This window comes from Bifidobacterium anseris, from assembly GCF_002860345.1.
Classification (GTDB): domain Bacteria; phylum Actinomycetota; class Actinomycetes; order Actinomycetales; family Bifidobacteriaceae; genus Bifidobacterium; species Bifidobacterium anseris.
In genome coordinates, this window is record NZ_NMYC01000005.1 from 57,672 (window position 1) to 173,014 (window position 115,343).

General features: G+C 62.4%; 92 protein-coding genes, 2 tRNA genes and 3 pseudogenes (2 of these 97 cut by a window edge). 60 read left to right on the forward strand and 37 right to left on the reverse strand.

Annotation, left to right across the window (positions count from 1 at the left end; genetic code table 11):
• A protein-coding gene (gene rsmG / locus CGZ88_RS05395; protein ID WP_034523606.1) for a 16S rRNA (guanine(527)-N(7))-methyltransferase RsmG crosses the window boundary here: on the reverse strand, nt 1–88 show its beginning. The gene continues 686 nt to the left of window position 1, outside the view; only the first 88 of its 774 coding nucleotides appear in the window; its start codon is at nt 86–88; the stop codon falls past the left edge of the window.
• 232 nt (nt 89–320) lie between these two features.
• Here rsmG and CGZ88_RS05400 point away from each other — a divergent pair, with 232 nt between their 5' ends.
• The 10 genes from CGZ88_RS05400 (at nt 321) to CGZ88_RS05445 (ending at nt 12,081) form a co-directional block, all read left to right on the forward strand.
• The gene (locus CGZ88_RS05400) at nt 321–1,400 is read left to right on the forward strand and encodes a phosphotransferase enzyme family protein (RefSeq protein ID WP_034523605.1); all 1,080 of its coding nucleotides are present in this window, start codon (nt 321–323) and stop codon (nt 1,398–1,400) included.
• Nucleotides 1,401–1,525: 125 nt separating this feature from the next.
• Complete coding sequence (locus tag CGZ88_RS05405; protein WP_026644945.1) at nt 1,526–3,016, forward strand: amino acid permease; 1,491 nt, start codon at nt 1,526–1,528, stop codon at nt 3,014–3,016.
• Between the two features lie 268 nt (nt 3,017–3,284).
• Complete coding sequence (locus CGZ88_RS05410) at nt 3,285–4,649, forward strand: aspartate aminotransferase family protein (protein ID WP_026644944.1); 1,365 nt, start codon at nt 3,285–3,287, stop codon at nt 4,647–4,649.
• A complete protein-coding gene (locus tag CGZ88_RS05415) occupies nt 4,643–5,392 on the forward strand; it encodes a GntR family transcriptional regulator (protein WP_026644943.1) in 750 nt (249 codons plus the stop codon). Before CGZ88_RS05410 ends, CGZ88_RS05415 begins: the two co-directional genes overlap by 7 nt.
• A gap of 161 nt (nt 5,393–5,553) precedes the next feature.
• A complete protein-coding gene (locus CGZ88_RS05420) occupies nt 5,554–6,168 on the forward strand; it encodes an HAD family hydrolase (RefSeq protein ID WP_026644942.1) in 615 nt (204 codons plus the stop codon).
• 496 nt (nt 6,169–6,664) lie between these two features.
• Complete coding sequence (locus CGZ88_RS05425) at nt 6,665–7,807, forward strand: ABC transporter substrate-binding protein (protein WP_101671315.1); 1,143 nt, start codon at nt 6,665–6,667, stop codon at nt 7,805–7,807.
• Complete coding sequence (locus tag CGZ88_RS05430; protein WP_101671316.1) at nt 7,804–8,709, forward strand: ABC transporter permease; 906 nt, start codon at nt 7,804–7,806, stop codon at nt 8,707–8,709. Before CGZ88_RS05425 ends, CGZ88_RS05430 begins: the two co-directional genes overlap by 4 nt.
• Entirely contained in the window at nt 8,697–9,647 is a 951-nt protein-coding gene (locus tag CGZ88_RS05435; RefSeq protein WP_101671317.1) for an ABC transporter permease, read from the forward strand. Before CGZ88_RS05430 ends, CGZ88_RS05435 begins: the two co-directional genes overlap by 13 nt.
• A 2-nt stretch (nt 9,648–9,649) precedes the next feature.
• A complete protein-coding gene (locus CGZ88_RS05440) occupies nt 9,650–10,783 on the forward strand; it encodes an ABC transporter ATP-binding protein (RefSeq protein ID WP_101671318.1) in 1,134 nt (377 codons plus the stop codon).
• An 8-nt stretch (nt 10,784–10,791) separates the two neighbouring features.
• Complete coding sequence (locus tag CGZ88_RS05445) at nt 10,792–12,081, forward strand: metallophosphoesterase family protein (protein ID WP_101671578.1); 1,290 nt, start codon at nt 10,792–10,794, stop codon at nt 12,079–12,081.
• A gap of 172 nt (nt 12,082–12,253) precedes the next feature.
• Here the strand turns inward: CGZ88_RS05445 and CGZ88_RS05450 are convergent, their stop codons facing one another.
• From CGZ88_RS05450 to rpmH, 5 genes are all read right to left on the reverse strand, one after another.
• The gene (locus tag CGZ88_RS05450; RefSeq protein WP_026644938.1) at nt 12,254–12,796 is read right to left on the reverse strand and encodes a Jag family protein; all 543 of its coding nucleotides are present in this window, start codon (nt 12,794–12,796) and stop codon (nt 12,254–12,256) included.
• Between the two features lie 208 nt (nt 12,797–13,004).
• The gene (gene yidC / locus CGZ88_RS05455) at nt 13,005–14,009 is read right to left on the reverse strand and encodes a membrane protein insertase YidC (protein ID WP_026644937.1); all 1,005 of its coding nucleotides are present in this window, start codon (nt 14,007–14,009) and stop codon (nt 13,005–13,007) included.
• A 10-nt stretch (nt 14,010–14,019) separates the two neighbouring features.
• Complete coding sequence (yidD, locus tag CGZ88_RS05460; RefSeq protein ID WP_034523712.1) at nt 14,020–14,304, reverse strand: membrane protein insertion efficiency factor YidD; 285 nt, start codon at nt 14,302–14,304, stop codon at nt 14,020–14,022.
• 23 nt (nt 14,305–14,327) lie between these two features.
• Entirely contained in the window at nt 14,328–14,684 is a 357-nt protein-coding gene (gene rnpA, locus CGZ88_RS05465; protein WP_026644935.1) for a ribonuclease P protein component, read from the reverse strand.
• 23 nt (nt 14,685–14,707) lie between these two features.
• Entirely contained in the window at nt 14,708–14,842 is a 135-nt protein-coding gene (gene rpmH / locus CGZ88_RS05470) for a 50S ribosomal protein L34 (RefSeq protein WP_024540161.1), read from the reverse strand.
• Between the two features lie 352 nt (nt 14,843–15,194).
• Between rpmH and dnaA the strand changes: the two genes are divergently transcribed.
• From dnaA to CGZ88_RS09130, 8 genes and pseudogenes are all read left to right on the forward strand, one after another.
• Complete coding sequence (gene dnaA, locus CGZ88_RS05475; RefSeq protein WP_101671319.1) at nt 15,195–16,820, forward strand: chromosomal replication initiator protein DnaA; 1,626 nt, start codon at nt 15,195–15,197, stop codon at nt 16,818–16,820.
• Nucleotides 16,821–17,344: 524 nt separating this feature from the next.
• Nucleotides 17,345–18,469: a DNA polymerase III subunit beta gene (gene dnaN, locus CGZ88_RS05480; RefSeq protein WP_101671320.1), complete on the forward strand. Its 1,125-nt coding sequence runs from the start codon at nt 17,345–17,347 to the stop codon at nt 18,467–18,469.
• Nucleotides 18,470–18,563: 94 nt separating this feature from the next.
• The gene (recF, locus tag CGZ88_RS05485; RefSeq protein WP_101671321.1) at nt 18,564–19,733 is read left to right on the forward strand and encodes a DNA replication/repair protein RecF; all 1,170 of its coding nucleotides are present in this window, start codon (nt 18,564–18,566) and stop codon (nt 19,731–19,733) included.
• Nucleotides 19,733–20,233 (forward strand): DciA family protein, encoded by a 501-nt coding sequence (locus tag CGZ88_RS05490; RefSeq protein ID WP_026644931.1) that lies wholly within the window; start codon nt 19,733–19,735, stop codon nt 20,231–20,233. The genes recF and CGZ88_RS05490 overlap by 1 nt, the downstream gene beginning before the upstream one ends.
• Nucleotides 20,234–20,463: 230 nt before the next feature.
• Entirely contained in the window at nt 20,464–22,515 is a 2,052-nt protein-coding gene (gene gyrB, locus CGZ88_RS05495; RefSeq protein WP_423734418.1) for a DNA topoisomerase (ATP-hydrolyzing) subunit B, read from the forward strand.
• A 92-nt stretch (nt 22,516–22,607) separates the two neighbouring features.
• Nucleotides 22,608–25,355: a DNA gyrase subunit A gene (gene gyrA, locus CGZ88_RS05500; protein WP_026644929.1), complete on the forward strand. Its 2,748-nt coding sequence runs from the start codon at nt 22,608–22,610 to the stop codon at nt 25,353–25,355.
• A 153-nt stretch (nt 25,356–25,508) separates the two neighbouring features.
• Nucleotides 25,509–25,994, forward strand: a complete 486-nt coding sequence (locus CGZ88_RS05505) for a DUF3566 domain-containing protein (RefSeq protein WP_051198558.1) — start codon at nt 25,509–25,511, stop codon at nt 25,992–25,994.
• A gap of 407 nt (nt 25,995–26,401) precedes the next feature.
• A pseudogene (locus CGZ88_RS09130) lies at nt 26,402–26,797 on the forward strand (VanZ family protein); the annotation flags it as partial.
• Between the two features lie 540 nt (nt 26,798–27,337).
• Here the strand turns inward: CGZ88_RS09130 and trhA are convergent.
• The 3 genes from trhA to CGZ88_RS05525 all read right to left on the reverse strand — a co-directional run bounded on the left by trhA (nt 27,338) and on the right by CGZ88_RS05525 (nt 31,102).
• Nucleotides 27,338–28,183, reverse strand: a complete 846-nt coding sequence (trhA, locus tag CGZ88_RS05515; RefSeq protein WP_026644927.1) for a PAQR family membrane homeostasis protein TrhA — start codon at nt 28,181–28,183, stop codon at nt 27,338–27,340.
• Nucleotides 28,184–28,302: 119 nt separating this feature from the next.
• Complete coding sequence (gene gdhA, locus CGZ88_RS05520) at nt 28,303–29,649, reverse strand: NADP-specific glutamate dehydrogenase (RefSeq protein ID WP_101671322.1); 1,347 nt, start codon at nt 29,647–29,649, stop codon at nt 28,303–28,305.
• Between the two features lie 160 nt (nt 29,650–29,809).
• Entirely contained in the window at nt 29,810–31,102 is a 1,293-nt protein-coding gene (locus CGZ88_RS05525) for an MFS transporter (protein WP_101671323.1), read from the reverse strand.
• A gap of 475 nt (nt 31,103–31,577) precedes the next feature.
• On the opposite strand from CGZ88_RS05525, the gene mscL reads away from it, so the two are divergent.
• Complete coding sequence (gene mscL / locus CGZ88_RS05530; protein WP_026644924.1) at nt 31,578–32,066, forward strand: large conductance mechanosensitive channel protein MscL; 489 nt, start codon at nt 31,578–31,580, stop codon at nt 32,064–32,066.
• 231 nt (nt 32,067–32,297) lie between these two features.
• Here the strand turns inward: mscL and CGZ88_RS05535 are convergent, their stop codons facing one another.
• Complete coding sequence (locus tag CGZ88_RS05535) at nt 32,298–34,520, reverse strand: DUF2207 domain-containing protein (protein WP_165778722.1); 2,223 nt, start codon at nt 34,518–34,520, stop codon at nt 32,298–32,300.
• A gap of 442 nt (nt 34,521–34,962) precedes the next feature.
• On the opposite strand from CGZ88_RS05535, the pseudogene CGZ88_RS09250 reads away from it, so the two are divergent.
• The 5 genes and pseudogenes from CGZ88_RS09250 to CGZ88_RS05555 all read left to right on the forward strand — a co-directional run.
• Nucleotides 34,963–35,046: pseudogene (locus CGZ88_RS09250) on the forward strand (zinc ribbon domain-containing protein); the annotation flags it as partial.
• 60 nt (nt 35,047–35,106) lie between these two features.
• A complete protein-coding gene (locus CGZ88_RS05540; protein WP_231371408.1) occupies nt 35,107–36,267 on the forward strand; it encodes a hypothetical protein in 1,161 nt (386 codons plus the stop codon).
• A 10-nt stretch (nt 36,268–36,277) separates the two neighbouring features.
• Entirely contained in the window at nt 36,278–36,685 is a 408-nt protein-coding gene (locus CGZ88_RS05545) for an ester cyclase (RefSeq protein ID WP_034523597.1), read from the forward strand.
• A 241-nt stretch (nt 36,686–36,926) separates the two neighbouring features.
• Nucleotides 36,927–39,077, forward strand: a complete 2,151-nt coding sequence (locus CGZ88_RS05550) for a circularly permuted type 2 ATP-grasp protein (RefSeq protein WP_051198522.1) — start codon at nt 36,927–36,929, stop codon at nt 39,075–39,077.
• A 15-nt stretch (nt 39,078–39,092) separates the two neighbouring features.
• On the forward strand, nt 39,093–39,893 hold the full coding sequence (locus tag CGZ88_RS05555) for a transglutaminase family protein (RefSeq protein ID WP_101671326.1): 801 nt from the start codon (nt 39,093–39,095) through the stop codon (nt 39,891–39,893).
• A gap of 126 nt (nt 39,894–40,019) precedes the next feature.
• Here CGZ88_RS05555 and CGZ88_RS05560 read toward each other — a convergent pair.
• Nucleotides 40,020–40,092, reverse strand: a tRNA-Ala gene (locus CGZ88_RS05560).
• Nucleotides 40,093–40,124: 32 nt separating this feature from the next.
• A tRNA-Ile gene (locus tag CGZ88_RS05565) sits at nt 40,125–40,198 on the reverse strand.
• Between the two features lie 158 nt (nt 40,199–40,356).
• Here CGZ88_RS05565 and CGZ88_RS05570 point away from each other — a divergent pair.
• On the forward strand, nt 40,357–41,106 hold the full coding sequence (locus CGZ88_RS05570) for a M48 family metallopeptidase (RefSeq protein WP_101671327.1): 750 nt from the start codon (nt 40,357–40,359) through the stop codon (nt 41,104–41,106).
• A gap of 3 nt (nt 41,107–41,109) precedes the next feature.
• On the opposite strand, the gene CGZ88_RS05575 is transcribed toward CGZ88_RS05570, so the two are convergent.
• On the reverse strand, nt 41,110–41,862 hold the full coding sequence (locus CGZ88_RS05575; RefSeq protein WP_026644918.1) for a MerR family transcriptional regulator: 753 nt from the start codon (nt 41,860–41,862) through the stop codon (nt 41,110–41,112).
• 657 nt (nt 41,863–42,519) lie between these two features.
• Between CGZ88_RS05575 and CGZ88_RS05580 the strand changes: the two genes are divergently transcribed.
• The gene (locus CGZ88_RS05580) at nt 42,520–43,113 is read left to right on the forward strand and encodes an NADPH-dependent FMN reductase (RefSeq protein ID WP_034523596.1); all 594 of its coding nucleotides are present in this window, start codon (nt 42,520–42,522) and stop codon (nt 43,111–43,113) included.
• Nucleotides 43,114–43,149: 36 nt separating this feature from the next.
• Here CGZ88_RS05580 and CGZ88_RS05585 read toward each other — a convergent pair whose 3' ends face one another.
• Together CGZ88_RS05585 and CGZ88_RS08970 are read right to left on the reverse strand one after the other, a co-directional pair.
• Nucleotides 43,150–44,010, reverse strand: coding sequence for a phosphotransferase enzyme family protein (locus CGZ88_RS05585; RefSeq protein ID WP_101671328.1), 861 nt, complete (start codon nt 44,008–44,010; stop codon nt 43,150–43,152).
• Nucleotides 44,011–44,022: 12 nt separating this feature from the next.
• A complete protein-coding gene (locus CGZ88_RS08970; protein WP_165778723.1) occupies nt 44,023–44,181 on the reverse strand; it encodes a hypothetical protein in 159 nt (52 codons plus the stop codon).
• Between the two features lie 689 nt (nt 44,182–44,870).
• On the opposite strand from CGZ88_RS08970, the gene CGZ88_RS05590 reads away from it, so the two are divergent.
• From CGZ88_RS05590 to CGZ88_RS05615, 6 genes and pseudogenes are all read left to right on the forward strand, one after another.
• On the forward strand, nt 44,871–45,308 hold the full coding sequence (locus CGZ88_RS05590; RefSeq protein WP_051198516.1) for a MarR family winged helix-turn-helix transcriptional regulator: 438 nt from the start codon (nt 44,871–44,873) through the stop codon (nt 45,306–45,308).
• A 9-nt stretch (nt 45,309–45,317) separates the two neighbouring features.
• Nucleotides 45,318–45,977 carry a nitroreductase family protein gene (locus tag CGZ88_RS05595; protein WP_243390087.1) on the forward strand — a complete coding sequence of 220 codons (660 nt, stop codon included), beginning with the start codon at nt 45,318–45,320 and terminating at the stop codon, nt 45,975–45,977.
• A gap of 117 nt (nt 45,978–46,094) precedes the next feature.
• Complete coding sequence (locus CGZ88_RS05600) at nt 46,095–48,602, forward strand: excinuclease ABC subunit UvrA (protein WP_101671329.1); 2,508 nt, start codon at nt 46,095–46,097, stop codon at nt 48,600–48,602.
• Between the two features lie 367 nt (nt 48,603–48,969).
• Nucleotides 48,970–49,806: a hypothetical protein gene (locus CGZ88_RS05605; RefSeq protein ID WP_133120905.1), complete on the forward strand. Its 837-nt coding sequence runs from the start codon at nt 48,970–48,972 to the stop codon at nt 49,804–49,806.
• Between the two features lie 149 nt (nt 49,807–49,955).
• Nucleotides 49,956–50,993 (forward strand): annotated as a pseudogene (locus tag CGZ88_RS05610) (zinc-binding dehydrogenase).
• A 963-nt stretch (nt 50,994–51,956) separates the two neighbouring features.
• Nucleotides 51,957–53,318 carry a DNA cytosine methyltransferase gene (locus CGZ88_RS05615; RefSeq protein ID WP_101671331.1) on the forward strand — a complete coding sequence of 454 codons (1,362 nt, stop codon included), beginning with the start codon at nt 51,957–51,959 and terminating at the stop codon, nt 53,316–53,318.
• Nucleotides 53,319–53,384: 66 nt separating this feature from the next.
• Here CGZ88_RS05615 and CGZ88_RS05620 read toward each other — a convergent pair whose 3' ends face one another.
• Nucleotides 53,385–54,230, reverse strand: coding sequence for a PmeII family type II restriction endonuclease (locus CGZ88_RS05620; RefSeq protein WP_101671332.1), 846 nt, complete (start codon nt 54,228–54,230; stop codon nt 53,385–53,387).
• Nucleotides 54,231–54,307: 77 nt separating this feature from the next.
• The gene (locus CGZ88_RS08975; protein ID WP_165778721.1) at nt 54,308–54,619 is read right to left on the reverse strand and encodes a hypothetical protein; all 312 of its coding nucleotides are present in this window, start codon (nt 54,617–54,619) and stop codon (nt 54,308–54,310) included.
• Between the two features lie 57 nt (nt 54,620–54,676).
• On the opposite strand from CGZ88_RS08975, the gene CGZ88_RS05625 reads away from it, so the two are divergent.
• The 3 genes from CGZ88_RS05625 (at nt 54,677) to CGZ88_RS09135 (ending at nt 58,160) form a co-directional block, all read left to right on the forward strand.
• Complete coding sequence (locus tag CGZ88_RS05625; RefSeq protein WP_101671333.1) at nt 54,677–56,221, forward strand: hypothetical protein; 1,545 nt, start codon at nt 54,677–54,679, stop codon at nt 56,219–56,221.
• Between the two features lie 64 nt (nt 56,222–56,285).
• Nucleotides 56,286–57,113, forward strand: coding sequence for a hypothetical protein (locus tag CGZ88_RS05630; protein ID WP_133120906.1), 828 nt, complete (start codon nt 56,286–56,288; stop codon nt 57,111–57,113).
• A 45-nt stretch (nt 57,114–57,158) separates the two neighbouring features.
• The gene (locus CGZ88_RS09135) at nt 57,159–58,160 is read left to right on the forward strand and encodes a hypothetical protein (RefSeq protein ID WP_101671335.1); all 1,002 of its coding nucleotides are present in this window, start codon (nt 57,159–57,161) and stop codon (nt 58,158–58,160) included.
• 157 nt (nt 58,161–58,317) lie between these two features.
• Here CGZ88_RS09135 and CGZ88_RS05640 read toward each other — a convergent pair whose 3' ends face one another.
• The gene (locus CGZ88_RS05640) at nt 58,318–58,980 is read right to left on the reverse strand and encodes a DUF1287 domain-containing protein (protein ID WP_101671580.1); all 663 of its coding nucleotides are present in this window, start codon (nt 58,978–58,980) and stop codon (nt 58,318–58,320) included.
• A 50-nt stretch (nt 58,981–59,030) separates the two neighbouring features.
• Nucleotides 59,031–59,321 (reverse strand): hypothetical protein, encoded by a 291-nt coding sequence (locus CGZ88_RS05645; protein ID WP_133120907.1) that lies wholly within the window; start codon nt 59,319–59,321, stop codon nt 59,031–59,033.
• A 410-nt stretch (nt 59,322–59,731) separates the two neighbouring features.
• On the opposite strand from CGZ88_RS05645, the gene CGZ88_RS09180 reads away from it, so the two are divergent.
• The 4 genes from CGZ88_RS09180 (at nt 59,732) to CGZ88_RS05665 (ending at nt 64,579) form a co-directional block, all read left to right on the forward strand.
• Nucleotides 59,732–60,943 (forward strand): Fic family protein, encoded by a 1,212-nt coding sequence (locus CGZ88_RS09180; protein WP_101671337.1) that lies wholly within the window; start codon nt 59,732–59,734, stop codon nt 60,941–60,943.
• Nucleotides 60,944–61,019: 76 nt separating this feature from the next.
• Complete coding sequence (locus CGZ88_RS05655; RefSeq protein ID WP_101671338.1) at nt 61,020–63,164, forward strand: hypothetical protein; 2,145 nt, start codon at nt 61,020–61,022, stop codon at nt 63,162–63,164.
• A 393-nt stretch (nt 63,165–63,557) separates the two neighbouring features.
• Nucleotides 63,558–64,403, forward strand: a complete 846-nt coding sequence (locus CGZ88_RS05660) for an aldo/keto reductase (RefSeq protein WP_243390088.1) — start codon at nt 63,558–63,560, stop codon at nt 64,401–64,403.
• Nucleotides 64,400–64,579: a Rossmann-fold NAD(P)-binding domain-containing protein gene (locus CGZ88_RS05665; RefSeq protein ID WP_026644897.1), complete on the forward strand. Its 180-nt coding sequence runs from the start codon at nt 64,400–64,402 to the stop codon at nt 64,577–64,579. Before CGZ88_RS05660 ends, CGZ88_RS05665 begins: the two co-directional genes overlap by 4 nt.
• Nucleotides 64,580–64,747: 168 nt before the next feature.
• Here CGZ88_RS05665 and CGZ88_RS05670 read toward each other — a convergent pair whose 3' ends face one another.
• The 3 genes from CGZ88_RS05670 to CGZ88_RS05680 all read right to left on the reverse strand — a co-directional run bounded on the left by CGZ88_RS05670 (nt 64,748) and on the right by CGZ88_RS05680 (nt 67,553).
• Nucleotides 64,748–65,230: a Dps family protein gene (locus tag CGZ88_RS05670; RefSeq protein ID WP_026644896.1), complete on the reverse strand. Its 483-nt coding sequence runs from the start codon at nt 65,228–65,230 to the stop codon at nt 64,748–64,750.
• Nucleotides 65,231–65,315: 85 nt separating this feature from the next.
• Nucleotides 65,316–66,656, reverse strand: coding sequence for a hemolysin family protein (locus CGZ88_RS05675; RefSeq protein ID WP_026644895.1), 1,341 nt, complete (start codon nt 66,654–66,656; stop codon nt 65,316–65,318).
• 213 nt (nt 66,657–66,869) lie between these two features.
• Nucleotides 66,870–67,553 carry a carbonic anhydrase gene (locus CGZ88_RS05680; RefSeq protein ID WP_243390089.1) on the reverse strand — a complete coding sequence of 228 codons (684 nt, stop codon included), beginning with the start codon at nt 67,551–67,553 and terminating at the stop codon, nt 66,870–66,872.
• Nucleotides 67,554–68,032: 479 nt separating this feature from the next.
• On the opposite strand from CGZ88_RS05680, the gene CGZ88_RS05685 reads away from it, so the two are divergent.
• The 4 genes from CGZ88_RS05685 to CGZ88_RS05700 all read left to right on the forward strand — a co-directional run bounded on the left by CGZ88_RS05685 (nt 68,033) and on the right by CGZ88_RS05700 (nt 74,001).
• Nucleotides 68,033–69,499 (forward strand): glycoside-pentoside-hexuronide (GPH):cation symporter, encoded by a 1,467-nt coding sequence (locus CGZ88_RS05685; protein ID WP_024540357.1) that lies wholly within the window; start codon nt 68,033–68,035, stop codon nt 69,497–69,499.
• 36 nt (nt 69,500–69,535) lie between these two features.
• Nucleotides 69,536–71,632 (forward strand): beta-galactosidase, encoded by a 2,097-nt coding sequence (locus CGZ88_RS05690; protein ID WP_101671339.1) that lies wholly within the window; start codon nt 69,536–69,538, stop codon nt 71,630–71,632.
• Between the two features lie 149 nt (nt 71,633–71,781).
• Nucleotides 71,782–72,783 carry a LacI family DNA-binding transcriptional regulator gene (locus CGZ88_RS05695; RefSeq protein WP_101671340.1) on the forward strand — a complete coding sequence of 334 codons (1,002 nt, stop codon included), beginning with the start codon at nt 71,782–71,784 and terminating at the stop codon, nt 72,781–72,783.
• A gap of 105 nt (nt 72,784–72,888) precedes the next feature.
• On the forward strand, nt 72,889–74,001 hold the full coding sequence (locus CGZ88_RS05700) for a LacI family DNA-binding transcriptional regulator (RefSeq protein WP_101671341.1): 1,113 nt from the start codon (nt 72,889–72,891) through the stop codon (nt 73,999–74,001).
• Between the two features lie 292 nt (nt 74,002–74,293).
• Here CGZ88_RS05700 and CGZ88_RS08885 read toward each other — a convergent pair whose 3' ends face one another.
• Nucleotides 74,294–74,674 (reverse strand): hypothetical protein, encoded by a 381-nt coding sequence (locus tag CGZ88_RS08885; protein ID WP_133120908.1) that lies wholly within the window; start codon nt 74,672–74,674, stop codon nt 74,294–74,296.
• Nucleotides 74,675–74,764: 90 nt separating this feature from the next.
• On the opposite strand from CGZ88_RS08885, the gene CGZ88_RS05710 reads away from it, so the two are divergent.
• The 5 genes from CGZ88_RS05710 to CGZ88_RS05730 all read left to right on the forward strand — a co-directional run bounded on the left by CGZ88_RS05710 (nt 74,765) and on the right by CGZ88_RS05730 (nt 81,323).
• Nucleotides 74,765–76,189 (forward strand): sugar porter family MFS transporter, encoded by a 1,425-nt coding sequence (locus tag CGZ88_RS05710; protein ID WP_133120909.1) that lies wholly within the window; start codon nt 74,765–74,767, stop codon nt 76,187–76,189.
• Between the two features lie 22 nt (nt 76,190–76,211).
• A complete protein-coding gene (locus CGZ88_RS05715) occupies nt 76,212–77,831 on the forward strand; it encodes a xylulokinase (protein ID WP_101671583.1) in 1,620 nt (539 codons plus the stop codon).
• A 74-nt stretch (nt 77,832–77,905) separates the two neighbouring features.
• Complete coding sequence (locus CGZ88_RS05720) at nt 77,906–78,598, forward strand: L-ribulose-5-phosphate 4-epimerase (RefSeq protein ID WP_026644887.1); 693 nt, start codon at nt 77,906–77,908, stop codon at nt 78,596–78,598.
• A gap of 142 nt (nt 78,599–78,740) precedes the next feature.
• Nucleotides 78,741–80,258, forward strand: a complete 1,518-nt coding sequence (gene araA, locus CGZ88_RS05725) for an L-arabinose isomerase (protein WP_101671342.1) — start codon at nt 78,741–78,743, stop codon at nt 80,256–80,258.
• A 201-nt stretch (nt 80,259–80,459) separates the two neighbouring features.
• Entirely contained in the window at nt 80,460–81,323 is an 864-nt protein-coding gene (locus CGZ88_RS05730) for an aldo/keto reductase (protein WP_026644885.1), read from the forward strand.
• A 56-nt stretch (nt 81,324–81,379) separates the two neighbouring features.
• Here the strand turns inward: CGZ88_RS05730 and CGZ88_RS05735 are convergent, their stop codons facing one another.
• Nucleotides 81,380–81,715, reverse strand: coding sequence for a hypothetical protein (locus CGZ88_RS05735; RefSeq protein ID WP_101671343.1), 336 nt, complete (start codon nt 81,713–81,715; stop codon nt 81,380–81,382).
• A gap of 338 nt (nt 81,716–82,053) precedes the next feature.
• Between CGZ88_RS05735 and CGZ88_RS05740 the strand changes: the two genes are divergently transcribed.
• Nucleotides 82,054–82,311 carry a hypothetical protein gene (locus CGZ88_RS05740; protein ID WP_026644883.1) on the forward strand — a complete coding sequence of 86 codons (258 nt, stop codon included), beginning with the start codon at nt 82,054–82,056 and terminating at the stop codon, nt 82,309–82,311.
• A 244-nt stretch (nt 82,312–82,555) separates the two neighbouring features.
• Here the strand turns inward: CGZ88_RS05740 and CGZ88_RS05745 are convergent, their stop codons facing one another.
• Nucleotides 82,556–85,309: a phosphoenolpyruvate carboxylase gene (locus CGZ88_RS05745; RefSeq protein WP_101671344.1), complete on the reverse strand. Its 2,754-nt coding sequence runs from the start codon at nt 85,307–85,309 to the stop codon at nt 82,556–82,558.
• 467 nt (nt 85,310–85,776) lie between these two features.
• On the opposite strand from CGZ88_RS05745, the gene CGZ88_RS05750 reads away from it, so the two are divergent.
• A complete protein-coding gene (locus tag CGZ88_RS05750; protein ID WP_026644881.1) occupies nt 85,777–87,546 on the forward strand; it encodes a threonine/serine exporter family protein in 1,770 nt (589 codons plus the stop codon).
• A 90-nt stretch (nt 87,547–87,636) separates the two neighbouring features.
• Here CGZ88_RS05750 and trpS read toward each other — a convergent pair whose 3' ends face one another.
• Nucleotides 87,637–88,740 carry a tryptophan--tRNA ligase gene (gene trpS, locus CGZ88_RS05755; protein WP_026644880.1) on the reverse strand — a complete coding sequence of 368 codons (1,104 nt, stop codon included), beginning with the start codon at nt 88,738–88,740 and terminating at the stop codon, nt 87,637–87,639.
• 140 nt (nt 88,741–88,880) lie between these two features.
• Here trpS and CGZ88_RS05760 point away from each other — a divergent pair, with 140 nt between their 5' ends.
• Nucleotides 88,881–89,270, forward strand: coding sequence for a DUF3073 domain-containing protein (locus CGZ88_RS05760; protein WP_026644879.1), 390 nt, complete (start codon nt 88,881–88,883; stop codon nt 89,268–89,270).
• Nucleotides 89,271–89,443: 173 nt separating this feature from the next.
• Here the strand turns inward: CGZ88_RS05760 and CGZ88_RS05765 are convergent, their stop codons facing one another.
• Nucleotides 89,444–89,851: a sterol carrier family protein gene (locus CGZ88_RS05765; protein WP_026644878.1), complete on the reverse strand. Its 408-nt coding sequence runs from the start codon at nt 89,849–89,851 to the stop codon at nt 89,444–89,446.
• Between the two features lie 510 nt (nt 89,852–90,361).
• Between CGZ88_RS05765 and CGZ88_RS05770 the strand changes: the two genes are divergently transcribed.
• Nucleotides 90,362–92,824, forward strand: a complete 2,463-nt coding sequence (locus CGZ88_RS05770; RefSeq protein ID WP_026644877.1) for a glycogen/starch/alpha-glucan phosphorylase — start codon at nt 90,362–90,364, stop codon at nt 92,822–92,824.
• 246 nt (nt 92,825–93,070) lie between these two features.
• Here the strand turns inward: CGZ88_RS05770 and CGZ88_RS05775 are convergent, their stop codons facing one another.
• A complete protein-coding gene (locus tag CGZ88_RS05775; RefSeq protein WP_024540346.1) occupies nt 93,071–93,295 on the reverse strand; it encodes a hypothetical protein in 225 nt (74 codons plus the stop codon).
• 179 nt (nt 93,296–93,474) lie between these two features.
• Between CGZ88_RS05775 and CGZ88_RS05780 the strand changes: the two genes are divergently transcribed.
• Entirely contained in the window at nt 93,475–94,257 is a 783-nt protein-coding gene (locus CGZ88_RS05780) for a rhomboid family intramembrane serine protease (RefSeq protein ID WP_026644876.1), read from the forward strand.
• 928 nt (nt 94,258–95,185) lie between these two features.
• A complete protein-coding gene (locus tag CGZ88_RS05785; RefSeq protein ID WP_051198503.1) occupies nt 95,186–96,454 on the forward strand; it encodes a THUMP-like domain-containing protein in 1,269 nt (422 codons plus the stop codon).
• Between the two features lie 166 nt (nt 96,455–96,620).
• On the opposite strand, the gene crgA is transcribed toward CGZ88_RS05785, so the two are convergent.
• Complete coding sequence (gene crgA, locus CGZ88_RS05790; protein WP_026644874.1) at nt 96,621–97,091, reverse strand: cell division protein CrgA; 471 nt, start codon at nt 97,089–97,091, stop codon at nt 96,621–96,623.
• Nucleotides 97,092–97,248: 157 nt separating this feature from the next.
• Between crgA and CGZ88_RS05795 the strand changes: the two genes are divergently transcribed.
• The 3 genes from CGZ88_RS05795 to CGZ88_RS05805 all read left to right on the forward strand — a co-directional run bounded on the left by CGZ88_RS05795 (nt 97,249) and on the right by CGZ88_RS05805 (nt 99,985).
• Nucleotides 97,249–98,058, forward strand: coding sequence for a DUF881 domain-containing protein (locus CGZ88_RS05795; RefSeq protein WP_026644873.1), 810 nt, complete (start codon nt 97,249–97,251; stop codon nt 98,056–98,058).
• A gap of 103 nt (nt 98,059–98,161) precedes the next feature.
• The gene (locus CGZ88_RS05800) at nt 98,162–99,259 is read left to right on the forward strand and encodes a class E sortase (protein ID WP_026644872.1); all 1,098 of its coding nucleotides are present in this window, start codon (nt 98,162–98,164) and stop codon (nt 99,257–99,259) included.
• Between the two features lie 78 nt (nt 99,260–99,337).
• Nucleotides 99,338–99,985, forward strand: a complete 648-nt coding sequence (locus tag CGZ88_RS05805; RefSeq protein WP_026644871.1) for an anthranilate synthase component II — start codon at nt 99,338–99,340, stop codon at nt 99,983–99,985.
• 99 nt (nt 99,986–100,084) lie between these two features.
• On the opposite strand, the gene pknB is transcribed toward CGZ88_RS05805, so the two are convergent.
• Genes pknB through CGZ88_RS05840 form a run of 7 tightly spaced genes read right to left on the reverse strand, consistent with a single transcriptional unit; the run spans nt 100,085 to nt 109,032 of the window.
• A complete protein-coding gene (pknB, locus tag CGZ88_RS05810; protein WP_034523588.1) occupies nt 100,085–102,151 on the reverse strand; it encodes a Stk1 family PASTA domain-containing Ser/Thr kinase in 2,067 nt (688 codons plus the stop codon).
• Nucleotides 102,144–103,157 carry a serine/threonine-protein kinase gene (locus CGZ88_RS05815; protein ID WP_101671345.1) on the reverse strand — a complete coding sequence of 338 codons (1,014 nt, stop codon included), beginning with the start codon at nt 103,155–103,157 and terminating at the stop codon, nt 102,144–102,146. The genes pknB and CGZ88_RS05815 overlap by 8 nt, the downstream gene beginning before the upstream one ends.
• Nucleotides 103,154–104,620: a peptidoglycan D,D-transpeptidase FtsI family protein gene (locus tag CGZ88_RS05820; protein ID WP_026644870.1), complete on the reverse strand. Its 1,467-nt coding sequence runs from the start codon at nt 104,618–104,620 to the stop codon at nt 103,154–103,156. Before CGZ88_RS05820 ends, CGZ88_RS05815 begins: the two co-directional genes overlap by 4 nt.
• Nucleotides 104,620–106,137 carry an FtsW/RodA/SpoVE family cell cycle protein gene (locus CGZ88_RS05825; RefSeq protein WP_231371404.1) on the reverse strand — a complete coding sequence of 506 codons (1,518 nt, stop codon included), beginning with the start codon at nt 106,135–106,137 and terminating at the stop codon, nt 104,620–104,622. The genes CGZ88_RS05820 and CGZ88_RS05825 overlap by 1 nt, the downstream gene beginning before the upstream one ends.
• On the reverse strand, nt 106,134–107,762 hold the full coding sequence (locus tag CGZ88_RS05830) for a PP2C family protein-serine/threonine phosphatase (protein WP_243390090.1): 1,629 nt from the start codon (nt 107,760–107,762) through the stop codon (nt 106,134–106,136). The genes CGZ88_RS05825 and CGZ88_RS05830 overlap by 4 nt, the downstream gene beginning before the upstream one ends.
• 4 nt (nt 107,763–107,766) lie before the next feature.
• Nucleotides 107,767–108,309: an FHA domain-containing protein FhaB/FipA gene (locus tag CGZ88_RS05835; protein ID WP_101671346.1), complete on the reverse strand. Its 543-nt coding sequence runs from the start codon at nt 108,307–108,309 to the stop codon at nt 107,767–107,769.
• Between the two features lie 21 nt (nt 108,310–108,330).
• Nucleotides 108,331–109,032 (reverse strand): FhaA domain-containing protein, encoded by a 702-nt coding sequence (locus CGZ88_RS05840; protein ID WP_024540459.1) that lies wholly within the window; start codon nt 109,030–109,032, stop codon nt 108,331–108,333.
• Between the two features lie 317 nt (nt 109,033–109,349).
• On the opposite strand from CGZ88_RS05840, the gene CGZ88_RS05845 reads away from it, so the two are divergent.
• Nucleotides 109,350–111,707, forward strand: coding sequence for a prolyl oligopeptidase family serine peptidase (locus CGZ88_RS05845; protein WP_101671347.1), 2,358 nt, complete (start codon nt 109,350–109,352; stop codon nt 111,705–111,707).
• 19 nt (nt 111,708–111,726) lie between these two features.
• Here CGZ88_RS05845 and CGZ88_RS05850 read toward each other — a convergent pair whose 3' ends face one another.
• Entirely contained in the window at nt 111,727–113,547 is a 1,821-nt protein-coding gene (locus tag CGZ88_RS05850) for an AMP-dependent synthetase/ligase (protein ID WP_101671348.1), read from the reverse strand.
• 227 nt (nt 113,548–113,774) lie between these two features.
• Here CGZ88_RS05850 and CGZ88_RS05855 point away from each other — a divergent pair, with 227 nt between their 5' ends.
• Nucleotides 113,775–114,848 carry an alpha/beta fold hydrolase gene (locus tag CGZ88_RS05855; RefSeq protein WP_026644865.1) on the forward strand — a complete coding sequence of 358 codons (1,074 nt, stop codon included), beginning with the start codon at nt 113,775–113,777 and terminating at the stop codon, nt 114,846–114,848.
• A gap of 300 nt (nt 114,849–115,148) precedes the next feature.
• Nucleotides 115,149–115,343: the start of a DMT family transporter gene (locus CGZ88_RS05860; protein ID WP_243390111.1), read on the forward strand. It continues 672 nt past the right edge of the window; only the first 195 of its 867 coding nucleotides appear in the window; the start codon lies at nt 115,149–115,151; the stop codon falls past the right edge of the window.

Consider the following 115,343-nt stretch of genomic DNA (forward strand, 5'->3'; position numbering starts at 1 on the left):
CCTTCATCGCGCCCAGCGCATCACCGAAGGTCGCCTCAAGCACCGGGGAATCGGCGAGTTGTTCGTCGGTATGGATCTCGTCACTCATAACGCACCATCCTATACCGTTTTCACGTGCAACATCCCCGTCTCAGTTCATCTTCACGTGAAACTTTTATCACCACGTGAAACATATATGGCACGAATCGCATATGCACGTAACGCACCATTAATTAATCGGAAGGGTTTATTTACTGGGCCGTAACCGCAGATGGGCGCGCGGAAACCCGCAGGCGCGCACAATCGAAGACAACATTCAGGACTGGAAAGGAGCTGTGGCCATGCAGGAACAGGACATCGAGACGGAACCGCTGCTCGACGACCCCGTCGCCTCCGTCTCGCTCAACGCATTCAGCTCGCTCACGAAGGGCTCGCCGGCGCCGTACTGGCTGTTCCGCGGCGTGTGCGGCGCGTGGGGCATCGAAACGGAGCGCGCGCGGCTCGATCTCATCACCGTCTCTGAGAACGCGACCTTCGTGCTCATCATCGACGGCCGGCCCGAAGGCGTCGTGCGCGTCTCCCAGCCGGGATACGTCGGCGGGCCGGAAGCCGTCGCCTCGGAGATCGCGTGGCTCAACGCGCTGCACGAGATCGATGGCGTGAATCTGATCAACCCGGTGCCGACCGTGCGCGGCATGTTCGTCACGAAGATCCGCGACCTCAACGACGTGAGTTGGATGGTCGTCTCGACGAAGTTCGTCGAGGGCACCGTGCTCGAGGATCTCGACGATCCGAGCGCGTACTACGAGACAATCGGCTCGTGGGCGGCGAAGTTCCACGCGCAGTCGCGCGCATGGAAGCAGCCCTACGGATTCAAGCGCTTCACGTGGGATCTTTCGGACATGGTCGGCACCGCACCGCGCTGGGGCCGCTGGGAGACCGCCAACCTCAATGCGCTGCAGCGCCGCCTGTGCGACGCCGCGCTCGACAAGGCGCTCAAGGTCATGGCGCACGCGCCGCGCGACGCGCAGTCGTGGGGCCTCATCCACGCCGATCTGCGCCCGAGCAACATCATCCGCGGCGACGACGGCACGCTCACTGTCATCGACTTCGACGACGCCGGCTACAGCTGGTATCTCTACGATTACGCGGCCTCGCTGAGCTTCATCGAACACAAGGAGTACGCCCCCGATCTCGCGAAGGCGTGGATGCGCGGCTACGAATCGGTCGCTGGCCGATTCACACCCGACGAACTCGAGATCATGTCCGCGCTGTCGATGATCCGCCGTCTGCAGATGCTCGGATGGACGACCAACCACCGCGAGGACGCGCTGCCCGGCGGCCTCGCGCGCGAGCAGGCGCCCGGCAGCGTCATGTGCGCCGAACGCTATCTGCAGGACTCGCGCTGGCTGCTGCGGTAGCGGATACGCGGGCGGTCGCCCTCATCAACCAATTCTCTTCTCCCCCAATCATCAATCAACCAACCTCACCAACAAAGAACAAAGAAACGAACAGATGCACACCTGAAGCACAAAAGGAGCACACCATGTCCAGTACGGTATCGGGATCAGGACTCGGATCGGTGACCTACGTCGCCACGGATAAGGACTACTTCAAGAAACGTCAGCTCAAACGCACGGCGGGCGCGTTCGGACTGTGGGCGATCGGCGTGAGCGCCGTCGTCTCCGGCGACTTCTCCGGCTGGAACGGCGGCATCGCGCAGGCCGGATGGGGCGGCTTCCTCATCGCCGCCGGCGTCGTCTACGTCATGTACGTGCTCATGCTCAACTCGATCAGCGAGATGGCGAGCGCGATGCCGCATACCGGCGGCGCGTACTCCTTCGCCCGTGCCGCGATGGGCCCGTGGGGCGGCTTCTTCACCGGCCTCGCCGAGACCGTCGAATACGTGATGACGGCGGCCACGATCGTCTACTTCTCGTCCGCTTACGCCGATTCGATCCTGATGGACATCTCCGGCTTCTCGCTGACCGACGCCGGCTACCAATGGGTGTGGTGGCTCGCCATCTACGCGATCTTCGTCGCGCTCAACTGGGTGGGCGCCGAGACCTCGTTCCGCTTCGCGCAAGTCGTGTCGATCGCCGCGCTCGCGATTGTCGCGTTCTTCGGCGTCGGCGCGCTGTTGAGCGGCAAGGTCGATTTCGCCTCGCTGTTCAACATCACGCCGACCGCCGGCCATTCGAGCTTCCTGCCCTTCGGCGTCGGCGCGATCTTCTTCGCGATGCCGTTCGCGATGTGGCTGTTCCTCGGCATCGAACAGCTGCCGCTCGCGGCCGAGGAGGTGCGCGACCCGGAGCGCAACATCCCGAAGGCGTCCCGCCTGTGCATCCTGACGCTCGGCCTGTCCGCGATCATCGTCGTTTTCCTGAATCCGTCGGTGATGGGCGCTGCCGCGCTCGGCGGTTCGGACGAGCCGCTGCTTGACGGATTCCGTGCGATTCTGCCCGGCAACCTCGCCGCCATCCTGTCCGCCTTCGCGCTCATCGGCCTGCTCGCCTCGGTGCAGGGCATCACCTTCGCGTACGGCCGCAACCTGTACTCGCTGAGCCGCGCCGGCTACTATCCGGCGTTCCTGTCGCTGACCGGCAAGAAGAAGACGCCGTACTGGGGTCTCGTCGTCGGCGCCGTCATCGGCTTCGCGGCGCTGTTCATCATCGCCTACGGCGGCGAGGGCGCGGGTTCGGTCGTGCTGAACATCGCCGTCTGGGGCGCCGTGCTCGCCTACCTGCTGCAGATGGTCTCGTATGTGCTGCTGCGCAGGCACATGCCGAACATCAAGCGGCCCTTCGTCTCCCGCTTCGGCGTTCCGGGCGCCGTCATCGCCGGCCTGCTGTCGTTCGCGATCTTCGTGGCCGTCCTGCTCAACCCGGACTACCGACTCGCCGTCTACGTGATGGTGGGCATCTATCTGGCCGCCACCGTGTTCTTCGCCGCCTACGGGCGCAAACACCTCGTGCTCTCCCCCGAGGAGGAGTTCGCGGCCTCCGGCGGCACCGCCGCATACAAGACGCACGACTGATCATCGTTGATTGATCATCGCTGATTTCGATTGATTGCGCGCATATCGGGCGCCCGTCGCAGTCGCGGCGGGCGCCCGCTTTGTCATCCGCCGCCGCTGTGCGCAATCATTTCGCCGCTGTGCACAACCATTTCACAGCTCCGCACAACCATTTACGGCTCTTCGCGCCATAATGGTTCATTTCCAGAACGTATCCGACGCCGCTACATTGCCGCGATACGCTCGCCATCAACAGCGATCAGCAACCAGCAGACGTCAAGGAGCACCCATGGCCACACGATCGACCATCATGGACACGAACAGCTTCCGCCCGGAGATGGCGGCGGCACTCGACCCGCAGACGCGCAGGCTCACCGAGGAACGCAACGTGCTCGGCCCGGCCTACCGCCTGTTCTACCGCAATCCCGTGCACCTCGTGCGCGGTCAGGGCGCGCGCCTGTGGGACGCGGACGGCGTCGAATATCTCGACGTCTACAACAACGTGGCGTCGGTCGGCCATGCGAACCCGCGCGTCGTCGACGCGATGAGCCGCCAAGCGAGCGCACTCAACACCCATACGCGCTACCTGCACGAGAACATCCTCAACTACGCGGAGGATATCCTCTCGACGATGCCCGAGGAAATCGACCGGATCATGTTCCAGTGCACCGGCTCGGAAGCGAACGACCTGGCCGTGCGCGTCGCGCAGGCCTACACCGGCGGCGAAGGCGTCATCGTGACGGCCGAGGCGTACCACGGCAACTCGGCACTCACGTCGAAGCTCTCCCCCGCGCTCGGCACCGCGCAGGAACTCGGTCTGACGATGCGCATGATCCCCACGCCTGACACCTACCGCCTCGTCATCGACGGCAAGCCGGCCAGCGAATGCACGGCCGAGAAATTCGGCGGATGGATGGCCGGCGAGGTGCGCAAGGCCGTCGCGGACATGGAACGGCACGGCATCCGCTTCGCCGCGCTGCTCGCCGATTCGATCTTCTCCTCCGACGGCGTCTACCCCGATCCGGTCGGCTATCTCAAGCCCGTCATCGACACCGTGCACGAGCTCGGCGGCGTATGGATCGCCGATGAGGTGCAGCCCGGCTTCACGCGCACCGGCGACGCGTTCTGGGGCTTCGAACGCCAGGGCATCGTGCCGGACATCGTCACGAGCGGCAAGCCGATGGCGAACGGCCTGCCCACATCGTTGATGGCCGCGCGTCACGAAGTGCTCGAACCTTTCGCCGGCACGATCCCGTATTTCAACACCTTCGGCGGCAACCCGGTGTGCATGGCCGCCGCACAGGCCACGCTCGACGTCATGCGCGACGATGACACGATGGGCAACGCGAAGCGCGTCGGCGCGATCTTCAAGCAGGCGGTGACCGATCTGATGGCCGAGCATCCGTGCATCGGCGACGTGCGCGGCGCCGGCCTCTACATCGGCTGCGAGATTGTGAAACCGGGCACGAAGGACCCCGACCAGCCGACCGCGCTCGACATCCTCGAGACGCTGCGCGACCACCATGTGCTCACCTCCGTCTGCGGACGCTTCGGCAACATCCTCAAGCTGCGGCCGCCGCTCGTCTTCACCGAGGACGACGTCGACATGTTCATCAGCGCGTTCACCGCCACGCTCGAGGAACTCGGATGCTGACCCATCCCACCGCCGACGACGTCGCGCGCAGGATACGCGCCGTCATCCGCGCGCGCGAGCTGCGGCCGGGCGAGAAACTCGGCTCGGAGCGCGCGCTCGCGGAATCGTTCGGCATCTCGCGCACGCTGCTCAGGCTTGCGCTCGAACAGCTCGAGCAGACCCACGAAATCGTGCGCAGAATCGGCCGCAGCGGCGGCATCGTCGTCTCCGACGGCAAACTCGAGCGTTCGCTGAACACGGTGGAATCACTCACGCAGATCGCCCGGCGGCAGGGGTGGCGGCTCACGTCGACCGTGCTCAGCGCAACGCTCACGCCCGGGTCGGCGGCGGATCGCCGGCTGCTGTGGCTGCCCGAGGACCGTTCGATGATCTACAGGATCATCCGTCTGCGCATGCTCAACGGCACGCCACTCTCCCTTGAAGAGACGCATCTGCCGGCGTATCGCTTCGCGCGCTTCCTCGACCTCGATCTGACGACGTCCTTCTACGGACATTTCGAGGACGTCTACGGCATCCACCCGAAGTTCGTCGACGAGACGCTCGACGTGACCGCCGCGGACAGCGAGCAGGCGAACCTCCTCGGCACCGCGGAGGGCGCGCCGCTGCTGTGCATCCACCGCATCGCCGCAGACGCGCACAGCGTGCCGTGCGAGCGCGCGATCGACACGTATCTCGCCGACCGCATGCGCTTCACGATGCATCATTCGGGCTTCGTGCGGCTCTCCGCGACGCGCGCGCAGTGACGACGCCGGCGTTGCGCCCGCCGTTTCCGCTGCGCGTGCGAAGCGGCGGGCGCAACGCGGCCGCGACGCTAGGATGGTGGATGTCGCAGACGCCCGGGCATGTGCGGCCACGCTGTGCCCGCGAAGACCATGGACGCGTAGAGCGCGGGAAGCGAGGAATCATGCCGATTACCGACGTCGTATTCGATTACTGCGGAGTGCTGCTGGACTGGCGTCCCGAACTGACGATGGAGGGGCTCGTGCCGACGCCGGTCATCCGCCGGGTGCTCGATCGTGCCGACCCCTACGGCTTCTGGTATTACGATCTGATGAGCGATCTGGGCTGGAGCGAGGAACGTGTGCTGTCCGACTTCCGCCGCCACCATCCGCACGACGACGAGCTCAACGAGGCGATGCGCCTGTACTTCGCGAACTACCGGCGCGCCTTCGCCGGCATGATGCCGGGAATGCCGCAGCTGCTGCATGATCTGCACGACGACGGCTACCGCCTGTGGGGGCTGACGAACTTCAGCACGCCCTTCGTCACGCTCGCGCACGCCGAGTTCCCGGCGATGCATCTGCTCGGCGACACGATCGTCTCCTCCGAGGAACGCTGTGCGAAGCCCGATCCGCATATCTACGAGATCGCGATCGAACGCTTCGGACTCAAGCCCGAGCAGGCGATGTTCTTCGATGACAAGTTCGAGAATGCGCGCGCCGCGACCGAGGTCGGCATGCGCGGCGTGCAGTTCCTCAACGCCGATCAGGCGCTGCAGGCCGTGCGCGACGCGCACTGAGCGTCCGCGTCACAAAACGCATCATAGGGCGCGCACGAACCACACGGTTCGTGCGCGCCCCGTCGTATTTCGTGCGGCCCGCGGCTCCGGTCGCCGGCCGCCCTTCCTTGTCCGACACGGCGCCGCACGACCGGCGTCGATGAACATCCGACGAACATCGGCTGAACCATGCGCCAACCGACGGTGAATCCACCGCAAACCACACATGAATCATCGATGAACGGCAGACGACGGACACACGAACCGACAGTCGTCGGGACGGCGGTGGCGACCGCCGCAACATCAATCGTCCCGAGTCTTTTCATCGTCACAGGGTCTCTCGAACGCTACACAAGGACGGAAGAATCCGAGCGCCCAAACCGCACTTCGCCGCCTCTCCGCACGGCAAACGGCACATGCTAGTCTTAAGTCAAAGGTAAAAACAATATTGCTCTCAATACGCAATAATACCTTTTAATCATAGTATCTGCTTTCCTATAGAGAGAAAAAGAATAGCATGAATACCAACAGCACATCTCGCTTCATCATATCGACGCTGCGCCGCGCCACGGCCGTCCTGTGCGCGCTGGCATTGGCGGCCACAGCGGCCGCCTGCGGATCCTCGTCGGGCAAGGTCGATGACAAATCGCGCACGGCGACGAGCGTCGCCGATTTCGGCGGCATGGACGGACTCGTCAAGGCGGCGAAGGAGGAGGGGCAGCTCACGATCATCGCATGCCCCGACGATTGGGTCAACTGGGGCGAGGTCATCAAGACCTTCCAGTCGAAGTACGGCATCCAGGTGAACTCGACGAACCCCGAAGCCTCGAGCGCCGAGGAGATCAAGGCGGCGCAGGACCTCAAGGGACAGGCGAACGCGCCGGACGTCTTCGATCTGGGACAGGCGGTCGCGTTGTCGAGCACCGACTACTTCGCCCCGTACAAGGTGAGCGCGTGGGACAAGATCCCGCAGAAGAACAAGCAGCCCGATGGCCTCTACGTCAACGATTACACCGGCGTCGTCTCGATCGGCTACGACTCGTCGAAGGCGCCGGAACCCAAGAGCCTCAACGATCTGCTCAGCAAGGACTACACGGGCAAGGTCGCCATCAACGGCGATCCGACGCAGGCCGGCGCCGCCTTCGCCGCGGTGGCGTGGGCGACGCTGCAGGAGGGCGGCTCGCTCGACGATTTCGCACCGGGCATCGATTTCTTCGCGAAGCTCAAGCAGCACGGCAACTTCCTGCCGGTCGACGCAACGAGCGCCACGATCGCCTCGGGTGAGACGCCGGTCGTGATCGACTGGAACTACCTCAACGTGGCCGCGGCCAAGCAGAACCCCAACTACAAGACGATCGTGCTGCCCGAAAACGCCTACGGCTCCTATTACAGCCAGGCGATCAACAAGGACGCGCCGCATCCGGCGGCCGCACGCCTGTGGGAGGAGTTCCTCTACACGCCCGACGCGCAGAACCTGTTCCTCAAGGCCGGCGCGCTGCCGGTGATGGCCAAGGCGATGACCGACGACGGCACGATCGACGACGCGGCCCTCAAGCAGGCCGGCGGCCTGCCCGAGGACATCCACCTCGCGACGCAGGAGCAGACCGAGCAGGCGAACACGCTGCTTGCCGAACGTTGGTCGGGCGTCGCCGCATCATGAGCCGCGCAACCGCTGCATCAGGCGCGGCCGATGCGCGACGGGGGACGACGGCGATGCGCCGCGCCTCGAACGCGATGGGGCTCGCGCCGTTCGCAATCTACGTGCTGGCCATGTTCGCGCTGCCGACGGCCCTCGTGGTGTCAAGTGCCTTCCGTGGCGCCTCCGGCGAATGGACAATCGCGAACTTCGCCATCTTCCGCCGCCCCGGCGTGGCCGCCGCCTTCGTCAATTCGCTGTGGCTGTCGGCGCTGACCGCGGCGATCGGCGCGATCCTGGGCGCACTCGTCTGCTACGCGCTGCTCGGCTGCAAGGAGAGTGGCGCCGTGCGCCGTCTGGCGGACGCCGCCGCGAGCACGCTCTCCCAGTTCGGCGGCGTGATGCTGGCCTTCGCCTTCATCGCCACGCTCGGCAATCAGGGCATGGTCACGCTGTTCCTGCGCGACACGATGCATCTCGACATCTACGAGCACGGCGTATGGCTGTACACGCCGATCGGCCTCGTGCTGCCCTACGTCTTCTTCCAGATGCCGTTGATGATCGTCACGTTCTACCCGGCGATGGCACGGCTGCCGCGGCATCTTTCCGAAGCCGTCGCGATGCTCGGCGCGAGCGCCGGCTGCTTCTGGCGGCATGTGGGCATTCCGATGCTGCTGCCGTCGTTCATGAGCGGCTTCCTGCTGCTGTTCGCCAACGCGTTCTCCGCCTATGCGACGGCGGCCGCGTTGATCAGCCAAGGCTCCCAGATCGCGCCGCTGCAGGTGCGTGCCGCATTGATCAGCGAAACCGGACTGGGATCACAAGGCGCTTCGGGGGCGCTCGCCGTCGGCATGCTGGCCATCATGACGCTCGTCGTCTGCCTCTACGCCGTCATCGACAGAAAGGCCTCGTCATGGCTTCGTTGACCCCATCCATCGCGATCGACGCGACCGACATCGAAACGGACGCCGGCAGTCGCGCGGACATCGGCGGCACTGACGTCAGCAGCACAGCCGCGTCCGCCCGCGGCGTCGACCGAACGCGCCAAGCAGATACAGCGACCGCCACGGCATGGCGGCGCTACGACCGTCCGGGCCGCGCCGTGAAGACGGTCGTCCTGTCCGCTTTCGCGCTCTTCCTGCTGCTGCCGATCGTCGGCATGCTGTACTTCACGTTCCGCTCCCCCACCGGCGGATTTACGCTCGAGCATTGGCTCACGTTGTTCGATGCGCACGACTTCTCCTCTACGACACTGCTTGACGGCGTGCTCAATTCGCTGATGCTCGTCGCCGTGACGCTCGCCATCGAACTGATTGTCGTCATCCCCTCCTTCGTGCTCATCGCCGTCCGTTTCCCGCGGCTGGACCGCGCGATGGACATGCTGATGCTGCTGCCCATCGCGATTCCGGCGATCATCCTCGTCGTCGGACTCGCCCCGGTGCTCGCCGTGCTCAGCGACGTTGTCGGCACGAACACGTGGACGCTCGCGCTCGCCTACGGCGTGCTCGCATTGCCGTTCGTGCATACGACGATCTCGTCTGACCTACGCGGCCTCGACTGCCGCACGCTCTCCCAAGCGGCGGAATCACTCGGGGCAGGCTGGCCGCGCACACTCATCGATGTGCTGTTGCCGTGTCTACGCCGTTCGATCGTCGCGTCGATGCTCATCACCACCGCGATCGCGTTCGGCGAGTTCACGATAGCCTCGCTGCTCAACCGCGTAACACTGCAGACGGCGCTCATCTCGATTTCGAAGACCGACGTCTACCGTTCCGTCATCGTCACGTTAATCGTGCTGCTGTGCACACTGTTCGCACTGTTCGCGATGACGAGCGGCGATAGCAAACCCCGAAGGAAGGACTGACCATGCATAAGACAAATCGCGACACGTACACCGCCGCCCGGCATTCCCGCGACGACGTCGCCGACGCGCACGGCCTCGGGCGCACCGTGTGCTTCGACGGCGTCTCGAAATCCTACGGCGCGAAGGAGGTGCTGCGCGACTTCGATCTGCGAATCGGCCCGGGCGAACTCATCTGCCTGCTCGGCCCCTCCGGCTGCGGAAAATCGACGGCGCTGCGCTGCCTCGCCGGCTTCGAGACAATCACGCGCGGCGACATCCTCGTCGACGGGACGTCGGTCGTCGGAACGCCTCCTCGCAAACGCAACATGGGCATGGTGTTCCAGCACTATTCGCTGTTTCCGAACATGACGGTGCTGCAGAACGTGGCGTTCGGCCTCAAAATCGCGAAAGTGGACAGGCGCGAACGGCTCGGCAGCGCGCGTTGCATGCTCGAACAGGTGGGACTCGCCGATTTCGCCTCACGCTACCCCAACGAGCTGTCGGGCGGCCAACAGCAGCGCGTCGCGCTCGCCCGTGCACTCATCGTCAATCCAAGCGTGCTGCTGCTCGACGAGCCGCTGAGCGCTCTGGACGCGAAGATCCGCGTGCAGCTGCGCAACGAGATCCGCTCGATCCAACATGAGCTCGGCATCACGGCGATCTTCGTGACGCACGATCAGGAGGAGGCGCTCGCGATCGCCGACCGCGTAGCCGTCATGAAGGACGGCCGTCTCGAGCAGATCGGCACGCCGCAGGAGCTGTATGCGAAGCCGGCGACGCCGTTCGTCGCCGATTTCATCGGCCAATCGAACCGTCTGGAGACGCATGTGCTGCCCAACGGCATGATCGACGTGCTCGGCCACGCTGTGCCGCCGCTCAGGCCGCTGCCCGCGGGCACGCGGGTCACCGCGTTCGTACGCCCCGAACATGTGCTGTTGCATCGGCGTGACGAAGGCCGCTACGTCGTGCGTTCGAGCATGTTCCTCGGCGCCTTCGGCCGTACGCAGGTCGAAACGCACGACGATGCGCCGACGATGCCGCCGCTTGTGAGCCAGCATGATTCCTCGATGCGTTTCCTTCCCGGCGACCATGTCTCGTTGGAGATCCGCCCGGTCCCGGTCGCCGCCGCCCCGCTCGACGAGGTCGCGCGCCCATGACCGCGGCCATGTCTTCACGCCGCGGCGGCCGCGTGGACGATCACGGGACCGCAACGCGCGACGCCCATCTGCGTTTCCGTCCCGACGGCACCTTCCGCGTGCTCCAGCTGGCGGACGTGCAGGACGGCCCCGACGTGGATCGCCATGCGATCGCGTTGATCGAGGCGGCGATTGAGCGGGCCGACCCGGATCTCGTCGTGCTCACCGGCGATCAGATCCGCGGCTACGACCCGACCTTCGCCGCCACCTACATGCATCGGCGCGGCGACGCTCCCGGCGCACCGTTGCCGCCGGGCATGCGCGTCGAGGCGGCCGTCGTCCGCGCCATCAACCGCATCAGCCGGCGATCTGCGGACGATGCCGTCACACCGCAGACTCTTGAAGCGGCCGTGCGGCGCTGCCTGTCGGGATTTCTGGGGCCGATCGTCGCGCACGGCGTCCCCTTCGCCGTCACCTATGGCAACCACGACTTCCAGTGCGGCGTGCCACTGACGAGACAGGACGAGCTCTACCGCATGTTCCCCGGTTGTCTTAATCCCGCCGATTCCCCGGAGCCGGGCACCTTCGCCCTCGCCGTCGATTCTTCCGATGACACAAGGCCGGCGATGGGCATCATGATGGTCAATTCCGGTGATTTCGCCCCCGAATGCGGCTACGGCTCGCCATCGGACAAGGCCGTGGCATGGCTGGGGGAGGCGGCGGGGTCGCTCGGAGCACCGTCGGTCGTGTTCCAGCACATTCCGCCGCCCGAGATCTACGACTGCCTGCTGCCGGTGGGCCGTTTCACCGCGAACGCGATCCGCGGCTATCGCAGGCATGCGGACGCCTGCTATATCCTCGACGCCGCGCACAGCCGCCCCGGCTCCGTCCTGCGCGAGCATCCGTGCTGCAGCGAGCACAACAGCGGCGAGGTGTCCGCAATCCGTCGCGCCGGCGGCTATTTCGCATTGTTCTGCGGGCATGACCACACCAATGCGTTCGTCACCCGCCATGACGGCCTCGACATCGGCTATACGCCCACATGCGGCTTCACATCCTACGGTCCGCGCGGCGGCGACCATGCGCTGCGCCTCTTCGAATTCCACGAGGACGATCCGGCCGCCTACGACACGCGACTGCTCACGTACGGCGATCTGTTGGGCCGTGCGCCGCGCCGCCGTTGGTACCGCGCATTCGGCGACCGGACGCTGTGCGACTGGGGTTGCATCGGCGACCTGCTGCGCAAGCCGAAGATACGCGTCGCGTTGGCGGCGCTCTGCGGCGCGGGCATCGCCGCAGCCGCTCTGGCGCAGCGGTGACGGTGGTTACACAAATCGTCGGCGCGCACAAATCATCGAGACATCATCAAACACACGAGGGACGCGCGAACCGCATCGTTCGCGCGTCCCTCATCATGTGTGCACTGACATGTGCGCTGATTCGCCGCGTACGCTGTCTGTACGACACGGCGAATCAGGCGATCAGCGTTCGTCAGTCCTCGACGATGTACTCGTCGTCCTCGAGTTCCTCGTCGTCGGCGTCGTTGTGCTTGAGGTAGATCGTCACGTAACGCTTCGGCTCCTCGCCGTGCGAACGCGAACGCAGTCCCTCGTCGCGCACGACGTCGTGGATGATCTTGCGCTCGAAGGAATTCATCGGCTTGAGATCGACCGGCTCGCCGGTCTCACGCACGTCGTCGACGGCGTCGAGCGCCATGTCACGCAGAATCTGACGCTTGCGCTTGAGGAAGCCGTCGACGTCCACGATCAGGTGGGAACGTTCGCCGGTCTCCTGCTGCACGGCGAGGCGGCACAGCTGCTGCAGCGCGTCCACCACTTCGCCGTTGCGGCCGATCAGATGTTTGATGTCGGTGTCGTCGTCGGCCACGATCTGCACCATCGGCCGGCCGTTGCGCACGCCCATCTCGATGTCGCCCTCGTAGTCGGCGATGTCGAGCAGACCCTCGAGGTAGTCGGCTGCGATGTCGGCCTCGCGGTCCAGCTGTTCCACGCTTCGTTCTTCGTCCTGCACCATACGCACTCCTTGCATGCATTGGAATGTTCTCAATACTAAAAATCGTTCGGTCCGGGGAACGCGCCGCCGGACATACACGCCTGCAGAACACCAGTGTAAGGCAGTCCCACGTCACCCGGCACGCCGCGCGCGGCAACGGCCCCGATACGACGATTCCCACGACCGTCGGACGGTCGTGGGAATCGCGGGCGGGCCGGAGAATCGGCCGTTACTTCTTCTTGCGGTTCTTGCGCTGCGGCTGCTGGCGCTGATGGCCCTGCACAGACTTGCGTTCCGCTTCCTTCTTCGCCTCGATCAGCTCCTCCTCCTCAAGTGAGGGGCGGCCTTCGCGGGCGCGCTTCCTGTTCTCGTTGTCGTGGTCGCGCTTCTCCTTGTCGATCGCCGCCGGCGAGCCGGGGGTCGGGAATTCGCGCAGCTGCCAGAACGAGCGCAGCAGGTTGCAGATGTTGTTCGCAAGCCAGTAGACGAGCACGGCGAACGGCATCGCGACGCCGGAGAAGATGTACATGATCGGGAAGATCCACAGCATCATCTTCTGCATGCGTTCGGTCTGCTTGTTCATCGATGCCGGCGCCGTGTTGCGGCGCATCGTGTTCCACTGCATGTACCACAGGCACGCGCACATCGCGAACACGAAGATCGCGATGACGACCTTGCCGCTCGTGCCAGCCGTCGTGAAGGTGTCGGAGACCTTCGTGCCGAAGAATGTCGTCGCCGAGAATTCCTGCGCGGTCGCCACGTCGAAGGCGCCGAGCGGGGCGCGCTTGCCGCGCGCGATGTATGGGATCGCCGAAAGCACGTAGAACATGCACATGAAGACCGGGCCCTGGATGAGCATCGGCAGGCACGACCCCGCCGGATTGGCGTGGTTGTCCTTGTAGAGCTTCATCATCTCGCGCTGCATCGCTTCCTTGCTCGCGGGATCGTTCTTGCCCTTGTACTTGTTCTGAATCTTCATCATCTTCGGCTGGATCGCCTGCATGCCGCGCATCGACTTCATCTGCTTGTAGAACAGCGGGAAGACGCAGGCTTGCACGACGACCACGAGGAAGATGATCGACAGCACCCAGGAAAGGCCCACGGCCGGCATGCCGATGAGCGTAAGCAGTTTGTGGAACCAGTACATGACCTGCGTCATGAGCCACTCGACCGGGGTCAGCAGCTTGTACAGCCATCCCCAGAATCCGCTATCCAATAAGAAATTATCCGTCATATCTGGCCGTTCACTCCTTCTCGTCGTGGGGCAGGGGGGTCAGCCGCGGCTCTTCGTGCGCGCGCGACCAAGAGAATCTGTAGAACAGGGAGAACCGCTGCGGCACATCGTCGATGCCTCCCGCACTCCAGGGGCGGCAGCGCAGCAGCCGCAACGCGGCGAGCGTGCCGCCGCGTACGGCGCCGTAGCGGCGAATCGCCTGAATCGCGTAGTTCGAGCAACTGGGGTAATAACGACATGAGGGCGGGGTGTTCGCCGAAATCCGCCGCTGATACCAGCGGATGCAGCGAATCATCGCCCGCCCTGCGTGACCCGTCATCAACGTGCCGTCTTACGGCGCACCGCACGGAACAGCTGCGCCATCTGCGCGTCAAGCGACGCGAAGGACGCGTGCGCCGCGCTCGGCTTGGCGCGCAGCACGACGCTGCAGCGTTCGGGGAGCTCGTCCTCGTAGCGTTGCGCGAGCACGCGGAAACGGCGTTTCACCGTGTTGCGCACGACCGCGTTCCCCACCGCCTTGGAAACGGCCAGCCCCACATGTCTGGATGCATCGCCGGCGCCGCCGTCGGGCATGTCGTCGGGCATCAGATAATGCACGACGACGTCGTCGCCGGAGACCTTCCGGCGACGACGCAGCACGGCGACGAAATCGCGATGGCTTCTGAGCCGTTCCACGTTCGTCCGACTGAATCGAAAACTCAGGCGGAAAGGGTCTTGCGGCCCTTAGCGCGGCGGCGGTTGATCAGCGCGCGGCCGGAACGCGTGCGCATACGGGCACGGAAGCCGTGCTTCATGTGGCGACGACGGTTGTTCGGCTGGAATGTCCTCTTCATAGTTTCATGCTCCCGTTAGGTTAGGTCGGTGGGTCATGCGTTTATGCATGACTTCGCTTGAGACAATCTCTACCAATTTACCGATACCCCTATACCTCGCGCATGTGCAAGCGACGCCCAGCCTCGCACGGCGTATCCACGACACGCCCGGCGCACGGTCGTGGACGGCTGCGCGCGGCCATCCACAGCGCGGTCGCGAATGGCGGGGAAAGCCGCGGGAAGTTATACACAAACCACACCGTTGTAATTACAAAACCAAGCATTTCCAACACGCGAGCTTGTGGATAACTTCCATCAGTCAGAGTAAAAATGACCTGTTACGCATGTGCATCTAACCGATGGAGACGAAATCATGGTCGAAGCATCCAACGACCCGGCGGCCAAAGCGACCGTCATATGGTCGAACGCGCTCGAACTGCTTCGGAAGAACTCGTCGCTGACCGCCCGCGAGAAGGGATGGTTCGAGGGCGTAGTCCCCGAGGCGCTCTTCGGCACCAACATCATCCTCGCCGTCGAGAACAGCGAGACGCAGCATGTGCTGCAGACGGAGCTCAACGACGAGCTGCTGCAGGCGCTGCGCATCGCGAACGGCGGCATCGACCTCTTCCCCGCCTTCAAGATCACCGTGCGCGCAAACGAACCCGAACAGCCGGTGCTGCCGGTCACCGCGCTGAGCGAGGAGGCGCCGCGCGGGGATACGCGCAAACGCCAGCCGGTGCCCGAACCTGAACCGGAGCCTGAGCCGGTCGTCGTGCAGCAGCAGCCGAAGACGACACATTACGATGACGCCGTCGTGCAGACCTTCGAGGATTCGATGGGCGACGACCTCGATCCGGCAGCGGCGATGCCGACGGCGCTCAGCGGCGTCCCCGAGGTCTTCAAGGCACGCTTCGGCCGCACCCCGCAGCCGATGATCGATCCGGAGACGCATCTCAACCCCTCCGACACCTTCGACACCTTCGTGCCGGGCGATTCGAACCGATTCGCGCGCACCGTCGCGCTCGCCGTGGCCGAAGGCGGCGGCAGCGACTTCAACCCGTTGTGCGTCTACGGCGGATCGGGCCTGGGCAAGACGCATCTGCTCAACGCGATCGGCAACTATTCGCTCGTCAAGCAGCCCGGCGCCCGCGTGCGCTATGTGACGAGCGAGGAGTTCACGAACGAGTTCATCGATTCACTGCGCATGGACGCCGGCACGAAGTCCGGCTCGAGCCGCGTGATGGCGTTCAACCGCAAATACCGCGAGGTCGACGTCCTGCTCATCGACGACATCCAGTTCCTCGGCGGCAAGACCGAGACACTCGAGCAGTTCTTCCACACCTTCAACAGCCTCTATCAGGCGAACAAGCGCATCGTCATCGCATCCGACGTGCCGCCGAAGAACCTCAAGGACTTCGAATCGCGACTCATCTCACGCTTCGAGCAGGGCATCACCGTTGATGTCAAGCCGCCGGACCTCGAGACTCGCATCGCGATCCTGCGGATGATTGCGTCGAATTCGGGGATGCGCGTGCCCTACGACGTCCTCGACCTAATCGCCGAACGTTTCACCGAGAACATCCGCGAGCTCGAGGGGGCGCTCAACCGCGTCACCGCGCTCGCCTCGCTCAACGGGCAGCCGGTCACCGTCGTGCTCGCCGAGCAGACGCTGCAGGACTTCTTCTCCACCGATATCGAGGTCAAGCCGACCGACATCATCGGACGCGTCGCGAAGTACTTCCATCTGACCTTCGACGACATCGTCGGCCCGCAGCGCAACCGCAACATCACACTCGCCCGGCAGATCGCGATGTATCTGACGCGCGATCTGACGAGCATGAGCCTCGTCAACATCGGCCAGGTGTTCGGCGGCCGTGACCATACGACGGTCATGCACAACATCAAGATCGTCTCGGACGGCATGAAGCAGAAGCAGGAGATCTACAACTACGTCACCGAGCTGACGGTGCTGCTGCGCCAGCGCAACAACAACAAGTAGCCGGGAACCCACGGCAATCGGAACGCGCGCCCGCGTTTCGCCGAGCTGCCGGGGCCTATCTCGGCAGCGTCCAGTGTGGATACGGCACACGCGCGACACACCCAAGCATGCCGATTTCGCAACAAAGTTTTCCACATGGTTATCCACAATTGTTGGCAAAGCTCGTGGATAACGCGAGGAAAACGCCGAAATCAGCTGTGGATAACTCGTGGAGAGGCGCAGTCGAAATGTGGATAGCGAGTAGCCCCCAACCATCCTGTGGAAAAACCGCCACTTTATCCACAGGCGATGCAGAAGTTATCCACATGCCCCAATTGTGGATAAACCGCTGGCCTGTAAGGCTTCCAGAGGTTTTCCACATATCCACCGTCCTTATGATGGTGATGAAAGCTTACATACTTAAGTAATCATCATGACCATCAACGCACATTCGCGCTGAAGCGCGCTTCCTCTCGACGAAGCAAGCAAGAAGCAGTTAGAATGAATGCCAGACTCACACAATCGTCAACAGTCAAGGAAAGCGCATGAAAGTAGAAGTTAATTCCACCTCGTTCGCCGATGCTGTGTCCTGGACCACCAGCATCCTGTCCGCCAAGCAGCTCAACCCACTGCTCTCCGGTATCAAACTCGAGGCTCGGGATGGTGCGCTCCAACTGTCCACATTTACCTATGAACTTTCGTCGCGTGACCACATCGAGGCGGGCGTCGACGAAGCCGGCGCCGCCGTTGTGCCCGGCAAGCTGCTCGCCGACATCAGCAAGTCGCTGCCCTTCGAGAAGACCTACCTGCAGACCGACGGCTCGACGCTGCGCATCTCCTCTGGCAAGTCGACGTTCACGCTGCAGCTCATGCCGGAAAGCGAATACCCGGATCTGCCACAGCTCCCGCCACTGCTCGGTCAGGTGGACGCGCCGACGCTGACACAGTCGATCATCCAGGCCGCAGTAGCGATTGCGCGCACCGACGACCGACCGGTGCTCACGGCCGTGCAGATGAAGTTCGTCGGCGACACGGTGACGCTCTCGTCGACCGACCGCTTCCGCCTGTCGCGCTCGACCTTCCACTGGTCGCCGGCCGACGACGGCCTCGACGCTGTCGCGCTCGTCAAGGGCACTCATCTGCGCGACATCTCCCGTTCGCTCGACGAACGCCAGAACGTCAATCTGTATCTGGACGTCGAGAACCCGACGCTGCTCGGTGTGGAAAACGCTGGCCGCATATCCACAGTCCAGCTCATCGACGGCGACTTCCCGGCTGTCGACCGCCTGTACGCCGACTCTTACCCGATCCACGCCGTGCTCGACAAGCAGAACCTGCTCGACGCGATCAAGCGCGTTGCGCTCGTCGCCGAACGCAACGCGCCGATCCGCATGGTCTTCGCCGGCCAGGAAGTCACATTGACGGCAGGCGCCGCCGACGAAGCCTCGGCGAGCGAAGTGCTCGACGTGGACCTCGACGGAGAGGACATCACCGTCGCGTTCAACCCGAACTATCTGCGCGAGGGCCTGAGCGCGATCACCGAACCGTTTGTCCGCATGAAGATGACGACGGCCGTCAAGCCGGTCGAGTTCGACGGCCAGCAGGAGGCGGATTCCGAGGAATCGCTCGCCTACCGCTATCTGCTCGTGCCGATGCGCTTCAACAGCTGAGTCATGGCCGTGGCGTCTTTGCCGCATGGAGACGCCACGGCCGCCTTTTCTTCCGCTTTCCTTTTCCGTCCACCCGCCGAACCGTTGGAAACCGATGTTCATCTCCCGCCTCGCCCTCGACCACTTCCGTTCGTGGGACCATTGCCTGCTCGACTTCGCGCCCGGTGTGACGATCCTGCAGGGTGCGAATGGGCTTGGCAAGACGAACATCGTCGAAGCCATCGAGTTCCTGGCGACCGGCGCGAGCCACCGCGCCTCGTCGTCGGCGCCGCTCGTCGAACGCGGCTTCGACGCGGCGACGATCCGCGCGAACCTGACCGACGACGAATCGGGCCGCACGACGACCTATGAGGCGACGATCCGTGCGAAGGGTGCGAACCGCGCACGCGTCAACGGTGGCCCGTCGATGTATCTGCGCGACATCGTCGGTGACATCCCCCTCGTCGCGTTCACGCCCGATGACCAGCGGCTCGTCTCGGCCGATCCGGCCTCGCGACGGCAGTTCCTCAACCAGACGGCTTCGCTGCTTGTGCGCGGCTACGCCGACACGTTGCAGCGCTTCACGCACGTCGCCAAGCAGCGTGCGACGCTGCTCAAGCAGCTCGGCGCATCCGAAGGCTTCGACGCGTCCCGCGACGCGGCGCTCAGCGGTCTGGAAATCTGGACCGGCCAGTACATCGACCTTGGCCTGCAGCTGACGCGCGACCGCATGGCCGTCGTCGAGCGGGTGCGCGAGCCGTTCCGGAAGCTCGTGCACAAACTCGCCGGCCCCGGCAACGACGCGACGCTCGACTACGAACCCTCCTTCGACGAGATCGCGCAGGGCGGGGACGCCCCGCGGCTCATTAGCGAGCATTTCCAACGGCTCTATGCCGGCGAGGTGGCACGCGGACGCAACCTCATCGGTCCGCAGCGCGACGACCTGCTCATCGAACTCAACGGCTTCCCGGCGCGCGAATTCGCGTCGAACGGCGAGATGTGGACGCTCGGCCTTGCACTGAAGATGGCCGTCTACCGGCTGCTCGAGGAACGCTTCGGCACGCAACCGATCGTCATCCTCGACGACGTCTTTGCGCAGCTCGACGAGACGCGGCGCACGCAGATTCTGCGCTTCGCGGCGGCGCAGCGGCAGGTGTTCATCACCGTCGCCGCGGCGAGCGACATCCCTACTGATGACATCTCTGATGATGACGCCTTCGCCGATGCGCGGATCATCGACGTGGCCACGCTGCGCGAGCAGTCATACAACGAGGAGGCACGCTGATGCATACGCCAATCGCCGTGACGCTCAAGCTTGACGAGGGCAAGCTCGGCGCCCAGGAATTCCAACGCGTGGCAGCGAAGGCCGGCCTCATCAGGGAACTGCGCGTGCGCCGCGAGGAGGCGCTCGACAACTTCGGCAAACCGGGACGCGACCCGCACGAACTCGGCGACGTGCTCACAAAGATCGTCGAACAGTCAGGATGGGGACCGCACCTCAAGATGGCATCGCTCGAATCGGATTGGGCGTCCGTCGTCGGAGAAGTCAACGCGCGCCATTCTCGCGTCGCCAGCTACGTGGACGGCGTGCTGACGATTGCCGCCGATTCGCCGTCGTGGACGCAACAGCTCACGGCGATCGCGCCGATGCTCACTGAGACGCTGCGCGAACGCCTCGGCGGCCTGCGCATCGATGAGGTGCGCGTCACCGGGCCGCAGACACACGGCCGCGGCGTGCGCATGATGAAATACGTGCAGCGGAATACACGACGTCCGCGCGGCTGATAGAGACGTCGAAAGTCGTCATCGGCGACGCCGTTGTTCGCCGAAGGAGAACAACGATGCAGAACGGGCCGCCATTGCATTCCGTCCCTAAGCATGAGTAAGATATCTAGTAGTGTACTCAAGCGCCTACAAAGGCGTTTTATTCGTGTTATAGGGCATATCGCATCGCGAAAACACCCTCGCGACGAGCACAGAAAGGATACTCTGTGGCAGATCTCACGGCTGATGCGGTGGACGCATCCTCGAACGACGACGGTCAGGTCATCGACGGCCAGCTGGACGACACCCTCTCCCCCGAACATTACGACGCTAGCGACCTGCGTGTCCTCGAAGGCCTTGAGGCGGTCCGCATCCGTCCGGGCATGTACATCGGCTCGACGGGTCCGCGCGGCCTGCACCATCTCGTCTACGAAATCGTCGACAACTCGGTCGACGAGGCGCTCGCCGGCTACGCGACGCACATCGAGGTGACGATCCTGCCGGACAACGGCATCCGCGTCGTCGACGACGGCCGAGGCATCCCGGTCGACGAAGTCCCCGGCGAAGGCGTCTCCGGCGTCGAAACGGTCATGACGAAGCTGCACGCGGGCGGCAAGTTCGGCGGCGGCGGCTACGCGGTCTCCGGCGGTCTGCACGGCGTCGGCATCTCGGTCGTCAACGCGCTTTCGACGCGCGTCGACATCGAAGTGCGCCGCCAGGGCTACTACTGGACGCAGACCTACATCAACCAGCGTCCGACGGCGCCGCTCGAGCGTGGACGCGCGATGGAGGACGGCGAATCCACCGGCACGTCGGTCACGTTCTGGCCGGATCCGAAGATCTTCGAGACGACGATCTACGACTTCGAGACGCTGCGCGCGCGCTTCCAGCAGATGGCCTTCCTCAATAAAGGACTCAAGCTGTCGCTAACCGACATGCGCGAGACCGAGCCGACCGGCGACGAGGTCACCGGTGAAAGCGACGCGAGCGACGAACTGCACCAGAGCGTCACCTACCAGTACGCGAACGGCATCAAGGACTACGTCGCGTACATGGTGAAGATGCGCAAGGCGCAGCCGATCGAGCCGGACGTCATCGACATCGAGGCCGAGGACCTCTCTATTGGCGTCTCCGCCGAGATCGCGATGCAGTGGACGACTGCCTATTCGGAGTCGGTGCACACCTTCGCGAACACGATTGCGACGACCGAGGGAGGCACGCACGAGGAAGGATTCCGCGCGGCGCTCACGAGCATGGTCAACCGCTACGCGCGCGAGAAGAACATCCTCAAAGACAAGGACGAGAATCTCTCCGGCGACGACGTGCGCGAAGGCCTGACGGCCGTCGTCTCGGTCAAGCTCACGAACCCGCAGTTCGAAGGCCAGACGAAGACGAAGCTCGGCAATTCCGAGGCGAAGACCTTCGTGCAGCGCATCATGAACGACCGGCTCGGCGACTGGTTCGACGCCCATCCGAACGAGGCGAAGAACATCATCCAGAAGGCGATCGAGGCGTCCCGCGCGCGCATGGCCGCGAAGAAGGCGCGCGAGAACACGCGCCGCAAATCGATCTTCGAATCGGCGGGCATGCCGGACAAGCTCAAGGACTGCCAGTCAAACGACCCGAGCGAGTGCGAGCTGTTCATCGTCGAGGGTGATTCGGCAGGCGGCTCGGCGATCCAGGGACGCAACCCGAACACGCAGGCGATTCTGCCGCTGCGCGGCAAGATTCTCAACACCGAGCGCGCGAGCCTCGACCGCATGATGAAGTCGGACACGATTGAATCGCTCATCACGGCAATCGGCGGCGGCTACGGCGACGACTTCGACCTCGACAAGGTGCGCTACCACAAGGTCATCATCATGGCCGACGCCGACGTCGACGGCGCGCACATCGCGACGCTCAACCTGACGCTGTTCTTCCGCTACATGCGTCCAATGATCAACGCCGGCTATGTCTACGTGGCGATGCCGCCGCTGTATCGCATCAAGTGGACGAAGGGACCGCACGACTTCGTGTACACCGACGCCGAACGCGACCGCGTGCTTGCGGAGGGCCGCGAAAACGGCCGCCAGCTACCGAAGGGCGAAGGCATCCAGCGATACAAGGGCCTCGGCGAGATGAGCTACCAAGAGCTGTGGGAGACGACGATGGATCCGGAGAACCGTGTGCTCAAGCAAGTGCATATCGAGGATGCGCTGCAGGCCGACGAGACCTTCTCGATGCTGATGGGCGACGAGGTCGAACCACGCCGTCTGTTCATCCAGCGCAACGCGCACAACGCCCGCTGGATCGACGCCTGATCGGACTTGCAACCCCTACAGCAGTCCCCTACGAGTCAGGCACCCGCAACAAGACGTGACCGCCCAGACGCGGTGAAGGCAAAGGAAACAAAGTGGCAGACGAACCCACCAACAACGGCTCGGATGACGAGCTCAACAATCTCTCCGGCTCGATGGAGCCGCTGAGCCCGCAGGAAGCGGACAACACCGATTACGGCCTGATGGTCGGCACGCGCGTGCAGCCGGTCGACCTGCAGGAGGAGATGCGCCAGTCGTATCTCTCCTATGCGCTGTCCGTCATCGTCGAACGCGCGCTGCCCGACGTGCGCGACGGCATGAAGCCGGTGCACCGCCGCGTCGTCTACGCGATGTACGACGGCGGCTACCGCCCCGACCGTGGCTACAACAAGTGCTCGCGCGTCGTCGGCGACGTCATGGGCAAATACCATCCGCACGGCGATTCGGCGATCTACGACACGCTCGTGCGCATGGCGCAGTCGTGGTCGATGCGCTATCTGCTCGTCGACGGCCAGGGCAACTTCGGCTCCCCTGGCGACGATCCGGCCGCTGCAATGCGTTACACCGAATGCCGCATGGCGCCGCTTGCGATGGAGATGGTGCGCGACATCGACAAGGACACCGTCGATTTCGTGCCGAACTACGACGGCAAGACGCAGGAGCCGACCGTGCTGCCCGCGCGCTTCCCGAACCTGCTCGTCAACGGCTCCTCCGGCATCGCCGTCGGCATGGCGACGAACATCCCCCCGCACAACATGCGCGAGGTCGCGGACGGCGTGCACTGGGCGCTCGACCATCCCGAAGCGAGCCGCGAGGAGCTGCTCGACGCGCTCATCGCGCGCATCAAGGGACCGGACTTCCCGACCGGCGCGACGATCCTCGGCCACAAGGGCATCGAACAGGCCTACCGCACCGGCCGCGGCCTGATTACGATGCGCGCCGTCGTCAACACCGAGGAGATCCACGGCCGCATGTGCCTCGTCGTCACCGAGCTGCCGTATCAGGTCAACCCGGACCGTCTCGTCGTCTCGATCCGCGAGGCCGTGCGCGACGGCAAGATTCAGGGCATCGCCGACATGCGCGACGAGACCTCGGGCCGCACCGGCCAGCGTCTCGTGCTTGTGCTCAAGCGCGACGCCGTCCCGAAGGTCGTGCTCAACAACCTGTACAAGCATTCGCAGCTGCAGCAGACCTTCGGCGCGAACATGCTCGCGCTCGTCGACGGCGTGCCGCGCACGCTGAGCCTCGACGCCTTCATCCGCCACTGGGTCGCCCACCAGCTCGACGTCATCGCGCGTCGCACCGCCTACCTCAAGCGCGAGGCCGAGGAACGCGACCACATCCTGCAGGGCTACCTCAAGGCGCTCGACATGATCGACGAGGTCATCCAGCTGATCCGTTCGTCGGCGACCGTCGAAATCGCGCGCACCGGCCTGATGAACCTGCTCGACGTGGACGACGTGCAGGCCGACGCGATCCTCGCGATGCAGCTGCGTCGTCTCGCCGCGCTCGAACGTCAGAAGATCCTCGACGAGCACGATGAGCTGATGCGCAAGATTGCCGACTACGCGGACATCCTCGCGAAGCCGGAACGCCAGCGCAAGATCGTCGGCGACGAACTCGACGAGATCGTCGCCAAGTACGGCGACGACCGCCGTACGAAGATCCTGCCGTTCTCCGGCGAGATGAACGTCGAGGACCTGATCGCCGAGGAGAACGTCGTCGTCACCGTGACGCACGCCGGATTCATCAAGCGCACGAAGGCCGACGAATACCGTGCGCAGCACCGCGGCGGCAAGGGCATCAAGGGCGCCAAGCTGCGCGAGGACGACGTCGTCGACCACTTCTTCCTGACGAGCACGCACAACTGGCTGCTGTTCTTCACGAACAAAGGACGCGTCTACCGCTGCAAGGCGTACGAGCTGCCGGAAGGCTCGCGCGACTCCAAGGGCCAGCATGTCGCGAACCTGCTGCAGTTCGAACCCGACGAGCAGATCCAGACCGTGCTGTCGATCCCGAACTACGAGGTCGCAAAGTACCTCGTGCTCGCGACGCGCTCCGGCAAGGTCAAGAAGACGCGGCTGTCCGAATACGATTCGCCGCGTCAGGGCGGCCTCATCGCCGTGCGTCTGATGCAGAACGAGGACGGCGAGACGAGCGACGAGCTGATCGGCGCGAACCTGTGCAACGCCGAGGATGACATCATTCTCGTCTCGAAGCACGGCATGAGCCTCAAGTTCCGCGCCGACGACGAGCAGCTGCGCCCGATGGGCCGCCAGACCGCCGGCGTGCAGGGCATGAAGTTCCGCGACGGCGACGAGTTGCTCGCGATGGACGTCGTGTGGGGAGACACCGACAAGGATCTCTTCGTCGTGACGAACGAGGGCTTCGCGAAGCGCACGCAGCTGGGCGAATACCGTCTGCAGGGCCGCAACGGCTACGGCGTCAAGGCCGTGCAGCTCGTTGAGGGCCGCGGCTTCCTCATCGGCGCGCTCGTCGTGTCCGAAGAGGACCAGATCATGGCGATCATGAAGTCCGGCAAGGTCATCCGCTCCGACGTGGCCGAGGTCAAGCGCACCGGCCGCACGACGCAGGGCGTCACCTTCGCGAAGCCGGACAAGGACGACGAGATCGTCTCGATTGCGCGCAATGCCGAAACCGAGGACGACGCCGACGGCGACACCGTGACGACCGATTCCGCGTCCGGCAGCACGAGCGTGCAGCCGGCCGAAGGTGAGCCGGTCTTCGAAGTCCGCGCCGACGGCGACCAGCCGACGCCGGTCATCGAAGAGGATTCGGCGGCGATCGAACGCACCGGCGACGGCGACGGCGACGCCGAGTGACCATCGTCCGTGAAGGGACGTGCCCACGGCCATGTGCGCCGTGGGCACGTCCCCGAACGTTGGTAATCTCAACCTCAAAGCCATGAGCATTTCAAGGAGCAGAGCATGAGCGACCCCCGCGAGGCCAATCCACTGGAGCATACGACCGCTTCGATGACGCATGACAAGCATGCGCCGCGCGTCGCCCGTTCCGCCTCGAACACCCCGCTGATCGCGGACAAGGATCGTCCCGAGGAAAACAAGCCGGTCCGCCCGATCAAGCGTCGCAAGAAGCCGGGTGCGCGCCGCATGAAGCTGTCGCTGACGCATCTGGACGCGTGGTCGGTCGCGAAGGTCACGTTCATGCTGTCGATCGCCGGCGCGCTCATCCAGATCATCGCCGTCGCGCTGCTGTGGTCGCTGCTCAAGGTCGTCGGCGTCTTCGACCAGGTTACGCAGATCGTCTCGTCGGCCGGCCTCGATGCGGGCGGCATCAATCTCGCGAACGTCTTCTCGCTGCCGACGATTCTCAGCGGCGTCACGATCTTCTCAATCGTCGAAATCGTGCTCGTCACGATCCTCGTCACGATCTTCGCGCTGCTGTACAACGTCGTCTGCTCGCTCGTCGGAGGCGTTCATGTGACGCTCGGCGACGACTGATCCTCCGAAATTCGCTGCGAAGGCGACCTGTGGACGGTAATCGTCCGCAGGCCGCCTTTTCTTCTATCGTTGCGACTGGTTCGGGTGTGGATTGCGGCGGTCGCGTTCGCGGACATATGCCCTCGCGATCGGTTCGGGTGCAGCGTGCGGCTGTAGCGTTCGCAAAACATCGTCTTCGCGAACGTCGGCGGTGCACAATGTGGCGGAAGCGATCGCGGACGGAAAATCATCCATACGGACCATGCTGCGGCGTCGCGGCAGCCGGTAAACTCAAGACCGTGTTCAGATATCTCGGGTATTTCAGCCAGTCGTTCATGCTCGCCGTCATGCTGTGGCCGTTCGTGTCGTTCCTGCTGACGTTGCCGATCGTCGCGGTCATCTATCACCGCAACCATCGATTGAGCTTCATGAGCGCCTTCACCGCCTACGTCGCCGTGCTCTACGCGCTCGGCCTGCTCGCGTTCACGATGTATCCGATGCCCGACGACCCGACCGCCTACTGCCTCACCCATCATCTGGGCCCGCAGCTTGACCTGCTGCGCTTCATCCAGGACGCGCAAAGCGGTCTGTCCGGCGTGCTGCAGCTCGTCATGAACGTCGTGCTGTTCATACCGCTCGGCTTCATGCTCGGCCGCTGGGCCGGCTGGAAGTTCTGGCAGACCGCCGGCACCGGCCTCGCCTGCTCGATCTTCATCGAAACGACGCAGCTCACCGGCATCTGGGGCCTCTACCCCTGTGCCTACCGCTACTTCGACGTCGACGACATGCTGACGAACACAATCGGCGCGATGCTCGGCTACGCACTCGCCGTCCTCTACACGAAGCTCGTGCCGAAACGCACGAAGCAGATCGAAGGCATCAACACGCATCCCGGATTCGTGCACCGCGCCGTCGCGCTCGCGATCGACGTCATCATCATGGACGTCATCCTCTACGCGCTCGTGCTGCTGCTCACCTACGTGTTCTACAAGTGCGCGGTCACGCTCGACAGCACGCATTACGCAATCGGCGCGTTGCTCATCACGACCGACGGCGTGCGCTGGGTGCCCGGCATCCTCGCCGGCATCCTGTTCCTGATCTTTGAGCTGTGGCGTCCATGGCGTCACGACGGCCGCACGCTCGGCGCCGCCTACACGCGCATGACGATCGAGACGATGCCGCGCACCGGCTGGCGGCGCATCCTGTTCTACGCCGTCCGCATGCTCGTGCTCGGCACCTGGTTCGTACTGCTCAACACCGGTGCCGACCGCTGGTTCTGGTATCTGACGGCCGCGCTCGTGCTCTGGTGGATCTTCGTGCACCGCATGCCGTGGGATCTCGTGCCGGGCGACGCAGTCACGACTTCAGCGCATCTGCAGCACGACCATGAACAGCGCGATGACGTGGCACACGTATCCGCCGATTGTCCCCAGATGGAACAGCTCGTGGTATCCGAACCAACGCGGGAAGGGGTTGGGCTTGCGCAACGCGAAGAACACGGCACCGATGATGTAGCAGGCGCCGCCGCAGATGACGAGAATCGTCGGCACCGGGCCGATGTACGGCGAAACCCAGAAGAAGTAGATGATCGACAGCGGTGACAGTCCCAGAATGCAGTAGATGATCGTGAACAGCCAGTCAAGCCCCTCCGGGTACAGCAGGTGCACGACGGTGCCGACGACCGCCGTCACCCATAGGATGCCCATGTACGTCCAGCAGATCGGCTTGTTGTTGAGCGCGAACAGGAACGGCGTGCAGGTGCCGGCGATCACGAGGAAGATGTTCGAATAGTCGATGCGTACGAGGACGGTGTCGACGAGCTTCGGGAAGTGCCCATGCCCGAGGTGCAGCGTCGCGCTCACACCGAACAGCAGCATGACGGTCGCGCCGTAGATGCTGATGCCGACCTTCATCCATCCCGCCGGGGCGAGGCAGATGAGGATGACCGATGTGGCGATCGAGAACGGGAACGCGATCAGGTGCAGCCATCCGCGCAGTTTCGGCTTCGCGCGCAGGATCTGCTGGCGTTCGCTCCAGTCGCGGAACCATGCGGTGCGCTGTTTCTGCTCGTTGAGTTTCTTCGCCGTGACCGCCTTCTTCGGCTTGCGCGGCTCCTCGTTTTCCGTGCGTGGGATGTTGTAGATGGGGCGATGGCTCTGAGAAATCGCCCGTACCTGATTCTTCCGTTTTCTGCTGTTCTCGCCGGCCATGCCTCTAGCATAGGGTCGCGCACGGGAAGAGCATGAAAAAACGCGCGGTCGTTCTTCTGACGGGGAACGACCGCGCATGCGGGTGGCTCGCGTATTGATACGACGCGGCGCCGGCGGGCTTAGAAGATGCCCTGAGCGACCATCGCGTCGGCGACCTTGACGAAGCCGGCGATGTTCGCGCCGAACATCAGGTCGCCGTCATGGCCGTACTCCTTCGCCGCGTCGAGCGACTCGGACACGATGTTCTTCATGATGTCCTTGAGGCGCTCGTCGACCTCTTCGAAGGTCCACGACAGGCGGTACGAGTTCTGGCTCATCTCCAGACCGGAGACGGCCACGCCGCCGGCGTTCGACGCCTTGGCCGGGCCGTAGAGCACGTGGTTCTTCTGGTAGACGGCGATCGCGTCCGGCGTCGACGGCATGTTCGCGCCTTCGCACACGACGGTGCAGCCGTTGTCGACGAGTGTCTGAGCCGAGTTGCCGTCGATCTCGTTCTGCGTCGCGCACGGCAGCGCGATGTCGCACTTGACGGTCCACACGCCGCTGCAGCCCTCGTGGTATTCGGAGCCGGCGACGCGGTCGGCGTACTCCTTGATGCGGCCGCGGTGGCAGAGCTTGATGTCCTTGACGACGTCGAGGTCGATGCCCTTCGGATCGTAGATGTAGCCGTTCGAATCGGAGCAGGTGACGACCTTCGCGCCAAGTTCGGTGGCCTTCTCGATCGCGAAGATCGCGACGTTGCCGGAGCCGGAGACGGCGACGGTCTTGCCTTCGAAGGAGTCGTTGCGCAGCACGCGCAGCGCTTCCTGCGTGTAGTAGCACAGGCCGTAGCCGGTCGCCTCGGTGCGGGCGAGCGAGCCGCCGAACTCGAGGCCCTTGCCGGTGAGCACGCCGGTGAACTCGTTGCGCAGACGCTTGTACTGGCCGAAGAGGTAGCCGACCTCACGGGCGCCGACGTTGATGTCGCCGGCCGGCACGTCGGTGAACTGGCCGATATGGCGCTGCAGCTCGGTCATGAAGGCCTGGCAGAAGCGCATGACCTCCGCGTCGGAGCGGCCCTTCGGATCGAAGTCCGCGCCGCCCTTGCCGCCGCCCATCGGCAGACCGGTCAGCGAGTTCTTCAGGATCTGCTCGAAGCCGAGGAACTTGATGACGCTCTCGGTGACAGTCGGATGGAAGCGCAGGCCGCCCTTGTACGGGCCGATCGCCGAGTTGAACTGGACGCGGTAGCCGCGGTTGACCTGCACGTCGCCGTTGTCGTCGACCCAGGGCACACGGAACTTGACGAGGCGCTCCGGCTCAACGAAACGCTGCAGGACGCCTGCCGCCTCGTACTCCGGGTGCTTCGCGAAGACCGGTTCGATGCTCTCGAACACTTCCTGCACGGCCTGCAGGAACTCCTTCTGGTCGGGGTCGCGCTCTTCGACCTTGGCGTAGACGCGCTTCACATACTCATCGGTGAGCATTGTTCCTCTTTCTGCTGTCGGATACGGACAAAACAGCATCATTCTAAAGACAGCGAAAACGCGTACACAAGCATGTTTCATGTTTTGGAAGGTGATTTCGCCGCCGTGGATATCGCCGCGAGCATCACAGCCGCGATGGACACAGTGTTCGCCGTCGCGATCACTCCCGCGAGGTCGCGCCGTCGATTGTGCGGCGGAACGGCAGATAGATCGCCCACGCGACCGGCATCGTGACGAGCAGCGCGGGATAGAACCAGGCGATCGGGACGCCGCTGAACAGCAGACCGCCGATGAGCGGACCGAGGAACATGCCCAGATCGATGCCGGCGTAGTAGGTCGTGTTCGCCATGCCGCTGCGCGCCTTGCCGGCGATGAGCACCGCCTTCGCCTGCGTGACCGAGCTCATCAGCCCGTAGCCGCCGGCCGTCATGACGGCCGCCAACGCGAGCATCCAGAAACTGCGCAGGTGGGCGAGCGACAGCAGCATCACGACGTCGCCGACCGTGCACAGCGTCAGGAAGAACCGGAAGGATTTCGTGTCGAACCAGTTGCGCAGCACGATGCGGACGGCGAGCAGCACGAGCGCGTAGATCGGGAAGAACACGGAGACGCCGAACGGCACCTGCATGCGGGCTGCATAATCGACGATGAATGACTGGTTCGCGAAGTAGGGGATGCCGAACATCATGAAGATCAGCGCGATCGGGATCACCTTCGGTTCGAAAAGCGCGCTCAGCCGCGGACGGCGGCCGTCGTCCGCCGGTCGCGCGGCGCGTGCGGCGTACGGGCGGCCGGAGTCCCTGATGCACAGCACGCAGACGACGACGAGCACCGCCATCGTCGACGCCGTCAGGAACGCGGCGCGGTAGCTCACTGCCTTCGAGATGCGGATGCCCAGATCGGGGCCGAAGGCCTGCGCCAACGCGTTCATCGTCCCGTACAATCCCATGCCGGCGCCCATGCGAGACAACGGCAGCAACGTCGACAGCCACGTCGACAGGCACACCGAGATGCAGGCGAAACCGACGCCGTTGACGATGCGTGCGGCGAGCAGCGACGCCGGATTCGACGCATACGCGTACCAGACGTTCGTGATCAGGTACAGTGCGCCGCCGACGACCGCGAGCACGCGTTTGCTCGTACGGTCGGACAGATGTCCGGCGACCGGGCGGCAGAACAGCGCGGCCAGCGACAATGCACCGGCGATGAATCCCATCAATGCGCCGTTCGCGCCGAGCGTGTGCGCGAAGCCGGCGATGATTGGGCCGCTCATCATGCTCGCCGTCATGAAGAAGAACGTGGCCGCCATGATGAGCACCACATCGCGCGTGATCAGACGCTCCTTGCGGCCGTCGCCGTCGCGACGCGTATATCCGTTGGTCGGTGTGCGCCCGCTCATCGACAACCTCCGTTTGTTGCGTCGTTCGTCGGCGTGTTTGGATGCATGGGACATGGAAGCTTCCTTTCGATGGACGTCCGATGGATGTCCGATGGACGTCAAACCGCGCGGATCCGGGGTCGCCGCCGTGCTATGCATGGGGATATGCGCGACCGATCGCGATGATGAACCCGGTGCCCCAGTCGAGTCGGTGGCGTCGTACATGGCGGCGTCGCCATTGTAGGCGCGCGGGCAGGGTCGGAGACCGCGCTGTTCGCGATGCGCCTGACACGGCCGTCGCCGTTGCATGATCGGGCGCCGGCGGATTCATGAATCCGGGATTGTTGCGCACATCGGCGACAATGCGCGCAACGCGGAAGTCGGCGGCAATTCCGACGATATGGACATGTTCCCGTAATCGAGTCGCTTACTATGACAGTACGTGGTCGTCATTGCGCCGATTTCCGCCCTTCTCCATGCCATGAGGCGGAGGGGCACCGACGGATGGCTGGCCATCACCCGTCGGAACACTGAAAAAGGAGTCAGCATCATGTTGGACGGATTCAAGAAATTCATTGCGCGAGGCAATATGGTCGACATGGCGGTCGGCGTCGTCATGGGCGCCGCGGTCACGGGCGTCGTCAACGCGCTCGTCGACAGCATCATCAATCCGCTCGTCGCCGCCATCTTCGGCAAGCCGGACCTGAGCAAGACGTGGAACTGGACGATCACGAACTGGGCCGGAGAGAACTCGGTCATCTCCTTCGGCTCCGTGCTCAACGCGCTGCTCAACTTCCTGATCATCGCCATCGCCGTCTACTTCTGCATCGTCGTGCCGATCAACAAGCTGCGTGACATGAGCGAGAAGGCGATGGCGAAGGTCAAGGGCGACAAGGACGAGGACGTCGCCGCCGCCGAACCCGACCTGAGCCCCGACGAGCAGACCGTCATCCTGCTGCAGCAGATCCGCGATTCGCTCGCCGCCCAGCAGAACACCGGCAACGCCGCCACAGTCACGGCAGCCCCCGAAACCAAGTAGCAGCCGCATTTCGCCGTACCGGTTGCATATACGACCGCATTGCTTGGGCAGGCGTCCCGAATCCGGACGCCTGCCCATGTCGTAATCGGGCATAGAGACAGACAGGGAATACGCGCAATAGGTAGAGGTCACATGCGGGGTAGGAGATCTCCCCGCATGCGCCACCGCACCATGAATCCGGTTCTGCGTCCCACTGGACGCGAAGAATCCCGTGCGCGGCGGCGGTCACCATCAGCGGCCGCCGAACGAACCGCTGCCGGCGCCGCCTGTGCCACCGCCAAAACCACTGCCCGACGACGATCCGCCGCCCGAGGCCGCAGACATCATCGACGAGAAATTGGAACCCATCTGCGAACCGAAATCGAAGAACGACGCGCCGCCGACGCTCGCGCCGCCATCATTCGTGAACGCGGAGCCGGACGTCGTCGAACACATCGACCAGTAGAGGACCGGCGCCATGTCGGCGTGCGCGTCGAGCCATGCGGCGTCACGCAGCTCGACGGCGGCGCTCGCGAACTGCGCGACGACGTCCTTCGAAATGCCGAAAGCCGTCGCATAGACGAGATATTCGCCCCACAGCGTCACGTCAAGCATCGTGCGGGCCTCGAAATGGCTGAAATCGAGCAGATAGCGCGCCAATCCCTCCACCTGTCCGACGATCTCTTCGCCCTGCGGGTCGATCGTGTACTTCGGCGCGCGGATCATCGGGAACAATGTCAGCGTCAACGCCACGCAGGCGACGATGCCGGTGAGCACGATCTCGCCGACGCCGAAGCACAGCAGCACGCAGCCGAGCAGCAGCGACGCGATCGCGCCGGCGCCCCACCAATGCAGCGCGCGGTCGGACACCTGCACGGCATGCGCATGCTGCAGCTCGCCCCGGCACGTCTGCGTGAACTGCTTGAAGCGCTTGCTCGCCTGCTTCCATTTGCGCACCGTCTTGTTTATCTGCCTCGTGTCGAAGACATTCGACTGTGAGCGTTCGCCGATCTCCAACAGGATGTCGAGCAGCGCGCGCTCCGACGCGCACAGGCGCGCCGTGTGAGGATCACGCTCGTCGAAGGCGGCGGGCAGCAGCACGAACGTGCACTGTTTCATCGCTTTGCGTCGGCGATCGTCGTCGAGCATACTGAGCCTCGCCATCGCCATCGGCGGCGTCGTCCTCGTCAGATCGAGCGGCGGTTGCCCGTCCTCGCCGTTGTACAGCGCGATTTTGCCGGGGAAGACGGCGACGATGCGTTTGTTGACGAGCGACATCAGCGTGGCAGCCATCGCCGGCGCCGTCGCGGCCTCGCCGTTGCCGTAATCGATGACGATGTTGTACAGCCGTGCCGCGGCACCCGGGTTGAGCGACGGCGCGGCGCGCCAGTATTCGATCGGGCCGCGGTAGCGGATGCCGCGCAGGATGCGTGCGCATTGGATGAACTCGGCGACGACACAGACGAGCCACAGCGCGGCGCCGATGGCGATGCCGGCGATCGTGAGCCGCGCGTCGCATGTGCGTTTGCTGTCCCAGTCGGCGCGCGCCTGCGCTTCGGCGGCGATCGTCGCATCCTTCGTCGCCGTGTCCGCCATGCGCATGACGTACGGCGTGACATCGTTCGCGGTCATGCTCAGATAGTCGACGTACATGCGCGAGCGGACGTCGTGCGCGCCGAACTCGAAACCATCGTCGATGCGGCTGATCGACGATTCGGGACCCTCGAAATGCAGCCACGCCCACGAATCGTCGGCATCGAGCGGCTGCGGGTAGTGCACGCGCGCCGTGAGCGTGCCGATTGGCACCGAGTTCTCCTTCGACGCGGGCTCCCATTGGAACTTCGTGACGTCGCTGTAGGAGGTCGCGACGTTGTCGAAGGTCATCTCGACGCGGAATCGCAGACTAGATGCGCGCTTCGTCTCTGGGATGTTCCAACCGACCTCCACCGTCTGCTTATGCGGATCGGCCACGTTGTCGGTAGGTGTGATCGATGTGTATGAGGTCAGCGGTGACTGTTTCGACTTCGGATTCTCGACGTTCGCGATGTACCAGGTGCCGGCGTGCTCGCTGTTCCAGTTGTGTGCGCGGCGCACGTCCTTCGGCTGCACAATGTCGCCCTCGGTGTAGATGTCGCCGGTGTCGAGGCTTTCGACCGCGATGCCGCTGATGCCGGTCAGCTGGTTGGAGTCGAGCGTGTAGCGTTGGTAGATCTGACGCCACGGCTTGTGGTTCTTCTGCTTGTCCAGCCGCACGTCAACCGTTTCCGTGATGCGCAGACTGCCGTCGTCCTCCACGGTCACGTCGTAGTCGAGTGTGCGGTAGGCCATGCGCGCGTCACGGCCGCTGTTCGCGATGCCGGCGATGAGGATCGTACCGGCGAAGCCGAGGAGGAGGGCGGTGATGATCGTCGTGACAACGGCCAGCAGAAGGTTGCGCTTGCATGACCGTGGGGATTTGACTGTGCTGGTGCTCATGATGGTTGCCGGCGCCTTTCTTGGGTTATGCATGCCCGGCTTCTGCTTGTGCGAACGTTCGGTGCTGTAAATGATGAAGATTGTGGCATAGGGGAGGAGCGGAGCGGGGCGGCAAGTCCATCTCCTGAGAATGCCGTTGTGTGTGGGGGGAGGGGGAGAGACGCCCGCATTGGGGTATGGGTCGGTTCGTCGGGCGGTTCGATGGATTGGGTCGGAAAAGGGGTCTTTTGCGGGTTGGTTTGTCGATAGTGCCGATGGGCTGGGACGCGGACAGACCTGCCTGCGGGGGAAAATGTCGAGTTGGTCGATGAAACGGGACGAAGACGGATGGCCGGTAGTGGAATATCGGACGCTTGGCGGGGTGAAACGGCGGTATATTGGCGGGAAGGAGCAGTGGGCATCGTGGTGAGATGGCGACGAACCGATAGGAAAGGGGACAACGATGGTGCAGCGGGAATGGGGATCGTGCCCGAATTGCGGCATGAATGTGGCGGCGGATGCCGCGATCTGCCCGAACTGTGGGATGCCGCTTGAGACTGCGCCGATGCCGGATCAAACGCGGGTTGCGACGGGCATGATGTCCGCCATGGACGAGACGGCGACCTTCGTGCCGTCGGTGCCGCCTGCGCCGTCCGCGCCGCCGGTCGTGAATGTGCCGGCTCCGGCACCGCAGCCTGAACCGTCTCATGATGACCGGCATGCGCATGGCGCCGGAAAGGCCGTCATCATCACGGCAATCGTCGCGGCCGTCGTCATCGTCATCGGTGCGGTTGGAGGCTTCATCTGGAATCGTCGGCACCAATCGGAATTGACGCAGGCGCGAGAATCCTGTACCGCCGCTGTGCAGGAACTCGAAGATCAGTACGCGGCCGCGCAGCAGGAAGTCGATGAGGCGCAACAATTGGAAACGTTGTCGGCGGATGATGTGGCCGATGAGGATACAGTCACGGAACTCAAGGGTGCAATCGACCGTTATCGCAAACTCTCCGGCGACAAAAACGGTTTGACCTGCGCAACGGATGCACATAAGGATGTGCTCGACTACGTGACGCAGCAGGCGCGTTCGCGTGCCGACGCACAGCGCAAGGACGCGCAGGCTGTCGCCCAGGCAGTCGAGGCGGTGAAAGCGTCGCGCAAGGCGCAGCAGAAGGCCGATGAGCAAGCCGCCGATGCGGCCGCCGAGGAAAAACGCCAGCAGGAGCAGCAGGCGGCCGAAGAGGAGGCGCGCAAGGCGCAGCGGACAAACGATGATCAGGAATCGACGAATTCGTCAGCACGTGCCAACGGCGAGAACATCGACGGTGATTGGCTGTCCTACCCGAAGGGCGGCAAGCGGGAATACATCAACGCGCGCTACGGATTCAGCGCACAGATCCCCGAGGATTTCGCAATCGTGACGCCCGCACCGGATAACGGCGCCGGACGGACGTTCGTGAACAAGGATCTGGACATGCGCATCACCGTCAGCGCGATGCACAATGTCCTGGATACGACGCCGCAGCAGCAGCTCGCGATGTACAAGAACAATTATGACGTCAGCTACAGCCTCATCAAAGGCGACGTCATGATCGCCACGTGGGCGCAGGATGGCGACGTGCATTATGTGAGGGAGATCATCGGGGAGAAGGCCATCAGCACGATCGAGTTCACCTATCCGGAGACCAACCATGCCTCATGCGATTCGATTCTGGAGGAGACGTCACCGACGCTGTCGGCGCCGTACACGCATGGTGGTGCCGACAGGTAAGGATGGATATATGGCGGTGGACGAAACAACGGCGGCGACGGTGGTGCGCGAGTTCTTCACGGCGGGATACATCGATCATGATTATGACCGTGTGATGGATCTCGTGGCGCAGGACTATGTGGATCACAGTCCGGCTGGAGCGCGCAGCAACGCGGACGCTGTGGGGATTCTGCGCATCGTCGAGGGTATGTTCAACGATTTGCAGTTGACATTTGAGGACGTGTTCGCAGACGGTGCGATGGTGTCCACGCGCATCCGGTATGAGGGCTATCAGATAGGCGAATGCTGCAGGGTTGCGCCGACCGGACGCCGGATTGCGTTCGAGGCGCTCGAGAACTTCCGCGTCATCGACGGGAAGATTGTGGAGTCGTGGGGATATTGGCCCGAAGCGCAGATCGTCGCGATGCTCACCGAGTAGACGACGGTCGTCGATGCCGGGGTCGCTGGGCGGCATCCGCGCGTTGGGTATCGCTCACAGAATAGCGATGTGTGCGTTCTAGCTCGTGCAGACGTCCATGGCGGCGAAGCATAACCGTAACAAAACCAATGGTTACAGGTAATTTCTTCTTCCTATACCGGAATGCAGCACTGTTACAGGACGCGATAATCCATACAGAGGGCATGTACATGCATAAATATGGAATGGATGGGAGAAGGACATGGTCATTTCAGCGGCACAGCAATTGGCGGACGAACTCGTCAACAGGCGCGACGCGCTCAATCGCGAACTGGCGCGCAACGGCGTGCGGTTCGGCATCTACAAGAACGGTGAATACCAGGATCAGCTCTTCCCTTACGATCCGATCCCGCGCATCCTCGGCTCCGATGAGTTCGATCAGCTCGAAGCCGGTCTCAAGCAACGCGTGAACGCGCTCAACGCCTATCTGCGCGACATCTATTCGGACAAGCGCATCGTGCGCGACGGCATCATTCCCGAGGAATTCGTCTACACCTGCTCCGGGTATTTCCCGCAGGTCAACGGCGTGACGCCTCCCGGCGGCGTCTTCGCGCACATCGCCGGCGAGGATCTCGTACAGGGAGAGGACGGCGCTTGGTGGGTGCTCGAGGATAATCTGCGCATCCCCTCCGGCGCCAGTTATCCGCTGTTCGCCCGTGATATCGAGCGCCGCACCACGCCGCGATTGTTCCGTGACGTGCGCGTGCGCGACAACCGGGACTATCCGCGGCTGTTGCGCAAATCGATGGATTTCGTCTCGACCGAAGGCATGGCCGTCGTCCTGTCGCCGGGCCGTTACAACTCGGCGTTCTTCGAACACGCATATCTCGCCGAGAAGACCGGTGCCACGCTCGTGTTCCCCGAAGACCTCGAGGTCGTCGACAACCGGCTGTTCTTCCTTGATTACGCCGGCCGTCGCCACCGCGTCGGCGTCCTGTACCGACGTCTGTCTGACGAGTTCCTCGACCCCTTCGCGTTCAACCCGGATTCGGTGATTGGCGTGCCAGGGCTGCTGAGCGCCTACCGCGCCGGCAATGTGGCCATCGTGAACGCGCCGGGCAACGGCGTGGCCGATGACAAGGCGATTTATTATTTCGTACCGCAGATGATCCGCTATTACCTGCATGAGGAGCCATTGCTCAACAACGCGCCTACCTATATGCCGCTGTTCGAACAAGATCGCAAGGAAATCATGGACAGACTTGGCGAGCTCGTCGTCAAGGACGTCGCCGAGGCAGGCGGCTACGGCGTCGTGTTCGGTTCGTCGCTCGACCGCGAACAGCGTCGCGACCTCGCCGCTAAGATCGCCGAGGAGCCGCGCCGTTTCATCGCGCAGGAAGTCATCCAGTTCAAGGACATCGATGTCATCGATCCCGACACGGGCGAGCGCACGCCCAGGAAATGCGATTTGCGCGCATTCGTACTCACGGGGCAGAACACGCATGTTTGGTATTCCGGTCTCACCCGTTACTCGTCCGTGCCGGGGCAGATGATCGTCAACTCGTCGCAGGGCGGCGGATTCAAGGACACATGGGTGCTCGCGAAGGACACCGGCGTGGAATACGACACGTCGCCGCACGTCGAACTGATCAAGCCGGCCAGTGTCCGCGCGTCCGCGCAATCCGCCGCGCATTCGAGCGCGCTCATCACGAAGTCGAAAGTGGAGAACCTCTATTGGCTCGGCCGTTACAGCGAGCGCGTGTTCACGACGTTGAACACGTTCCTGCCGTTCTATGACCGTGTCATGGACACCGACGTCGATGCGTTCCGCCCGTTCGCCAGCGCGCTCGACCTTCCGCAGGATTTCGCTGATTTCGATACGTTCATCACGTCGTTCCTGTATGACGGCGAGAATCCCGACTCGATTCGCTCCGCCATCCGCTGTGCATTCACGAACGCGGTGCCGCTGCGTCCCGAGCTCGGCTCGCGGCTGTTGCAGTACATCGAGCTGGCGATGGGTGGAATCGACGAGGCCGCCGCGCATTCCTCGCATGCCGACGATTTGTATGATCATCGCGACATAGCCGACCTCATCCTGTCCTTCTGGGGCGGTATCGAGGATTCGCAGATCGACGCGCCGCTCAAGGCGTTGCTGTTCCTCGGCAAGTATCTGGAACGGGTGGATCTGTATACGCGTTTCGGGCTTTCGACGCAGGAGCTTGACGCGCCGCTGCGTAAGATGACCACCTATGTGCAGGTGCTGGATGGTCTGCAGATGCCAGAATGCCTTGAATCTGGTTTGGTGTGGCTCATCGAACAGACCTTGGTGCGCGGCTATGCGCCGATTTCCGAGGCTCTGGCCGCGATGCTGTCTGGTCTGCGGACCGATTCGACTGAGCATCTGTGTGCATGATATAAGGTGTGTCGCGTGAAGAAACTGACCTTTGCGTATGAGATGAAACTGACGTTCAGCGCGCCGGTGACCGAGCACCGTTTCCAGTTGCGTTGCGCCCCGGTGACCGGCCCTCGTCAGCAGGTCATCGACGTCGATGTGCAGATGGAGCCGCAGGTGGAGCTCGAGTCGACGATCGATTCCTTCGGTTCGCTCGTCATGACCGGCTACATGCCGCAGGCACACAGCGAGTTCGGCTATCGTGTGACCGGCATCGCGTTCGTGGACAATGCGAACATCAAGGAGGAGCCGTTCAAGCCGTTGTATCGGTTCCCGTCCGCGTTGACGAAGCCGGGGCCGGCGATCGAAGCGCTGATTGTGCGCTGCCGCACCCGAATCGATGCATTGGGGGATGGCACCGATGAGCTGGACCGTGCAAGTGTCATCATGGATGAGGTGTATCGGTCGTTCGACTACACTCCCGGATCCACCACAGTGCAGACGACCGCCGAAGAGGCGTTCGCGCAACGCAAGGGCGTCTGCCAGGACTATGCGCATGTGATGCTCGCCGTATGCCGCGACCTTGGCATCGCCGCTCGTTATATCGCGGGATTGCTCGACGGGGAAGGGGCGACGCATGCGTGGGTCGAGGTGTATCGCGACCGCCGTTGGATCGGTCTGGACCCCACACATAACCGTATGGTCGACGACAATTACATCACCATTGCGCATGGCCGTGATTACCGCGACTGCATGCTCGACATCGGCGTCTTCTCCGGCGACAATGTGGCGCAGACCCAGTGGGTGAACGCGTCCGTGCATGAGAGTCTCGTGTAGGGCGGCTGTGCGCAGCGTGAGTGCGATGCTTGCGCTGTTGCGGGCGGCTGCCCGAACAGGCCCCGCTGCTGCCGGATAAAACAGAAAAACCGCTGAAAACCCAGTGTTTTCAACGGTTGTCGTGAGTGGAGCTACCCGGGTTCGAACCGGGGACCCTCTGCTTGCAAAGCAGATGCGCTACCAGCTGCGCTATAGCCCCGAACGGGGGAACACGTGAGAATGCTCCCCACGTGGGCCCGGGAGGACTTGAACCTCCGACCTCATCCTTATCAGGGATGCGCTCTAACCACCTGAGCTACGGGCCCGATCCGATTGCGCTAGACGCAACAGATAAAGAGAATACACTTCAAGGTGTACTTGTGCAAATTGACCGCCGTTCGGCGTGTCGTCGCTCGCGCTACGCGCCGTCTGACCTTCGGTGCACATTCGAACATATGTCCGAATGCATGTTGATAATGCTCGTATGTCTTTTCGTGGAATGCCTCGTGCCCGCTCGTTCTCCGCACCGTCGCGGCGTGCGCTGATCTCGCGTGAGACGCTCAATGTCGACGGGCTGCAGGTGACGGTGCTGCGCAAGAACAACCGCAACATGTATCTGCGTATTAAGCCACCGTATGGCGCCGTCGAAGTGACCGCCCCCGCGCGCATGTCCGAACGGACGATCATCGATTTCGTGCGCGACCGCCGCGAGTGGATCGATGATGCGTTGCACAAGATGGCGGTCGCGCGTTCGCGCACCTTCGCGTCGGCGGATGTGGATCCGTCGGTGCCGTCGCCGTCGATCGCCGCCGCCGGCGCCGAAGTCTCCGCAGCGCGTGAAACCGACGCCGAAAACTCAGCAGCGGGTTTCACGTGGAACGAACAGTACGTCGAGAAGGCGCGGCGCTCGATCGAACAGCGGATTCCGGCGCTTGTGGAGAAGTGGACGCCGATCATCGGACGTTCGCCGTCGAAGATCACCGTGCGTGCGATGACGTCACGATGGGGGTCATGCACGCCGAAGACATCGCGAATCCGCCTGAATCTGCAGCTCGGATTGATGGATCCGAAGTTCCTCGAATACGTGCTCGTCCATGAGATGACGCATCTGTGGGAGCATGGTCATGGCGCCGGCTTCCAAGCGAGAATGAGTGACGCGTTGCCCGAGTGGAAGGAGCTGCGTCGCGAGCTCAACCGCTGTACGATCTTCGAAGTACCCCAGACGCGCAGCTGAACACTACTCCCAACGCGCGTGCTCGACGTCCACACCCTCCGTGGCGGCCTGTGCTTCGATGACCGCGCGCAACCATTCCGTGAGTCCAGGTTCGATTGCGTCGTAATGTGCGCGGAACCGCGGATCCGCGGTGTACATCTGCGCAAGACACACGTGCATCGACGGCGTCACGTGGTACCACGTGAGTGATTCCCTGTGCCGCAACGCGAGTTCGTTCGCGGTGTCGCTGCCTGGTTCGACGCCGTCGCGCATCGCCCGCGCGAGTTCATGTTCGACTGTCTGCATCGCGTCGCGGTCCGCTTGCTGCTGCGCGTCGTTCATACGGGTGCGGTATTCCGCGTACTCCATCCACTGTGCGCTGTCTCCCCAACGTTCGTGTGCTTCGTTGATATATGGGTCGTTCATATGCTCATCCTTGTTCGTGTTGTGTGCGTATGCGCTGAGTTCATCAATGTCCTGCAACATCAGCTGCAGTTGTGCGATATGGTCGCTGATGCGCGCCCGTTGGTCGCGCATCAATGCGAGCGTTGTCGTGGTTGGACCGTCGAGTGCCGCGCGGATCTGCTCCGTCGTGAGTCCGAGGTCACGGTACAGACGGATACGACGGATGCGTGCGATGTCGTCTTCGCTGTACAACCTGTATCCGTTGCCGTCTCGGCTCGGCCGGAGCAGTCCCGTCGATTCCCAATGCCGCAGCATCCGTACGCTCACCGCGCACAGCGCCGACGTCTCGCCGATCGTCCGTTGTTCACTCATTCGCATGATTCGTACGCTACGGCCTGACATGATGTGAAGGTCAACATGAACGGCGTGTCGAGTAACCGGATTTAAGAAAAAGTGGATGAGTATTGTGGTGTCGCTATCATCACACTGTCACATCACTATCATCACACCATCACAGTGATAGTGATATGACAGTGTGAATGATAGTGATGTGACAGTGTGAATGGCATAGGTTGGTGATAGTCTCGTTCGTGGGCGGGCGGTGGCGTCACAGGACACCGTCGTTCATATATCGATAGTTCGATCGAATCGTTGATTTGTGACCTGCACGTACGGATGCTGTGCCGCGCGCGCTGTGAGAACCGCACATTTGCGCACACAGGCATCATCATTCGGCACACATGTGCGCATACGTAATCGTTTTGCGCACATGTGCCGTGAGCGTCCGCGGCGCAGCAGTTCACAAATCGTCTGACAGCACCGATTGCCGATTTGTGAACCCGTACGAGCGCAAGGAGAGACACGACATCGGCGCAACGACGGCACTGCGTGACGCCACGCACACCACGCACGACAACATCCGTACATATGCCCACTGCGCTCAGCCCATCGCGAGACGCGGATGCGTCGGTGCACGCAATCTGTTGGAACAGGTACATCACTAATCCGATTCCACGAAAGGAACGAACCATGGAACCAGCCAACGAAGCGCGCATCGCGGAACATGACGGCAGTCTGCCGACGGTATTGATGATCGTCGGTTCGCTGCGCAAACAGTCGTTCAACAAACAACTCACGCAGTTCGCCGCGCATGCGCTCGCGGGACGTGCGAACGTGATTTTCCTTGATTGGCATGACGTGCCCGTGTTCAATCAGGATGAGGAGTTCCCGAATCCGGAGTCGGTGACCTCCGCGCGCGCCGCGGTCGCGGGTGCCGACGCGTTGTGGATCGTGACTCCCGAATATAACCACGGGATGCCCGGTCCGCTCAAGAATCTGCTCGATTGGCTGTCGCGTCCGGCTGAGGATGGTTCGCCGTCGCCGCTGTTCGGCAAGACGATGACGATGAGCGGCGCCGGTGGCGCGAATTGCGTGCGCGACAGCTTCGCAACACTGCTGCCGGTCCTTGAGTTCATGAAGATGCGTTTCGCGCCGGCCACGTTCACCGGTGTCGCGTTGAGCCGTGAGATGTTCGTCAGCAACACCCTCGAACTCGACGACGCCGCGCGCACGTCGATTGAACACCAGGCCGACGCGTTGATCGGTATGGTCGCCGAGCAGTAGTCCGACTGTATTTCACCGACACGCGCGCCTGCATGGTTATTGGTGTTGTGGACCGCTGGAATTCCAATGATTTGCAGCACCAATACGCCTAGAAGCCGGATTGAGGGTGATGTGTACAGTTGCTGAATCCGGAATCCTGTCGAATCCCAATTCGTCGAAAACGGAGATGAGCCATTCGGCTATGCGCTTGTTGGTCTCGAACAGTTTCGTGTATCCGCTCTGTTCCGAGAACCATGCCGTACTGGTCAGCTGTTCCGCCACGATCACATAAGGAAGCGCGATGCGTTCCTTGTCGGTGAGTCGCATCACATCGTCATAGCCGCTTATGATATTTCTGTATATGTTCAGCCATGTCGAGAGTGCGGCATCATCGTTCGGGTCAAAGCTTTCGCTGAGAATGGCGAGGGCTGCGTAACAGGGGTCGTACATGCGCAGGCTGCTCTTCGACAGTTCGAAATCGATAAAACTCCATTCGTCGTGCGAGACGATGATATTCGATGGATTCGGGTCACCGTGGATGATCTGTTTGGGCAGATGATCATACAATTCCCCAAATGTATGCAAATACTTCTGACAGAATGATTCGGGAAGCGGAAGGACGCGTTTCATTGTCGGCAACGCCCAGTCTTTCACCGATTCGTACGGGTTCACATCGTTCACGGACGCCGTCACTTGACGTAAAGCGTGGTGCAGTTTTCCAATGGCCTCACCGAGGATCCGTGCTTTGGTGGCGTGATCCCCTTCGTAAAAATCCTGAACCGACAATTGCGCACCAAAGATTCTCTGGGTCATATAGAAGAACAGTCCGCTGTCCTGTACATATGCGCGGCCATCTGTTGTCCTGATGATTGGGGACACGCATTTGTCGGCACTGTGCAGTGCCTCGTAGAGCGCCACGGCATTTTTGACCTAATCGAGGTTTCCGGAACACTTCAGGACACAATCATCGCCGACGTAAAAGGCCCTGGCTTCTTCCTCTCCACTGCCCTTGGGGTGAATGTCAGTGATTGGTTCATCCGCCAATCCCCAATGCCCGAGAACTCCCAAGGTCTCCTTGCGTGACATCATGGACTGCTCCTTTCTACATACTGCTCTACATACTGCGATGCGGTTGACCGTGCGAGCTGTCGCAGTTGCTACAGCAGCCCGCTCATGTACGGCGGCAGACTGACGCGATCTCCGGCGTGTTCGAGTTGCTCGGGGAGCAGGGCGTATTCGGTGCCGACGCGAGTGAAGGGGATGACACCAGCGGCTTCTGACTTTGTCGCGCTGCGGTACGCTACGGCACCTCCCACCGTACCGCAGCGCGGGAGTGGTATGCAAGCAACACGGTTGCACGGAATGGCGTGTGCTGAACGTCGATTTTAGCGCTGAATGGCGGATTGTGAAGGTCGATTGTGACACGGGATGGCGATTGTGGATTGTCATATCGATACATTGACGCGCTCCTCGCACCGCTCAACGAGCGTTCATCGCACCGCACAACAGAGAAAGCTGGGGCTGCGTAGTCGCAGCCCCAGCCGAACACTGTAGAGAGAAAGAAAAAGGAGATATTCAGTTATCCCAGTTCGCGTATCCCGTGAGCTGACGTCTCCAATATAGACGCGCCTATCTTGGAAAACCGGTGACGCATCCTCAAAGAACGTTGTCAATACGCGGAAATATCCATGAGTCGATGAGTTGAGTGGGATAGTGCCACTATATTAGTTGATATATCAACTAATCCGTGTATCGTGGATGGTGACGGAAGGATTGTGATGGAGCTGATCGGACCCAGTGTGGTCGTGCTGATGCGGCAGTTGAATGTTTTCCTCGGCCGTCATATACGGGAAGCCAACATGACCGCATCGGAACTGATGTATCTCGCGCCACTGTACGAGGAGGACGGCCTGACACAGGAGCGGCTCTCGGCGGTGCTCGCGGTCAACAAGGCGGCTACGGCGCGCATCGTGAGGAAACTGGAATCGAAAAACCTCGTATTGCGTCGGACACAGATGGACGATCGCCGCTCCAAGCGGATATGGCTCACCCCTCAGGCGAAAGCCCTGGAACCAACCATCCGTGGACTTCGAGACGAGTGGGACGCGTACGTGACGCAAGGGATGACGGACGAGGAGGTCTCCTTCCTCGAGCGCCGTCTTGCCCACATGGCCGAACGTGCGAAACAGCTCAATGCCACACAAGCCAATGAATGAAAGGATTCCATGATGGATATGCAACAAGCGATGAGTGAACGTCACATGGTCCGTAAATATCTCGACAAACCCATTCCTGCGGATATCGTGGCGAAATTGGAAGAACGCGTACAGAAGAACAACGAAGCATATGGGCTGTCCATCAAACTCATGACAGACAACGGCAGTGCGATTCCGATGGCGATCAAGCTGCTGTTGGCGAAAGACGTCAACAATTTCTTCATCATGGCGGGACCCGACGGCGCCGACGAGCGTCTGGGATACGCCGGCGCGGATCTCATGCTATATGCCCAGACCCTCGGACTCAACACATGGTGGGTCGGTGGCACGTTCAGCCGCAAAACCGTGCAGCGGGAGGTGGGAGGCGCCAAACCCGTCGGCGTTGTGGTCGTCGGGTACGGGGCGACACAAGGCACGCCCCACAAAACAAAGACACCCGCGCAGGTGAGTTCGTATGACGGCCCGGCTCCGCAATGGTTCACTGATGGCGTCAAGGCGGCGCTCTTCGCGCCTACGGCGCTTGACAAGCAGGATTTCTTCATCACCGGCACAGGGCATGACGTCTCCATCACATGCGAGGAGAGCATCTTTGCCGGAGTGAACAAAGGATTGGTGAAATACCACTTTGAACTTGGAGCAGGTGCCCAGCACTTCACATGGGTGCAGTGAGGCCTGTGCACTCCGGTCACTTTCCGACCGGTAACCACAGGCAACGGTGCGCCTGCGGCGGAGCGCCCGCGCACGCCTTACGCTCGGAACTACGTGAAATAGGTTAGGAGCGATCGCATGGCGAAGACAATCGATATCACTGGCGCGCGAGTGCACAATCTCAAACATGTGGACGTGCAGGTGCCGATCGGCGAGATGGTCGCTGTCGCGGGCGTATCGGGTTCCGGCAAATCATCGCTCGCGCTCGGCGTGCTCTATGCGGAAGGGTCGCGTCGCTATCTGGAAGGATTGTCGACGTACACGCGTCGGCGCATCGCGCAGAGCGGCGAGGCGAAGATCGACGCGATCGAACATGTGCCGCCCGCGCTCGCGTTGCATCAGCGGCCGAGCGTTCCCGGCATCCGCAGTACCTTCGGCACGATGAGCGAGCTGCTCAACAGTCTGCGGCTGATGACGTCCCGTCTTGGCAACTACAGCTGCCCGAACGGCCATATGCTTGATCCGACGCCGAATGTCGCGCTCGAGAGGCCGATCGTCTGCCCGGTGTGCGGCGAGCATGTGCAGCCGCTTGGCGCCGAGGATCTCGCTTTCAATTCGGGCGGTGCTTGTCCGGCATGTTCAGGCACGGGCATCGTGCGCACCGTGGACGAGTCGACGTTGATCGCCGACCCGAATCTGACCATAGAACAAGGAGCGGTGGCGCCGTGGCGTTCGCTGATGTGGTCGATCATGGTCGACGTGTGCCGCGAAATGGGAGTGCGCACCGACGTCCCGTACAAGGACCTCACCGCGCACGAAAAGGAGATCGTGCTGCATGGCCCGGCTGAGAAACGACACATCCTCTACCATTCGAAGAAACTGAACCGTGCCGGCGAACTCGACTTCACGTACTTCAGCGCCGAACGCACCGTGCTCAATGCGCTCGACAAGGCGAAGGACGCGAAAGCGCTCAAACGCGTCGAACCATTCATCAAAGAGGAGCCGTGCCCCGACTGTCACGGCACACGACTCAACGAACGCGCACGCACGCTGCCCGTCGACGGCAAGACATTGCCCGAACAGTGCGCGATGCAGCTCGACGATCTCGCGGAGTGGGTGCGCACCGTGCCTTCGGCAATGCCCCACGACATGCGCGAGATGGCGCAGACGATCGTCGACGAATTCACGCGCACCGCACGCCGTCTGCTCGACCTCGGCCTCGACTATCTGACGCTCGACCGTGCAGGCTCCACGTTGTCCACCGGCGAGCGGCAGCGCATCCAGCTCGCGCGCTCCGTGCGCAGCGAACTGACAGGCGCGATGTATGTGCTCGACGAACCATCAATCGGCCTGCATCCGGCGAACGTCGATGGTCTCATCGGCGTCATGCGCGACCTCAAGGCACAAGGCAACACCGTCATCGTCGTCGATCACGACGCGCGCGTGTTGCGTGACGTCGACTGGATCATCGAAATGGGACCTGGCGCCGGCGCACACGGCGGTACCGTGATCGCGCAGGGCACGGTGGGCGACGTCGAAGACGATCCGCATTCGCTCATCGGCCCGTTCCTCGCGAACGAACGTGCGCGCATCGTGCGTCCGCAGACAGCCGCCGACGCGATGTTCGATGAAGGTTTGATCGACATCGCGACATCGCCGCTGCACACAGTGCACGCGTTGGACGCGCATATCCCGAAACATCGACTGACCGTCGTCACCGGCGTCTCCGGCTCCGGCAAGACGACGCTCGTTCTCGAAAGCCTCGTGCCCGCGCTCAACGCGAAGATCGCCGACGAACGCATGCCCGAACATGTACGCGCACTTGACGCGCCGGGCATCGAACGCGTCACGATAATCGATGCGACGCCGATCGGCGCCAACGTGCGCTCAACCGTCGCCACCTACAGCGGCATCCTCGACGATCTGCGTCGCCTGTATGCGCGCACCGATACGGCGAAGGCGCGGGGCCTGAAGGCGGGCGCGTTCTCCTACAACACCGGCTCGCTGCGCTGCCCGACATGCGACGGCACCGGGCAGATCACGCTCGACGTGCAATTCCTGCCCGATGTGGACATCGACTGCCCCGACTGCCGCGGCAGCCGCTACAGCGACGAAGCCGGGGAAATCACATGGACGCCCGCGGATGGCGGAACGGCGGTGTCGCTGCCGGATGCGCTCGCGATGACGGTCGACGAGGCGATGGACGCGTTCGCCGGACAGCGCAGCATCCATACGAAACTCGCGACGCTGCACGAACTCGGCATCGGCTATCTGACACTCGGCGAGAGCACGCCGGCGCTATCCGGCGGCGAGGCGCAGAGACTCAAGCTCGCGAGCGAAATGGGATGCGCGCAGGAAGGCACGCTATTCGTCTTCGATGAGCCGACGATCGGCCTGCATCCGCTCGATGTGCGCACACTGATCGGCGTGTTCCAGAAGCTCATCGACCACGGCGCGAGCGTGCTCGTGATCGAACACGACCTCGACATGATCGCGAACGCCGACTGGATCATCGACATGGGACCCGGCGGCGGCGAAAACGGCGGCGAAATCGTGGCCACCGGCATGCCGACACAGGTCGCCGCGAATCCGCTCAGCGTGACCGGCGAATATCTGGCGCCGTGCGTCGGCGTGACACGGCGGTGAAGGCCGGGTGCGTGGGCGCGGGTGTGTGGGTCGGTTGTGATCGGAGTGGGTGTGGGGCGCCCCCAACACGTTCGCTAAGGTGACCAGTTGCGACCGGACCGGGTGCAATCTGTACCGGCCGCGTTCGCTTAACCAGCCGATAGCGATCGGACTGGGTGCAGTCTGCACCAGTCTCGTTCGCTCAGCCGCGGCGCCGACCGACGTCCGGCCGATCACCGCCGCCCTCTTCGCTACGCTTCGTGGCAGCGTAGACGGCTGCTGAGATGAACGCGTCGCCTCGCCCCCGCCGCTTCTATGCTGAAGGGACACCGTGCGACGAAGGAGTGAGAAAGGCGGCGACATGAGTTTTTCGCAGCGGCATCCGTATTTGTTCTGGCAGCTCGTCGGCTGGGGTCTTACGCTTGTTGATTTCGCGTTTCTGGTGGTCGCGGCGCTCAACGATTTCAGCGAGTGGAGTTATCCGATCATCGTGTTCACGTTCATCGCCGCGTTGTTCGCGATCATCGGCTCCCCGTTCTTCGTCTATTGGTCGCGTCGCAGTCGTCTGCCGCAGACGAGTTCGGAAACGGAGAGTCGCGTGATCCGTAACGACATCACGTCGATTCTCATGCTGCGCAAGAAAACGTACGCCACGATGATGTGCATTGCCATGGTCGCGTTGGTGATCGGACTTGCGTATGTGACGTATATGCTTGGCGAGTACGGTCACATTCTGCTGGGTTTTGTGTCGATGGTGTTCATGATCGTTATCCCGTTCATCGCGTGCGAGCGCTACCTCGCGTTCGTCAGAAAACGATTCCTCGTCGTCAAGGACGCCGCACAGTTCGTCAGGATGCGCGACGCCTACTATCTATCGGATTTGCGCTCGACGCGCATGCCGATACTGCCGTTGCCGAACGAACCGTCCGATGCGATGCTTGATTTTCTCTACAACTGGCTGCGCCGCTACCTGATGTCCAGCCAGCTCACGCTCATCAGTGCTACCTATGCTGATTTGCGCCGCATCGGCATCGTGCTCGCCAGCAATGACACGGCCGAGGATGGTCAGGAGATGAACAGTTCATTGATTGCGATTCCTAAACATCAGCTCGATCTGAGCGGTGCCAACCGTGCGCAGTTCGACAAGGAATGCCGGGCGCTTGGCGCGTTCGACCTGCCGACTGGTTCCCAAACCACAGACATTCGCGTCGGGAACCTTGCATGACGCGGCACGGCGGTAATCAGGTAATCAGGCGGCGCTTCTACTGACGGCGCAAGCGGATTGTGCGCCATATACGCCATACAATGGCGAGAAGGGCAAAATCTAGGTGTATCGGCAGACGTCGGGACACCTGTAGGGGAAGGACACCACTCATGAAGACTGCGATTTTCGATTCGGCGCGTCATATGGCCGTTGAGGAGGCGCCGATGCCGGCGATCGAGCAGCCGGACGATGCGATCATCCGCGTCGTGCGCACCTGCGTGTGCGGCTCCGACCTGTGGCCGTTCCGCGGCATTAACGCGTCGGTTGATCATTCCGAGAATCCGGGGCACGAGGCGATCGGCATCGTCGAGCAGGTCGGCGACGCCATCACGTCGGTCAAGCCCGGCGATTTCGTCATCGCGCCGTTCACGCACGGCTGCGGCCAGTGCCGCGCTTGCCGCGCCGGCTTCGACGGCTCCTGCATGGCGCATCCCGACAATTTCTCGATAGGTGCGCAGGGTCAGTACATCCGTTTCCAGCATGCGCAGTAGGCGCTCGTGAAGATTCCGGGACGGCCGGAGAACTACAGCGAAGGCATGCTCAAGAGCCTGCTCACGTTGTCCGACGTGATGGCGACCGGCTATCATGCCGCCCGCACCGCACAGGTCAAGCCGGGTGACGCCGTCATCGTGCTCGGCGATGGCGCCGTCGGTCTGTGCGCAATCATCGCCGCGAAGATGATGGGCGCCAAGCGCATCATCTCGACGAGCCGTCACAACGACCGCCGCGCGCTCGCACAGGAATTCGGCGCGACCGACAACGTCGCCGAACGTGGCGACGAAGGCGTCGCGAAGCTGCTGGAGATCAGCGACGGCGGCGCCGACGCCGTGCTCGAATGCGTCGGCACGGACGCCTCGTTCCAGGAGGCCGTGTCGGTCGCGCGTCCGGGCGCATTGATCGGCCGCGTCGGCCTGCCGCATGGTCAGCAGATCAGCGGCGAAGGCACGTTCTACCAGAACGTCGGCGTCTACGGCGGCCCCGCTTCCGTCACGACGTATGACAAGGACGTGCTGCTCGACGCCGTGCTCAACGCGGGCATCAACCCGGGCAGGGTGTTCACGTCTGAGTTCCGCCTCGACGACATCCAGGCCGCCTACGAGGCGATGGACGAGCGCAAGACGATCAAGTCGTATCTGATCCTCGACTGATTGGGACGTCGGCTGAGCGTCGGCGAGATCTGTCGTATGTGCCGGGGCTGTGGGATGCAAACCGCGGCCATGAACAAGTTCGTGCACCTGATCCTGTGTGAAGCGTTTCTCATCCGTATACGTGATTGCCATGTTCGCAGTCTACAGCGTTGGTGGGCGTGGCTACGGGCATCGTCTCTCCTGATTATTCGAATTGGGCGAGGTAGGCTTCGTAGTCGATGTCGTCGAGGTTGCCTTCGGTGACGATCTCCTGCATGTTCTTCAGGTGGGCGCGGTGATGCATGTGCGCGCGTTCATGATAGGCCAGCACGTCTGCGCGACTCACCCAACGATTGCCCTTCTTGGTGTAGCGAATGTAGGGGATGGCTCCGTTGTCTAGAAGGCGCCCCACGGTTTTTTGACGAGACGCCCAGGATGCGTGCGGCGTCGCCGGTGGTGAGGAGTTCGTTACCGTCGGAGTTGTCGTTCTCATCGCGGGTCCGTGTTTTCTCGTCGATGAGTGCGTGCATGAGTCGTTCCAGAGTGGTGTCATCGAGAACGTACGCAGTTCCGTCGCCGGCGGTGATGTACGCCGGGCCCTGTTCCACCTTCGCGATAGGTACTGCCTCGATCGTTATCTCTGCTCCTGTCCAATTTGTCCGATTCGTTCTTCTCAGGATAGCCCCTTTCGGACAAATCGGACAAAGAGGTGTCGTTTGCTTCTTTCGGGCACCAGGTAGCCTCGCTGTGAGGTGCAGTGAGGAAAGAAGAGTGGTTGACTAAAAACTCTTTTATAGAGTGTTAATATGAAGAAAGCAAGTATTTGATTTTGCGAATTAGTGAAACTACGCTATATAATATATGATTATTAAGCGTATGTTTCGCATGCTCGATTTTGCTTTAGGTTGCTGCGATGTTCAACGGTATGCTGAATCTTTGAAAATATTGTTTTTGTAGTCCCTGGGGGGTGATACCTTTGGGAGTATGGCGACATATGTATTGTTGAACACTGGAGAAGTGGCTCGCTATATGGGAGTCTCGGCAGGCGTAGTAACGCGTCTTGCTAACGTGGGAGAACTCGAGTTTGATATCTGCGGTGCACGCAAGGTCTTTCGTCAAGAAGCAGTTGATGCGTATCTGAGGCGAAATAACTTGGTTCGAGCCCCGGAGGATCAAGCACTACGTGGCGGACTCAAATATGATATTTGCGCGCTTTCTTTCTTTAGTGGAGCTGGTGGATTGGATCTTGGTATGGAGCGAGCTGGCATACCTGCAACTCTGTATTGTGAGAACAATCGAGAGTGTCGTATGACCTTGCATCAAAACCGGCCAGACGTTGCTCTACTAGGTGATATTACTCAAATTGACGCCGATAGTGTCCGTAGGATGGCTTGTATCTCGCCAAACAGTGAGATTGATGTGATATTTGGCGGCCCACCTTGTCAAGCATTTTCAACAGCTGGCGCGAGGCGCGCGTTTGAGGATCCTCGTGGGAATGTCTTCCTGAAATACTTGGATTTAGCTGCTGAATTGAATCCGCGCTATTTAATTATAGAAAATGTGCGAGGATTGCTTTCCACGTCATTCCCAACTAGGCCTGGGGGTAAGCCGGTTCGGGGAGGTGCGATGCGTTACATTCTTAATCGTCTGAATGAAATGGATTATGGAGTATCGTTTAATCTTTATAATGCCGCAAACTTTGGTTCTGCGCAAATTCGCGAGAGAGTGGTCATTATTGCGAAGCGTGATGGCACAAAGTGTGATTGGCTTATTCCTACCCATGCTGATTCAAAAGAGAAGGTTGCTGAGAATTGGAGGCTTCCATATTGGATGACTTTTCGCGATGTCGTTCATGATATCGAAGATTTGCCTCAGACGTATACTAATTTTCCTCAAAAACGTTTGCGTTATTTTAATATGTTAAAAGAAGGTCAGTGCTGGAACAAACTTCCGCTCGATGTGCAAGAGGAAGCGATGGGCAAGGCGTTTAGGCTCGGTGGTGGAAAGACTGGATTCTATCGCCGTATTGCGTGGGATCGGCCGTCTCCTACCTTGGTCACTAGTCCGACGATGCCAGCTACGGATCTCTGTCATCCTGATGCTTTGCGACCCCTTAGTGTGGAAGAATATAAACGTGTACAAGGGTTTCCGGATGATTGGTGGATTGCGGGCGGGGTGCACGATCAGTATCGTCAAATCGGCAATGCCGTGCCTGTTAGTTTGGGTGAAGCAATCGGTCGAGCGATCCTTGATGATATGAATGGGAGATCCCATGACAAGCGTTGGCGTGATTTCCCCTACTCAAGATATTCTCGCACTAGTGATTTGACGTGGGATCTGGCTTGATTGAGGTCTTTGAATGCTGCCGTTAACGTGATACCATGTTAGTGGTAGCATTCAAAGGCTTATGTATCATTTATTTCTTTTCTTTGCTTCGCGTTCGCGTCTTTTGGCTTCCTTTTCGGCCTTGTAGCTGTCGGAGAGTTCTGCGACGCCGTCGAGTGTGTGGGGAAGCCCTTTCCTGTCAAGCTCCTTTAGTAGTTGCTGTGTTACGCGCTCAAGGGAGGATTCGCGAGCCTTAAGTACGGGCTCGGAATCGATTTTTGAGAATGGTCGAATGAGGCCGTAGGGTGAATCGATGCCGCATAACCATTGCCACATTGCTGTGCCTGATAGATAACGATACCGAAAATCTTTGAGGTCGGCGTTTTCTTGAGTTGCGAATCCTACGTCAAATGTACGCCACTCATCTTTACTGATGGTTGAACGCGTTATGCAAATCGCGGCCTCTACTTTCTGATGTGAGGCGCGCTTTCGTCCTGCGATCTCCCTCATTCTTTGACGCAAGCTTCTTAACTCATTTGGGAATGATGAGGAATTAGTTGTATTTTCCTGTGATTTGAGCTCGATGACGTACACGGCTCCATCGCGGGTTGCGGTTAAATCTCCTGTATCTATGGCGTTTTCGGCGATGCTGGCGATTAGCTCCTGCCACCGAGTGCCCATCGCTGTTTCTTCGCTTGAAGATTCGACTGCATGAAAAGCTTCTCGTGCATAGTCTTCAGCGGTTTCAACTCCTCGTAGCGCATAGATTGCAAAGTCCTTGCCGAGCAGCCGTTCGTAGGTCATCGGAGAACTTCCGGTGCCGTCATAGAAGGCGATTCGGTTCTGGATATACGCATTTAGGATGGCGCGAGCACGTTTCTTACGTGCTTCTTCTTCGGCTGCGTTGTCGTAAATCTGTGGTTGATCGTCCATATAGCTTATCGTAGTGCGATTGCTCGGCGCTTACAAATCAGGTTCTTCTCAAATTAGCGTGTAAGGGCCGTGCTTCATCATTGCTTGTGTGCTTGTGTGCTTGTGTGATAGAAAAAATGAATGCTGAAACACGGCCTGATCCCAAGTTTAGCGTGTTCAACTCCCAAAGGTTTCTTGGACTGGACGAAATAGGTCTTCGTGTGCTCGAACGCCGCATGTGTGAACTCCTCACCCTCCTCCGTCGCACCACTCAGGCAAACAGATTCACCGAGACCATCAGCGACAGGATTGAGACACTGCGCGACAACACCATGGGCTTTGCCGACGTCGCCAGTCACATTCAACGAATCTTCTTCCGCAGCGTCCAAATTAATGACATCCTTGCTCACTAGCTTGAGAAGAGCCACTATGCTTTAAACAAAGTGCTGATGGAGGAGGTGTGGTGATTGGGTGAGCATGACGATGCGGGTGTTGGTCAGGGCATGTCGGAACCGTGGGCGCAGGCGATTCGGTATGCGCTGGATCGCCTGTCGTTGGATGAGATCGGGCAGCGATATGGGGATGCCGTGCGTGAATACTGCGCGGCGTACGTCAATCATGATGCCCGCGCGGTGAAAGGCGACGGCGTGTACACGGTGGATCTGAAGGGCATCGGGCTGAACGCCTCCAATCCTGCCGTCAAACAGGGCTTCGCTGCTGAGGCGATGGCCGAAGCGCATCATAACGCGGACGCAATCATCGCTGGAGACAAGCGTCGTATGCGTCGCACGAACAACAATGATCCGCTTGTAGACATGCAGGCGTTCGGAGCGCATGGTCAGCCGTTGAAGACGCAGCGGATCCAGATGAAATTTGTCGGCAAGGATGCGAAGGAGTGCCTAGATCTGCTGCATTCCAGCGGATATGAAAAGTACTACGACGGTAACGTCCTGTTCGGCCTCCCTGACGAGTACTGCGATCAACTGCTGGGGGAAGGGCCGGGTTCCATTCGTCAGGATATTCAGGACACCAAAGCCAAGTTGGAGGCTGCGGCCGCACGAGGAGATAAAGATGCTTGCGCGAAGCACCGCAAGCGCATCAAGCAAGACAGGCAGCTACAGAAGAAGATTCGCAAAGCCGGTCTCACCAAAGACGAGGCGTTGGCAGCAGCTCTGCATCCCAAACGCGAGGCGGTGAAGCACGCGGCGAAAATCGCCCATCAGGGCGCCATGGAACAAGCGGCAGGCGTGATGGCCGCTGCGGCTCCAATGGCGATGATGGGTGTAATTCAGGATTGCATTCAGCGGAATCGGTCGTTGCCTGAATCATTGAAGGAACACGGTCTGGATGTGGCATTAGCCGGTGGTATCCAGTACGTGATCGGCTTCATCCAGATCGCGGCTGACGGTGCGATGAAAAACGCTGGCAGCGACTATGTGAAGGCCATCGCGAAAGGCAATGCGTTGACGATGATGGCGTCGCTGGCGTTCGAAAACGCAATGCTGGTCCAGCAGCTGGTCAGGAGCGATATGACCGGTGAGGAGTTCCTGGACGCTCTGGCCGAAACCAACATCGGCGCGTTGGCATCCTGCTTTGCAGGCGCCGTAGTCGGCACCGCGGCCGCTGGTGCGACGCTCTCGCCAATCATCGCGAACATGATCGCCGTGCAGGTGGCAGTGGGATCCTACCGGAACCTGCGGCAGGCGATGATGGAATATCAGCTCGCCAAGCAGGAACGAATCGCGGCGGAAGCGGAATGCGCGCAGATCGTGGAACAGGTGCGCGCATGGAGACGGCAACTCAATGAGCAAGCAGAACGCTACTTCAGCGAGCATCTGGACACTTTCGATACCGCGTTCCGAACCATGGATCAGGCGATTCTGGAACAGGACGGCGATGGATTCATCCAAGCCAACGCACAGCTGCAGCAAGCGTTGGGATATGAGCCACAGTTTAGGTCCCAAACGGAATTCGATGCTTTAATGAATCGTGACGACAGTCTGCAGCTGTGAAATGGAGTACGACGAGTCTGTATCGGTGAAAGGTGGGAGAGTGATGAAAAATTGCGACGTACGCATGGCACTGAGCGTGCTGTACTACCTCATTCTGGTGGATGGCCAATCTCAGGAGTATGAGCTGCAGCTGTTCGAGCAGCTGGGCGAGCAGTTTGATGCGGCTGAATTCGCAAAATGCCGAGAGACGGTGATCGCCGACTGTGAGAAGCAGGTCGCCGGCGCCGCCGATGACTTTGAACATTACGAGCTCGTCGCGGAAGGCGTTGACAAGACCCTCGCTCGTAAGCCATCCGGCAAAGGCCCGCAGATCCCGTTGAGCATGGTGCTTTGGGACATGCTCGCTGTCGCGCACGCCGACCGCGCATGCAGCGCCGAAGAAGAGCGTCTGATCAAGCACATCGTGCGCGTGAACAATGTGGATCAGCGTATCTACCAGCAGTTCGTCTACATAATGAACGCTTGTGTGGCGGTGGGCGCCCAGTTGGAAGCGGTGGAGAATTCTTCGATGAACTACAGCGAAGCCAAGCCGATCGTCGACGAGCTGGAACACCGACGCGGCATGATGGTTGCCGGTGCGCTCGACGTCATCAACGATTCTCGAATGCCCGCAGTTCCCGCAGCGCAACAGGTTCAGGAGGACATCGTCGATCAAGGCATGCGTGGCGTAGGCGACTTCATGAACCAGGCAGGGCAAGTCATCGGTGATGCGGCAGGCAAAGCCGGAGGTGCCATCGGTGATGCGGCGGGCAAGGCAGGGCATGCCATCGCCGATGCTGCAGGTCAGGTTGGTAACGCCATGGGCGCCGTGGGCAACGAAGTGCAGAAGGGTGCGACGCAGGCGTGGAACAACGTAGCTAATACCGTCGGCGGCTGGTTCAAGAAGAACTAGTGCACGGTTCGTACAGGATGCGTAGAGGATAAGGGAGCAGTCATCATGGTGGTTTTCGTTCCATTGGTAATCGGTGCGGCAGCGCTCGCCGGCGTTGGCGGTGTGGGCGCCGGGGTCAAAGGTGTCGCGGACGGGCACAAGGCGCAGGGATTGAATGAGAACACGGCGGAGCGTCAGCGCATCGCCGCGCAGAATCTGGAAACGCTGCGCGAAGAGTGCGGGCGTGCGCTCGACGAACTCGGACGTGAGAAGATCAGCGTTCTGGATACGTCGATGAAGCATTTCCTGGATTCGTTCGGCAGGCTCAAGAACGTGGGACTGCGGGACTCCGCCGGATTGGATGAGCTCAAGCGTCTGCATATTGATGAGGCTTCGTTCGAGGAACTGCGCAAGCTCAGTGATCTGGCCGTCGAAATCGTCAAAGGCGGAGTTGCGGGAATGGCCGCTGGATCATTGACGGCATTCGGCGCGTATGGTCTGGCGATGCATTTCGCCGCGGCTTCCACCGGAACGGCCATCGCCAGTCTGCATGGTGCGGCCGCGGCCAATGCGACGCTGGCGTTTTTCGGCGGGGGTGCACTGGCCGCCGGTGGCATGGGCATGGCCGGCGGTATGGCGGTGCTCGGCGGCCTTGTGGCAGGACCTGCGCTGTTGGTGTTCGGCGCCATGGTCGGTTTGAGCGGCATGAAGGATCTGGAACAGGCGAAAGCCAATGCGGCGCAGGTGAGCGCCTACTGCGAGCAGTGGGCGGCCGCTACCGATATGTCGCGCGCCATCAGGGATCGGGCGATGATGTTCTACGCGACGCTTGCGCAACTTGACGTTCGCTTCGTCGTGGCGCTGCAGAATCTTGATCAGATCATCGCCGCACAGGGCGAGGACTACGCGCAGTTCAACCAGGAAGCCAAGCAGTCCGTCGCTGCCTGCGTTTCGCTGGCCATGTCCATCAAATCCGTGCTCGATACGCCCATCCTTGACGATTCCGGCGCCCTCACCGACGAATCAGGTGCTCTGATGGACAGGTTCGAGCAGGACGGTGATGAGTGAGCGGGATGCGGTTGTTGTTGTGACGGCTGAGTTCGTAGTCGATTAAGATACAGTCAGCTGTGAGGTTGCATGTCTGGCGCGAAAACAGCTTGGCGCCCCTTGAAGTAGCGGGATGGCACGTCCTGCGATTTAGCCAGAATCTGGGCCTCGTCCGCTCTCAACTGATTCGGTAATGCCCGACGAGCTCTTGCGGAAACGTGCCGAGCACATCCTCTTCGTACTGCTTTTGCTTCGCGCTCACGTGGTGGATGAGCAACGGCAATCCGTCTGCGTTGCGTGTGTCGGAGGCAATGCCGATGTGGTTGCTGTAGACGACGATGTCGCCGCCCTGCCATGCGCCGACGTCTGTGATGTCCGTCGTGAGGTTGATTGCATGCGCGGCGAAGTACGAGTTGAGTACGGGGACGCGGCGGAAGTCGATATTGGCGTCAGGTGTGTCGATGTCATAACGTTCAGGATGGGCGAGTATGTCTTCATGTACGAGTGTCATCAGATCGTAGCCGGCTCCGCGCAGGGCTGCGCCTACGACGTCGGTGCATACGCCATACCCGTCGTTCGGGTAGCCAGTTGCGTAATACTCGCTTTTGTATGCCGGTTTTGTAGCGATGTAGGCGCGCGCGTTCTGCAGAATGTCGCTTTGATCGTCGATGCCGTCGCCATCCTTGTCGATTGCGCTGATGTATGGGGCAATGCTCGGCGCTGACTGCCGCGCCGACCTGTCTTTGTCTGCGCCTCCCGTTGCGCTCCCGCAGGCCGACGCCAACGTGCAGGTGACGATGAGCGTCCCTATCGTGATGATTCTGGATAGTCGTTGTGCCATATGGATGTACTCCTCCGCGTTGCCCTTCGCTGGCATCTGTTATAGCACGCTTATCGCCTATGGAGAGTGACGATAGGGTTGCGCATGTAGGGCAGTTTGAAATCTACCTGACCCCATGCGGGCGAGTAGATGACGTCCTCCTTGATCAGTTGCGTGCGATACACGTTTGCGTAGCCGGCATCTCGTTTGAGACGCTTGGCGATCTCTCCGGTGGACGACGGTCCGTCATCCTGAGCCATGGCGAGCAGATACTCCTTCTGCATCGAGCTCAGTCCGTCGATTTCCGGGGCGTGCACCATGTCGCCTAAGCCGCGTTGTGTGCGCCATCTCGAATTCCTCAAGGTCGTCTCCTCTGTCGATCAGTATGGGTGACGTCATGTATGCAGTGGTTTTGAACGGATTCGTTATCGGAGTCGCCGAAAGTATAAAGAATATAAAAAGTATAAAAAAGTATAACGACTTGCCGCGGTGACACTTCAGTCAGACCGGACAGCTCGGGCTGCCTGCTCTGCTGCTGCTTCCGCCATGCTGATGCCGCATCGACGGGCTGGCCGCCGTCAGGAACGTGAGGCAGCTGCAGGGGGACGTGCGCGGGAAACGAATGGGTTGCGAACACCGTCAAATTCCCGGAATCCCGCCGATCATCCGCTACGGTATCTGTCGCCAAGTTCCTCCATAGCTACAGATAATCGATTATCTGTAGCTATACTCATCGTTAGCTACACTTCCCGAACGCAGAAAGGTGTCCACCATGGTCGAATGGCGCATCCCGGCACTGGGCCATGAGGAACACGTCTGGCATATCGCCGACGACGCGTATGTCTCCAGGTCGCAGCGCATGAAGGGCAACGGTCCGTATGCGTCGGCCGTTCCCATTGCGTTGCACGATCTGGAAATCAATCTGCCATCGGCACTGAGCTCGGCGATCGATGAGGCAAGCCAGGCGCTGGCCAAATTCGACGCGTATGCATTGTGGAAACTCGGCGAGCAGGTGCGCTCGCTTGGCCCGATGAGTGCGGTTCTGCTGCGGACCGAAGCCACGTCGTCATCGCAGATCGAACATCTCACCGTCGGCGCGAAGAATCTGGCGTTGGAACTCCTTGATGAAGGAGGCAGTCTCAACGCGCAGATCGTCATAGGCAATGTGCGAGCGATGGAATCGGCGTTGGAATTCAGCGGAGACATGACGCAAGAGAATCTGCTGCGCATGCACAAGGCATTGCTCAGCGCGCAACCCGGCTGGGGCGAATACGCCGGCAGATTCCGTGAGCAACTCGTGTGGGTGGGGACCAGCTCACATTCGCCGCGAGGTGCCTCGTTCGTAGCTCCGCAACCGGAGCTCGTACAGCCGGCAATCGATGATCTGCTCGCATTCCTCCTGCGTGACGACATTCCCGTGCTTGCGCAGGCCGCCTTGGCCCATGCGCAATTCGAGACGATTCATCCGTTTGCCGACGGCAACGGTCGAACGGGTCGTGCGCTCATCCACGCCGTGCTGCGTAGCAAAGGCCTCACCGCGCATCTCGTGCCGCCGGTTTCCGCCGGTCTTCTTCGCGCCACGGACACGTATTTCGATGCTCTTACCGCATTCCGTGCGGGGGATGCGGCTCCTTTGATTGCAGTGTTCGCTGAGGCGAGCCTGTTCGCCGCGCAGAGCGGCATCGACCTGATTGATAGCCTTGATGGTCAGATCGAAGCCACCAAAACCGCCCTGCGAGGCACGCGTAGGGATGCGGCTGTGTGGAAGGTGCTGCCGTACCTGATCGCGCAGCCGGTGATCAACTCCCAGTATTTGCGCTCTGCCATCGGATTATCCAAGCCGCAGGCCGAACGTGCACTGCGCGCGCTCGCCGATGCTGACGTGCTCGTTCCTCGCAATACCGCCAAACGTAATGTCGTGTGGGAGCATCGTGGCATCCTCGACGTACTCGATGACTACGCCGCCTCGCTGCACCGCCAGTGACGGTGCCCGCGCGTTCCCACCCGCGACCGGGCTGCTATGCTGAAAGCCACCGGGGGCTCAGAAGCAAGGAGCGCATATGGACGGTTCATATGACGGCAAGGTCATCAAGGATTCCTTCACGCTGTCCGAATTCGTCAACTGGCTGCGCAAATCAAGCCGTGACATCGCCTGCGTGCTGCTGTCCGAAGACGCCCACGGCAAAACGATCGCGCCGCTCGACGAAGTCCGTCGCACCGTCGGCACGCGCGCTGTCACCGTGTTGCTCTCCAACGCCGTACAGAACGACGCGCGCGACCACCTCGGCAGCGTCAACCCCTACCGCGGCGCCGCGCGCGTCTTCCCACCCGGCGACATGTGGTTCGACGATCCACGACTCGTCGGCTGCGTGCTGCCATCGCTGTCATCGACGCGCTTCCTCGAGCGCATCGAAGAACTGCTCGATCGCCGCCTGCCCACGCGACGCAAGCCGCCGACGAACATGATCGCGCACACGATCGCCGCCGCACGCCCCGCCACACCCGCCACACCCGCCAAAGACGAGCCGAACCTCTTCGACGTGCACGTCCGCGACCGTCACTACCGCGTCGACATCAAGCATGCGCGCGTATGCCGCAACGCAATCGTCTCGGAACGTCGCGAATACCCGTGCGTCCTCGTCTCGCTCGGCGTCGGCATGACGACCCCGTACCTCGACGTCAACGCATTGGTCGACAGCATCGGCAAAGCCGCCGTCATCTTCGAAATCGCCGATCGCGCCGCCGACAACTGGCTACGCGACAACCTTCCATACTGGGCGCGCGCCTACAACGGCGCCTGCCGTTTCCTCGCGCCAAGCAACATGGCCGGTCGAGACCATTCACGGGAGCTGCTGCGCATGTACTCGACGAATGACAGCGCCGACACCGTCGCAGAACTCACGAACCTCGTCCTCGACGTCGCTTACCCCGAAGGCTACAGCCTCGGCGGCGCCGACGATGACGACGCCCAGCCGCAACCACGCCATGAGACACAGCGGAACACGAAACTCGTGGAAGGCGTCGTCGCGATGATGCTCGACGGCATCGCCTACGTCTATGTCGACGATGAACGCAACCCACGCAAAGCGAGGCTCGAGGTGCCGACGGCGCTCGCGACGGCATCGCTGTTGTGTGAAGAGCAACCGGTGCGCGGACACGTCGACGCGGACGGTCAACTCGCCATCGAACCCGAATGGCGCACCGCCACAGATGCGTTGCGTGACTACGCCTCCGGCACAACCGTGGCCGGTCGCGTCACCTTTGTGTGCGAAGACATGTTCAAGATCATGCTGTACCCGGCGCTCTCCGGACGCGCGGGCGTCGAAGTGACCGTGCGCGGGCCGGAACTGTTCGCCGGAAGCGGCATCGACATGAACGCCGACCTGCGGCCGATGCTCACACGCGGGCAGACGATCGCAATGCGCGTCGAGGAACGCGACGGCGACGACTGGCTGCTATCGCTGCCGGACGCGCACGACACGGTGCTGTCGGCGCCGAGCCTGCTGCCTGGAGGCCCGGCGTGGCTGGAGACCTCCGCGGCGCTCGACTATCTGCCGCGGCTGCGCAGCCACAGCACGCTCGCCGACGTGCCGGTCGAACAGCTTCTCACGACGGTGGACACCGTCGAGGCGGCCCAAACGACGATCCGTCGGATGCACGCGCAGCTCGTCGAACTCAGCCAGAACAACCGGCAGCACAACGATGACATCGGCAGGCTTCGAGAAGAGAACGCCAAGCTCAAACGCGACAACCATGACTACGAGAAGGCGCTCGAGGACGCAAACCCGCTCGCCGTGTTCAGCGGGAGGTTCGCGTCGCTGCGCGAGGAGCTCGATTGGATGCTGCGCGCGCAATCGCTGCTGCAGTTCACGGTCGAGGAGCGTCGGCGCCGGCCGTTGGCGGAATGGTCGTACGGGGATGAGTTCTTCGACTCGCTCGAGAAATGCGAGAGCAAGGAGATGACGCGATGGCCGTTGATCCATACGATGCTGCTCGTGCTCGCCGGCAAGGAAACGGCCAACGGACTGCGGCCGCACCAGCTGCGCACCGGCAGGGGAGGGGACAACCCCGGGCGCAAGGACGAACAGGGCAACGCGATCTACCGCTGCAACGTGCATGGCCAGTACCGGCTGCATTTCACGCGCGACGGGGCCGGGCGCATCACCTTCATGTCGGTGAACGCCCACGACGAACTGCTGCTGTAGCGTCGGTGCGAAGCTGATTGGGGGCCGGCGGTGGGTTTGAGGCGTGGGGGTTGAAGTTTGTGGGGCGTTGGAATGGGTTGCTAGGTGGTTCACGGGGTTGTTGGGACGCTGTTGAGGGCGTGGAGGATGCCAACTGAGGCTATCTGAGGCTAGCTGAGGTCATATCGGGAGGGGCGCGGGCTGTGTCTGCGCTGAGGGGAGCATCTTTGGGGAATATTGCAAGTATCGCCTTCAAAAACCGCCATTTCGCGGTGGTGATACTTGCGCTTCCGCCAGAAGATGCTCCCCCCCCCCTCAGCGCAGATATGGTTGCACGTGGCTTTCCTGTTATGTTCAGAGAGCCCGATTCGGTGTCTGCTGGCATGAAAACCCTTCGGACTGGCTGCAAGGACGTTGAATGATGGCAACAAGATGCCGCAGCTCGGCTTCGGAGTATTCCAGGTACCGGATCTCGCGGTGTGCGAGCAGGCGGTTTCGGATGCGCTCGCGACCGGCTACCGGCTGATCGACACGGCGGCGGCCTATATGAACGAGGAAGCCGTCGGCGCGGCGATTGCGAAGAGCCCGGTTGCGCGCGAGGACATCTTCGTGACCTCGAAGCTGTGGGTCGACCACTTCAGCTACGAGAAGGCGAAGCAGGGCGTCGACGATTCGTTGCGCAAGCTCGGCCTCGACTACCTCGACCTGTATCTGCTGCACCAGCCGTACGGCGACGTCGCCGGTGCCTGGCGCGCGCTCGAAGAGGCGCAGCAGGCCGGCAAGATCCGCTCGATCGGCGTGTCCAACTTCGCGCCCGACCAGCTCATCAACCTCGAACTGATGAGCAACGTGAAGCCCGCCGTCAACCAGATCGAAGTCTCCCCATGGTATCAGGAGAAGGACGAGGTGCGCTTCGCCGAAGAGCAGGATGTGCAGGTCGAGGCGTGGGCGCCGTTCGCCGAAGGCAAGCATCATATCTTCACCGATCCGACGATCGCGGCGATCGGCGCGAAGTACGGCAAGACGAACGGTCAGGTGATTCTGCGCTGGCTGCTGCAGCGCGGCATCGTCGCGATTCCGAAGTCGGTGCACAAGGAGCGTATCGAGGAGAACTTCGACGTCTTCGACTTCGAACTCAGCGACGAGGGCATGGCTACAATCGCCGGTCTCGATAGGCATGAGAGCCAGTTCTTCGACCACCGCGATCCGACGGCCATCGTGAGCATCTTCGGGCAAAGCCTGCGCGCACTGCGTTCGTGACGCGCAAGGGCGAACCGTTCAAGGACGCGCAGCTCACGCGCGAGACGGTAGCGAAGTTCGCCGCCGAACTGCTGACCGGCAAACAGGACTACCATCGTGAATGCCTCGGCATCGTGAGCCCGGCATCGAATGGGCGAAGCCGAGCTTCTACTGAGTCGCTGAGCGCGGCTCGCTGAGCGATGCTGAAATCAGCTGAAATCAACGGATATGGGTGAGCCCCGGGCCTCCTCGCATGAGGAAACCCGGGGCTCACCCATAATCGCCGGCGGCTGAAAGTCATCGATGTTTCATGTTCCATGTGAAACATCAGCACGATGACCGCCGCCGGTCGTTGGGCTGACGGCTCAGTCGATGAGGAACGAGCGCATGAACCACTGGAATTGCTCGAGCTTCTGCACGTGGTCCTGAATGATGTTGCTGCTCACGAAGTCGAGGTCGTCGAGTTCAGCGACGGCGGTGCGGTCGGCCTTGATGAACGAGTCGTAGTACTTGTCGAGCGCGCGCAGATAGTCGAGCGTGTTCTGGCGGCCTTCGAGTTCGAACTTGTCCCAGGTGCGGTAGCGCACGATGTCGTCGGCGCGGCCGGAGGGCGAACCGCCGAGCGCGGCGATGCGTTCCGCCGTCTCGTCGGCCATCGCGAGCACTTCGTCGACCTGCGGATCAAGCATCTCATGGACGGCGATGAAGTTCGGGCCGGCGACGTTCCAATGCGCATGCTTGAGCACGAGCGCAGCCTCCTGCTCCTGGCTCAGACGCTCCTGCAGAATGCCGATGGTCTTTTCCGAGGAGGCTTCGTCAAGTCCCGGAATGATGAATGACAGTGCCATGGTTGTTCCTTTCGGTATGTTGGCAGATGTTCTGCCTCGAGCTTACGTCCCATTGCCGTATGTTGGCTGAGCGTGAGCTGTTAGCCTAACTCTTATTCTCCTCATCCCCTTTGGATGCGCTGGCTTCATGATCGTACTGCTTGCGCACTTCGATCGTCTCGATCCTGCGGCCGTCGACTTTCGTTACGGTCATCGTGTAGCCGCCGTCCTCGGAGGTGTAGGTGTCGCCGACCTCGCCCATTTTGCCGGTGTGCGCGAGGAAATATCCCGCGACCGTCTCATACGGGCCGTCGCTCAGTTCGATGCCGGTGAGATCGGCGAAATCCTCGATCGTCATGCTGCCGTCCACGGTTGCGACGCCGTTGACGAACACCGTGCCGTTGCCGTTCGTCTTCGAGTGATCCTCCGGCAGGTCGTACTCGTCGCGGATGTCGCCGACGAGTTCCTCGGTCATGTCCTCGAGCGTGACGATGCCGTCGGTGCCGCCGTATTCATCAATGACGGTGGCCAGATGGATGCCGCGTTTGCGCAGCAGCGCCAAGCTTGGCAGCAGCTTCGACGTGCCGGGCAGCGCGATGCCTTCGCGCGTCACGTCGGCGACGGTCATGCCATCGGGATTCTGCACGTCGAGCAGATCGCGCACATGGACGAAGCCGAGGATATCGTCGAAATCCTTGCCGGAGACGGGGTAGCGGGAATACGGCATGTCGCGTACGAAGGCGGCGGCTTCGGCGAGTGGCATGTCCGCGTTGAGGAACGCGACGTCGGCGCGCGGGCGCATGACCTCGGCGACGATCTTCTCGGACGCGTCGAAGACGTCGTCCAGGATCGTGCGTTCATCGGTTGTCAGGTTCGAGTTCGAGCTGACGAGAACGCGCAGCTCCTCATCGGAGACCTCCGATTCGGTTTCATTCGGGTCGAAGCCGAGCAGACGGACGATGCCGTTCGTGTTCTTGCCGATGAGCCAGATGATCGGCTTGCAGACCTTCGCGAACGCGGAGATCGCGGGCACGACGGCGCGGGCGATCTGCTCGTTGCGCTGCATCGCGATGCGCTTCGGCACCATTTCGGAGATCACGATCGAGCAGTAGGAGATGATAAGCGTGAGCGCGATCGTCGTGAGCGGTGCGGCCACATTGCCGGGCACACCCCAGCTCTCCACGACCGGCACGATGAACGGGGAGATCGACGATTCGCCGAAGGAGGCGGACAGGAAGCCGGAAAGCGTTACGCCGATCTGCACGGTCGAAAGGAACGTGTTCGGGTCGCGCGCGATTTTTGCGACGCGGGCGCCACGCGCGTCCTCCTGTTCCATCTGATCGATCTGCGAGCCGCGCAGCGAGACGAGCGCGAGCTCAGTGCCGGCGAAGACGGCGCCGAGCAGCAGGAAGACGAAGATGAGCAGAATGTTCAAACCTAAAGACATGTCTCAAGCGTATGTCATCGGCAGGGCAACCCGCTGCCAACCGGCTATCTGCGATTTTAGGGTGGGCCATTCCAGAGACTAAACCCCAAACCGTGCGGTTCTGAGCGCTTTTGCGCGCACGTGGTAGGTTTAAGGGCCTCTGCGACCCCGGTCTCCGAGGATACCCACCCTAAAATCGCGGATAGGGCCGCACGGGCCGCTCGGGGCGCCTGCTCAGAAGCTGAGCACCTCGACCAGACCGGAATCCAGACGGTAGCGAGCGCCTACGATCATCAGCTGCTCATGGGCGAGCGCCTCTCGGATGATCTCCGAATGCGTCACCAGATGCTCGATTGTGCGCGCGATGTTCACCTGCTCATAATCCTCGTTCGAATCGAGCCCCGCCATCTGCGCCTGCCAGACGGACAGGCCGACGTTCTTGAGGAACTGCGAATCGGAGGAGAGGATGACCTCGTCGAGGTCCTCCATCAGCTGTTCGCGCACCACCTCCGATTCGTGCTCGTCCTCCTTGGACAGCTTCTTCACGAGCGCGTCGAGTTCTTTGACGCCCTGCTCCACGGCCGCGCAATGCTGATGGCCGAGCACGACGAGCAGGCTCACATGCATCGTGCCGACCGCGTATTCGAGCGACTGCAGCACGGCGTCGTCGATGATCTGCCCGGCCGTGCGCACCGTGAACATGTCGCCCAGTCCCGCGTCGAAGATGATCTCCGGCGGCACGCGCGAATCTGAGCAGCTGAGCACGGCCGCATCCGGATTCTGCGCGTCAATGAGCGATTCGCGCGTCTCCTTGTCCTGCCATGGGTGTGTGGCGTTGCCTTCCGCGAATCGGCGGTTGCCGGCGAGCATGCGGCTCCATGTGCTGTTCGCGGTCGTCTCTTCGGTGTGCTCGGTCATCGTGTCTCCTCTGGTCGTCGCGGTTCGTGCGTTACGGTAAATCATAGGGTCTTTGTCATCAGCGGATTGTTCACCGTGCGCAATCGGCGCCTGCGCGCCGCCGTATGGGCGTGGCTCAAGGCGTTGCGATGCGGGCGTCGACGAGCGGCCGGACGCGGGGCTGCCTTGGGCGGCGTGGCTCGTGCCCCGCAAAGCCGGGTGGTTACGGTTTTGCGTCATCAAGGTAATGATTTTCCGACACGCCTAAATTTGTTTAGTAAAGTCGGTAAATGGTAGAGTATGTGACATGACCGGTGCAGCGCAGTACCGATCGCGACAACCGCAGAGCACGGCGTCGGGCATGACATCAGGAATGACGCCATGGTTCACGCCAGACATAACGTCGATATCGCAATGGAGAGAACGACATGACGAGTACATCCAGCGAGACGGCACCGCAGCCGCCGGTAATGTCATCAACGTCCATCAAGGAGCATGCCATGCAGAGCGCAATCGGAACCGGTCCGCAGGAGCAGGCGCAGCGCCGGCGCGCGCGGCGTCAGAAGATCTGCTTCGCCTTCGGCAACCTCGGCCAGTCCGCGTTCTACAACGCGATGAGCACCTTCTTCATGACCTACGTCACGACCGCGCTGTTCGTGCGCGTGGACAAGGACGTCGCGGCCCGCATGATCGCGCTGATCACGTCGTTGGTCGTCGTCATCCGCATCGCGGAGATCTTCCTCGACCCGATCATCGGCAACATCGTCGACAACACGCGCACGAAGTGGGGCCGTTTCCGTGTATGGCAGTTCATCGGCGGCATCGTGCCGTCCGTGCTGCTCGTCGTCATCTTCAGTGGTCTGTTCGGACTCGTCAACGTGAACACCACATGGTTCATCACGCTGTTCATCATCACCTTCGTCGCGCTCGACATCTTCTATTCGGCGCGTGACATCTCCTATTGGGGCATGATCCCGGCGCTGTCCAGCGACTCGCATGAGCGCGCGGTGTACACGTCGCTCGGCTCGCTGACCGGCTCGATTGGCTACAACGGCGTCACCGTCATCGTCATTCCGATCGTCAGCTACTTCACCTACCGTTTCACCGGCGAGTACGCGCAGGGGCAGTCCGGATGGACGGCCTTCGCCGTCATCATCGCCGTGCTCGGGCTGCTCACCGCCTGGTCCGTCGCGTTCGGCACCCGCGAAAGCTCGAGCAACCTGCGTACGAAGGAGGAGCATTGCGGTCCGCTGGACGCGTTCAAGGCCATCGGGCGCAACGACCAGCTGCTGTGGACCGCGCTGAGCTACCTGCTGTACGCCGTCGCCAACGTCGCCACGACCGGCGTGCTGTTCTACCAGTTCACCTATGTGCTCGGCACCCCCGAGCGCTTCGCGATCGCCGGCGTCATCCCGGTCGTCACCGGTCTCGTCACGACGCCGCTGTACCCGGTCCTGAACCGGCGCATTCCCCGCCGCTGGCTGTATGCCGCCGGCATGGCGCTGATGATCGCCGCGTATGCGATGTTCATCATGGCGCCACGTAACCTTGCGGTCGTGCTCGTCGCGCTGTGCCTGTTCTATCTGCCGCAGCAGACCATCCAGATGACCGCGATCCTGACGATGACCGATTCCATCGAATATGGCCAGCTCAAGACCGGCCGTCGCAACGAGGCGGTCACGTTGAGCGTGCGTCCGATGCTCGATAAGATCGCGGGCGCCTGCTCCAACGGCATCGTCGGCTTCGTGGCCGTCGCCGCCGGCATGGTCGGCACCGTGTCCGCCTCGGATATGACCTCCTCGAACATCCATACCTTCACGACCTGGGCGTACATCATCCCGTCCGCCGGCATCGTGCTCAGCCTGCTCGTCTTCCTGCTCACCGTCCGCATCGACGAGAAGAAGCATGAGGAGATCGTCGAGCAGCTCGAGGCCGAACTCGCCGAGAGCAGCGACGTCAACGCCTGACATCCGATATCCGATACCGATCAGAAAGGAACAATCATGACCGCATGCGAAAGCCCGATCGCCACCAAGCCGCGCCGCGTCCACCGTTGGCCGCAGCCGCTGCCCGGCAACGATGCGCGGATCTGGTACGGCGCAGACTACAACCCCGACCAGTGGCCGGAGGAATACTGGGACGAGGACGTGCGCCTGATGACGCAGGCCGGCGTCAACATCGTCTCGCTGGCGATCTTCTCGTGGGCCAACATCGAGCCCGAGGACGGCGTCTTCGCCTTCGACTGGCTCGATCGCATCATCGCGAAGCTCTATGCGGCCGGCATCGCCGTCGATTTGGCATCGGGCACGGCCTCGCCGCCGATGTGGCTGACCGCCAAGCATCCCGAAGTGCTGCCTCGCGACGAGCGCGGCGACGTCGTCTGGCCCGGCGCCCGCCAGCACTGGCGTCCGACGAGCCCGGCGTTCCGCGAGTATGCGCTGCGTCTGTGCCGGCGGATGGCCGACCATTACCGCGACAACCCCGCCATCGTCTCCTGGCATGTGAGCAACGAGTACGGCTGCCATAACCGCTTCGACTATTCGGACGACGCGATGCGCGCGTTCCAGGATTGGTGCCGCGCGAAGTACGGCACGATCGACGCCGTCAACGAGGCATGGGGCGCGAACTTCTGGTCGCAGCGCCTCAACGGGTTCGACGAGATCCTGCCGCCGCGCTACATCGGCGACGGCAACTTCACGAATCCGGGGCGTCTGCTCGACTACAAGCGCTTCAGCTCGGACGCGCTCAAGGAGTTCTTCTGCGCCGAGCGCGACGTGCTGGCTTCAATCACGCCGGACATCCCGATCACGACGAACTTCATGGTCAACTCGTCGGAGAGCACGATGGACTATGACGATTGGGGCCGCGAAGTCGATTTCGTCTCGAACGACCATTACTTCACGCCGGGCTCATGGCATCTCGACGAGATGGCGTATTCGTCGTCGCATGTGGACGGCATCTCACGCAAGGAACCGTGGTTCCTGATGGAGCAGTCCACGTCCGCCGTCAATTGGCGCGGGCTCAACCCGCGCAAGGAGCCAGGACAGCTGGTGCGTGATTCGCTGCTCCATCTGGCGATGGGCGCGGACGCTATCTGCTACTTCCAGTGGCGGCAATCGCGCGCCGGGGCCGAGAAGTTCCATTCGGCGATGCTGCCGGTCGCAGGCGAGGATTCGCGGATCTACCGCGATGTGTGCGAGCTGGGCTCCTATCTGCACGATCTGGCGGACGTCGTCGGATCGAAGGTGACCGATTCGCCGGTCGCCATCGTCTACGACGTCGAATCGGTATGGGCTGCTGAGCACACGACGGTGCCGAACCAAGCGGTGCAGGGGTGGAGCGAGCCTTTGGACTGGTTCGGCGCGTTCGCGGAATACGGCATCCGCGCCGACGTGACGCCGGTGCATGGCGATTGGGACACGCATGAGGTGGTCGTCATCCCGTGCGTCTATCTGTTCGGCGATGAAACCGCCTCGCGTCTGCGCGACTTCGTGGCGCGGGGCGGCAAGGCGATCGTGACCTATTACAGTGCGATCGCCGACGAGCATGATCGTCTGCTACTGGGAGGATGGCCCGGACTCATCGGCGATGTAGCCGGCGTGCGCGTCGAGGAGCACTGCCCGTTGGGCGATCGGTTCGCCGGTGCACTTGACCATCTGGATGTCAGCAATGGCGCCGTCGTGCATGACCTCGCCGATGTCATCACGTCGGTCGCCCCCGACACGCAGGTGCTTGCGACCTTCGAGGCCGATGCCGTGACCGGCATGGACGGGCGCCCCGCCATCACCGTCCATCCGTATGGCGACGGCATGACGGGCTATGTGGGCGGACGGTTCGGCAAGGACGGCATCGCGGCGAGCCTGCCGCAGCTATTCGCCGCGATGGACTTGTTCCCGGATGCCGCTGCGGCGGACGGCGACGTGCTGCGTGTGACCCGCGCGCAGGCGGACGGCAGGGCATACGAATTCGTGTTCAACCGTCGGCGTGAGTCGGTCACCGTTGATGTGCCGCGCGGCGAGGCGGCGGTCATGTACCGTGCGGAATCGAACGGCGCCACGGCGGTGCTGCGACCCAACGGCGCGATCGTGATCCGCCGCTGATCGGCGCGCGGACGCCGGCATGGTGACCGTGGGCGGGTGCGATGTCACGGCTCGCACACACCCACGGTCACCATGCCCCGCGCGCCATGAGGCGCTATGATTGGTAAAGTAGTTTACTAATCAGGGATGCTGAGCGGAGTGAGGTGACGATGGCGACGCGTAAGGAGATCGCCGCATTGGCGGGAGTGTCGCAGGCCACGGTGTCCCGTGTGCTGAACGGGGATGCTTCGTTCAAGATCAAGCCGGAGACCCGACGGCGCATCATGCGGGCGGCGGCCCAACTGGGGTTCGCCAATGTGCCGATGCGCACCATCGCCGTGCTTGACGTGCATCCACAGGTGGAAGGACTCGAAGACGAGTATTTCCAAGCGCTGCGCAAGGAGGTGGAGCAGGTGGTGCGCGATCAGGGGATGACGCTCACCTACTTCGAGGATGCGGCGCAGCTCGTCGCCGGAGCCGATGATTATGACGGATTCCTCGCAATCGGTCCGGGACTGATCGAGCCCGAGGATCTGGAGCGGTTGCATGAATCGTTGCCGTACGGGGTGTTCATGGACACGAATCCGGCTCCGGCCTGGTTCGATTCGGTCCAACCTGATCTGAGCCAATGCATGCTGGACGCGTTGGACGCCTTCATCGATGCGGGGCGTCGGCGCATCGGGTTCATCGGCGGCTGCGGGCTGCTCATGGGCCTGCACAGCTACAAGGAGGACATCCGCTCGATGGCGTTCGTCGATTGGAGCGAGCGGCTGGGGCTCGACAATCGCGATCTCGTCTACGCCCATGGGCCCGTCACCGTGGACAACGGGCGGGCATTGGCCGAGCGCATGCTGGAGGAACATCCCGAAGGCGACCGGCCGGACGCCATCATCGTGGCGACCGACCCGATGGCCGTCGGCGTGCTGCAGGCCTTCGCGAGCGCAGGGGTGAAGGTGCCGGATGATATCGCCGTCATCAGCGTGAACAATCTGCCGATCGCGCAGTATACGGCGCCTCCGCTGACCACCTTCGACATCGACCAGCACGAGCTGGTGCATGCGGGGCTGGAGACGCTCAAGGACGCGATCGCGCGCAATCGCACCTGCCGCCATCATCTGCTGATTTCGGCCGCATTGGTGCCCCGGGAGAGCTTCACCCCCGCATTTGGGTGACGGAGGGCGGACTCCGTCGGCCGCCGTGGGGTCATGCGTTAAGGTACATCATGGAAGTTTTGAATACAGCGCGCGTTCCGGTGCGCGCAATTGCAGGAGGTGGCGATGGCCGACCGCAAGAGTGCGAAACGCCCATCGATGTTTGAGGTTGCGAAACTTGCGGGTGTGAGCCATCAGACCGTTTCGCGGGTCATCAACGATTCCCCGAACGTTGCGCCGGCCACGCGTGAGAAGGTCGAACGTGCGATTGCCGCATTGGGGTACCGGCCCAGCAACTCCGCGCGTTCGCTGGCGTCGAACCGTACGCGCACGATCGGCATGATCGCCGGCGGCCAGCGGTTTTACGGCCCGGTGAGCGCGTTGGCGTCGATTGAGGCGACCGCCCGTGAGCACGGCATGTTCGTCTCGGTGGCGATGGTGCATGAGGCGGAGTGCGCGCAAGCGGAGTTCGATGACCTGTGCGGCATGTTCATGGAGCAGGGCGTCGACGCGTTCATCTTCCTGACGCCCACCGACGAGATGTTCAAGGTAGCGTGCCAGTCGCAGGTGAGCCAGCCGTGCGTGGTCATCGCCTCGTCACACGGCGACGTGAGCGTGAGTGAGGGTCTGCGCATGTTCAATGCGCGCCAACGCAGACATGTCTCGCTGGTAGGCATAGACCAGTGGGGCGGCATGGCGTCGGTGATGCGGCTCATACGCAAGCACGGGCATCGCAACGTGTTGTTCTTCGCGGGGCCTGAGCAGTGGCGTGACGCCAGCACGCGCCTGATGGCGTGGAACAAGCTGTGTGCGGAGAACACAGTGAACTCGGTGACGGTGCAGTGCGGCGACTGGGAATCCGCCGACGCCTACCGGCGCATGAACCACATCCTCGACAATATCGGCTCGAACGGCGGTCGTCTGCCCACCTGCGCGGTGTGCTCGAACGATGTGATGGCGATCGGCGTGATCCGTGCGTTGCTTGAGCATGGCGTGCGCGTGCCCGACGACATGAGCGTGACCGGCTTCGACGACATGCCCGGCATGAGCAACCTGTACCCGCCGCTGACCACAGTGCGGCAGGATTTCGACGACCTGGGCGTCATGGCGATGAAGGAGGCGTTGTTCCTCATGGGTGAGGGGGACGAACCGGGCTACCCGAACTCACAGCATGGCGTGGGGCTGGCGTCGGCCGATCTGATTGTGCGGCAGTCCGTGCGTGCGGCGCGGCGCAGGTGAGGGATGATATGCGCATCATCGTAGGCGGGTCATGCACCACTGTACGCGACCGCCCATATGGGAGAGAATCGCGAATCAGTTTGCCGGGCATTGCTCGTTTTCGAACACTTGGCGTTATTTGGATGAATCTGGTCTGAGGCGTCGGATTTCATGCTCCGGCCGGGCGTCGCATCGGCGCCTTATCGTTTGTCGATATTGCGTAGACGTCCCGCCGGAGCGTCGCTGGAACCAACCGTCCAAGCAATATGGGCGGTGACGATGAACATTGCCATGCCGGTTACCGGATAGCCGCCTAGGCGTTCTGCGGGATTAATGGGACGAAGCTGTCCGGCTTCAACAGGACGCCGTCAATGGGGAATCGGAACACGAGCGCGATAGCGATCAGGCCGTCCGCGATATGGCCATGAAGGAGGCGCGGCCCCTCATGGGTGAGAAGGACGAGCCAGATTGCCCAAACTTCACGGCAGGGCGTGGGCCTTATGTCGCTCGGCTTGATCGTGCCGGTCGGTGCGCGGTCCCACATCGCTGATGCGGGAAGGACGTTCAAATTACGGGCAACCTCGCAAGAACTTCTTTCGGTTTTTGCAATGTCTTGTTTTTCAATGGTTGTTAACGCGAACTTTTCTCTGAGTGCGCGGTGTGTCGAGGTTTTGTTCGCGCTAACATTCTTCATGTCAGCACATCTGAACCGAGGACTCACAAGGCGCGTAGAGGAGGCGAGTGACGTCGGTCGCAACTGTTCAAGTTGAGCGAAGGAGCGAACATGGACAACACAATTCCCGCTGCGCGGGAAACCAAGCGCGAAGGGTCGATGAAATACGTCGTCATCCTTGCGTTGAGCGCCGGTATGGCAGGTCTGCTGTACGGGTATGATACGGTCAGCATCTCCGGCGCCATTGAATTCCTTTCCGCCCATTACGGTCTTTCCGCCGCGATGCAGGGGCTCGTGATCTCATCGATCATGATCGGTGGTGTGGCCGGCGTCGGAGTCTCGGGATTCCTCGCGGACAAGATAGGCCGCCGCAAGGTGTTGCTCATCGGCGCCGCCTTTTTCTTTGTCTCGGCATTGGCATCTGCGTTCACTTACGATCCGACGTCGCTCATCGTCACACGCATCGTCGGCGGCGTCGGCATTGGCCTGGCTTCCGCGCTCGCAATCACCTATATCACTGAATGCGCGCCTACGAAGTACCGTGGCACGTTGAGTTCCGCCTATCAGCTGCTCACGATCCTCGGCCTTTTCCTGACCAATCTCATCGATTTCTTCATCGCGAATGCGGGCACGCATCTGTGGGGTGAGAATGTGGGCTGGCGTTGGATGCTCGGCATCGGCGCGATCCCTGCTGCCATCTTCTTCATCGCCCTGTTCCTGTCCCCTGAGAGTCCGCGCTTCCTGCTTCAGCAAGGCAAGACGAAGGAGGGCTTCGAGATTCTCGAGCGCATTGGAGGCACCGATGACGCGAAGGCACAGGTCTCTTCGATCGAGAAGTCGCTCGAAGAGGAGAAGGGCTCCACATTCCGCGATCTGTTCCGTAAGCCGCTGCTTTATGCACTGCTTGTCGGCATCTTCCTTGCGATCTTCAACCAAGCGGTCGGTCAGAACACAATCTCCTATTATGGGCCGACGATGTTTGCATCGATCGGTTTCGAGAACAATGGGGAATTCATCGTATCGACCGTCGTCGGCGCCGTCGAGCTGCTGTTCGCGTTCGTCGGTATGGCGCTCATTGACAGGCTCGGGCGCAAACCGCTCATGCAGTCGGGTGCGTTCCTGATGGGCGTGTTCACAGTGCTTATGGCGCTCACCTACGGCATGCACTGGGATGGCATCTGGATGCTCGTGTTCGCTTGCGGGTTCATCGCTGCCTTTGCCTATTCGATGGGGCCGGTGACATGGGTGATGATTCCAGAACTGTTCCCGACCTATCTGCGTGGCCGCGCCGCTGGGATCTGCACCGTGTTCCTGTGGGGCATTAACTTCTGCATTGGCCAGTTCACGCCGATGATGTTCGCTCACTGGGGGTGGCGGCGGCATGTTCGCATTCTTCGCGGCGCTCGATTTCATCTGTTTCCTCGGCGTAACCTTCCTCGTTCCCGAGACGAAGGGCAAGAGCCTCGAGGAGATCGAGGGCTACTGGAAGCTCAAGGCGGCCGGCAGGGCCAAGTGAGCGCACGGATCGAATCGTAAAGGAGCAAGCATCATGCAGCATATGACGGATAGCAAGGACGCAATCGCCGAGAAGATCCGCGATGGACGCACATCGCTCGGCATCGAGTTCGGATCGACGCGCATCAAGGCGGTGCTCATAGACGATGAGCGCAACGTCATCGAGACCGGCGACTACGGATGGCAGTCGCATATGGTCGACGGTCTGTGGACGTATGACGTCGACAAGATCTGGCGCGGGCTGCAGAGCGTCTACGCCGACGTCGCCGACCGCGTCGAGGCGGACTATGGGCTCAAGCTCACGCGCATCGGCCAGATCGGTTTCTCCGCGATGATGCATGGCTATCTTGCGTTCGACAAGGACGGTAAGCTGCTCGTGCCGTTCCGCACATGGCAGAACACGAACACGAGCGAGGCACATGACCGCCTTTCACAGCTGTTCCAGTACAACATCCCCGAGCGCTGGTCGATCGCGCACCTGTACCAGACGGTCCTCGACGGCGAGCCCCATGTGTCGTCGGTGTGCTACTTCACGACGCTCGCTGGCTACGTGCATTGGAAGCTTACGGGGCGCAAGGTCCTCGGCGTCGGCGACGCCTCCGGCATGTTCCCGATCGATCCGGAGACGAAGACCTACGAACGCGCGTTCATTGAACGGTTCGACGCGCTCCCCGAAGTCGCCGCACAGCCGTGGAAGCTTGAGGACCTGTTGCCCGAACCTCTTGTCGCGGGTGCACCCGCTGGCGTGCTCACGGCCGAAGGCGCCGCATTGCTCGACCCCTCGGGCGCCCTGCAGCCGGGCGTCGTGCTCGCGCCGCCGGAGGGCGACGCCGGAACGGGTATGGTCGCGACGAATGCGGTGCGCCGCCGCACCGGCAACGTCTCCGCAGGCACGTCGATCTTTGCGACCGTCGTACTCGAACACAAGCTGTCGGCGCTGCGGCCCGAAGTCGACCTCGTGACAACGCCCGCGGGCGATCTCGCCGGTATGAGCCATGCGAACAACTTCACGTCCGATCTCAACGCATGGATCAGCCTGTTCCGTGAGTTCGCGCAGATCAACTGCTGCTCGATCGATGCGGCTGATCTGTATGGTGAACTGTTCCGTTGCGCAATTAGCGACGACGCCGATCCAGACGCCGGAGGGATGCTCGCTTACCCGTTCCGCACCGGCGAGTTCCTTGCTGGACTCGCCGAGGGGCGTCCGCTGTTCGTCCGCGAGCCGGAGGCGCGCTTCAACCTTGCGAACTTTATGCGTGCACAGCTCTTCGGCGCGTTCTCGCCCGTCACGATCGGCATGAACGTCATGACGCAGGACGAGGGCGTGCAGATCGATTCGCTCGTTGGCCACGGCGGTATCTTCGCGACGCCGGTCGTCGCGCAGCGCATCCTCGCGGCCGCGTTCAATACGCCTATCCGCGTCATGACGACCGCATCTGAAGGGGGCGCGTGGGGCATGGCCGTGCTCGCTGACTATTTGCAGCATGCCGGAATGCCGCTCGCCGATTACCTTGACGATATCGTATTCGCCGACGCGCAGTCGGAGACCGAGGAGCCGGATCCGGTCGATGTCGACGGATTCCGCAGGTTCTTCGCGCGGTTCGTCGAGGCGCTCCCGGTTGAACGGGATGCGGTCGACCATATGCCGATAGGCGCGCGGTAATCGTCTCGGCCTTTTCCCCAAAAACGGCACCACCAGATAGCACATCCAGCAATCGAACATCGAAAGGAACAATTATGGCAACGCTTGCGGATTACGGTCCCGAAGTACGAGCGGAAGTCAAGCAGGTACGCGAAGTGGTCGCGGCCCTGCACGAACAGCTCATCAAGTGGAACCTCGTCGTGTGGACGGCGGGCAACGTCTCACAACGGCTGCGCACGGCCGACCTCATGGTCATCAAACCGTCGGGACTGCGGTACGAATACCTGACGCCAAGCTCGATGGTCGTGTGCGACCTCGATGGCAACGTCGTCGACGGTGCGGAATCGCCGTCGTCGGATACCGCGTCGCACGCGTACATCTACCGGCATATGCCGGACGTGTACGGCGTCGTGCACACGCACTCGACGTACGCGACCGCTTGGGCGGCGACGGGGCAGAACATCCCATGCGGCTTGACGATGATGGGCGATGAATTCGGCGGCGATGTGCCGGTCGGTCCGTTCCGTCTTATCGGATCCGAGGCGATCGGCGAAGGCGTCGTCGAAACGCTCAGGAAGTACCCGAAGTCGCCTGCGGTGCTCATGCAGAATCACGGGCCGTTCACCATCGGCAAGGATGCAGAGGCGGCCGTCAAGGCAGCCGCGATGACCGAGGAAGTCGCACATACGATGTGGGCGGCCCGGCAGATCGGCGACATCATCCCGATCGCGCAGGCGGACATCGACAAGCTCAATGACCGGTACCAGAACGTGTACGGACAGCACTGAGCGAACCGTTCCCTGTGGATATCCGTTCCCCGAGGATATCCACAGCGCAATCCACAACCATGCACAGTGCGCTGCGGAAATCCCCAATCAATCCACAACAACAACCAACCAACCCAACACCACAGTGAAGTGAGAAAACACCATGGCAATGGAGAACCCATTCGAAGGCAAGGAAATCTGGTTCGGCGTCGGCTCGCAGGACCTGTACGGCGAGGAAGCGCTGCGTCAGGTCGCGCAGCAGTCGACCGAAATCGTCGACGCGCTCAACGCGAGCGGCCGCATCCCCGTCAAGCTCGTGCTCAAGCCAACGCTGAAATCATCGGACGGTGTGCGCCGCTTCATGGTCGACGCCTCCGCTGACGACAACTGCATCGGCGTCATCACATGGATGCACACGTTCTCGCCGGCGAAGATGTGGATCCGCGGTCTCGAAGCGCTCAAGAAGCCGCTCCTGCAGCTCAATACGCAGCACCATTTCGAGATCCCGTGGAACACGATCGACATGGACTTCATGAACCTCAACCAGGCCGCGCACGGCGACCGTGAATACGGGTACATCGTCACGCGCCTCGGCATCCCGCGCAAGATCGTCGTCGGCCACTACACCGACCCCGCGGTCGCCGACAAGATCGGCGTGTGGGCGCGCGCATGCGCCGGGTGGCAGGCATCGAACACGATGAACGTGATGCGTTGGGGCGACAACATGCGTAACGTCGCCGTGACGGAAGGCGACAAGACCGAGGCCGAGCGCGTGTTCGGCGCCTCGATCAACACCTGGGCCGTTAACGAGCTTGTCGCCGCCTATGACGCGGTCAAGGAGGATCAGGTCAAGGACCTCATCGAGGACTACAAGGCGAAGTACGAGATCGCGCCCGAGCTGCTGGACAAGGACTATGATTCGCTGTTCATCGCCGCGCGCGAGGAGTGCGCGATGGTGAACATGATGCGCGCCAACAACTGCACGGCCGGCGTCGACAACTTCGAGGACCTGGGCGCCCTGCCGCAGCTGCCTGGTGTGGGTCCGCAGCGCTTCCCCTCGGAGTACGGCTGGGGCTTCTCCGCCGAAGGCGACTGGAAGACGGCGGTGCTCGTGCGCATCGGCGCGGTGATGGGCTACGGCCTCGACGGCGGCGCCTCGCTCATGGAGGACTACTCCTACAACTTCACGCCCGGCAACGAGATGATCATGGGGTCGCACATGCTCGAAGTCTCGCCGTCGGTCGGCACGATCGCCAAGCCTCGTCTGGAGATCCACCCGCTCGGCATCGGCGGCAAGGCCGACCCCGTGCGCCTCGTGTTCACCGTGGCGCCGAAGCAGGATGCGGTCGTCGTGTCGCTTGCCGACGTTCGTACTCGATTCCGCATGCTGATGAACGTCGTCGACGTCGTCAAACCGCTCGGTTCGCTCGACAAGCTGCCGTGCGCGCGTGCGCTGTGGAAGCCCGAGCCGAGCCTCGAGGTCTCCGCCGAATGCTGGCTGCGCGCGGGCGGCTCGCACCACACGTGCATGACGACCTCGGTCGGACGTGAGGCGTGGGAGGACTTCGCGCGCATCGCAGGCGTCGAACTCGCGACGATCGACGCGGAGACGACGCCCCGCGCATTCGCGCGCGAACTCGAGATCGAGGACATGTACCACGAACTCGCGAACCGCCACTGACCAATCATCAGTGGTATCGATAATCAAATAACTGAACTCCTTTCTTCTCCTTCCTTCCCCTCGGCGGTGCGCCGACGTCCACAACGGGCGTCGGCGCACCGCCTTTTCCCGTACACGGGAGCTTCGTATGCGGTGCTAGCATCGGCAGATAGAGAAACGACAAAACGAACCACCGACGGACCATCCACAGAAAGGCGCGCCATGGGCACCCACAGCGAACAGCATCCAGACATCCCCCTCATCACACTGCACGACGGTACGCGGATTCCGCAGATCGGTCTCGGTGTGCTGCGCATCGACGACGAAGGTGTCGTACCCGTCGTCGAATCGGCGTTGGAAGTCGGCTACCGTCACATCGACGGCGCCGCCGGCTACAACAATGAGGAGGGCGTCGGGCGCGCGCTCGCCGCGACCGGATACAACACGGGCGAGCAACGCGCGTCGTTGTGGATGACGACGAAACTACGCGATTCCGAACAGGGATACGATTCCGCGATGCGCGCGTTCGACCATTCTCTCGACCTGCTGCGGCTCGACTACGTGGACATGTATATGATCCATTGGCCGACACCGTTCGACTGGCGTAGCGGCGAGACGTGGAAGGCGTTCCGCGCACTGCGTGACGAAGGACGTGTGCGCACGCTCGGCGTCTGCAATTTCATGCCCGAGCACCTCGACCGGCTGTTCGACGAAACGGGGGAGTACCCGACCGTCAACCAGATCGAACTGCACCCCACATGGCAGCAACGTGACGTCGTCGCGTACTGCCGCACCCACGGTATCGCGGTGGAGGCGTATTCGCCGATGGCGCGCGGCGCCGACCTTGCGAACGGCGTCGTCGAGCGCATCGCCGCCGCGCACGGCGTGACGCCCGCACAGGTCATTCTGCGCTGGCATATCGAAAATGGGACGATCATCATTCCGAAATCGGTGCACGCCGAACGCCAGCGCGAGAACCTCGATCTGTTTGGTTTCGCCCTGACGTCGCAGGAGCATGCGCAGATCGACGCGCTCGACGGCCCGACGCGCGCCGGCCATGATCCGATGACCTTCACGTATGCGTGACCGGATGCCAACGCATGAAGCCGGATCGGTGAGGGTACGACGTATGTCGGTGGCGGTCAGTTTTCCGATTCGAAGACGTTGAGGTCGGTGGTCATCAGATCGCGGGTGTCCTTGGAGAAGAAGCCCTTGTCTGCCGGGAAGTGATCCGACTTCACGCGGTCGGCGTTCACCCATTCATTGAGCACGTTCACGGTGACTTCGGGCAGTCCGATGCGCGATGCGGCGACGATGAGCTCGTCGCGGTTGTTGTCGGTGTCCTTCATCTCGGACAGTCCGCGCAGCGCGTTGAGATTATCCTGGAAATCGGCGATCGGCTTGTTCTCGAACAGCACCTGATACCACTGGTACAGCGCTTCGCCGGTGCGGGTCATGTCTTCGGTCGTTTCCGCCATGCCTCATCCTTCCTGTTGCGCGCGCCTGATATGACGCGCGCCGTGCAATCGTTCAGGTGACATCGTAAACGCGCCGGTCAGCGCGCGTGCGGAACTTCCGCTGCCGGTGTAACGGTGCTGATGTGCGTTTTGGATGGTCTCCGCGCCAGCATCCGTCGTCTGCGTAAATGATACTTTCTATCATTTACGGCCTGTTGCGTGCCGAGATGCGCGCTCTAATTGATACTTTCTATCATTTACGACGTCAATTCGATGGTGCAGCCTTCTGATTATGCTCATCAGTATCAATATCGAGACCGGAGGATGCGCTGAACCATGGCGAGCTGACCTTCTTCGTGATGACGCTGCTCGATTTGATCATGGAGTCGCAGCATGACCTCGTCGAATATCTGACGCAGTTGATGAACGGCGTGAAAGGGCTTAGGCGTCGATGCGACCAGCTGACGGATATGCACGCGCTTTCCTCCCCATGCGGGCGAGGTGCTGTTCAAGAGCAGGAGTTCGGCGGCTGGCGGTCGATGACGTTCGATGAGGGCGCCCGGCATCTTGGTCTGTCGAAGCAGAGCGCGCGCAAAGTGGTCAAAGAGCTTGAATAGGCCGGACTTGTTGAGTATACGAAGCGGCGTCCGCTGATGTTCCGTTGCTCCGGCGATGGAGCGAATCTAGAGGGGATGCCTGAGATTTGAGATATTCCGTGGTGCGGTGCACCGCAGTGGCATGATTCCGGCGGAGCGCTGTCAGCCATGTACCGGCGCAATGGCGGTAATGAGCGGGGGCCGTGACGCGGGATGTTTTCCCGCGTCACGGCCCCCGCTCATTGAAGAGGTCGGATCCCTGGTATCAGCCGGTGTTCTGCAGGCCGGCGGCGACACCCGAAACGGTGCACAGGATCAGGTAGATGAACCCTGCCTGCTGGCTCTTCGAGAGCTCTTCCTTGTCCACCTTCTTACGCAGCGAACGCAGCGCGAGCACCTGGGTGACGGACAGCGCGTCCACATACGGCGAGCGGATGCGGATCGCCTGGCCGAGCACGTGGCGGTGCTGCAGCGGCCATTCGTCGCCGACGATGCGCAGCACCCAGCGGCGCGTCAGCTCCATCTCGTGCAGAACCTTGTCGCGCAGATCGTCACGGTCGCCGAGCGCGAGATACATCTTCGCGATGCGTTCGTCGGTCTTTGCGAGCGACATCTCGATGTTGTCGATGAAGGTCGAGAACAGCGGCCACTCCTGATACGCCTTGCGCATCGTGTCGAGATCGCCGAAGGCTTCGCACGCCGAGCCCAGGCCGTACCATGCGGCGAGGTTGATGCGCGCCTGCGCCCACGAGAAGATCCACGGGATCGTACGCAGATCGTCGAGCGACTTCGCACCCAGACCACGCTTCGCCGGACGCGAACCGATCGGCAGCAGGCCGACCTCGGTCAGCGGCGTGACCGTCGAGAACCACGGTGCGAAGTCCGGCGTATTGAGCAGGTCGAGGTACGTCGCATGCGAGACCTCGTCGAGTTTCTTCGCCATCGGCGCGAACGCGTCGGTCATCTCGGTGTTCGTCTTCTCGACGCTCGGCGCGGACTGCAGCAGCGTCGCGGCAGCCACGGATTCGACGTGGCGGATCGCGAGCACCGGGTTGCCGTAGCGGGCGAAGATGACCTCACCCTGCTCGGTGAGCTTGAAGCGGCACTTGACGGAGCCCTTCGGCTGCGCGAGCACGGCACGATTCGCCGGGCCGCCGCCGCGGCCGACGGCGCCGCCGCGACCATGGAACAGCGTCAGATCGATGTCGTTCGCCTCGGCCCACGTGGCGATGCGCTCCTGCGCCGAGTGCAGCGCGAGCGTCGCGGAGGTCGGGCCAGCGTCCTTCGACGAATCGGAATAGCCGAGCATGACCTCGAGCTTGCGGCCGGTCTGCTTGAGACGTGCCTGCACTTCGGGGATCTTGATCATTTCGTCGAGTACGCTCACCGAATTCTCAAGATCCTCAAGCTGCTCGAACAGCGGGATGACGTCGATGACCGGCGCATCCTCCGGGTTCGAGAACGCGAGGCGGTTGAGCTCGTAGACGTCGCGCACGTTCTTCGCGCTCTTCGTGAACGAGATGATGTAGCGGCGCGCGGCCTTGACGCCGTTGCGCTTCTGGATCGCGCCGAGCGCGCGGAAGGTGTCGAGCACCTCGACCGTCATCGGCTGCAGTTCGCCGCGTTCGCCGTGCAGGCCATGCTCGCGGATGTCGTCGAGCGCGCGGGCGTGCACGACCGAATGCTGACGGAACTCCATCTCGACCATATGGAAGCCGAAGGTCTCCGTCTGCCAGATGAGATCCTGCAGCGGGCCGTAGGCGGCGCGCTTGTCGCCGGCTTCAGCGAGCGAACGCTGCACGACGCGCAGGTCGGCGAGGAAATCGTCGGCGCTGTGGTACATCAGGTCGGTGTCGCGCTTGATCGTGTAGTGCAGACGATCGGCCATGACGAGCATGACGGCGCGGTGGAGCTCCTTCGTGGAGATGAGCGAGGCCTTGCTCGTGAGCCGCTCGCTGATCTCCTTCTGCTGATTCCACAGCGTGTGCAGTTCGTCGCTCGGCGGCGTCGTCTCCGCTTCCACCGTCAGGTTGCGGCCGACGTTGCGCGTGGCCTCCTCGAGTGCGGCGAGCACATGGTCGGAGAACTTGCGCGCCACCTGACGGCTCACCTTCGCGGTCACGTTCGGGTTGCCATCGCGGTCGGAGCCGATCCAGCTGCCCGGATGGAAGAACGCGGGGCACGCCGGTTCGACGGTGCCGGCCTTGTCGCCGAGCACCCAGTCGTCGAAACGACGGTAGACCATCGGAATCGTGTGGAACAGCGTGTTGTCGAAGATATCGAGAATCGTGTCGGCTTCCTCGACCGGCGTCGGCTTCTTGAGCGCGATCGGCGAGGTGCGGAACAGCGCGTCGATCTCGTTGTAGAGACGGCGGTAGCATTCCTTCTTATCCGATCCGCCCAGCATGCGGTATGCGGCGAGCTGGTCGGCGATACGGCGGATCTTGCCTTCCACGGCCTTGCGGCGCGCTTCGGTCGGATGCGCGGTGAAGACCGGATGGAACTCAAGACGGTTGAGCAGCTCCTTCGCCTTCGCGGGACCCATCTCGGCGATCAGCTGATGGTAGGCCTTCGTCATCTCGTTGACCGGGTCAATCGCCAGCGAATCATCCACTTTCGCCTCGCGCTCATGCAGCACGGAGACGCGGTAGTTCTCCTCGCAGAGGTTCGCAAGATGGAAGTACGTGGTGAATGCGCGCGCAAGCAGCTGCGCGTCGTGCAGATTCATCGCGTCGATCGTCTTGACGGCCATTTCAAGGTCGTCGCGCTCGGGATGGGTGTCGGTGAGGACGCCGGAGAAACGTTCCGCGCTTGCGTCGACGGCGTACTGACGCACGGTGTCGAAGGTGTTGAGCAGCGATTCGTCGTATTCGGAGAGCACTCCACGCAGAATTTCGAGACACAGATCCATGTCTTCGTGAAGTGTGGGGGGAAGTTCACGCTCCTCAGGGGCCTTGGTCCCCAGTCCGGACGTGACGATGGCCGCGTCCGCAGGCGTGATCTGTTCGTTATCAGTCACATTGACCTCCTTCTAAGAACATCAGGTTGCTCGGTCTTCCGCTCATCCGCGGCTCCTCCGCGGTTGTGTTGATCGGACGTTGCGAGCCCACAGCCTTAAGTTCTCTTCAGTTGCACGCTCATTGTAGGCGCGGGGAATCGACAGCGCGCGCCGTTGAAACGCTGAAAGGGTCATGATATGAGACGGTGCCGCCGCCGTTTTGTTGATTTTTCCTGATTTCTTCGACGTGCGGCTTCGCGGACGTGCGCGCGGCGTGCACGTCCAGCGTCCGCACGTTAATGGAAACCATGAGCAATGAGCAAGCACAAGGAACGGACGCGGACGCCGGAACGCCACCCGTGCAATCGTCCGCAGACCGCCCACGAGAGCCCCTCGCCGAACCCGCATACGCCCACCCGCATGACGGACCGCTGACGAGCGGCGCGTCCGCCGCGGGCAAATTCCATTCCCATTCGATTCCGCTCGACATGGAGGACATCGAGCGCGACTGGGACAAGCCGATCCAGGATGCCGGCATCGCCGCGAAGGCGAGCGTCATCGTGCGCGTCGGCATGCTCGACCTCGGCGCCGGCACCGGCAGTTTCCGCGTGCGCGAGATGATGCACCGCATCGCATATCCGCTCGGCGTGCACGTGCGCGCCGACGTCAACCTCACCGACATCGAGGCGGCATGCACCGACGGCTCCGGACGCATCACCGAAGTCGTCAACCTGCCGACGACCGGCGTCAACACCGAACGTATCTGGCTGCTTGAGCATTTCGCCGACTGGTTCAGCGTCAATCTCGGCACCGGATCGATGTATCACCGTGAGACAAAGGTCTCCGCCGGCCTCATGCAGCATCTCGACATGCGCGACGCGTCGCAGGTCTCGGCGGACATGGCGAAACGACTGCGCGAGGAACGCCATCAGGCGCGCGTCGCCGAGCGCGCCGCCGCCTCCGACGCGGCCGTCGAGGATTACGAGGTCGCGCTCAACGCCGCCGATGCCGCCGCCCGCCCGCAGGACGACGCGCAATCGGAAGTCAACGAGACCGTCATCGACGCGCTTGTCAAAGCCGACGGCCATGGCGACGACGCGCGCGGCAGCGCCGAACAGCTCGAACTGCCGCACAAATCGCGCCTGCGGCTGCGCGCGGCCGCCGGCGAACGCACGCGCGCATGGCGTGAACGTTCGCAGCGTCCTCCGAAAAACGGCTACGCCGAGCATTTCGACCATGTCGGCGGCGCTGCCGCCGCGCGCAAGACGCATGAGATCACGGTGCGCGACGTGCATAAGCGGCTCGACATGATCGAACGTCGCAAACCGTTGTATTCGCCGGCGTTGTCGGGACTCGCGTCAGCCTGCGCGTGCGCGTCCTTCGTGTTTCTGCTCGGCGGCGCGCCGTACGACATGATCGGCGCGTTCGTCGGCGCCGGGCTCGGCCAGTGGCTGCGACGACGACTGTTCGCGCATCATCTCAATCAGTTCTTCGTGACCTTCGTGTGCGTGGCCGTCGCCGCGTTCGCATGCGTCGGCACGCTGCGTCTGATTGGCTTGTTCAATCCGGTGGCGTTGCAGCATGACACGGCGTACATCGGTGCGATGTTGTTCGTCATCCCCGGATTCCCGCTGATCACCGGCGGTCTCGACATGGCGAAGATTGATTTCCCCTCAGGCGTGCAACGTGTGATGTACGTCGTGTGCATCATTTTGATGGCGACGCTCGCCGGATGGATGGTCGCGTCGCTCGTGCAGCTCAATCCGCAGGGCTTCGAATCGCCGAATCTTACGCCGTGGGTGACGGGTTGCCTGCGCGCGCTGTTCGCGTTCATCGGCGTGTGGGGATTCTCGATGATGTTCAATTCGCCGCAGCGCATGTGTCTTGTGGCCGCCACGATCGGCATGATCACCGATACGCTGCGTCTCGAACTCGTCGATTGCGGACTTGCGCCGGAAGCAGGCGCGTTTCTCGGCGCGATGCTCGCCGGACTGCTCGCCTCGGCGTGGCGTTCGGCGGTGCGCCACCGGCTGCTGCCCCCGCATCTGGGCTATCCGCGTATCTGTCTGACGGTGCCGTCGATCGTCATCATGGTGCCGGGCATGTATATGTATCAGGCGATGTTCCATCTGGGACAGTTCGAGACGTTGCTCGCGCTCGACTGGGCGTTCCGCGCGTTCATGGTCATCATCTGTCTGCCGATCGGGCTTGCGATGGCGCGCGTCATCACCGACAAGTCGTGGCGATACGACGTGTGATGCCGGCGAGGACATACATATAGCTGGGGCGCCGCTTCGGATGATCGAAGCGGCGCCCCAACTTATTGCGGCTATTGCGATGCGCGCGGATCAGCGGTCGTAGCGCATGCCCATCGCCTCGCGGACTTCGTCGAGCGTCTCGTTCGCGATGGCGTTCGCGCGACGGTTGCCTTCGTGCAAAATGTCGCGGATCGTATCCATGTCCTGCGCGAGCTCGGCGCGGCGCTCGCGGTGCGGCGCAAGGAACTCGTTGACCGATTCGGTCACATACTGCTTGAGCGCGCCGGCGCCGGACGCGCCGATCTCCTCGGCGATCTCCTGCGGGTCGCGGCCGGTGACGAGGCCGGCGGTCGTCAGCAGCGCCGACACCTGCGGACGGTGCTCGGGATCGAAGGTGATCGTACGTTCGGAATCGGTTGGGCTCTTCTTGATGAGCTTCGCCGTCTCCTCGGCGGTTGCGCCGAGCATGATCGAATTGCCGTAGGACTTGCTCATCTTGCGGCCGTCGAGACCTGGGATCTCCGGCGCATCGGACAGGATCGCGGCCGGCTCCGGGAAGATCGGGTGCTTCTTCGCGTAGCGTTCGTTGAAGCGGCGCGCGATCGTACGCGTGATCTCGACGTGCGGCAGGTTGTCCTTGCCGATCGGCACGACGTTCGCCTTGCAGAACAGGATGTCGCAGGCCTGATGCACCGGGTAGGTGAGCAGCAGACCGGTGAGCGCGTGTCCGGAGGATTCCATCTCCGACTTGACGGTCGGATTGCGGTGCAGCTCGGCTTCGGTGACGAGGGACAGGAACGGCAGCATCAGCTGGTTCTCGGCCGGAATCGCCGAATGCGTGAAGATCATCGTCTTCTCCGGGTCGATGCCGGCGGCCATGTAGTCGAGGACGAGGTTGAGGACGTTGTCGTCGATGTGCTCGGTCGTGTCACGGTCGGTGATCACCTGGTAATCGGCGATGATGATGTTCGTGTTGACGCCGCGGTTCTGCATCGCGACGCGTTCCTTGATCGAGCCGAAGAAGTGGCCTAGGTGGAGACGGCCTGTCGGACGGTCGCCGGTGAGCATCGTGAACTTGCTCGGATTCTCCTCGAGCTTCTTGAGCGTCTCCTCCGAGCGCTTTCTCGCAGCGAGGAAACTCGCGCTCATTTCGTTGCCGGCCGCGGTCAGGCGCGCCTCTTGTTCTTCAGCCATACGTAATCCTTGTGCCGTTCGAATCGTTGGTTTTCGGTGGTTTTCATCGTAGAAATCTGAGCCGACAACAAAAGAGGGGTGGAGGAGTGGTACTCTCTTATGTGATGAATCGATAGCAAACAGTTACTCCAGGGGGTCAGATGGGCCGCGGACGTCAAAAAGCCAAGCAGCAGAAGATAGCTAGGAAGCTCAAGTACCTGACCACTGACACGGATTATGACGAGCTTGCGAAGGAGCTGGGAGCGCAGGAACCAGGTTCCGGTTCATTCGATCCGTTTGCCGATGTGGAGGCGAAGTACGCCCAAGACGCGGATGTTGATGAGTTCGAGGAAGAGGAGACCGTCGTGTCTGCTCCTTCCGAGGATGACCTTGATGACTATGCGCAGTGGGCGGCCGAAGCCGCCGCGAAGGCCACAAGCGGAGAGATGCCGGCAACGCCAGCGCCCAAGCCGCACAAGCCGATTCCGATGCCAGTGCCGGGTGCCTTCAAGCATGCCGATCATGCGGGCTTGCACGACGCTCAGCAGTGACGGGCATGAAGGTCCGTTGACCGCGTCGCGATGATTAAGCGACGCTGAACGAGGTGGGTGTGCACGAACGAGACGGTTCGTGCACACCCACCTCGCGTATTCGGGCGCTGATGTGGTCGGTCAGTCGGTATAGCCAGCTTTGGACAGTGTAGTCGACGCGATTACAGTGAAGTTCAGCCGAGTGGGAGGATCGCCGACAGGTCATCGCGCTCGCCGACGGCGCTGATGTGGCCGGCTTCGCGTTCCTCGTCCCAGCTTGTGATGCCGCTGGCTACGCGCAGCCATACGGCCGGTTCGAGTTCGATGACGTCCGGCGGCGTGAGGTTGTGCGGATCCGAGGCGGGGCCGTCGAGGATCTTCACGGCGCCCCACGGCGCGACGCGTACCTCCACGCCCGGGCCGGGCGCCTTCAGTTCGAGCATGTGCAGCGAGTAGCGGACAGCGAGCGCCATCGTTGGACGTGGAAGGGCAGGCGCGATGTCGGTCGCCGCTTCGGTGCCGACGAGCGCTCGCGCGGCGTCGCACCACACGTCGTAGGCATCCATGCCGGCGCGCAGGTCTTTCTTATGGATAGCAGCCATGCTTCGTATTGTGCGCGTACGCTGCGATAAGTCAATATATTTATGTATCTCCGATCGTCACGGGTGCGGGGAGTGACCGTCGCGTTCGCGGACAGTGGTGTGGGTGAACGGAACGGGTGCGGAATGCGTCGGCGGCGTTCGCGGACGGTGGTGTGAGCGAACGGAACGAGTGCAGAATGCACCGGAGGCGTTCGGTGGATACGGAGCGAACTGAAATAGACACTGAACTGCACATGTGACACGCGCGCCGTCGCCGTCCGTGGAGGCCTCACGAGGGGCTTTTGCGACTGCTTACGACGGCTGAAGCGCTTCCGCAATGTGAAGGTTGCCACGCAAAAAACGCATGCACGCAGACGCAGGCGTTGACAAAGTGGACCTTATGCTATGATTTTCTGTTTGAGAACGTATGCAAAAACGGACGGAAGAGCTTGTGGCGCGGATTCCCGATGGGACAGGAGCTTTTGCCCGTGGACGTTCACGAGAAAGATAATGTTCAGAGGAGTCATAGATATGACCGAACTTACGGCACCGAAGTCCTCGGTTACCGCAGCCCAGTTCGCGGACGAGATCCGCAACGAGCTCAAGTACACGCAGGGCGTTACGCCTGAACAGGCGAAGCCGGCCGACGTCTACGTCGCCACGGCGACCGCTGTGCGCAAGCACCTTATGGATTCTTGGATGAAGACCCAGCAGGACATGATCAACGGCAACACCAAGGCCGTCGGCTACCTGTCCGCTGAGTTCCTGATGGGCAAGCAGCTGCGCAACGCGCTGCTCAACTCGGGCCTCACCGATCAGTTCTACGCGGCGGTCAAGGAGCTGGGCTTCGACGCCCAGGAAGTCATCGACGCCGAATACGAGCCGGGCCTCGGCAACGGCGGCCTCGGCCGTCTCGCCGCCTGCTTCATCGATTCCCTCGCGTCGCTGGGCGTTCCGGCCTTCGGCTACGGCATCCAGTACCGTTACGGCATCTTCCGTCAGGAATTCGACGAGGACGGCCGCCAGGTCGAGCGTCCCGATTACTGGCTGACCAACGAGGATCCGTGGGGCCACATCGACTACGCGCGCGACCAGCGCGTCAACTTCGGCGGCGAAGTCGTCGAAGAGGACGGCAAGCGCGTGTGGAAGCCGGCGTGGGCTGTCCGCGCGATCCCGGTCGACTACATGGTTCCGGGCTACGAATCCGGCCGCGTCAACACGCTGCGCCTGTGGCAGGCCCGCGCATACGACGAGTTCGACCTGCTCACCTTCAACAAGTCCGAGTACCTCGACGCGGTCAAGCCGCAGGTCGAGGCCGAGAACATCTCCAAGATCCTCTACCCGGAGGATTCGACGGAGGTCGGCAAGGAACTGCGCCTCGAGCAGCAGTACTTCTTCGCTTCCGCTTCGCTGCATGACGCGATCCGCGTCTTCTACGGCGACGCCGAGAAGCCGGATCTGACGACCTTCCCGGACAAGATCACGTTCCAGCTCAACGACACCCACCCGGTCATCGGCATCCCGGAGCTCATGCGCATCCTCATCGATGAGTATGGCTACGACTGGGATACCGCGTGGGACATCACGACGAAGACCTTCAACTACACGTGCCACACGCTGCTTCCGGAAGCGCTCGAAGTGTGGCCGGCGTCGCTCATCGGCAAGCTGCTGCCGCGTCATCTCGAGATCATCGAGAAGATCAACGACCAGTTCATGCACGAGCTCGCCGACCGCACCGACGACGAGGCAAAGATCGAGCGTATGCGCATCCTCACCGCGGGCGAGAACCCGTCGGTGCGCATGGCGTACCTCGCCTCCTACGCCGGCTCGCACGTCAACGGCGTCGCCGAGCTGCATTCGCAGCTGCTCAAGGACGTGACGCTGCGAGACTTCTCGGACATCTATCCGGCGAAGTTCACGAACGTCACCAACGGCGTCACCCCGCGTCGCTTCATGAAGCTCGCGAACCCGGGTCTGTCCGCGCTCATCACCGAAGGCCTCGGCACCGACAAGTGGCTTGAGGACCTCGAACTGCTCAAGAACCTTGAGCCGCTCGCCGGGGATGACGAGTTCGTCAAGAAGTTCGCGAAGGTAAAGTACGATAACAAGGTCCGCTTCGCCGACTTCGCGAAGTCCGAGTACGACTTCGACCTCGATCCGACGACGATGTTCGACACGATGATCAAGCGTCTGCACGAGTACAAGCGTCAGGCCCTCAAGATCCTCGAGGTCATCGCCACCTACGCGGACATCAAGTCCGGCAAGGTCAAGGCCGAGGACATCACGCCGCGCACCGTCATCTTCGGCGCGAAGGCCGCTCCGGGCTACTACCTCGCCAAGATGACGATCCAGCTCATCAACAACGTCTCCAAGGTCATCAACAACGACCCGGACGTCATGGGCAAGCTCAAGGTCGTCTTCCCGTGGAACTACAACATCCGCGTTGCGCAGATGCTGATTCCGGCGACCGAACTCGACGAGCAGATCTCGCAGGCCGGCAAGGAAGCCTCGGGTACGTCGAACATGAAGTTCGCGCTCAACGGCGCCCTCACCGTCGGCACGCTCGACGGTGCGAACGTCGAGATCCGCGAGCGCGTCGGCGCCGACAACTTCTTCCTCTTCGGCATGACCGTCGACGAAGTCGAGAAGATGTACGCGGACGGCTACGATCCGGCCAAGTACTATGAGGGCGATCCGCGCCTGAAGGCCGCCATCGACATGGTCGCCGACGGCACGTTCTCCAACGGTGACAAGGACGCGTATGCGCCGCTCGTCTCCGACTGGCTGACGAAGGATTGGTTCATGACCCTCGCCGACTTCACGGCGTACCATGAGATCCAGTCGCAGATCGAGACGCTCTACGGCGATCAGCTCGAGTGGAACCGCAAGGCGATCATCAACGTCGCCAACTCCGGCTACTTCAGCTCCGACCGCTCGATCGAGGATTACCTCGACCGCGTCTGGATGACCGGTCCGCTGCCGACCGAGAAGTGATTCGCGCGGCCGTAAGGTCGACTGCAGCGTAGAAGAACGGCGGACAGCACCTTCGGGTGTCGTCCGCCGTTCGTTTCTGTATCGATCATTGATGATTACGTAGGCGCTCGTTGCCGCGACGGTGACCGTGTCGGCGCCCGCATATGCGAAAACCGCGGCGTGCACGTTCCAACAATCGTGCACGCCGCGGTTTTCGGCGTCGATGATGCGCGCGTCCCCGCACAGCGCAGTGCGGGAGTCGCACAATCAGGCTGCGTCGGCGGCCGGAGCGACCTTGTCGACGTCGTCCTCAGTCTTGTCCTTCGCGAGCGTGAGGTCGACCGGCGACGAGCTGTTCTCCCACGGCTCCTCCCACGGATCGTAGTCCGGGTTCTGCTGCTTGTAGATGTAGACTCCGACGACTGCCGCGAGCAGCGCACCGAAGAGCAGCGCAAAGAATTTCCAACCGCTAGAGGACTTATGTTCCTTCATGACGGCTCCTTTCCGATTACGTGGTCGACTGGTTTCCCCAGACAACTCTGTTCACCATCATAGGACCTTCGCCGCGTTCGCGCGACTTCAGTTGTGCTCATGGCAAGTCCTTGCGCCGCAACGTGCAGGCGTTGTTGGCCGCGCGCGGCGGCGCGTCACTCTGCGCTACAGTGTGACCTATGCCCAACAATCGTTTTTCTTTGTTTCCCGATTCTCCGTCGATGCGGCAGGTGTTCTCGCTGCGGTCGTTGCGCTACCGGTGGCGCAACGGCGAGCCGGTCGTCACGTCGGCGATCATCGTCGTCTGTGTCGCGTTGTGGATCGTCGAATTCATCTTGAACCTGGTGAGCCGCCCGACGCTGGCGAACCTGCTGCAGTATGGCGCGATGCAGCCGTATCGTGCGGCGCGCGAACCGTGGATGTTCGTCACGTCGATGTTCCTGCACTCGCCGGGCTCGATATTCCATATCCTGTTCAACATGCTGACGCTGTGGTGCGTCGGGCCGTTCCTCGAGCGACTCATGGGGCACTGGCCGTATCTGATGCTGTATCTGGTTTCCGGCATCGGCGGCGGCGTCGGCATGGAGTTGTGGGCGGCCTTCGGGCGCGATCCTTCCGCGTGGCTCACCTATTCTTATGGCGCGTCCGGTGCTTTGTTCGGCCTGTTCGCCGCGTGCCTCGTCGTGTATCGCAAGGCCGGCTCGGATATGCGATCGATGCTCGTGTGGATGGTGATCAACTTTGCGATGCCGCTTGTCATGCCGAACATCGCATGGCAGGCGCATGTCGGCGGCTTCATCATCGGCGGTCTGCTCACGTTGCTCGTCGTGGATGGTCCGCGCGCGCTGCGCCGCAGTTCGACGCTTGTGCGCACGTCGATCTACGGTGGCGCGTTGCTGCTGCTCGAGGTGATTATTGTCGTCATCTGCAATCAGAACAATATCTACGCGATGATGCTGTGATTATGTGATGCTGTAGTGGGGCGGGGGGACGTTGCACGGTGTTCGTGCGGCGTTTGCGCGGTCCCCGCGCTCGTGTGTGTAGATGGTGCGGCGCACAGATCGTTGCGTGTCGACATCTGCGTATCGACATCGATGAGCAGGCCACAGTAATGCGGCATTCGCATCTGGATGTGTTGGTGGACGCAGTCGAGCAGTGTTGGCTGTTGTCAGACGGCGTCGGATGGTCGATCGAAATGGCTTCCGACGCCGCCTCATAACTTACAGCGGTGTAGTTTTCCACATGATGTGGAAAACATTGTGGATAACTCGGGGATAGGGTGAGGAAACAAGTCGAAGTTATCCACATGGTTATCCACAAATGTTGATATCTGTGGTTTCTTCGATGGTCGGGGATGTGGATAACAGTTATCCACATCCCCGACGAACCGTTGGAATCAAGCCACAAATAGGGATTCCACTCGGAGGCAGTCCCTATATGTAGTACCTCGAAAGTTATCCACATTTCATGTTATGTCAGAAACTGAAAGCACAGTGGACATCCCCTGCCACTGTTTCCTCCTCAAGGACTCCCACCCCGTCGGGCCGGTATCGCGTGCGGGATATCACGGCCTCCCGTTAGGTCGATCGATTTGCCCTGAAGCAATGGCCTGCTGCTGTGCAGAAGACCAGCGTTCATCCTCTGCGCGTGTTCCGGGAATGGGTGGCGAAACCGGAACAGACCGTGGAAAGACCCACTGCCAATTATTCTTTCGGCGAGATTGTAGTGTCAACTGAACTACTCAATTTGTGTACGCAACAATACGTTTCGGACGCAACTCGGTTGCTGCGTCGGCGGCTATGCGAGATGACCATGCATCGTTCGTCTGCGCTCGACTGCACTCAGCCACGACGGATGCTCTGCGGACGACGCATCGCTACAATGCCGCTTATGGACAACGACGATAATGCGATCGCGGACGGCGGCCGCCTCGCACCGCAGATCAACGCGGCCACGCGCGCGTTTATCGCGGCGCATCAGGATGAGGACGTGCGCGACGTCGCACTTCACGCCAAGCGCGACGGCGACGTGGACGTGTCGTTCGCGCTCGACCAGATCGCCGGCCGCCGCATCGCCCGCGCGAAACTGCCGCGATGGGCGATGATCGACGGCATCATCTATCCACCGCATGTGCCGATGGAACAATGCTCGTCGCAACCGGCAGCGGAATACAAGGCCCGGCTCGCGGCCGAACTCATCGCCGGGCAGCCGCATCCGACGACGCTCGTCGACCTCACCGGCGGCTTCGGCGTCGACTTCTCCTTCATGGCGCGCGCATTCGACGACGCCGTCTACGTCGAACAACAGCCGACACTATGCGCGCTCGCAGAGCACAATCTGCGCGAACTCGGCATCGACAATGCGCGCGTCGTCTGCGCCGATGGCGTCGCATTCCTCGAAACGATGGCGCCGGCGACGCTCATCTACATTGATCCGGCCCGGCGTGACGCACACGGCGCGCGTACCGTCGCGATCGCCGACTGCACGCCCGACGCGCTCGCATTGCGCGACGCGCTGCTCGCCAAAGCGCCGTTCGTCGTCATCAAACTGTCGCCAATGCTGGATTGGCGGCAGACGATTGACGATTTCGGCGGCGCGGTGCAGCGTCTCGACATCGTCGCCGTGCACAACGAATGCAAGGAGATCCTCGTTGTGCTTAGTCGGGAGCGCGTTGAGCGGCCGCAGATTCGATGCGTGAACGATGGCGTAAGCGTCGAGTTCCGCGCCGGCGATGACGAACGGCCGAGCGTCGCGCCGGCGTCGACACTGCCCGATATGCACGTGCTCTATGAGCCGAACGCGGCGATCATGAAGGGTGGCGCATTCGCGACGCTGCAGCGGCGATGGCCGGCGGCGCAGATCGGCGTCAACAGTCATCTGTTCGTCGCCGATCAGTGGTTCGACGATTTTCCCGGGCGTGCGTTCACCATCGACGGCATTGGCACGATGAACAAGAAGGAGCTGCGACGACTGCTCGGCGGCGTCGGAAAGGCGAACGTGGCCGTGCGCAACTTCCCGCTGACGGCCGCGCAACTCGCGAAGAAACTCAAACTGGCCGATGGCGGCGACGTCTATCTCTTCGCGACGACCGACGCCGACGGACGCCACATCCTCATCTGCGCGCACAAGGAGGACGCGCGCAGTAGTAGTAGTAACTGAGTGCGGCAGAGCGGTCAACGGCGGTAGTCGGCGGTTGAGGTCAATCACATACTGCCGTTGGCGGACAGTGGCGGACAGCTGCGGATGGTGGCGGACAACTACCGTGCCGGCGGCGGGCAACAAAAAAGGGCGTCGGTGGACGCCCTGATCAGACTTGCGGCACGGCTCAACGCCACCAGACCATCATGATGAAGCCGGCGATCATGAAACCGAACGCGATCAGCAGATTCCAGGAGCCGATCGACGGAATCGGATACGTGTAGTTCGTCAGGTAGAAGACGACGGCCCAGATGAGACCGATGATCATCAGCGCACAGAACACCGGCACGAACCAACCGGGATTCGCCTTCGTGCCCTTGATGCTTTCCTCGACACGCTTCGTGTTCTCACGCTGACGCTGCATCATGCGGCGCATCTGCGGGGTCATGTCCTTCTCGTCAACGGTCTGGTTGAGGATCTCCTGGATGCGGCCGACCGGGATCTCATCGTTCTCGACGTAGGTGGCGGCCTGCGCCAGATCCATCGGTTCCTTATCCGGGTCGGTGCCCTTCATCGGCTCGTCGTTCGACTTCTCGGCGGCGCCGTGTTCGTCGACCTGGCCATCCGTGGGTGTTTTGTGCAGCTCTTCGTCAGCCATTTGTCTTATCTCCTTGCATAGGCTAATTAGGTATCATAGTGGTTGCTCGCGAAAGCGGCCACTAGCGTCGGCCATCATGAGCAAAATCATCATATTTCGCGCGTCGCTGTGAAGACGGGCCATGCGGCCCGACGCAACGGTTCGTAAGGAGACGGATATGGCCAGGCACAAACCCAAGCATGGCACCGGCAAATCGTTCGTCGGCAGTGTCTCCGTGCTGCTCGTCGTCACCTTCGTCGGCTTCCTGCTCATCACGAACATGCGCATCAACCGCACGACGACCGTCTCCTCGGACACGGCCGAACTCATCGAGAACCGCGTGCGCAAGGTGGACAAACTGCAGGCCGACGTGAAGGAACTGTCGGCGCAAGTGGACAAGTTGAGCGCGCAGGTGCAGTCGGGTCAGTCGACGCCGTCCGAGGATGCCGGCTCGAGCACGATGCTGCCCGCCGTCGAAGGTCCGGGCGTCACGGTGACGCTCAACGATTCGTCGATGTGGAAGAACGCCGTCGATTCGTCGGGGTCGGCGGTGGACAACGACAAGTACGTCGTGCATCAGCAGGACGTCGAAGCGGTCGTCGACGCGCTGTGGGCGGGCGGCGCCGAGTCGATGCAGATCATGGATCAGCGTGTGCTGTCGACGTCGGCGATCATCTGCTCGGGCAACGTGCTGCTGCTGCAGGGCCGCAAATACTCGCCGCCGTTCACGATATCCGCAATCGGTCCGCCAACGTTGATGATTCAGGCCCTTGATGATTCGCGCGCCGTGCAGATCTACCGGCAGTACGTGGACGCGTACGGCCTCGGCTACGACGTGCGCACGGAGAGCAAACTCCACTTCGACAGCACAACGATGCTGCTGCAGCCGCTGCAGTACGCGCATGTGCTGCAGCAACCGAACAAGTCGGAAAACGGGACCGACGATGCCGCGCACGGCGATGAGAATGACCAGGGCGGCGCACAATAGATGCAGCGGCGATCGCGTGGGCAATCGCGCAGCTCTCAATTAATGTGACCACATCAGCAACGTGACCACATCAGCCAACCGGAAACGGGGGAAGACACCACCTATGGCACACAGTCAACATGCGGCGCAGCGCCGCACACGCAGCGTCGGACGTTCGATCGTCACGATCATCGCGGAGTTGCTGCTCACCTTCGCCGCGATCTGCGGCCTGTACGTGGCGTGGATGCAGTGGTGGACCGGCGTGCAGTCGGACCATGTCCAGCAGGAGACGCGCGCGCAGATCGCATGGGCGCAGCCGAACGACGGCGGCACGCTGAAGATCGCGCAGCCGCAGGATGGCGAGCCGCCGGTGCAGCCACGGGAGGCACTTGTCGGCGAACTCATCGCCCGCGTCTACATTCCGCGCTTCGGCGACCAATGGGAACGCAACCTCGTGCAGGGCACCGACCTCGCCGAACTCAATCAGCACGGCCTTGGCCACTATGTGGACTCGCAGATGGCCGGTCAGGTCGGCAACTTCGCGATCGCCGGGCACAGGAACGGCTACGGGCAGCCGCTCGGCGACGTCGACAAACTCGAAAAGGGCGACGCGATCGTCATTCGTTCGAAGGACTACTGGTACGTCTACCACTACACGAACTATACGATCGTGACGCCGGACGAAGGCTGGGTCATCGGCGCGAATCCCGAACATCCGGGCGAGACGCCGACGAAACGACTCATCACGATGACCACCTGCGAGCCGAAGTACACGGCGCCGACGCATCGTTGGGCGAGCTTCGGCGAGTTCGCCTACTGGGCGAAGGTCTCCGACGGCATCCCGAAGGAGCTTGCGAAGACCGGCTCGAACAGCGCCGTCGAATTCATCAACAACGAACGGCAGTCCTTCGCATCGTCGATCACGTCGCTCGCGCCGTGGGTGTGGGGAGCGCTCGCCGTCTATCTCGTCGTGTTCCTCGCGGCGGCCGTCGCATGGCGTTGGCCGGCGCTGCGCGCGATCCGCGAGAGCGACAAGCCGCTGCCGGACGCCGACATCTACGGCTGGCTGCTGCGCCATCAGCCGGGTGCCGCGCCAATCCGTTGGCTGATGCTGCTGCTGCTCGTCTTCGCCGCCGCGGCCGCGCTGTTCCAGTGGGGCTTCCCGTGGGCGGCCGCGAACGTCCCGTTCCTGCAGCAGATGTCCAACTACGTGGCCGTGTAGCGCGCCATGCGGCCGCTACACCGGCTGCACTACACTTGTGGGCTAGCATAAGCCTGCACGCGAGCGAGAGGACCTTTCATGACCGATTCCGCGCATATCCTCGTCGTGGACAACTACGATTCCTTCGTGTACACGATCGTCGGCTATCTCAAGACGCTCGGCGCGACCGTGACGGTCGTGCGCAACGATGCGCTTGACCCGTCCGACGCCGCCGTCCTCGACGGCTACGACGGCGTCCTGATTTCGCCGGGGCCGGGAGCGCCGGCCGACGCGGGCGTCAGCGAGGACATGATTCGCCTGTGTGCGTCGACATGCACGCCGATGTTCGGCGTCTGCCTCGGCATGCAGGCGCTCGCCGAGGTCTTCGGCTGCACGGTGAGCCATGCGCCGTCGATCATGCACGGCAAGACGAGCCTCGTCGAGCACATTGACGATGAGATCTTCGCCGGCGTCGCGAATCCGATGACGGCCACGCGCTACCATTCGCTCGCCGTCGAGCCCGATTCGGTGCCGGCCGATGTGCTTGAGGTGACCGCGTGGACCGTCGACGACCATATCGTGCAGGGCATCAAGCATCGTGAGCTGCCGTTGCACGCCGTGCAGTTCCATCCGGAATCGGTGCTCACGCAGGACGGCTACCGTCTGTTCGCGAATTGGCTCGCCGTCTGCGGCCAGCCGTCCGCCGTCGACAAAAGCCTGGGGCTGCAGCCGAAGCTTGCGCGCTGAGTATGCGTTGATTTCGCGTTGATTACAACGACAACGAGTGGGGGCCGAACCCATCGCGGATTCGGCCCCCACTCGCATGTTACCTATTGCTGCCCGAGATCAGTGCTGACCGTGGTCGCCGCCGTTCTGCGCGCCGTCCGACGGCGATGGCGACGCCGAGGAGGAGCCCGACGGCGATGGCGACGGATTCGACGGCGCCTTCGTCTTGACGGTGACCTCGGAACCCTTATCGACGCTCGCGCCGGCGGAGGGGTTGATTGATTCGACGATCGCGTCATCTGACGAATTGCCGTCCACTTTGACGCTCAGTCCGGCCGCCTCGAGGATGGCGCGCGCGCTCGCGAGCGTGTCTCCGGCGTCGACATTCGGCACCGTCACCTGCTCATGGCCGGTCGACACCCACACCGTCACCGTGCTGTTCTGCGCGACCGACGTGCCGACGTCCGGCGAGACGCGGATGACCGATCCCTTGTCGACGGTGTCCGACGATTCCTGCATGACGGTGACCGTCAGACCCATCTGCGAGAGCGCGGACAACGCCTGATCCTGCGGCTTGCCGATGATGCCGTCCGGCACCTTCGTCATGCCCGACGACACCCACAGGCTGATCGTGGATCCCTTGAGTTGCGACGTGCCGTAGGCCGGGTCGGTGCGTGTGACATGATCCTTCGCAATCGTCGCGCTGTCCTCGGTCTGCACGCTCGCCTCGACGACGAATCCGGCGTCCTCGAGCGTCGACCTCGCCTGCTCCTGCGTATAGCCGGTCACGTCCGGGATCTTGATCGGCCGCGGACCCGTCGAGAACCACACTTCGACGGTGCTGCCCTCGGCGACGCGCTTGCCGCCGGCCGGCGTCTGCTTCGTGAACATGCCTTCCGGCTTCGTTGAATCGGCGTCCTGCTTGACGTTGATGTTGAGGCCGAGGTCGCTCAGCTGCTTGCGTGCGCGTGCCTCGGTCGTCGTTTCGTTGAAGGTCGGCACCGTCACGAACTTCGTCGCGTTCTGCGCGTGGTCCCACCATAGCCATCCGCCGATCGCGATGCCGAGGATGACGATCGCCGCGGCGATCGACGCGATGACGACGTTGCGCTTGTGCTTCTTCTTCGCGATTTCGGCACGGCGATCCGCACGTGTCTTGAGCGGTCCGGTCGAACCATCCGGGTTGATGCGTTCGAACTGTCCGGTGACCGGGTTGAATCGCTGCGTCGCCGGTCCCTGCTGCGCCGGCATCGGTTCCGTCCGCTGCGGCTGCGCCTTCGTCGCCGACAGGTCGGTCAGTGGATTGAAGGCCGTCGCGCTCGGCACGCCGCCGTTCATGAACGCGATGATGTCGTTCTTGAATTCGGCGGCCGTCGCATAGCGGTTCTGGCGGTCCTTCGCCATCGCCTTCGCGCAGATCGAATCCCACGCCGTCGGCAGCCCCGGCACAATTGTGCTCGGCCGCACGGCCACTTCGGAAACGTGCTGATAGGCGATCGCGACCGCCGAATCACCGGTGAACGGAGGCCGTCCGGTGAGCATCTCGTAGAGCACGCAGCCGGCCGAATACAGGTCGGAACGCATGTCGACGGTCTCGCCGCGCGCCTGCTCGGGGGAGAGGTACTGCGCGGTGCCGACGACGCCCTGCGATTTCGTCATCGTCGTCGCTGAATCGTCGAGCGCGCGGGCGATGCCGAAATCCATGACCTTGACGATGCCCTGCTCGGAGATCATGATATTGCCGGGCTTGATGTCACGGTGGATGATGCCCATCCGATGCGAATACTCGAGCGCACTGAGCACGCCGATCATCACATGCTCGGCGTCGCGCTGCGACAGCGGCCCGTTCGCCTTGATGATGTCGCGCAGCGTCTGGCCCTTGACGTATTCCATGACCAAATACGGCAGATGCTCGGTCTGGCCGTTCTCGAAGGTGATGACCTCCTCGCCCGAATCATAGATGTTGACGATGTTCGGGTTGTTCATCTGCGCGACCGAATGCGCCTCACGCTGGAAGCGCGTCAGGAAGATCTCGTCGTGAGCGAGGTCGGGACGCATGATCTTGATGGCGACGGTACGGCCGAGCCTCGTGTCCACGGCCACATGGACCTCCGCCATGCCGCCACGTCCGATGAGCTGGCCGAGCTGGTAGCGGCCACTATCCAATGTCGTGGGCATGCTACTCATTGCTGCTCCTTCCGCCTTGAACCGCAAAGTGGTTGTGTCGTGGGGAATCCGTGCGCGCCGCCTGCGCGAACGGGGGAATCGTGTTCGTGGCCGGATCGTGGTGCGGCGCGCTCGCGACGCGGCGCGGCACCCGCTTTCCGGACGTGACCATCGTCGCGTCGACGGCGCTCGTCTGCTGGTCGAGCAGCCTGCGTTCGATGCGCGAGAGGACGCGGGCGACCGTCAGCGCGTCCTGCGGACGGTCGAGCGGGTCCTTCGAAAGCATCGACATGACGAATTGGGACAGCTGTAAGTTGACGCTCGCCGGCAGCGGCGGCACCGGATTGTTGACATGCGCGGCGGCGATGTCGACCGGCGTCGCGCCGGTGAACGGACGGTGTCCGCACAGGCCTTCGTAGGCGACGACGCCGAGTGAATAGATGTCCGACTGCGGCGTGGCGTGCTGGCCTTGCGCCTGCTCGGGGGAGATGTACTGCGCGGTGCCGACGACCATGCCGTCCTGCGTGATCTGCTCCTGATTCGTCGAATAGGAGACGCCGAAATCGGTGATCTTGACTTCGCCGTTGCTCGACACCATGATGTTCGCTGGCTTGACGTCGCGGTGGATGACGCCGTGTGAGTGCGCGACGAACAGGCCGCGCGCCGTCTGGATGAGGATCGGCAGCAGCTGCGTAGGCTCCATCGGACCGTCGATCTCGTGGAACAGATCGGCGAGCGACTTGCTTGGCACGTATTCCATGATCAGGAATCCGATGCCGTCATGCTCGTAGTATTCGAACAGCGCGGCGATGTTCGGGTGTGCGAGATTCGCCGAGTTGCGCGCCTCGGCGCGCAGCCTGCGCAGCTTCGACTCCTGGTTCGTCGTGTCGGTGCGCAGCGCCTTGATCGCGACCGGGCGTCCCAGCTGGATGTCGTAGCCTTTCCAGACCTCGCCCATGCCTCCCTGCGCGAGGCGCGAATCGAGGCGGTAACGCCGGTGAATGAGCTGTCCTTCGATGAGTCTCATTGGGTAAGCGCCTCCTTCATTACTGCGGTCATGACCGGTCCGGCGGCGAACGAGCCGTAGAGGTCGACATTGTGGACGACGACGGCGACGGCGATCTTCGGATCATCGGCCGGCGCGAATCCGATGACCCAGCCGTCAATCGAATCGTTGTCTGCGCCGATCTGCGCGGTGCCGGTCTTTGCGGCGACGCGGATGCCGGGGATCTCGAGATTCGTGTTCTCGTCGGTGACGACGGCCTCCATGCCTTCGGTGAGCTGTTTCGCCGTGTCCTCGCTGAACGCCGTGCTCATGACCTGCGGCTTCGTGTCCGGCAATACTGACAGGTCGCTGAAGCGTACGCGGTCGACGAGCGTCGGTTTCATGACCTTGCCCTTGTTCGCGACCGTCGCGGCGACCATCGCGTTCTGCAGCGGCGTGATGAGCGTGTCGCCCTGACCGATCGACGCCAACGCGAGCCGATCTGGCGTGACCTGCTGCGGGAACCGCGACGCGACGGCGCGCATCGGCGTGCCGTCCGCGGCCGATCCGTCGATCGTGATCGTCGAATCGAAGCCGAATTTCTTCGCCATGTCGCTGACCGTGTCGTCGCCAAGCGCGACGCCGAGCTGCGCGAACGCCGTGTTCGACGAGTACGCCATCGCGTCCTTGAGCGAGATCTTGCCGTCGACGCCATCGCCTGCCGACGACGAGTTCGTCAGCGCCGTCTCCGTTCCCGGCAGCGTGTAGCTTGCGCCGGCCGGGATCTGCGAGTTGATGTTGTATTTGCCCGAGTTGATCGCGGCGGCCGCGACGACGGTCTTGAACGTCGATCCCGGCGGATACAGCTGGCTCGTCGCGCGGTTGATCATCGGGCTGGCGTTGCCTTGGCTCAGCTCGGCGTAGTTCTTGTTCGCCGTGCCGCCGTCGTGCGTCGCGAGCAGATTCGGGTCGTAGCTCGGCTTGCTCACCATCGCGAGGATGCGGCCGGTGCTCGGCTCGATCGCGACGACGGCGCCGTCATCGTCGCCGAGCGCGTCGTAGGCGGCCTTCTGCAGCTTCGTGTCGATTGATGTCTCGATCGAGGCGCCGCGGTTCTCCTCGCCGGTGAACAGGCCTTTGAGCCGCTGCCAGAACATCGCGTCGGACTCGCCGGTCAGCAGCGTGTCCTCGGACGCCTCGATGCCGCGGTCGGCCTTCTGCGTGACTGAGAAATAGCCGGTGATCGGCGCGTAGAGCGGACCGTCGGCGTAGGCGCGCTGATACTTGTATTCGTCCTGCGACGCATCCGATTTGGCGAGGATCGTGCCGTCGGACGCGAGGATCGCGCCGCGTGCCGCGCTATTCGTATAGTAGAGTGTGCGCACGTTGCGCGAATCGCTGGCGAGCGCGTTCGAACGGACCGTCATGATGATCGACGATGAGATGCCGAGGATGACGAACAGCACGAGGACGGCGGTGAACAGCTGACGCAGTGTTTTGTTCATCAGGCCTCACCTCCCGGACGGGTGTCGTCGAGTGCGCGTTGCGGCAGATTGACGTAGGAATGGGTGCTGATCGGCGCGACGATCTGCGTGACCGAGCCGTCGTCGCCGGATACGGCGGCAGCGGATGGTGACGCAGACGCAGCGGAGCGCGCCTCGGCCTGCTGACGGCTGCGCAGCACCGAAAGCGCCTCCATGCGGAAGGTGTCGCTCAGTTCGTCGGATTGCGGCTTGTTCGCCGCGTTCGAGATGACGATGAGCAGTGCGGCGAGGATGTAGTTCGCGACGAGCGACGAGCCGCCGGCCGCCATGTACGGCATCGTCAGACCGGTCAGCGGGATGACGAGCGTGATGCCGCCGACGACGGTGAACACCTGGAACGCCATCGTGAACACGAGGCCGGAGGACAGCAGTTTGCCGAAGCCGTCCTTGATCTTCATCGCGATGATCATGCCGGCCGCGATGATGAGCAGGTAGAGCATGAGCACGGCGAACAGGCCGACAAGGCCCAGCTCCTCGCCGGTTGACGCGTAGATGAAATCGGAGTTCGCCAGCGGTGTGACAGTCGGATAGCCCTGACCGAGGCCGGTGCCCATCAGGCCACCCGAGGCGAGGCCGAACAGGCCCTGCACGATCTGGCTCGAGCCGCCCGGATAGCGGCTGTAGATCGCCGGATCGAAGGGATGCAGCCATGCGTCGACGCGGTAGCCGACGTGCGCGAAGATGTGCGCGGCGACGACGCAGCCGGCGGCGAAGGCGAGGAAGCCGATGATGACCCAGCTCACGCGGCCGGTGGCGACGTAGAGCATCGCGACGAACATCGCGAAGAACATCAGCGACGTGCCGAGGTCGTGCTGCATGATGAGCACGCCCATCGATGCGACCCAGACGATGACGATCGGCCCGAGATCCTTGAACCGCGGCAGCTGCAATGGTCCAAGCTTTTTGCCGCCGACGGCGAGCTGGTCGCGATGGTTGAACAGATAGGACGCGAAGAAGAATGCGAGGAACAGCTTCGCGAACTCGCCCGGCTGCAGCGAATACGGTCCGATGCCGATCCAGATGCGCGCGCCGCCGATCTCACGGCCGAGGCCGGGAATCATCGGCGAGAGCAGCAGTACGAGGCCGATGACCATGCTCACATAGGAGAAGCGCCGCAGCACGCGGTAGTCGCGCATGAACACAAACAGCAGATCGCAGCACACGAGCGCAAGACACAGCCAGATCATCTGTCGTGTCGCGACGTGCGCATCCATCGCCGCGTCGCAGCGTGCAATCACGAGCACACCAATCGACGTGAGCATGAGCACGCAGGCTACAATCGATTGGTTCGCGTAAGGCTGGAACTTGCAGATGATCGCCCACGTGACGATGAACAGCGCGGCGATGACGCCCATGAGCACGAGCGCCGTCGTCGGCGGACGACCTTCGGTGCGCGCGAACATCTGGAAGACGCCGATGGCCGTGATGACGAACGCGAAGAGGATCTGCAGCAGATAGCGTATCCGGGTCTTCGTCACTTCGAATCCTTCTCCTCAGCCGTGGCGGACGGCGACGCCGAAGATGATGCCGAAGATGACGGCGACGGCGAAGCCTTGTCTTTCTTCGACTTCTCGAGCGCCTCCTTCTGCGCCTTCGCGGCCGCCTTGCGCTGTTCCTGCTCATCCTTCTGCTGTTGCTGCGTCTTCTTGAGCTCCTGCTCGATTTGATCCGCCTTCGCGACGGCGGCGTCGTAGTCGTCGACGTTGATGCCGTTTTCGAGTTGGTTCTGCCATCCCTCCGGCAGCTCGCTGAACTTCAGATCCGTCTGTTCGACCGGATGTGACAGCTTGATGCCGAAGATGTCGGTGGGCACGCCCTGGTAGATCGCGATCGTGTCGCCGTCCTTCGCGAGAAAGTACTGCCTTTGGCTCCACATGTACGCGCCGCCGGCGATGCCGCATAGCGCGAGTACGGCGATGATGATGGTGAGCGTCGCGGCGACGCGGCCGCGGAAGTGACGCGAGCGCGCTGCCTTCTTCTTCTCGAGCTGCTCGTGGTGGATCGCGGCTGCGACTTCCGGATCGTTCGGATCGGCGCTGTAGCGGCCGTTGCTTTTGCGCACGACCGGGATTTCGCCTGTATCCGGATCCTGCAGTTCGCCGGTCTCCTCGCGCACTTCGCTCGTGTGGCCGACGCTCGGCTTCGCCGGCTTGTCGTCGGCCGCCTTGTCGTCATCCTCGGGACGTGACTGGATGAGTGCGGCGGCGCGTTCCGCCGGCGACGATTTCGCGATGAGCGCGGGCGCTGCGGCGACTGGCTCGTTGACGATGTCGGCGATCGCGTCGAGCGATGCGCTCGTTGCGCCGCCGATGAGCGGCGTCTGATGGGGGACGTCGAAGGAGTCGGCGTTGAGCGCGAGTGTCGCGTCGGCGATGACCGCCGTCACGTTGTCGGTGCTGCCGGCACGCAACGCCATCGAAACGAGCCGCTGCGCGCATTCCTCGGGATCGGTCGCTGAGAGCATCGTCTCTTCAATCGTCGAATCCTCGAGCACGCCGCACAGGCCGTCGGAGCACAGCAGCAGACGGTCGCCGGGGTGGGCGACGCGGATCGAGATGTCGGGGCGCGCGTCGATGTCGAAGTCGCCGAGCACGCGCATGACGACGTTGCGCTGCGGATGGTTGCGCGCCTCGGATTCACTGATGCGCTTCGTGTCGATGAGATGCTGGACGTAGCTGTGGTCGCTCGTCAGGCGCATGAGCGCGCCGTCGCGCAGCAGATACGCGCGCGAGTCGCCGATGTGCGCGAGCACCCAGTAGCCGGAGACGAGCGTGATCGCCGTGATCGTCGTGCCCATGCCGGCGAGTTTGCGCTCGCGTTTCGCCTTGCCGACGATCGCGTCGTGCGCGGCGAGCGTCGACGTCTCCATGATCGCGGTCGCGCGCGCGACGTCGCCGCCCGCGCTGTCCTTTTCGATGTGCGCGAGCGAGCGGATCGCGATTGTCGATGCGGTGTCGCCGCCGGCGTGGCCGCCCATGCCGTCGCAGATCGCGACGAGATGCGCGCCCGCGAACGACGAGTCCTGGTTGTTGGAACGGACGGTGCCGACATCGGAGACCGTCGTCGAATACATGTACAACGTGCTGTGCTCTGCGGAGGTCATCGGCTCACCTCAGTTCGAAGGTGGTCGCGCCGATGCGCACGGGGATGCGCGGCGCGAGGATCGTGGGCGCGGTGATGCGCTGCTGGTTGACCACGGTTCCGTTCGTGCTGTGCAGGTCCTCGATGGCCCACTGGTGCGAGCGCTCGTCCGGGTAGACGCGCGCATGGTGCGACGAGACGAATTCGTCGTCGAGCACGACGGTGTTCGAGGCCGCGCGGCCCAACGTGATGACGGATGAGTTCAGCGGCACCGAGGTGCCGGCGAGCGGGCCGTCGATGATGACGAGCAGCGTCGGCTGCTTGTCCGCGGCCGTCACCGGCATCGCGCCGCTCGCCGGATGGTTCGGCGTTGAATTGGCGGGGGTGGCGGCGACCGGCGTATCGGCCTTCCTGCGGACCTCACGTTCCTTTTTGCGGCGTGCGCGCGACTTGCGTGGGCTGTAGGAGGCCACGTCGCGGTACAGCGAACGGGCGATGCTCCAGACGAAGACCCACAGCAGGATGAGGAACGCGTATTTCAGTACCGCGAAGGTAAGTTCGGTAATCATAACGGCAATCGGTGTCCCGGTTTACTCCTGATCCTGCGACGACGCCCAGTAGAGGATGCGCGTGCGGCCGATCGTGATCGTGTTGCCGTCGAGCAGCGTGGCCGCCGGCACCTGATGGCCTTCGACGTAGGTGCCGTTCGTCGAGCCGAGATCACGGGCGATGACGCCGTTGTCGGTGATGTCGATCTCCAGATGCTTGCGGGAGATGCCGGGATCGTCGATGACGATGTCGCAGCCGGAGCCGCGTCCGATGATCGTCTTGCTCTTCGTCAGCAGATACTGGCTGTTGTTCACTTCGAGCATCGGGCAGTCCTCGGCCTGCGCGTCCGTCGTCACCGGGACCGCGTTGCCCTGCACGGATTCGCTCGTGAGCTTGAAGTTGCCCTTCGACAGTTCGAGATCCTCCTCGAACACGACGACGACGGGGCCTACGAACGCGTAATGCTGGCTCTTCGCGTACTTCGTGAGGTTGTCGGCGAGCTCGTTGGCGAGCGCTTCCGATCCCCACTGCTCGATGCGGTCGAAATCGGGGGTGCTCAGCTTGAAGCGATACTCGTTCGGCGCGACCGTGCGTTCGCGACCCACCGGCATGGCCGATTCGTCGATCTCGCGTTCGAGCGCGCTCGTCAGATCGACGGGCTGCAGGTCCTTGGAGCCGAATTTCGCGAACACTCCGTTGACCGCGCCTTCAACGCTTTTCTCAAAACGGTCAAGAACGCTCATAGTAGTCCCTTTCTTATTCCTGTCCCATCCTACGCTTGGTCGCGAACCGCGCCGGCCTTTGTGACTGCCGGACGAATGCCCGTCCGCGTCGGACGTCGCCGTGGACAGCGCTGCAGGACGCGCCGCGCACGTCATGCACATATGACTCATGATATATGAATACGTCTGTTCCCATCATTTATACGGATATGCGATGACGATGCGCACTGTCGATGCACACTGCCGATATCCGCGCGCCCGCGCGGGCGGCGCGCGTTCAGCCAATGCGCAGGCTTGCAGTGCTAGCGTAATGCGGTATGACGCAAACCACTGTGCAGATGAATGATCACCTCCCCGCCGATTCCTCGATCCCCGACTACGCCACTGCGAAAGCGCGCACACTGCGCTTCAGCTGCGGCGCCCCGCGCAGCCCGCGGCTGCTCGGCGACGGATCGCGGATGCTGTTCCTGCGCTCCGACGGCGCCGAGGACACCGTGACGTCGCTGTGGATGGGCGAGGCCGACGGCACCGAGACGCTGCTCGCCGATCCGCGCGCGCTGCTTGCCGACGCCGATGCCGAGGACGTGCCCGAGGCCGAGCGCGCCCGCCGCGAACGCGCGCGAGAAGGCGGCAGCGGCATCGTCTCCTATTGCGTTGACGCGGGCGGCCGCGTCGTCGTCTTCACGATCAACGATCAGCTGTTCGTCTCGAAGCTCGACGCCGAAGCCGCCGTCGCTGACACATATGCGATTGACGTGCATGCCAGCAATGACGTTGATGATGACGCCGACGCCGAGCCGCTGCGCCCGATCCTCAATCCGCGCGTGAGCCCCGACGGCACGCGCGTCGCCTATTCGACCGGCGCGGCCGTCATCGTCGTCGATGTCGCCACCGGCATGGCCGGCGTCGCCTACGCGGTGCCGCAGGACGAACGCGCCGACGTGCACGCCGGCATCGCCGAATTCGCCGCCGCCGAGGAGATGGACCGCTACGACGGATTCTGGTGGGGGCCCGATTCGCGCACACTGCTTGTTGAACGCTTCGACGCGTCGCCGGAGCCGCTGTGGACGATCAGCGATCCCGCACATCCCGATCGCCGCGGATTCGACCACCGCTATCCGCGCGCGCTCACGCACAACGCGATCGTCGAACTCTACGCCGTGCATCTGGGCGACGATCGCCTCAATGCGGAACGCACGGCACTCGTCGACTGGGACAACGACGCCTACGAATATCTGGCCGTCGTGCGTTGGGACACCGGTCATATGCCGCTGTTGCGCGTCCTCGACCGCCTGCAGCAGCACGAGCGCATCCTGCGCGTCGACGTGCCGAAGGAACAGGATTGGAAGCACTATGCGCCCGTCGAGGACGGCGTCGTGCCGCTGATGCCGGTCACCGTCCTCGAGACGCACACCAACGAGCAGTGGATCGATCTCATCGGCGGCACGCCCGTCTACACGCCGTCCGGCGCGCTCATCTGCTCGATCAACGACATGGAGAACGACACGAATCGACTGACCGTCGACGGACGCCCGTTCACGCCGGTCGGCTGGCAGGTGCGCGCCGTCCTCGACGCCGACGACGAGACCGTCATGTGCGTCGTGCAGCGTTCACCCGAGCAGGCGCCCGACGTGCCGAAGCAGTGGGCGTCGACGGCAGCCGACCACGACGCGCGCAGCTTCGACGTGGTCGCCTTCGACTACGACGGCAACGTGTATCCGGTCACCGACGAGCCGGGCGTGTGGAGCGCTACGCGCGCCGGCGAAGGTCTCGTCGTCACTGGCCGCGACATGGCCGATCCGCGCGCGCAGATGACGCACTACTACCGTGGCGAATCCGTCGCCGTCGCCAACAACGCGGCGACGCCGGGACTCGAAATCAACGTGCGTTTTGTACGGCTCGGCGAACGTCGTCTCCATGCGGCGATCGTCGCGCCGACCGGTGCGAAATACGCGGACGCGCAATCGCTGCCCGTGCTCATGCACCCCTACGGCGGCCCTGGCTTCCAGGAGGTCACGATGAGTCAGACCGCGTATTGGGACGCCCAATGGTGGGCCGAGCAGGGCTACCTCGTCGTCATCGCCGACGGCCGCGGCACGACCGGGCGCGGACCGGCATGGGATCGCGCGGTGTACAAGGCGATGAAAGAGGTCACGTTGGAGGACCAGATTGACGCCGTGCACGCGCTCGACGACGCCGTGCGCCGCATCAATGACGCGTCCGCCTACGGCAGGCACGCGTCGGGCGCCCGCGCACATGGGCTGCCGCGTCCCGAACTCGACCGCGTCGCGATGATCGGATGGTCGTACGGCGGTTTCCTGTCCGCGCTCGCCGTGCTCGACGCGCCCGACACCTTCGCGGCTGCCTGCGCTGGCGCGCCGCCGACCGACTGGACGTTGTACGACACGTGCTACACCGAACGCTACCTCGGCGTCGACGAAGCCGACTATGTGCGCAACAGCATCATCGACGACGCGCCGGGGCTGCGCAGGCCGCTCATGCTCATCCACGGCTTCGCCGACGACAACGTGACGATCGCGCATTCGCTGCGGCTGAGCCACGCGCTGATGGCGGCCGGACGCGACCACACGTTCCTGCCGCTCACCGGCATCACGCATATGACGAACGACCCGACCGTCGCGCGTAACCTGCTGCTGCTCCAGCGCGATTTCCTCAGCCGCGCGCTCGCGCGCTGAGGAAATCGGTCGGCCTTCTTCAACGCTTGGCGCCGTAGATGCCGGTGGCGATCGTGTCGGCGAAGACCTCGTTGACCTTCGGACGCACAACCTTCATCGACGGCGTCAGGCACTTGTTCTCCTGCGTGAACGTGACCGGCAGCACGATGAACTTGCGCACCGATTCAGCGCGCGAGACCTCGGCGTTCGCGCGGTCGACGTAGCGCTGGATCTCGGTGGCGACCTCCGGCAGTCCGGCGGCCTGCTCGATCGTCAGATCCGCCGGCAGCTTCTGTGTTGGCAGCCAATGCGCGAGACCCTCCTGGTCGAGCGTGACGACGGCGCCGACGAACGGGCGGTTGTCGCCGACGACGACGGCGTGCTCGACGATCGGGCACGTGGCGATCTCCTGCTCCATCGGGATCGGCGCGACGTTTTTGCCGCCGGCCGTGATGATGATGTCCTTTGCGCGGCCGGTCAGCGTGATGTGGCCTTCGTCGTCGAGTGTCGCCAGATCGCCGGTCTTCAGCCAGCCGTCGGCAGCGAAGGTCTCGGCCGTCTTCTCAGGAAGGTTGTGGTATCCACGGAAGACGTTCTGGCCCTTGACCTCGAGCTCGCCGGTCGCCGAGATGCGCACCGACGAGCCGGGCACCGGCTGGCCGACGGTGCCGATGACGTTGTCGTGGACGCGCGTGAACGCGAAGGGCGCCGCCGTCTCGGTCAGGCCGTAGCCTTGGATCATCGTCAGGCCGATGCCGTTGAAGAACGTCGCCAGACGGCGGTCGAGCGGCGCGCCGCCGCATGCGAGGTACTTGATGCGCGGGCCGAAGGCGCCGCGAATCGAGCTGTAGACAAGCTTCTCATAGAGCGCATGCTCGGCGCGCTGCTTCGCGTCCGGGCTGACGCCCTGCTGCTCCATCTCGCTCCATTCGCGCGCGAACTCGGCGGCCTTTGCGAAGACGCGGCCCTTGAAGCCGGTGCCGGCCTTGCGCGAAGCCGCGTTGTAGACCTTCTCGAACACGCGCGGCACCGACAGCACGAAGGTCGGTTCGAACACCTGCATGTCGTGAGGCAATGTCTTCGTGCTCGGCAGATAGCCGATGACGCCGGCGTCGGAGGTGAACACGAAGTACTGGATGAATCGGGCGAAGCAGTGGGCGAGCGGCAGGAACAGTAGCAGTCGCGCATTGCCTTCGAGCATCTCCGGGACGCATTCGGCAGCTGCGCGCGTGATGCTCACGAAGTTGCGGTGCGTCAGTTCGGCGCCCTTCGGCGCGCCGGTGGAACCCGAGGTGTAGACGATCGTCGCCAGATCGTCGGCGCCGACGCTCGCGATGCGCTCGTCGAGTTCCTCGTCGGAGATCATGACGCCGAGGCCTTTGAGCGCGGCGATCGCGTCTGCGTCGAGCATCAGGATGCGTTCGAGCTGCGGGCAATGGTCGAAGACGGAGTCGAGACGGTCGAAACGCTCCTGATTGTCGGCGATCGCGAGCTTCACATCGGAATCGTTGAGGATGCGCTCGGCCTGGATCGCCGAATCAGTGTCGTAGATCGGCACGGTCACGGCGCCGACGGCAGCGAGCGCGAAGTCGAGCAGACCCCATTCGACGCGCGTCGCAGAGAAGATCGTGACGGCGTTGCCCTTTGCGATGCCGAACTGGATGAGGCCCTTCGCGATCGCGCGGACCTCGTCGTTGAACTGGCCGGCGGTGAGCGTACTCCACGAACCGTTGGGCTCCTTGTTCTCGGTGAGCGGGGAATCGGCGCCGGAACGCTCGAGTCGATCGGTCAGCAACGTGTAGATCGTTTCGTTGTCGCGGACGGTGAGCGCATGGCCCGGCGTCGTGTACTCGGTGAGCATGGGAAAATCCTTCGTATCAGCCTTCATCGGGCGGCTTGTCGCATGGCCGCCTCGGCTATCCTACGGTACCGTAGGGAACGCGCGCCTCGTATGAATCGACAACACACGCCGGCCGCGCTTTGTAGGGAACGCACAATCGATGGACGCGGCGCAGCGCGGCTGCCCCCGGCTACGTCGACGGCGTGAGCGCGACGCGGTGCGCGCACTCGGCGCTTAGGATGGTCGATATGGAAATTGCGATGGTCGACGAACGGCATGTGCAGCAGTCGATGGCGAAGACGGTGCTTCCCGCCACGAGCACATGCGCGCATGAAGGATATATGGAACCGGCGCATGAGGATTGGGTGGGCCGTCCGCTGCCGAAGTTGCGCCAACTCGGCCGACTGCACTATGTGTGCTACGACGTGCGCGAATTCCAGCAGCTCGACATCCCCGGCGCGTCACGCGAGAACCACGGTGCCGTCGTGTTCTCGCACGGCTTCTCTGAATTCGCGGCCAAATACGGCGAGCTCGTCTGGTATTTCCTGCTCGCCGGATTCTCGGTGTGTGTGCTCGAACATCGCGGACACGGCTATTCGGCGCGTGACGTGGCCGACGACCAGATCGTCTACATCGACGATTGGCGGCGCTACATCGCCGATCTCGCACGCTTCACGAAGGAGATCGGCCGCGCCTACACGCACGGCGGACGGCTCACGTTGTTCTCGCATTCAATGGGCGCCGGCATCGCCGCGGCGATGCTCGAACGCTACCCGAACATCGTGGATCGGGCCGTGCTCTCCTCGCCGATGATCAAGGCGAAAACCGGCGTGCCGAACTGGCTGGCGGCCGCCGTCACCGGCGCGGCCTGCGACCTCGGGCGCGCGAAGTCGATGGCGCCCGGACAGCACGGGTTCACTCCGGTGATCGATTGGCGCGACGAGCAGGGCGCATGCGCCGAACGGCTCGAATGGTACAAGAAACTGCGCATCGCGAACACGCATTACCAGACGAGTGCGGCCGCGAACGAATGGGTGCGCCAAGCCGTGCGCATCTCGTGCGCCATCCTCGATCCGCGCATGTGCGAACGCATCGACATACCGGTGCTGCTGTTCCAATCGGGACGCGATCACTGGGTCAGCAATCCGGCACAGGACGTCTTCGTGCAGCGCGTGGGCCGCGACGGCGGCCGTATCAGCAAAGTGCGCATCGACGATTCGGTCCATGAGATCTTCTCGATGCCGAACGCCGTCGTCGCGCCGTATCTGCAGCGGATCTTCCGTTGGCTGCAGTCGGAGGAGACGGTGACGGTGCTGCCGTAGCGACGGCCGTCGGATGCGTTAGAATCGCCTCGGAAAAAGCGACGCGCGCGCCGGCGGCACGGCCCGCGCATGGACACAAAAGCGGGGCGTACAGTGACGCGGAACGCACAAGACGATCGAGACGACGGCGTGGCCACGGGTCGCGCATCCCACGGGCGCACATCCCACGATGGACACGACGCGCAGGAGCACGTGCAGGAGCTGCTGAGCCGGTCGGCGCATGAAGAACGCGCGGATGCGGCGCAGACGCTCGCCGACGAGACTGTCGCCACGCAATCGCTCGAACAGACGCCACGGCGGATGATGATCGGCGTGCTGTGCACATTGCTCGGCGGCGCGCTGTGGGGCATCAACGGGTCGGTGTCGAAGATCCTGATGGAGGGATACCACATCGCGCCGCTGTGGCTCGCCTGCGTCAGGGAGATCGTCGCCGGACTCATCTTCCTCGCATGCGCGGCGGTCGGCTCGCGGCACGCGCTCGTCGCCGCCGTGAAA

What these genes read in the sequence shown, in the direction of transcription:
- pknB (WP_034523588.1), bottom strand. Translation starts at nt 102,151, where the DNA reads ATGAGTAGCATGCCCACGACATTGGATAGTGGCCGCTACCAGCTCGGC.
- trhA (WP_026644927.1), bottom strand. Translation starts at nt 28,183, where the DNA reads ATGGCCGGCGAGAACAGCAGAAAACGGAAGAATCAGGTACGGGCGATT.
- CGZ88_RS05490 (WP_026644931.1), top strand. Translation starts at nt 19,733, where the DNA reads ATGCATACGCCAATCGCCGTGACGCTCAAGCTTGACGAGGGCAAGCTC.
- trpS (WP_026644880.1), bottom strand. Translation starts at nt 88,740, where the DNA reads ATGGCTGAAGAACAAGAGGCGCGCCTGACCGCGGCCGGCAACGAAATG.
- araA (WP_101671342.1), top strand. Translation starts at nt 78,741, where the DNA reads ATGGCAATGGAGAACCCATTCGAAGGCAAGGAAATCTGGTTCGGCGTC.
- CGZ88_RS08885 (WP_133120908.1), bottom strand. Translation starts at nt 74,674, where the DNA reads ATGAAGAATGTTAGCGCGAACAAAACCTCGACACACCGCGCACTCAGA.
- CGZ88_RS05795 (WP_026644873.1), top strand. Translation starts at nt 97,249, where the DNA reads ATGGCCAGGCACAAACCCAAGCATGGCACCGGCAAATCGTTCGTCGGC.
- CGZ88_RS05620 (WP_101671332.1), bottom strand. Translation starts at nt 54,230, where the DNA reads ATGGACGATCAACCACAGATTTACGACAACGCAGCCGAAGAAGAAGCA.
- CGZ88_RS05855 (WP_026644865.1), top strand. Translation starts at nt 113,775, where the DNA reads ATGGAAATTGCGATGGTCGACGAACGGCATGTGCAGCAGTCGATGGCG.
- CGZ88_RS05535 (WP_165778722.1), bottom strand. Translation starts at nt 34,520, where the DNA reads ATGAGCACCAGCACAGTCAAATCCCCACGGTCATGCAAGCGCAACCTT.
- CGZ88_RS05735 (WP_101671343.1), bottom strand. Translation starts at nt 81,715, where the DNA reads ATGGCGGAAACGACCGAAGACATGACCCGCACCGGCGAAGCGCTGTAC.
- CGZ88_RS05730 (WP_026644885.1), top strand. Translation starts at nt 80,460, where the DNA reads ATGGGCACCCACAGCGAACAGCATCCAGACATCCCCCTCATCACACTG.
- CGZ88_RS05685 (WP_024540357.1), top strand. Translation starts at nt 68,033, where the DNA reads ATGCAGAGCGCAATCGGAACCGGTCCGCAGGAGCAGGCGCAGCGCCGG.
- CGZ88_RS09135 (WP_101671335.1), top strand. Translation starts at nt 57,159, where the DNA reads ATGGTGGTTTTCGTTCCATTGGTAATCGGTGCGGCAGCGCTCGCCGGC.
- CGZ88_RS05590 (WP_051198516.1), top strand. Translation starts at nt 44,871, where the DNA reads ATGGAGCTGATCGGACCCAGTGTGGTCGTGCTGATGCGGCAGTTGAAT.
- yidC (WP_026644937.1), bottom strand. Translation starts at nt 14,009, where the DNA reads ATGACGGATAATTTCTTATTGGATAGCGGATTCTGGGGATGGCTGTAC.
- CGZ88_RS09180 (WP_101671337.1), top strand. Translation starts at nt 59,732, where the DNA reads ATGGTCGAATGGCGCATCCCGGCACTGGGCCATGAGGAACACGTCTGG.
- CGZ88_RS05545 (WP_034523597.1), top strand. Translation starts at nt 36,278, where the DNA reads ATGGCGGTGGACGAAACAACGGCGGCGACGGTGGTGCGCGAGTTCTTC.
- CGZ88_RS05775 (WP_024540346.1), bottom strand. Translation starts at nt 93,295, where the DNA reads ATGAAGGAACATAAGTCCTCTAGCGGTTGGAAATTCTTTGCGCTGCTC.
- rpmH (WP_024540161.1), bottom strand. Translation starts at nt 14,842, where the DNA reads ATGAAGAGGACATTCCAGCCGAACAACCGTCGTCGCCACATGAAGCAC.
- CGZ88_RS05670 (WP_026644896.1), bottom strand. Translation starts at nt 65,230, where the DNA reads ATGGCACTGTCATTCATCATTCCGGGACTTGACGAAGCCTCCTCGGAA.
- CGZ88_RS05690 (WP_101671339.1), top strand. Translation starts at nt 69,536, where the DNA reads ATGACCGCATGCGAAAGCCCGATCGCCACCAAGCCGCGCCGCGTCCAC.
- CGZ88_RS05640 (WP_101671580.1), bottom strand. Translation starts at nt 58,980, where the DNA reads ATGGCACAACGACTATCCAGAATCATCACGATAGGGACGCTCATCGTC.
- CGZ88_RS05850 (WP_101671348.1), bottom strand. Translation starts at nt 113,547, where the DNA reads ATGCTCACCGAGTACACGACGCCGGGCCATGCGCTCACCGTCCGCGAC.
- CGZ88_RS05580 (WP_034523596.1), top strand. Translation starts at nt 42,520, where the DNA reads ATGGAACCAGCCAACGAAGCGCGCATCGCGGAACATGACGGCAGTCTG.
- CGZ88_RS05765 (WP_026644878.1), bottom strand. Translation starts at nt 89,851, where the DNA reads ATGGCTGCTATCCATAAGAAAGACCTGCGCGCCGGCATGGATGCCTAC.
- CGZ88_RS05785 (WP_051198503.1), top strand. Translation starts at nt 95,186, where the DNA reads ATGGACAACGACGATAATGCGATCGCGGACGGCGGCCGCCTCGCACCG.
- CGZ88_RS05435 (WP_101671317.1), top strand. Translation starts at nt 8,697, where the DNA reads ATGGCTTCGTTGACCCCATCCATCGCGATCGACGCGACCGACATCGAA.
- CGZ88_RS05450 (WP_026644938.1), bottom strand. Translation starts at nt 12,796, where the DNA reads ATGGTGCAGGACGAAGAACGAAGCGTGGAACAGCTGGACCGCGAGGCC.
- CGZ88_RS05720 (WP_026644887.1), top strand. Translation starts at nt 77,906, where the DNA reads ATGGCAACGCTTGCGGATTACGGTCCCGAAGTACGAGCGGAAGTCAAG.
- CGZ88_RS05695 (WP_101671340.1), top strand. Translation starts at nt 71,782, where the DNA reads ATGGCGACGCGTAAGGAGATCGCCGCATTGGCGGGAGTGTCGCAGGCC.
- recF (WP_101671321.1), top strand. Translation starts at nt 18,564, where the DNA reads ATGTTCATCTCCCGCCTCGCCCTCGACCACTTCCGTTCGTGGGACCAT.
- CGZ88_RS05770 (WP_026644877.1), top strand. Translation starts at nt 90,362, where the DNA reads ATGACCGAACTTACGGCACCGAAGTCCTCGGTTACCGCAGCCCAGTTC.
- CGZ88_RS05780 (WP_026644876.1), top strand. Translation starts at nt 93,475, where the DNA reads ATGCCCAACAATCGTTTTTCTTTGTTTCCCGATTCTCCGTCGATGCGG.
- CGZ88_RS05845 (WP_101671347.1), top strand. Translation starts at nt 109,350, where the DNA reads ATGAATGATCACCTCCCCGCCGATTCCTCGATCCCCGACTACGCCACT.
- CGZ88_RS05575 (WP_026644918.1), bottom strand. Translation starts at nt 41,862, where the DNA reads ATGAGTGAACAACGGACGATCGGCGAGACGTCGGCGCTGTGCGCGGTG.
- CGZ88_RS05715 (WP_101671583.1), top strand. Translation starts at nt 76,212, where the DNA reads ATGACGGATAGCAAGGACGCAATCGCCGAGAAGATCCGCGATGGACGC.
- CGZ88_RS05760 (WP_026644879.1), top strand. Translation starts at nt 88,881, where the DNA reads ATGGGCCGCGGACGTCAAAAAGCCAAGCAGCAGAAGATAGCTAGGAAG.
- CGZ88_RS05820 (WP_026644870.1), bottom strand. Translation starts at nt 104,620, where the DNA reads ATGAACAAAACACTGCGTCAGCTGTTCACCGCCGTCCTCGTGCTGTTC.
- CGZ88_RS05550 (WP_051198522.1), top strand. Translation starts at nt 36,927, where the DNA reads ATGGTCATTTCAGCGGCACAGCAATTGGCGGACGAACTCGTCAACAGG.
- CGZ88_RS05830 (WP_243390090.1), bottom strand. Translation starts at nt 107,762, where the DNA reads ATGACCTCCGCAGAGCACAGCACGTTGTACATGTATTCGACGACGGTC.
- CGZ88_RS05505 (WP_051198558.1), top strand. Translation starts at nt 25,509, where the DNA reads ATGACGCATGACAAGCATGCGCCGCGCGTCGCCCGTTCCGCCTCGAAC.
- CGZ88_RS05445 (WP_101671578.1), top strand. Translation starts at nt 10,792, where the DNA reads ATGTCTTCACGCCGCGGCGGCCGCGTGGACGATCACGGGACCGCAACG.
- CGZ88_RS05440 (WP_101671318.1), top strand. Translation starts at nt 9,650, where the DNA reads ATGCATAAGACAAATCGCGACACGTACACCGCCGCCCGGCATTCCCGC.
- CGZ88_RS05425 (WP_101671315.1), top strand. Translation starts at nt 6,665, where the DNA reads ATGAATACCAACAGCACATCTCGCTTCATCATATCGACGCTGCGCCGC.
- CGZ88_RS05540 (WP_231371408.1), top strand. Translation starts at nt 35,107, where the DNA reads ATGGACGAGACGGCGACCTTCGTGCCGTCGGTGCCGCCTGCGCCGTCC.
- CGZ88_RS05840 (WP_024540459.1), bottom strand. Translation starts at nt 109,032, where the DNA reads ATGAGCGTTCTTGACCGTTTTGAGAAAAGCGTTGAAGGCGCGGTCAAC.
- CGZ88_RS05710 (WP_133120909.1), top strand. Translation starts at nt 74,765, where the DNA reads ATGGACAACACAATTCCCGCTGCGCGGGAAACCAAGCGCGAAGGGTCG.
- CGZ88_RS05615 (WP_101671331.1), top strand. Translation starts at nt 51,957, where the DNA reads ATGGCGACATATGTATTGTTGAACACTGGAGAAGTGGCTCGCTATATG.
- CGZ88_RS05655 (WP_101671338.1), top strand. Translation starts at nt 61,020, where the DNA reads ATGGACGGTTCATATGACGGCAAGGTCATCAAGGATTCCTTCACGCTG.
- CGZ88_RS05835 (WP_101671346.1), bottom strand. Translation starts at nt 108,309, where the DNA reads ATGATTACCGAACTTACCTTCGCGGTACTGAAATACGCGTTCCTCATC.
- CGZ88_RS05600 (WP_101671329.1), top strand. Translation starts at nt 46,095, where the DNA reads ATGGCGAAGACAATCGATATCACTGGCGCGCGAGTGCACAATCTCAAA.
- CGZ88_RS05415 (WP_026644943.1), top strand. Translation starts at nt 4,643, where the DNA reads ATGCTGACCCATCCCACCGCCGACGACGTCGCGCGCAGGATACGCGCC.
- gdhA (WP_101671322.1), bottom strand. Translation starts at nt 29,649, where the DNA reads ATGCTCACCGATGAGTATGTGAAGCGCGTCTACGCCAAGGTCGAAGAG.
- CGZ88_RS05630 (WP_133120906.1), top strand. Translation starts at nt 56,286, where the DNA reads ATGGCACTGAGCGTGCTGTACTACCTCATTCTGGTGGATGGCCAATCT.
- yidD (WP_034523712.1), bottom strand. Translation starts at nt 14,304, where the DNA reads ATGATTCGCTGCATCCGCTGGTATCAGCGGCGGATTTCGGCGAACACC.
- CGZ88_RS05740 (WP_026644883.1), top strand. Translation starts at nt 82,054, where the DNA reads ATGACGCTGCTCGATTTGATCATGGAGTCGCAGCATGACCTCGTCGAA.
- CGZ88_RS05410 (WP_026644944.1), top strand. Translation starts at nt 3,285, where the DNA reads ATGGCCACACGATCGACCATCATGGACACGAACAGCTTCCGCCCGGAG.
- mscL (WP_026644924.1), top strand. Translation starts at nt 31,578, where the DNA reads ATGTTGGACGGATTCAAGAAATTCATTGCGCGAGGCAATATGGTCGAC.
- CGZ88_RS05570 (WP_101671327.1), top strand. Translation starts at nt 40,357, where the DNA reads ATGTCTTTTCGTGGAATGCCTCGTGCCCGCTCGTTCTCCGCACCGTCG.
- CGZ88_RS05400 (WP_034523605.1), top strand. Translation starts at nt 321, where the DNA reads ATGCAGGAACAGGACATCGAGACGGAACCGCTGCTCGACGACCCCGTC.
- CGZ88_RS05525 (WP_101671323.1), bottom strand. Translation starts at nt 31,102, where the DNA reads ATGTCCCATGCATCCAAACACGCCGACGAACGACGCAACAAACGGAGG.
- CGZ88_RS05800 (WP_026644872.1), top strand. Translation starts at nt 98,162, where the DNA reads ATGGCACACAGTCAACATGCGGCGCAGCGCCGCACACGCAGCGTCGGA.
- CGZ88_RS05700 (WP_101671341.1), top strand. Translation starts at nt 72,889, where the DNA reads ATGGCCGACCGCAAGAGTGCGAAACGCCCATCGATGTTTGAGGTTGCG.
- CGZ88_RS05815 (WP_101671345.1), bottom strand. Translation starts at nt 103,157, where the DNA reads ATGAGACTCATCGAAGGACAGCTCATTCACCGGCGTTACCGCCTCGAT.
- CGZ88_RS08970 (WP_165778723.1), bottom strand. Translation starts at nt 44,181, where the DNA reads ATGATGTCACGCAAGGAGACCTTGGGAGTTCTCGGGCATTGGGGATTG.
- CGZ88_RS05420 (WP_026644942.1), top strand. Translation starts at nt 5,554, where the DNA reads ATGCCGATTACCGACGTCGTATTCGATTACTGCGGAGTGCTGCTGGAC.
- CGZ88_RS05680 (WP_243390089.1), bottom strand. Translation starts at nt 67,553, where the DNA reads ATGACCGAGCACACCGAAGAGACGACCGCGAACAGCACATGGAGCCGC.
- CGZ88_RS05405 (WP_026644945.1), top strand. Translation starts at nt 1,526, where the DNA reads ATGTCCAGTACGGTATCGGGATCAGGACTCGGATCGGTGACCTACGTC.
- dnaN (WP_101671320.1), top strand. Translation starts at nt 17,345, where the DNA reads ATGAAAGTAGAAGTTAATTCCACCTCGTTCGCCGATGCTGTGTCCTGG.
- dnaA (WP_101671319.1), top strand. Translation starts at nt 15,195, where the DNA reads ATGGTCGAAGCATCCAACGACCCGGCGGCCAAAGCGACCGTCATATGG.
- crgA (WP_026644874.1), bottom strand. Translation starts at nt 97,091, where the DNA reads ATGGCTGACGAAGAGCTGCACAAAACACCCACGGATGGCCAGGTCGAC.
- CGZ88_RS05805 (WP_026644871.1), top strand. Translation starts at nt 99,338, where the DNA reads ATGACCGATTCCGCGCATATCCTCGTCGTGGACAACTACGATTCCTTC.
- CGZ88_RS05595 (WP_243390087.1), top strand. Translation starts at nt 45,318, where the DNA reads ATGATGGATATGCAACAAGCGATGAGTGAACGTCACATGGTCCGTAAA.
- CGZ88_RS05750 (WP_026644881.1), top strand. Translation starts at nt 85,777, where the DNA reads ATGGAGGACATCGAGCGCGACTGGGACAAGCCGATCCAGGATGCCGGC.
- CGZ88_RS05675 (WP_026644895.1), bottom strand. Translation starts at nt 66,656, where the DNA reads ATGTCTTTAGGTTTGAACATTCTGCTCATCTTCGTCTTCCTGCTGCTC.
- CGZ88_RS05430 (WP_101671316.1), top strand. Translation starts at nt 7,804, where the DNA reads ATGAGCCGCGCAACCGCTGCATCAGGCGCGGCCGATGCGCGACGGGGG.